We start from the raw sequence: 115343 nt of genomic DNA, 5'->3' as shown, positions 1-115343 counted from the left end.
ATAGAGATCGGCCAGGGCCACACTGAACAGCGACGCCCAGGCCAGCTGCATGTGGCGGGCGTTCATCCTGCTGACGAGCTGCCACGCCCGGTAGCGGACGGGGTGCTTGGAGAAGTGCTTGAGCCGCCCCGCGACGATGTGCCGGCAGGAGTGGCAGGAGAGGGTGTACGCCCAGATCAGCGCGATGTTCACCAGGAAGACCACGGTGCCCAGACCCATGTGGCCCCACCGGTGGTGCTCGTCGCGGAAGGCGAGCACGGTGTCGTAGGTGAGGACGCCCGCCACGAGGAGCGCCGCGTAGAAGAAGTACCGGTGGATGTTCTGCAGGATCAGCGGGAACCGGGTCTCGCCGGTGTACTTCCCGTGCGGTTCCGCCACCGCGCAGGCCGGCGGCGCCATCCAGAAGCCGCGGTAGTAGGCCTTGCGGTAGTAGTAGCAGGTCAGGCGGAAGCCCAGCGGGAAGATCAGGATGATGATCGCCGGGGAGATCGCCCACCAGTCGCCGAAGACATCGGCGTTGGGCCCCGCCTGCATGCTCTGGCACCGTGTCGCCAGACAGGGCGAGTAGAACGGTGAGACGTAGGGCGTCGCGTAGTAGTCCGCGTCGGCGAAGGCCCGCCAGGTCGAGTACACGACGAAGGCCAGCAGCCCGGCGACGGTGCCGGCCGGGGCCAGCCACCAGCGGTCCGAGCGCAGATGCGGCGCGGCGATCGCGGCGCGCGTACCGGTTCGTACGCCGCCGCGGTTCGTATGGGGTTCCGTGTCGGGTGGTTCCGTTCCAGTGGCCAACTTGGGACGCACCTTCTTGACGGGGCTCGGTTCGCCTCCGGGCGCCGGAGCCACCGGCGCGCGCCGTCGGCGCCCGCGCCGACGGGTTCAGGGGGCGTGGCGGCCCCGGGCGCCGAGACCCTCGTCGTCCGAGTCCGTCCACAGGGTGGTGTCGTACGGGGTGTCGGGGATCGTCACCAGATCGGGCCGCCGGGGCGCGGCGGGTGCGGCCGCGGCCTCGCGCAGGAGCGCCAGGCTCTCACGCAGGTGGTCGGCATCGGTGCGGACGCGGCGTATGTCGAGCCCGCCGTTTCCCAGTTGCTGTTCCAGGCGCCCCACCGACCGGCACAGGTCGTCGAGGCATCGCTGAACCGACGTCAGTTCATCTGACACTGACATGACGTGACCTCACTTCCACGGGTCCCGAGGCCCAAGGCGGCGACGTTCATGCGCCTGCGAGTGTTGCGCGTCACACCGGCCGATGTGAAGGGACGTGCAGGGATTGGCCGATGCGCGCCGGTGCGTGCGGCGTGCGTTTCGGCTGATGCCCCTGGGGACTGCGCCCCCGGGCCGCCCCCGGCCCGCTCGGGGATTGCTCCGGACGGGTGAGGTTCCCGGGGGGCGCCGCCGTGTCGCCGCATGCTGCCGAAGCCTTTCCTCTTCAGTGGCCCATAGATCTGATCAGCTCCAAATACCCCCAAACCGGATCATAACCCCCGCCCATCCGATGAGCGGCTCCCCGGAGGTAGAGGTAGACGTGATGGCCCACGACGGCGTCGGACCCCGCGCGGTGATGCGCTCGGGCGCGTTCCTCACGGCGGGGATCCTCGCGGTGTCCGCGCTCGCCGCCTGCAGCGCCGACAAGGAGAAGACGAGCAAGCCGGTCGCCGCGCAGGACATCGCCGCGGCCCCCCGCAACCTCCTCTCCGACGGCGGCACCCTGCGCTGGGCCGTCGACGCCGTGCCGCAGACCCTGAACACCTTCCAGTCCGACGCCGACGCCGCCACCACCCGCGTCGCCGGCGCGGTCCTGCCCTCGATGTTCCGCTTCGACGCGAACGGCCGGCCGCAGCGCAACCCCGACTTCCTCCAGTCCGCGAAGGTCGTCTCGACCGAGCCGAAACAGGTCGTCGTCTACCGGCTCGACCAGCGGGCCGTCTGGAGCGACGGCCGGGAGGTCGGCGCCGACGACTTCGCCGCCCAGTGGCGTGCCCTGTCCGGCAAGGACAGCGCGTACTGGACCGCCCGCAACGCCGGCTACGACCGGATCGAGAAGGTCGAGCGCGGCCGGAACAACGCCGAGGTCAAGGTCACCTTCGCCAAGCCGTACGCCGACTGGAGGTCGCTGTTCTCGCCGCTGTACCCGAAGGACGTCACCGGCACCCCGGACTCCTTCAACGACGGGGCGCGCAGAAACCTCAAGGTCACCGCGGGCCCGTTCGCCCTCAAGGGCCTCGACCACAAGAAGGGCGAGGTCACCCTCGCCCGCAGCCCGCGCTGGTGGGGCCGGCCCGCCAAGCTCTCCGAGATCGTGCTCGTGGCCGTCCCCCGAGAGGAGCGGGCCACCGCCCTCGCCGACGGCAGGATCGACATGGCGGAGGTCGACCCGGAGGAGGCCGAACGGATCAGGCTCGCCGCCCGCGACAAGGGCGCCACCCCCCTGCAGGGCCCCTCGGCCGACACGGGGGAGGACGGGGAGGACGGGGAGAGGGGCGCACCGGAGTCCGGGAAGCAGTCCCCCCTCCGCGGCGTCGAGATCCGCAAGTCTCTGGAACCCGCCTACACGCAGCTCGCCCTGAACGGCTCCCGCGGCCCGCTCACCGACGAGCGGGTGCGCCGGGCCGTGGCCCGCGCCCTGGACCGCACCGAGCTGGCCGGGCTGGTCCTCAAGCCGCTCGGGCTGCCCGTCGCGCCGGTGGGCAGCCACCTCGCGCTCTCGGGACAGGACGCCTACCGCGACGGCAGCGGTGCCCTCGGCCGCCAGGACACCGGCCAGGCACGGGCCCTGCTGGCCGACGCCGGCTGGGTGCGCGGCGGGGCGGTCCAGGAGGAGAAGAAGGCCGCCGGGCCCGGGGGCGGCAAGGCGGCCGGCTCCGAGGACCACCCCGGGGACGGCAAGGCGCCCGGCCGCGACGAACCCCAGGACCACTCGAACAAGCACGGCGGCCGGCACGTCGGCGAGCACATCGACGGCGAGCTCCCGCGGGAGCACGGCCGGGAGGGCGGGATGCCGGGAGCCTACGCCCCGAAGGGCACCGCCGCTCCGGGCGCCGCCGCGGCCGGGACGCTCGCCAAGGACGGCAAGCCGCTGCGGCTGCGGTTCGTGCTGCCCTACGGGCCGGGCTCGGGGTCGCTGCGCACGGTCGGTGACCGCATCGCCCGCATGCTGGACAAGGTCGGGATCCGCACGGAGATCACCAAGGTCCCCGACAACGGCTACTTCAAGGACCACATCGCGGCCGGGGACTACGACCTGGCCCTGTACTCATGGCCCGTCACCCCCTACCCCGCCACCGATGCCCGGCCGATCTACGCCAAGCCGGTCCCGGGGACGGACGGCTCCCTGAACATCGAGCAGAACTACACCCGGGTCGGCACCGACCAGGTGGACCAGCTCTTCGACCAGGCGATCACCACGCTGGACGACGGGGAGGAGCGCAACCTGCTGCGCAAGGCGGACACCCGCATCTGGGCCAGCGCGGCCTCGATCCCCCTCTACCAGCGCCCCCAGCTGACGGCCGCCCGCAGCACCCTGGCCAACGCCGGCGCGTTCGGCTTCCAGACACCGGTCTACGAGGACATGGGCTTCCTGAAGAAGGGCGCGCGGCCAGGCCCCGCGGCGAGCCCCACCGCGTCGTAGCCGCCCGGCCGCCCCTCGCGCCGCCGGGCCGCCCGGCCGCCCCTCGCACGCCGCCGGGCCGCCCGGCCGCCGGCGCCCGGGCCCGGGCCGGCACCCGGCCCCGACCCGGGGGCTGAGCTGCACCGCAGCGACCCGTAGCACCCGAACGGCGGCGCACCCGTACCATGGGGTGAGGCCGTGGCATGTTCAGCCCGGCAGGGCCCGCGTAACACAGACGTACGCGCAGGCCGTCCTCACCACTCCGGGAGTACGCCACACCATGGCCACGCGCCACGACATCCGCAACGTCGCCATCGTCGCCCACGTCGACCACGGCAAGACGACCATCGTCGACGCCATGCTGAAGCAGGCCGGCGCCTTCGCCGCCCACCAGCTCGACCAGGTCGACGACCGCGTCATGGACTCGAACGACCTGGAGCGTGAGAAGGGCATCACGATCCTCGCCAAGAACACCGCGGTGAAGTACCACCCGAAGGACGGCGGGGAACCGATCACGATCAACATCATCGACACCCCCGGCCACGCCGACTTCGGCGGCGAGGTCGAGCGCGGCCTGTCGATGGTCGACGGCGTCGTGCTGCTCGTCGACGCGTCCGAGGGCCCGCTGCCGCAGACCCGCTTCGTGCTGCGCAAGGCGCTGCAGGCCCGGCTGCCCGTCATCCTGTGCATCAACAAGACGGACCGGCCCGACGCCCGTATCGACGAGGTCGTCAACGAGGCGTACGACCTGTTCCTGGACCTCGACGCCGACGAGGACCAGATCGAGTTCCCGATCGTCTACGCCTGCGGCCGCGACGGCATCGCCTCCCTCACCAAGCCGCAGGACGGCACGGTCCCGGCCGACTCCACCAGCCTGGAGCCGTTCTTCTCCACGATCCTGGAGCACATCCCGGCCCCGGTCTACGACGAGGAGGCCCCGCTCCAGGCCCACGTCACCAACCTGGACGCCGACAACTTCCTCGGCCGCATCGCGCTGCTGCGCGTGGAACAGGGCGAGCTGCGCAAGGGCCAGACCGTCGCCTGGATCAAGCGCGACGGGACGATCGGCAATGTTCGCATCAGCGAGCTGATGATGACCGAGGCCCTCACCCGCAAGCCCGCCGAGAAGGCGGGGCCGGGTGACATCTGCGCCGTCGCCGGCATCCCCGAGATCATGATCGGCGAGACCCTTGCCGACCCGGAGAACCCGATCGCGCTGCCGCTGATCACGGTCGACGAGCCCGCGATCTCCATGGTGATCGGCACCAACACCTCGCCGCTCGTCGGCAGGGGCGGCACCGGCAAGGGCGCCAACACCAAGGCGACGGTCAAGGACCGCAAGGTCACCGCCCGCCAGGTCAAGGACCGCCTCGACCGCGAGATGATCGGCAACGTCTCCCTGCGGGTCCTGGACGGCGAGCGGCCGGACGCCTGGGAGGTCCAGGGCCGCGGCGAACTGGCCCTGGCCATCCTGGTGGAGACCATGCGCCGCGAGGGGTACGAGCTGACCGTCGGCAAGCCGCAGGTCGTCACCAGGGAGGTCGACGGCAAGGTCCACGAGCCGGTCGAGCGCATGACGATCGACGTGCCCGAGGAGCACATGGGCGCGGTCACCCAGCTGATGGGCGTCCGCAAGGGCCGGATGGACAACATGTCCAACCACGGCTCCGGCTGGGTCCGCATGGAGTTCGTGGTGCCCTCGCGCGGCCTCATCGGCTTCCGCACCGAGTTCCTGACCGGCACCCGCGGCACCGGTATCGCCCACTCCATCCACGAGGGCCACGAGCCCTGGTTCGGTCCCCTGCAGACCCGGAGCAACGGCTCCCTGGTGGCCGACCGCTCCGGCACCGTGACGGCGTTCGCGATGACGAACCTCCAGGAGCGCGGCACGCTGTTCGTCGAGCCGGGCACCGAGGTGTACGAGGGCATGATCGTCGGCGAGAACTCCCGCTCCGACGACATGGACGTGAACATCACCAAGGAGAAGAAGCTCACCAACATCCGGTCGGCCACGGCGGACATCGCCGAGTCGATCGTCCCGCCGCGCAAGCTGTCGCTGGAGCAGTCCCTGGAGTTCTGCCGCGACGACGAGTGCGTCGAGGTGACTCCGGAGGCCGTCCGCATCCGCAAGGTCGTCCTCGACCAGCGCGAGCGCGGCCGCGCCGCCAGCCGCGCCAAGCACGGCTGACCTCCCCGGTCCGCAAAGAGGCCGGGCACTCCGCGACGCGGAGTGCCCGGCCTCTTTGCGGACCGGAGCGGACGGGGTGGACAGGGCGGACGGGGCGGACACAGGGAAAACCCTGCATCTGGCTCAGGAACCGCACAGGACGGCCCACACCCACTAGCCTGCTCCGGTGTACGTCTTGCCACGTCCCGTGGCTCGCCGGACAACGGCCTTGGACGTGATGGCCGTTGACCGAAACGGGACGGTGCGCACCCACGACCCCGGTCGGCGCGGAGGCGGAGCGGCGCTGTCTCGCACGACAGTCACCGCGATCGCAACCCCTTTTTCGGCGGCCGACTGTTCGGAATCCGGAGATCCGAGACCGATACGTGTGTAACAAGTCCGTTTCGTAGGGATCTTTCAGCAAACCCTTTGTCCGGATTTTGGAAGATGTACACGCGAGGTGTGATCGAACCGAGACCTTATGGGTGTGGTTCGACCTCCGCCCGGTAGCAGATAGTTAGGCGCGTAGAGCTCGGATCAACGGGTCACGCGCTGCAGATGGCGCCGACTCACGAGCGTGGGGGGTTCCCTGACTCTTCCCGCCGCCGGTGGCGGTGGGGTGTCGGGTGTGCTCCCTTGCGGTGAACCTTTGAACTCATGAGGAGGAGCCCCATGCGTGGTGCCAAGAGCGCCAAGTGGGTTGCGGTAGCTGCGGTTGTGGCGCTGGGTGCGACGGCTTGTGGCGGCGGTGGTGACGACGGCGGCTCGAGCAAGGGCAAGGGCAACGGCGTCGTCGCGGTGGAGATCGGTGAGCCGCAGAACAGCCTGGTCCCCACCAACACGTACGAGACCGAGGGCGGCCAGGTCATCAACGCCCTCTTCACGGGTCTGACCAGACTTGACCCCGCCAACAAGGTCGTCAACGCCATGGCGGAGTCGATCGAGACCAAGGACAACAAGGTCTGGACGATCAAGCTGAAGGCGGGCTACACCTTCCACAACGGGGAGAAGGTCACCGCCCAGTCCTTCATCGACGCCTGGAACTACGGCGCCAACCAGACCAACGCCCAGCAGACCAACCCGCTGTTCAGCCACATCCAGGGCTACAGCGACCTGAACCCGGGTGAGGGCAAGAAGCCCACGACCGACAAGATGTCGGGTCTGAAGGCCGTCGACGACAACACCCTCCAGGTCACCCTGACCGGTGCGTTCTCGGCGTTCCCCTCGCAGCTCTCGTTCACCGCGTTCGTCCCGCTGCCCAAGGCGTTCTTCAAGGACCCGAAGGGCTTCGGCGAGGCCCCGATCGGCAACGGCCCGTTCAAGATGAGCGGCAAGTTCAAGCACAACGAGGCGATCAGCACCACGAAGTACGACAAGTACCCGGAGGCCTCGAAGATCGAGGTCAAGGGCGTCAACTTCAAGATCTACTCGAACCTCGACACCGCCTACAAGGACCTCGTCGCCGGCAACCTCGACAGCCTGCTGACGGTTCCGACCTCGGGCCTGCCGACCTACCACAAGGACCTTCCGGGCCGCACGATCGACGAGGCCGACTCGGCCGTCGGCTACATCGGCTTCCCGATCAAGTACAACAAGGCCTTCAAGAACGCCGACCTGCGCAAGGCCATCTCCATGGCCATCGACCGGAAGACCATCACCGACAAGGTCTTCCTGGGTGCCCGTACCCCCGCGGACGACTACATCAGCCCCATCATCGACGGCTACCGCAAGGGCGCCTGCGGTGACGCGTGCACCCTGAACGTGGCCAAGGCCAAGGAGCTCTACAAGCAGAGCGGCGGGCTGCCCGGCAACACGCTGGAGATCGGCTACAACGCGGACGGCGGCCACAAGGAGTGGGTCGAGGCGGTCGCCAACCAGCTCCAGCAGAACCTGGGCCTCAAGGTGACGGCGAAGCCGTTCGAGCAGTTCCAGACCATCCTCAACGACCTGGACGCCAAGAAGTACCAGGGCGCGTTCCGCATGGCCTGGAGCATGGACTACCCGGACATGGAGGACTACCTCCGCCCGGTCTTCTCGAAGGACGCCATCACCAACGGCTCCAACTACTCCGGTTACGTCAACGAGGACTTCGAGAAGCTCCTCGTCAAGGGCGACCAGGCCGCGACGCACGAAGAGGCCGTCAAGACCTACCAGCAGGCCGACGACGTGCTTCTGAAGGACATGCCGTACATCCCGGTGTACTTCTACACCATGAACGCCGGGTTCAGCGACAAGATCAAGTCCATGAAGATCGCCGGTCACCAGATCCTGTGGGACACGGTCAAGCTCAGCTGAGCCAGATGATCTGAGCAGGTCCGACACGCGGACACCGGGTGAGCAGGGGAGGACGGAAGCCCTCCCCTGCTCACCCCTCCTGCTGTCCCCCGTCCGACAGTGCCGCCGCCCCGGCCACGGGCGGGTCGAGCACCCCCCTCTGGAGTTCCCATGGGCCGATACGTCGTGCGCCGTCTTCTGCAGGTGATCCCTGTGGTGATAGGCGTCACGTTCATCATCTTCTGCCTGGTCTTCGCGCTGCCCGGCGACCCGATCCAGGCACTCGCCGGCGACAAGCGTGCCGACCCCAACATCGCGGCCATCCTCCGCGACCACTACCACCTCAACGAGCCGCTCTACCAGCAGTACTGGCACTACATCAGCGGCGTCTTCACCGGTGACCTCGGTGAGACGTACAACGGCCGTGCCATCTCCGACATCGTCTCCCAGCGGTTCCCCGTCACCCTGAAGCTCGGGCTGACCGCCTTCGCCATCGAGGCCGTCATCGGCATCCTGGCGGGCATCATGTCCGCGCTGAACCGGGGCAAGTTCCTGGACAACGTGGTGCTGGTGGCCACCCTGGTGCTGATCTCGATCCCCGTCTTCGTGCTCGGCAGCGTGTTCCAGCTCGAGTTCGGCCTGAAGCTCAAGGCCACGCCGATCGCCGGCATCGAGAAGGGCTGGCCGCAGAGTTACATCCTCCCGGCCATCGTGCTCGCCTCGACATCGATGGCGTACATCGCGCGCCTGGTCCGGTCGAGCCTGACGGAGTCGATCCGGGCCGACTACGTACGCACGGCGATCGCCAAGGGCCTGCCGCGACGCCGGGTCATCGGGCTGCACGCCATGCGCAACTCCCTCATCCCGGTCGTCACCTTCCTCGGCTTCGACCTCGGCGCCCTCATGGGCGGCGCCATCATCACCGAGCGCGTGTTCAACATGCCCGGTATCGGTGGCCAGTTGGCGCAGTCCGTCTATCTGCGCGAGCGCCCCATCGTCGTCGGTCTGGTGACCCTGCTGGTGCTGATCTACCTGGTCGCCAACCTGCTCGTGGACCTGATGTATGCCGTGCTCGACCCGAGGATCCGTTATGAGTGAGAAGACGATAGAGAGGCCCACCACCGACGAGGCCGCTCTCACGAAGGAGATCGAGGCCGAGGAGAAGGCGGCCGCCCGCCAGGCGAGCCTGCTCAAGGACGGCTGGGCGGACCTGCGCAAGCGGCCCATGTTCCTGGTGACCGCCTTCGTCATCGTCTGCCTGCTCGCCCTGGCGGTCGTCCCCGGCCTGTTCACGGCACGCTCCCCGTTCTCCGACGGCTTCTGCCAGTTGCAGAACTCCATGAACGGGCCGTCCTCCGGGCACCTGTTCGGCTTCGACGTGCAGGGCTGCGACATCTACACCCGGACCGTGTACGGCACCCGCAACTCGATCGTCGTCGGTGTGGTGACCACCATCGCCACCACCCTGATCGGCGGGCTGCTGGGCATGCTGGCGGGCCTGGTCGGCGGCTGGCTCGACGCGCTGCTGTCCCGGATCACCGAGGTCTTCTCGGCCCTGCCGCTCATCATCGGCGGTCTGCTGATCATGTCGATCTGGCGCACCGGTGACGTGTGGACGGTGTCGTTCATCATGGCGGTCCTCGGCTGGCCGCAGGTCTTCAGGATCATGCGCGGCGAGGTCATCTCGAACAAGTACAACGACTACGTGATGGCCGCCCGGGCGCTCGGCGCGGGTTCGGGTCGGATCGCGTTCCGGCACATCCTGCCGAACACGCTCGCCCCCGTCATCGTCATCACCACGATGAACCTCGGTGTCTACATCGCCGCCGAGGCCGCCCTGTCCTACCTGGGCATCGGCATCCAGTACCCGAACATCTCCTGGGGCCTGATGATCAGTGACGCCCAGGACCGGTTCCTGACCTCGCCGCACGCGCTGCTCTTCCCGGCCGGCGCCCTGAGCATCACCGTGCTGGCGTTCATCATGCTCGGCGACGTGGTTCGCGACGCCTTCGACCCGAAGATGCGCTGAGGGAGGCGTACGTGACCATCATCGACCCGACGGACGCCGTCCCGGCTCCGCGATCCGGCGACGGCGAGAAGAACGGCCCGCTGCTGGAAGTGCGCGACCTGCACGTCGAGTTCCAGACCCGTGAGGGCCTGGTGAAGGCCGTCAACGGCGTCAACTACTCGGTGGACTCCGGGGAGACGCTCGCCGTGCTCGGCGAGTCCGGCTCCGGCAAGTCCGTGACGGCGCAGGCGATCATGGGCATCCTCGACATGCCCCCGGCCCGCATCCCCAAGGGGGAGATCCGCTTCTACGGCCAGGACATGCTCACGATGTCCGCCGAGGAGCGGCGCAAGCTGCGCGGCGCGCAGATCGCGATGATCTTCCAGGACGCGCTGTCCGCGCTCAACCCCGTGCTCAGCGTGGGCTTCCAGCTCGGTGAGATGTTCCGCGTCCACCAGGGGCTGTCCCGCAAGGAGGCCAAGGCCCGGGCCGTCGAGCTGATGGACCGGGTGAAGATCCCGGCCGCGGCGGCCCGAGTGAACGACTACCCGCACCAGTTCTCGGGCGGTATGCGCCAGCGCATCATGATCGCCATGGCGCTCGCCCTGGAGCCGGACCTGATCATCGCCGACGAGCCGACCACGGCCCTCGACGTGACCGTCCAGGCCCAGGTGATGGACCTGCTCGCGGAACTCCAGCGCGAGTACCGGATGGGCCTGATCCTCATCACCCACGACCTCGGTGTCGTGGCGGACGTCGCCGACAAGATCGCGGTGATGTACGCGGGCCGCATCGTGGAGACGGCGCCGGTGCACGAGCTGTACAAGCGCCCGGCCCACCCCTACACCCGCGGGCTGCTGGACTCGATCCCGCGCCTGGACCAGAAGGGCGAGGAGCTCTACGCGATCAAGGGCCTGCCGCCCAACCTGCTGAAGGTGCCCACCGGCTGCGCCTTCAACCCGCGGTGCGAGAGGGCCCAGGACATCTGCCGCACCGAGCTTCCGCCGCTGGTCCCGGTGACCGAGCGGGACGGAACGGAACTGCCCGGCCGCGCCAGCGCGTGCCACTTCTGGAAGGAGACGATCCATGGCTGACCCGACCAAGGCCGCCGAGCCGACGGACGCGACGCCGAACGTCTCCGAGGTGGAGGTGGCCGACGTGCACTCCGAGGAGGAGGCCGTCGCCGCGCTGGAGGCGCACGTCGACCGGGGCGAGCCGATCCTGCAGGTGCGCGATCTGGTCAAGCACTTCCCGCTGACCCAGGGCATCCTCGTCAAACGCCAGATCGGCGCGGTGAAGGCCGTCGACGGCATCTCGTTCGACCTCTACCAGGGCGAGACCCTGGGCATCGTGGGCGAGTCCGGCTGCGGCAAGTCGACGGTCGCCAAGCTGCTGATGAACCTGGAGCGGGCGACGGCCGGCGAGATCTTCTACAAGGGCCAGGACATCACCAAGCTGTCCGGCAAGGCCCTCAAGACGGTCCGGCGCAACATCCAGATGATCTTCCAGGACCCGTACACCTCGCTCAACCCCCGCATGACGGTGGGCGACATCATCGGGGAGCCGTTCGAGATCCACCCGGAGGCGGCCCCGAAGGGCGACCGGCGCAGGCGGGTCCAGGAACTGCTGGACGTCGTCGGCCTCAACCCCGAGTACATCAACCGCTATCCGCACCAGTTCTCGGGCGGTCAGCGCCAGCGCATCGGCATCGCCCGCGGTCTGGCGCTCAACCCCGAGGTCATCATCTGCGACGAGCCGGTCTCCGCGCTGGACGTGTCGGTCCAGGCGCAGGTCATCAACCTGATGGAGCGCCTCCAGGACGAGTTCAACCTCTCCTACATCTTCATCGCGCACGACCTGTCGATCGTCCGGCACATCTCGGACCGCGTCGGCGTGATGTACCTCGGCAAGATGGCCGAGATCGGCACGGACGAGCAGATCTACGAGCACCCGACGCACCCCTACACCCAGGCGCTGCTGTCGGCGGTCCCGGTGCCGGACCCGGAGGCCCGTGAGCACCGGGAGCGGATCATCCTCACCGGCGACGTGCCGTCCCCGGCCAACCCGCCGTCGGGCTGCCGCTTCCGCACCCGCTGCTGGAAGGCGCAGGACAAGTGCGCCGTGGAGCTTCCGCTCCTCGCGGTCCCCGAGCGGTTCAAGGACGCGGACTCCCCGGCGGCACACGAGTCGGCGTGCCACTTCGCCGAGGAGAAGGACGTCGTGCACGCGGTCTGACGGATCCCCGGACCACCCGGTTCCCGGCCCCTCGTGAGAGGCGCCGGGAACCGGCTTTTCCGGCCCGGCCCCGGGATCGCGGGCGCCGCAGGACCGACGGGCTCGCCCACGCCGCGGGACCGACCGGGTTCGTCGGCGCCGCAGAACCGGCCGGGATCGCCGGCGCCGCGGGACCTCACACGGCGACCCGTGCCCAATGGCAGGCCACCTGCGCCCCGCCGCCACCGCCCAGCACCTCCGGGTCCTGCGTCCGGCACGCCTCCGCCACGCCCGCCCGTTCCGCCTCACCGCGCGCCAGGAGCTGGCAGCGGGGGTGGAAGCGGCAGCCGGAGGGGATGCGGGAGGGGTCCGGAGGCTCGCCGGTCAGGACCACCGGATCGCCCGGCGACTCCGGGAGCACCGACAGCAGGGCCCGGGTGTACGGGTGCCGAGGGGCCGTCAGGACCTGCTCGACGTCACCCGTCTCCACGATCCTGCCCAGGTACATCACCGCGACCCGGTCGGCGACGTTCCACGCCAGGCCCAGATCGTGCGTCACCACCAGGGCGGACAGCCCCAGTTCGTCGCGCAGGCGAAGCAGCAGGGCCAGGATCTCGCCGCGCACGGAGGCGTCGAGCGAGGCCACCGGCTCGTCGGCGACGATCAGCTCCGGTTCCAGGACCAGGGCCCCGGCGATGACCACGCGCTGACGCTGGCCCCCGGACAGCTCGTGCGGGAAGCGGGGGAAGAAGCGTTCCGCAGGCCGCAGGCCCGCCCTGGACAGGGCCCGGGACACCGCCGCCCGCTCGTCCCCGTCGTACCGGTGGATGCGCAGCCCCTCCGCCACCGCGTCGTACACCGTGTGCCGGGGGTTCAGCGATCCGCTCGGATCCTGGAGCACCAGCTGGACCCGTCGGCGATACGCCTTCAAGGCCCGCGAGGAGTACTCCAGCGGCCGGCCCGCGAAGCCGACGCTCCCGGCGGTCGGCTGCACCAGGCCGAGCAGAGCGCGCGCCAGCGTCGTCTTGCCGCAGCCCGACTCGCCGACCAGTGCCACGATCTCCCCGGGGCGGATGTCCAGTTCGACGCCGTCCACGGCGCGGGCCGGTGCGGCGCCGTGCCTGCCGGGGAAGACCACCTCGAGTCCCGACGCGCTCAGCAGCGGTGAGGCCGTCATGGTGTGCTCCTCACCTCCTCGGTCGCCGCGGCGGCATCGGTGGCGGCCGACTGCGGCACATGCACGCAGGCCGCCCGCCGCCCCGGGCCGGCGTCCCGCAGCGGCTGGTCATGGGTGGCGCATCCGTCCAGGGCGGCCGGGCAGCGCGGGTGGAAGGCGCAGCCGGACGGCAGGTCGGAGGGGTCGGGCGGGTCGCCCGCCAGGCCACGCGGGGCGTACCGGGAGGCCGGGTCGCCGATCCGGGGAAACGCGGCGGACAGGGCGGCGGCGTACGGGTGCCGGGCGTCCTCGTGGACCTGCCGGGCGGGGCCCTCCTCGACCACCCGGCCCGCGTACATCACCGCGAGCCGGTCGCAGGTCTCGGCGAGGACCGCCAGATCGTGGCTGATCAGGATGAGGCCCATGTCCTTGTCGGCGACGAGCTGCCCGATCAGCCGCAGAATCTGCGCCTGGATCATCACGTCGAGGGCCGTCGTCGGCTCGTCGGCGATGATCAGCCGGGGATCGCAGGCCAGCGCCATGGCGATCATGACGCGCTGCCGCTGCCCGCCGGAGAGCTCGTGCGGATACGCGCCCGCCCGCGCGGCCGGCAGGCCCACCCGCTCCAGCAGCGCACCGGCCCTCCGCCTCGCCTCGGCCGCGGTCGCCCCGCGGTGCAGCAGGATCGGCTCGGCGATCTGGTCGCCGACCCGGTGCACGGGATTGAGGGAGTGCATCGCGCCCTGGAAGACGACGGAGGCTCCCGCCCAGCGGACCGCCCGTACCCGCCCCCACCGCATCGTCAGCACGTCCTCGCCGTCCAGCAGGACCTGCCCGCCGACCCGGGCGCCGGCCGGCAGCAGCCTGAGCAGCGCCAGCGCCAGCGTGGACTTCCCGCAGCCGGACTCGCCGGCGAGACCGAGCTTCTCTCCCGCCTCCAGGGCGAGGTCCACGCCCCGCACGGCGGCCGCCCCGTCCGCGTAGGTCACCTCGAGGTCCCGGACCTCCAGCAGTGTCAACGGGCCACCCCCAGCCTGGGGTTGAGAACGGACTCCACCGCGCGCCCGCACAGCGTGAACGCGAGGGCGACGGCGGCGATCGCGAGGCCCGGCGGGACCAGGTACCACCAGTCGCCGGAGCTGACCGCTCCCGCCTCGCGTGCGTCCTGGAGCAGGCCGCCCCAGGACACGACCGTCGGATCGCCCATGCCGAGGAAGGCCAGCGTCGCCTCGGCGAGGATGGAGGAGGAGATCATCAGGGTCGTCTGCGCCAGTACCAGGGGCATCACATTGGGCAGCACGTGCCGCAGCATGATGTGCCCGTGGCCGCCCCCGAGCGCCCGCGCGCGCTCGATGTAGGGCCGTGACTCCACCGCCAGGGTCTGCGCCCGCACCAGCCGGGCCGTGGTCGGCCAGGACGTCACGCCGATCGCCACGACGACCGTGCCGAGGGAGCGGGACATGACGGTGGCGAGCGCGATGGCGAGGACCAGCGTCGGCATCACCAGGAACCAGTCCGTGATCCGCATCATCACGGTGGCGTACGCGCCCGGGAAGTGCCCGGCGGTGATCCCGACCAGCGCGCCGATCGCCACGGACAGCACCGCCGCGAGCAGCCCGACCAGCAGCGAGACCCGCGAGCCCCAGACCACCAGGCCCAGCAGATCACGCCCGAACCGGTCCGTGCCCAGCGGGAACGCGGCGCCGGGAGGCTCCAGCGGCCGTCCCGGCGCACCGGTCACGCCGGCGACGTCGGAGCCCACGGTCAGCGGCGCGGTGAGCGCCACGAGGGTGAAGAGGACGAGCACGGCCAGGCCCACGAGCCCGGCACGGTGCGTGCGGTACCGCGCCCAGAACCGGGCCGCCGAGCGGCGGCGGCGCTGCCGGGCGAGCGCACGCGAGTCCGCTTGCGCCGCCGGGGGAGTGGCTTCACCGGTCATCGGGCCACCCGGGGGTCGAGCAGCGGATACATCAGGTCGGCCAGCGTGTTCATCAGGATCACCGCCGCGGCGAAGACGAAGAACAGCCCTTGCACCAGGGGCAGGTCGGGCACGCTCAGCGCCTGGTAGAAGAGCCCGCCGAGGCCCGGCCAGGAGAACACCGTCTCCACGAGGATGACCCCCGCGACCGTCCGGCCGAGGTTGACGAAGACCAGCGTCACGGTCGGCAGCAGCGCGTTCGGCACGGCGTGTCTGCGCCGGACCAGATCGTCCCTGAGGCCCTTGGCGCGTGCGGTGGTCAGATAATCGCTGCCCATCTCGTCGAGCAGTGCCGAACGGGTCACCAGCAGCGTCTGCCCGTACTCGACCGCGACCAGTGTGACCACCGGAAGGACCAGGTGGTGGGCGACGTCCACGACGTACGCGAAACCCTCCGTCCCGCCCGATTCCATGCCGCCCGTCGGGAACAGGCCCGGGACCGGGCCCGCGCCCACCGCGAACACGATGATGAGCAGCAGGCCCAGCCAGAACGACGGGATCGAGTACAGGACCAGTGCCAGGCCGGTGTTCAGCCGGTCGCCGAGCCGTCCGTGGCGCCAGGCCGCCCGGGTGCCGAGGACCATGCCGAGCACCGTGTAGAGGACGAACGCGGTGACGGTCAGCAGCAGGGTGTTCGGCAGCGCCTCGGTGATCTTGTCGACGACGGGCTCCCGGAACTGGTACGAGGTGCCGAGATCTCCCGTGAGCGACTTGCGGCAGTAGTCCGTGAACTGCTCCCACATCGGCAGATCCAGGCCGAACTCCCTGCGGTAGGCGGCCAGTTGCTCCGCCGACACCGGACGGCCGCCCGTCATGAACTTCACCGGGTCGCCGGGGATCAGCCGGAACAGGAAGAAACTGGTCACGAGCACGGCGAGCAGCGAGAAGACCGCGCCTCCCGCCTTGCCCGCCGCGTACCGCAGGTAGGCGACCTGGGTCCGGGACCGCGGGGTCCCGGCCGCCGCGACGCTACTCACGGTCCTCGGCGGTCGCCCGGCGGCGCAGGGCGACGAACACCCCGGCGCCCGCGAGGATCACCGCGCCCGCGGCGATGCCGACGACGACCCCGGCGGAGGAGGAACCGCCCGAGGAGCCCGCGGAGCCCGCCGGGACGGCGGACCACCAGCTCCAGTATCCGTCCTGGCCGTAGATGTTGCCCGCCTTCTCCGGCATGGTGGTGATCGACCTGATCTGGTCCGTGCGGTACGCCTCGACCGCGTTCGGGTACGCCATGACGTTCATGTACCCGAGGTCGTACAGCCGCGACTCCATCTGCTTGACGAGGTCCGCCCGTTCGGCGGAGTCGTACTCCGCGAGCTGCCGCGCGTAGAGCGCGTCGTACTGCTTGTCGCAGATGAAGTCGTCGGTCGCGCCCGTGGCCTTCGGGGTCGCCGGGAGCGCCGCGCAGGTGTGGATGGAGAGGACGAAGTCCGGATCGGGGTTGACGGACCAGCCGTCGAACGCGAGGTCGTACCGTCCGGCGAGCCAGGGGTCGGTCACGTTGTCCAGGCAGTCGAGCCTCATCCCGATGCCGAGCTTGCCCCACCATTCCCTGAGGTACTGCCCTATGGCCTTGTCGTTCGGGTCGGTGGCGTGGCAGAGAACGCGGTAGGTGATCGGCTTGCCGTCCTTGCCGATCCGTTTGCCGTCGCCGTTTTTCTTGTAGCCCGCCTCGTCGAGGAGCCGGGCGGCCTTTGCCGGGTCGTAGGCGAGTTCCTGGTCCGCGGCCGGCTTCCAGAAGTACGAGGAGAAACGCGGTGGGATGTACCCCTCGCCCCGGACGGCGTGGCCCTGGAAGACCTTGTCGAGGAGCACCGTGCGGTCGACGGCCATGAACAGCGCGTGCCGCACCCGCACGTCCAGCAGCGAGGGGTGCCCGTCGCCGAACCTCTCGCCGTTCCCGGCCCGCGCGCCGGGGTTGGTGGCCAGCGCGTAGAAGCGCCGGCCCGGCGCGTCGTTCACCTTGATGTTCTTCTGGTTCCCGAGCGCGCTCGCCTGGGCGGGCGTCAGGCCGCTGACGAAGGAGACCTCGCCCTTCTGCAGGGCCGCGACCGCCGCGTCACCGTCCTTGTAGTACTTGAAGACCAGTTCGTCGAACTGGGGAGCCCCGCGCCAGAAGTTCTTGTTCGGCTCGAGGCGGACATAGCTGTCGGCCTTGTAGCCGGTGAGGACGAACGGTCCGTTGCCGACGACGGGGAAGTCCCTGTCGTTGGTGAACTTCGAGATGTCCTTGACCTTCTCCCAGACGTGCCGGGGCACGATCGGCACGTCCAGCGCGGTCATCGTGGCCTGCGGCCTCTTCAGTTCGATGACCAGCTCGGTGGGGCTGGGAGCGGTGACCTTCCGGAAGTTGGTGACGAAACTGCCGTTGGCGGTGGCGGCGCCCTCGTCGGTCATCATCTTGTTGAACGTCCAGGCCGCGTCCTGTGCGGTGGCCTGCCTGCCGTCCGACCACCTGGAATCGGAACGGATGGTGTACGTCCAGGTCAGTTTGTCCGGCGAGGACTTCCACGCCGTGGCCAGACCGGGAACGACGTGGGCATCCTTGGGATCGTAGTTGGTCAGGTACTCGTACATCAGCCGGTGGATGCTCGTGCTGACCAGGCGGCTGGCGAGGAACGGGTTCAGCGAGTCGACGCTCTGGGCGACGGCGACGGTGAGGACCGTCTTCTCCTTCGCCACGGCCTGCTGGGGCGCGGGACCGAGCGGCGACGCGAGAGCGGCCAGGAGGGTCAGGGAGGCGGCACTCGCTGCGGCTGGGAGCCGGACCGTACGGAAGCGCGGACTGCCCGGGCGCGAACGCCCTCCGGCATGCTGCTCTGGCGTGCTCATCGATCGTGACCTCGCGTCATCACTCGCACCATGGATGGCTTGTCGCACTGCCTGACCGGCTCGGGCCGGGTGTCGTCAGCGGGGATGGATGAGTGTGTCTATCAGCGCCGATCTGCGCGCGTCAACCATGTGTGTACCCCATGTGGCCTGGGAAAATGCCGAGTTGGCGCCAGGTGCGGCAGATATTGGTCCACACCTGTGAAGCCACCCTGGTGGCGGCCTGACGGCGGTACTCCGACGCATCAGGACCCCTCGCCCCCCACCTGATCAGAACTCCGGACGGGCCGCGGGCTCCCGGGCCGGCCCGGCCACGGTGATGATCTCGGGGCTCGTGGGGGTGAGCGGTTCCCGCCCCCAGTCCCCGTACTGCTCGACGACCGCGAGTCCGGCCCCGGCCAGGAAACGGGACAGGTCCTCGGGCCCGAGGAAGCGCAGGGTGCTGCGGCTGACCCGGGAGCGCTCCCAGCCGGTGCCGTCGAAGGTCTCGGTGAACGTCACCCGGTCCCCGTGCACCGGCGTCTCCACCTCGTGCCGGACGCGTACGACGCCGCCGTCGCCGCACGGCACCTCCCGCACCCGGTCCGGGGTCCACGCCGCCCAGGCGCGGGCGGCCGGGTTCCGGGTCTCGAAGACGAACCGCCCGCCCCCGGTGAGGGCCTCGCGCACGGCGCCCAGGCCCAGGCGTAACTCCTCGTCGCCCACCAGCACCTGGAAGGCGTGCCCGGTCATCACGACCAGATCGAAGGCGTCCTGCCAGCGCCGGGAGCGCAGGTCGCCCAGCACCCACTCCACACCGGGGGCGCGGCGCCGTGCCTGCACGAGCATCGCGGCGGCCGGATCGAGCCCGCACAGCCGTCCGTCGTGCCCCTTCTCCCGGGCCCGGGCCAGCAGCGCGCCGGTACCGCACCCGACGTCCAGCACGCTGTGCGCGGACATCACCAGCCCGAGGTAGAAGTCGTCACTCGGGCCCCACGGATTGAGGCTGTCGTACAGCCCGGCGAGGGCTGCATCGGTGAACGCGCGATCGGCCATCGAGGCAGTGTTTCACGTCCGTCCCGCGCCAGGACGGACATGACGTGGACTGTACCGGGACTTTGTCGAACCCCGCCGCCCACCCGTCCCGGGGCCCGGAACCATATTCGTTCGACATCCGGTCACCGGTTCGGGATGCTCCGTTGGATGACGCGAACCGACACGCCTCCCGCCTGGGACGAGCGCACACAGCTGACCACCTTCCTGGACTACGTACGCGCCACCGCCGTCGCCAAGTGCGAAGGTGTCTCGCCCGAGGACGCCGTGCGGGCGCCGCTGCCCGACTCGCCGCTGATGACCCTGTGCGGATTGATCGCTCATCTGCGCTGGGTGGAGTACTTCTGGTTCCATGTGATGTTCCTCGGCGAGCCCGACGAGGGCCCGCTGGCCCAGGCCACCGAGGACGACCCCGACCCGGAGATGCGCCTGGCCGTCGACGTCCCCCTGCCGCAACTCCTCGCCGAGTACGAGGAGCAGAGCGCCCGCTTCCGCGACCTGGTCGCCGCCCACGACCTCGACACCGGGGCCCAGCGCACCTTTCGCGACGGCCGGCAGTTCGACCTGCGCTGGATCGTGCTCCACCTCATAGAGGAGACGGCCCGTCACAACGGCCACCTGGACATCGTCCGCGAGCTGCTCGACGGCACGAAGGGTGCCTGAGCCGCCGGAACGCGGGGAGGCCGACTGACGCCTCGGCCGTCACCGGCCTGTCGGCGGTGGCGGGAGGCCGGTCCCGCCGGGCCGTGGTGACCCCTGGAGGCCCCGCGCCTCGTGCCCCGGGCCCCCGGTGTTGCCTGCCATCCGAATGACGCGCCCCCTCCGACGGTGGGGATGAAGGGGTGTGATGTCCGCCGAGCGGCGATATTGGCCGGTAACGGACAGCGCCCGGCGCCGGGACGGCGCCCTCGGAGGAGGCACCCATGCGTGGAGCCAGGCACGCCAGGTGGGCGGCGGCCGCCGCGGCGGCCGCGCTCGCGACGGCCGCCTGCGGCGGGGGCGCGGACGCCGGGAGCGTTCCCGGAGTGCTCAGCTCCTCCTGGGGTGACCCGCAGAACCCGCTGGAGCCGGCCAACACCAACGAGGTCCAGGGCGGCAAGGTCCTCGACATGGTCTTCCGCGGGCTGAAGCGGTACAACCCCAGGACCGGGGCGGCCGAGAACATGCTCGCCGAGAGGATCGAGACCTCCGACTCACAGACCTTCGCCATCACCGTCAAGGACGGCTGGAGGTTCAGCAACGGGGAGCCCGTCACCGCCGCCTCCTTCGTCGACGCCTGGAACTACGGCGCCGCTCTGCGCAACAACCAGAAGAACGCGTACTTCTTCGGCTACATCGAGGGGTACGACAAGGTGCACCCGGACACCGGCACCCAGACCGCCGACACCCTCTCCGGGCTCCGGGTGACCGGCCCCCGCACCTTCACCGTCAAGCTCGGCCAGCGCTTCTCGGGGTTTCCCGACACCCTCGGCTACGCGGCCTTCGCCCCGCTGCCCAGGGCGTTCTTCGACCACCACGCGGCCTGGCTGAAGAGGCCCGTCGGCAACGGCCCGTACCTCGTGCGCTCGTACACCAGGGGCTTCCTGATGTCCCTCAGGCGGTGGGACGGTTATCCGGGCGAGGACAAGGCCCGCAACAACGGGGTGGACCTGAAGGTCTACACCGACAGCAACACCGCCTACACCGATCTGACGGCGGGCAATCTCGACCTCGTCGACGACGTGCCCGCGGCCCAGCTGAGGAACGTCAAGGCCGACCTCGGCGACCGGTACATCAACACCCCGGCCGGCATCATCCAGACCCTCGCCTTCCCCTTCTACGACCCGAGATGGAACAGGCCGGGCACGGAGAAGGTCCGTACGGGCCTGTCCATGGCGATCGACCGCGAGGAGATCACCCGCACGATCTTCCACGGCACCCGCACGCCGGCCACCGACTGGACCTCCCCGGTGCTCGGCGCGCAGGGCGGTTTCAAGGACGGGCTGTGCGGCGACGCGTGCAGGTACGACCCGGGCCGGGCCAGGAAGCTGGTCCGGCAGGGCGGCGGACTGCCCGGCGGGCAGGTCAGGATCACCTACAACGCGGACACCGGCTCGCACCGGGAGTGGGTGGACGCCCTGTGCAACTCGATCAACAACGCGCTGGGCGACGACCGGGCCTGCGTCGGCAACCCGATCGGCACCTTCGCCGACTTCCGCGGCCGGATCGGGCGGCACCGGATGCCGGGACCGTTCCGGGCCGGCTGGCAGATGGACTACCCGCTCATCCAGAACTTCCTGCAGCCGCTCTACTACACGGGCGCCTCCTCCAACGACGGCACGTGGTCCGACCAGGACTTCGACCGGCTCGTCGACCAGGCCAACGCCCAGACCGACCAGGCCGCGTCCGTGCGGCTGTTCCAGCGGGCCGAGGAGGTCCTGCGCGACCACATGGCCGCCATCCCGCTCTGGTACCAGAACGGCAGCGCCGGCTACTCCGCACGCCTCTCCCACGTGGCACTCAACCCGTTCAGCGTGCCCGTCTACAACGAGATCAGGGTCGGCTGAGCCACCGGCCGCCCCCCGACCCCCGGAGGCCCCATGGGACGGTACGTCGTCCGGCGCCTGCTGCAGATGATCCCGGTCTTCGTCGGCGCCACCCTGCTGATCTTCCTCATGGTGAACGTGATGGGCGACCCCGTCGCGGGCCTGTGCGGGGAGCGGCAGTGCGATCCCGCCACGGCCGCCCAGCTGCGCCGGGAGTTCGGCCTCGACCAGCCCGTGTGGCGGCAGTACCTGACCTACATGGGAAACGTCGTCACCGGCGACTTCGGCACCGCCTTCAACGGGCAGGAGGTCACCGAGCTGATGTCGACGGCCTTCCCGGTCACCCTCCGGCTGACCGTCGTCGCCGTGCTCTTCGAACTCGTCGCCGGGATCGCGCTCGGGGTGCTCACCGGTCTGCGCCGCGGCCGGCCCGTCGACACGTCGGTCCTGCTGCTGACCCTCGTCGTCATCTCGCTGCCCACCTTCGTCACCGGTCTGCTGCTCCAACTGCTGCTCGGCGTCCAATGGGGCTGGATCCGCCCGTCGGTCCCCCCTCAGGCCGCCTTCGGCGACCTGATCGTGCCCGGACTCGTCCTCGCGTCCGTCTCCCTCGCCTACGTCACCCGGCTGACCCGGACCTCCATCGCCGAGAACAGGCGGTCCGACTACGTCCGCACGGCCGTCGCCAAGGGGCTCCCGCGCCGCCGTGTGATCACCCGGCATCTGCTGCGCAACTCGCTGATCCCCGTCGTCACCTTCATCGGCACCGACATCGGCGCCCTCATGGGAGGCGCGATCGTCACCGAGCGGATCTTCAACATCCACGGGGTCGGCTACCAGCTCTACCAGGGGATCCTCCGGCAGAACACGCAGACGGTCGTCGGCTTCGTGACTGTGCTCGTCCTCGTCTTCCTGGCCGCCAACCTGCTCGTCGACCTCCTGTACGCCGTACTCGACCCGAGGATCCGCTATGCGTGAGCAGCCGCACGAGCCCGAAGGGGCCATCGCCGCAACCGGCATGGGGGGAGGCATGGACCTCGCCGCGAGCGAGGCGGCCACCCTGGAGCGGCGGCCGTCCGCCGCCTCGGGCGGACCCGTGCCCGAAGGACCGAAGGGCGCGGCAGAGCGCACCAGGGCCCGCTCCCTGTGGTCCGACGCCTGGCACGACCTGCGCCGCAACCCCGTCTTCATCGTCTCCGGGCTCGTGATCCTCTTCCTCGTCGTCATCTCCCTGCGGCCGTCCCTCGTCGCCTCCGGCAACCCCCTCGACTGCCACCTGTCCAAGGCCCAGGAGGGCTCGGGGCCCGGCCATCCGTTCGGGTACGACGGCCAGGGCTGCGACGTCTACACGCGCACCGTCTACGGGGCCCGCACCTCCGTGACGGTCGGGGTGTGCGCCACGCTCGGCGTCGCGCTCCTCGGCTCGGTCCTGGGCGGACTCGCCGGGTTCTTCGGCGGGGGGTGGGACTCGGTCCTGTCCCGGGTCACCGACGTCTTCTTCGCGATCCCCGTCGTCCTCGGCGGTCTGGTGCTGCTGTCCGTGGTGACCAGCAACACGGTCTGGCCGGTCATCGGGTTCATGGTGCTGCTCGGCTGGCCGCAGATCTCCCGCATCGCCCGCGGCTCGGTCATCACCGTGAAGGAGAACGACTACGTGCAGGCCGCCCGCGCGCTCGGCGCCTCCCCCTCCCGCATCCTGCTGCGGCACATCGCGCCCAACGCCGTCGCGCCGGTGATCGTGGTGGCGACCATCGCGCTCGGCACCTACATCGCCCTGGAGGCGACCCTGTCGTATCTCGGCGTCGGACTGAAACCGCCGAGCGTGTCCTGGGGGATCGACATCTCCGCCGCCTCCCCCTACATCCGCAACGCCCCGCACGCGCTGCTGTGGCCCTCCGGCGCCCTCGCGGTCACCGTGCTCGCGTTCATCATGCTCGGCGACGCGCTGCGCGACGCCCTCGACCCGAGACTGAGGTGACGGCCGTGCTGCTCGAAGTGCGTGATCTGCACGTGGAGTTCCGGACGAGGGACGGGGTCACCGAGGCCGTGGGCGGTGTCGGCTACGCCGTGGACGAGGGCGAGACCCTCGCCGTGCTCGGCGAGTCCGGCTCCGGCAAGTCCGTCACCGCGCAGGCCGTCATGGGAATCCTCGACACGCCGCCCGGCAGGATCACCCGCGGTGAGGTCCTCTTCCAGGGGCGGGACCTGCTCACCCTGAAGGAGGAGGAGCGGCGGAGGATCCGCGGCGCCCGGATGGCCATGATCTTCCAGGACGCGCTGTCCGCCCTCAACCCCGTGCTCACCGTCGGCGACCAGCTCGGCGAGATGTTCGTCGTGCACCGGGGGATGAGGAGGAAGGACGCCCGCGCCAGGGCCGTCGACCTCATGGACCGGGTCCGTATCCCGGCCGCCGCGCAGCGCGCACGGGACTATCCGCACCAGTTCTCCGGCGGCATGCGCCAGCGCGTCATGATCGCCATGGCGCTGGCCCTGGAGCCCGCGCTGATCATCGCCGACGAGCCCACCACCGCCCTCGACGTCACCGTCCAGGCGCAGGTCATGGATCTGCTCGCGGAACTGCGGCGCGAGTACCGCATGGGCCTCGTGCTCATCACCCACGACCTGGGCGTCGTCGCGGACGTCGCCGACCGGATCGCCGTCATGTACGCGGGCCGGATCGTCGAGTCCGCCCCTGTGCACGACGTCTACCGGGCGCCCGCCCACCCCTACACCCGGGGCCTGCTCGACTCCGTCCCGCGCCTCGACCGCAAGGGCCGGCAGCTGAGCGCCATCAAGGGCCAGCCGCCGAACCTCGCCGGCATCCCGCCCGGCTGCGCCTTCCACCCCCGCTGCCCGCTGGCCCGGGACGTGTGCCGGACCGAGGTGCCGCCGCTGTACGAGGTCTCCGAGGGCAGGGTGAGCGCCTGCCATTTCTGGAGGGAGTGCCTGCATGGCCGGGGCTGAGCCGATCCTGGAGGTGAGCGGGCTGGTCAAGCACTACCCGCTCACCCGGGGCGTCCTCTTCAAGAAGCAGACCGGCGCGGTCAGGGCGGTCGACGGCGTCGACCTCGCCCTCGGCCGGGGCGAGACCCTGGGCATCGTCGGCGAGTCCGGTTGCGGCAAGTCGACCCTGGCCCGGCTGCTGGTCAGCCTGGAGGCACCGACGGCCGGTTCGATCAGGTACAAGGGCGAGGACGTCACCGGCCTGTCCGGGCGCGCGCTCAAAAGGATGCGGCGCAACATCCAGATGGTGTTCCAGGACCCGTACACCTCCCTCAACCCCCGTATGACCGTGGGCGACATCGTCGGGGAGCCCTACGAGATCCACCCCGAGACGGCACCCAAGGGGGACCGGCGGCGACGGGTGCGGGACCTGCTCGACGTGGTCGGGCTCGATCCTGACTACGTCAACCGCTATCCGCACCAGTTCTCGGGCGGTCAGCGCCAGCGCATCGGCATCGCCCGGGGACTGGCGCTGCGCCCGGAGATCATCGTCGCCGACGAGCCGGTCTCCGCGCTCGACGTGTCCGTGCAGGCCCAGGTGATCAACCTGATGGCGCGGCTGCAGGACGAGTTCGGCCTGTCGTACGTCTTCATCGCGCACGACCTGTCGATCGTGCGGCACATCTCCGACCGGGTCGCGGTGATGTACCTCGGGAGGATCGTGGAGAGGGGCAGGGACGCGGAGATCTACGATCACCCGACGCACCCCTACACCCAGGCGCTGCTGTCCGCGGTGCCCGTGCCCGACCCGGGGGCACGGGAGCGCCGGGAGCGGATCCTGCTCAGCGGCGACGTGCCCTCCCCGACGGACATCCCCTCCGGCTGCCGCTTCCGCACACGCTGCTGGAAGGCGCGGGAGCGGTGCGCCCTGGAGGTGCCGGCGCTCGCGGTGCCCGAGCAGTTCCGCTCCGCGACGGGGCCGGCCTCGCACGACTCGGCGTGCCACTTCGCCGAGGAGAGGCGGCCGGTGCCGCCGCGGGATCCGGGGCGGGATCCGGGGCGGGATCCGGGGCGGGATAAGGAGCGGGATCCGTCGGAGGAGTCCGCATAACACCGCAAAGCCGAACAAAGTTCGTTAACACGCAGGCAACTTGACCGACGCGGTTCCGATATACGGACGCAGCACAGTGAATGGCGTACGGCCGTGCGGGTGCCGTAGTGAACGGGCCGGGGTGCGCCATGTCACCCCGGCCTGTTTCTTGCGTCTCTTGCGCCTGGACCGGCGCCGCGGTGATCCGGGGGAGTCCTTCGGCTCAGCCCGTGTGGAGAGCGCGCTGCAGGAAATCCCGCTGGAGCAGCAGCAGGTTCTCGGCGACCGTTTCCTGCGGGGTCATGTGGGTGACCCCGGACAGCGGCAGCACCTCGTGCGGGCGGCCCGCGGCCAGCAGGGCGGAGGACAGGCGCAGCGAGTGCGCCACCACCACGTTGTCGTCCGCGAGCCCATGGATGATCATCATGGGCCGGGCCGGCTCCGCGGCGTCCACCAGGCCCGCGTCGTCGATCAGGGAGTTGCGACGGTAAACGTCGGGCTGCCGGTCCGGGTGCCCCAGATAGCGCTCCTGGTAGTGGGTGTCGTACAGCCGCAGATCCGTCACCGGGGCGCCGACCACGGCGGCGTGGAACACGTCCGGGCGGCGCAGTACCGCGAGCGCCGCCAGATAGCCGCCGAAGGACCAGCCGCGGATCGCGACCCGGCTCAGATCGAGCGGGAAGTCGCCGGCCAGGGCGTGCAGCGCGTCGACCTGGTCCTGGAGCACGACCGCCGCCAGTTCGTCCTTCACCGCCTTCTCCCAGGCGGGGGAGCGGCCCGGGGTGCCCCGCCCGTCCGCGACGACCACCGCGAAGCCCTGGTCGGCGAACCACTGCGAGGTCAGCATCGGATTGTGGGCGGCCACCACGCGCTGTGCGTGCGGGCCGCCATAGGGGTCCAGGAGGACCGGCAGGGAGGTGTCACCGGAGTAGTCCGTAGGCATAAGCACGGCGCATGGAATTCGGCGTGCGCCCCCCTGGGTCAGCGTGACGCGCGGGGACAGACCGGGATGTTCCGCATAGGACGCCACGGTCCCCACCGGCTTGCCGTCGCGCAGCACCTGCACCTGGGCGCCCGCGCGGTCGGGCACCGAGGACACCAGCACGGTCACGCCCCCGGCCCGCACCGCCGAGTGCACGCCGGGACCCTGCGACACGCGCTCCACGCCGAGTTCGTTCACGCGGTACACATGGACCTCGCCGATCTCCGGGGCGGCGGCCGCCTCGCCCGCCGACGCCGAGACCAGCACGTCGTCGGCGGACACGTCCAGCACCGCCCGTACGTGCAACTGCGGTCCCGTCAGAGGCCGTTCGCCCACCGTCAGGACGCGCGCGCCGCCCTCGTCGGCGATCCGGACCAACTGTCCGGAGGGGCTCCAGCACGGCACCCCAGGGAAAAGTTCAAGCCAATGTGGATCTTCATCGGCATGCACCATCCGGGTCGCCCCGGTGTCCGGGTCCACGGCGAGGTAGAGCAGGCTGCGCTGGTCGCGCGCCTGCACCAGGATCAGCGGGGCACCCGCCGCTGACCAGTGCACACGCGCCAGATACGGGTAGCAGGACCGGTCCCAGACGACCTCCGTGCGCACCCCGTCGAGGCCCAGCACGAACAGGCGCACGTCCGCGTTGTCGGTGCCGGCCGCCGGATAGGCGACCGCCTGCGGCCGCCGGTCCGGATGCGCCGGATCGGAGATCCACCAGCGGCGCACCGGCGAGTCGTCCACGCGCGCGACAAGCAGCCGGTCGGACTCCGGAGACCACCAGAAGCCCCGCGAGCGGTCCATCTCCTCGGCCGCGATGAACTCGGCCGACCCGTAGGAGACCGACTCGGATTCCGGCTCCGCGAGCACCCGGTCGCCCTCGCCCTCGGCGCCGGTCACGCGCAGCGCGCCCCGGGTGACGTACGCGATGTGCCGCCCGTCGGGGGCCGGACGCGGGTCGACCACCGGTCCGGGGACGGGCAGTTCCCGTGTCGTGCCCGCGCGCAGCTCCGCCGTGAAAAGCCGCCCTGACAACGCGAAAGCCGCCAACTCGACGGCGGCGTCGGTGGCGTAGCCGACGATGCCGGCGCCGCCCTCGCGACTGCGTTCCCGGCGGGCGCGCTCCTCGGGCGGCAACTGCTCGGTGGCGCCCCGGAGGAGCGTTTCCGGATCGGCCGCCACGCGCTCGGCGCCGTCCGCCGTGTCGAGGACCCCCAGCCGGTGCGCCCGGTCGGTCCCGGACGAGGACCTCAGGAACACGACACGGGAACCGTCGGGTGCGACGGTGAACGCGCGCGGCGCGCCGAGCGTGAACCGCTGGGTCCGCGCGTGCCGTCGGGGGAAGGAAGCAGGCTCGGTCGTCATGCCACGACCATATTGGCCATGCGCCCCCTTGTGCGGCCGTGCGCCGATCGATGCGCGCGTACGGATAGTTATGATCACTAGCGCATCGTGGGTATGAACCCGCTGGCATCTGTGTGGAGGCGTCCTGCGTGGATGTTTCCGCACGGATTCGTTGCCCCCATAGTCCGACCCCCGCGCCCCTGTGGATCTTTGGAGGTGAGCCGCCGTGGCACTCTCGATTTCGGCGGTGGTGCTGCTGGCGATCATCGTCTTCCTTCTGGTCAAGAAGTCAGGCTTGAAGGCCGGGCATGCCGTCGTGTGCATGCTGCTCGGGTTCTACCTCGCCTCCTCGACCGTCGCCCCGACGATCAGTGAGCTGACGACCAACATCGCGGGGATGATCGGGAGCATCAAGTTCTGACCCCGGCCTGGTAGGGCCCGCGGCGCCGCTCGCCTCGTAGGGTGGACGCCATGACGGATCTGCCCTCCCCGGGCCGCCGGCCGGGGGAATCCCCGCCCGGCCCCGCCCGGCGTCTGCTCCTGGTGCACGCGCACCCGGACGACGAGTCGATCAACAACGGCGCGACCATGGCCAGGTACGCGGCCGAGGGCGCCCGGGTGACGCTGGTGACCTGCACCCTCGGCGAGGAGGGCGAGGTCGTCCCGCCCGAGCTCGGGCATCTCGCGCCCGACCGCGGCGACGCCCTGGGACCGCACCGCGCCGCGGAACTGGCCGCCGCGATGCGCGAACTCGGGGTCACCGACCACCGCCTCCTCGGCGGACCCGGGCGCTACCGCGACTCCGGGATGACGGGCACCCCGCCGAACCACCGCCCCGGCGCCTTCTGGTCCGCCGACCTCGACGAGGCGGCCGGCCACCTCGTGGCCGTCGTCCGGGAGGTCCGGCCCCAGGTGCTGGTCACCTACGACCCGAACGGCGGCTACGGCCACCCGGACCACATCCAGGCCCATCGCGTCGCCATGCGCGCCGCCGGGCTGGCCGCCGACCCCGGCTTCCGGCCGGACCTCGGGGCGGCCTGGGAGATCACCAAGATCTACTGGAACCGGGTTCCGCGCCCGGTCGCCCTGGCCGCGTTCGCGCGGCTCGGCGAGGTGCTCGACAGCACGCCCTTCACCAAGGCCGCGGCCGTCGACGACGTCCCCGGCGTGGTCGACGAGGCGGTGGTCACCACGGAGATCGACGGTACGGCGTTCGCTGCCGCGAAGGCTGCCGCGATGCGGGCGCACGCCACGCAGATCCAGGTCGCCGAGCCGTGGTTCGCCCTCTCCAACGCCTTGGCGCAGCCGCTGTTCACCACGGAGTACTACGAACTCGTGCGCGGCGAGCGAGCCGAGACCGGAGTGTCCCCGGCCGGAGCGTCGGCGGGTGCCGGGCACCGGGAGACGGACCTGTTCCAGGGAGTGACCCCATGATGTCGACGGGCAGGCAGCCGAACGCGCTCGCACAGCCGCCGGGACTGCCCTCGGGCGGGCGGATCGCCGCGTACCTGGGCCTCTTCCTGCTGGGTGCGGTGGTCGGCGCGGCGGGCGGCCTCGTGCAGTCCGGCTGGTTCCCCGGCGGTCTGCTGCTCGCGCTCGCCGGCGCGGCCGGCCTCTTCACCGGCGGCGCCCTGGCCACCGGGGTGCGGGCCGGGGCCCTCGCGCCCGCCGCCGGCTGGATGATCGCCGTGGTCCTGCTCACCGCGAGCCGCCCGGAGGGGGACTTCCTGTTCGGAGCGGGCCTCGGCTCGTACCTCTTCCTGCTCGGCGGCATGGCCGTCGCTGTGATCTGCGCCACGTTCGCCCCGGGGCGGCGATCCGGCGGCTCCGGCGCCCGACTTGGCAACTGACGTACCACTTCGTCTCCGGGGGCGCGGGATGTCCGCCCGCGAAACGCGGCGCCTGCGTGGGGGTCCGGTGCGGGTTTCCCCGACGGACGCGGTCTACGGGCCCCGAGCGGCCAGTATGGTGGTGCGCGCCGCCGAGCCTCCCCCAAGTTCTCGGCTTCGCTCGAGCGGGGGGAACCCCACCTGTTGAGGTCGAAACAGGCGGTGGAGCCAACTGGGAGAACGTGCCTTGAGTCGTGAAACTGACAGTTCGTCCGCCGGGCCCAACGGCCGCGGCGGTGCCGCTTACCCGTCGGGGACGCCGCCGTATGGAACCCCCATGGCTTCCGAGAGCGGCCTCGACGCGAGCCGTGCGGCCGGGCAGCCGGAGGAGCGCAGGACCGAGACCACGCTGACGACCCGGATCCGGATCAACATCCCCGGCTCGCGGCCCATTCCGCCGGTCGTGGTGCGCACCCCCGTCGCGGGGGCCGAGACCGCGGACGACGCGGGCGGCGAGGTCCAGGCCCCGCCGACCAGCCCGGTGAGCGCGCTCAGCGCCCTGGACACCTCGGCCGAGCCCGCCGCGCAGGCCGAGGAGAAGACGAGCGACTGGTTCGCGCCCCGCAAGCCCGCGCCCGCCAAGGGACAGCCGGGCGGCGGTTCGACCAACGGCGCCGGCGTGCCCGGCGCTTCGGGCATACAAGGCGCCAACGGAGCATCGGGCGCGCCGGGAACCCCGGGCGCACGGCCCGGAGGCGGCGCGGGCCCCCTCGGCGCACGCCCCGGCGGCACGAACGGCCGGGGACTTCCGAGCGCCACCGCCGCGGGACCCGTCGCGCCCGGCCACGGCGGCGGCACCGGCTCCTTCGACGTCTCCGACGCGGTGGCGGCCAGCACCGCCTCCTTCCCGGCCATCGGCGCCGACGACACCGATCCCCGCCGCGACGACCTGCCCTACTTCACCGAGACGGGCCGGGGCGGCCCCTCCGGACCCACCGCGGGCCCCGTCACCGGTACCGGACCCGGCGCCCCCGGCACGAGCCCCGGCGGGCCGGGTCTCCTGCCGCCCGGCGCCGGCGCACCGGGATCCGCCGCGGCCCAGGGCCGGCCCGGCGGCGGGCTCAGCGACGACACCGCGATCCTCACCCCGCAGAAACCGGCCCCCGAGCCGGGCGGCCCGGGCTTCGGCGCCCCCGGCGACAACGTCTCCGGGCACACCGTCACCAGCGGCATCCCCGTCGTCCCGCCCGGCGCCCAGATCGGGCCCTTCCCGGGCGCCCACCCCGACGGCCCGGTGCCGCACACGCCCCCGAAGCTGCCCGACCCGCCCAAGGCCCAGAACTCCACCGCCGCCCGGCCGGCCAAGAAGAAGGGCCGCAACAAGCTGGTGCTCCTGGTCGGCGGCGTCTTCGTCGTCGCGGGCATCGTCTACGGCGCCGGGCTGCTGATGAACCACTCCGACGTGCCCAAGGGCACCACGGTCCTCGGCGCCGACATCGGCGGCGGCACCCGCGACGAGGCGATCCAGAAGCTCGACGCCGCGCTCGGGACACGCACGAACAAGCCGCTGCAACTGTCGGTCGACGGCAAGACGGTCGCCCTGCGGCCCGACCAGGCGGGTCTCCAGCTCGACAGCAAGGCCACCGTCGCCGCCGCCGCGGAGAGCGACTACAACCCCGTGTCGGTGATCGGCTCCCTGTTCGGGCAGCAGCGCGTCGTCGAACCCGTGATGCCCGTCGACGAGGAGAAGCTCCAGGCGGCCCTGGAACGCGCCGCGGGCGGCTCCGGCTCCATGACCGAGGGCACGATCAGGTTCGAGTCCGGCAAGGCCGTCGCCGTGTACGGCAAGGCGGGCAAGGGCATCGACGTGAGTGCCTCGACCGCGGCCGTCGAGCAGGCGTACCGCACCCAGGTGGAGACCGGCGCCGGCACCCCCGTGAAGGTGCCCACGACCACCCGGCAGCCGACCGTCTCCGACGCCGAGGTCGACCGGATGATGAAGGCGTTCGCGGAGCCGGCGATGTCGGGGCTCGTGACGGTGCGGACGGACGCGGCGCACGCGGTGCTGATGAGCCCGCAGAAGTCGCTGTGGAAGTTCCTCAGGGTGGCGGCCGTCGACGGCAAGCTGGTGGACAAGCCCGACCTGGCCGCCCTGAAGACCCTCTACGGTCAGACGTTCGACGGTGTGCTCATCGCCCGGGCCAACGGCCAGAAGACGCCCGTGACCCCCCAGGACGTCTACGGTGCCCTGCGCCAGGCGCTGACGAGCAAGACCGACCGGGTCGCGGTCATCGACACGAACCCGAGCTGAGCGCGCTCCGCCGGACGTCCGGCGGACCGACCGCGGGGGCGCCCACCGGGCGCCCCCGCCGCCGTGTCACCCGGTCCGCATGACATCCGTCATCCCGCGGTCGGGATGGTCGGCACTGCCGGGGCCCGGGCCCCGGCGGCCACGATGGACGCCATGACGACGACAGCGACGACCACCGACACCCCGGTGGTCGGATTCGATCAGGTGAGCAGGACGTACGGGGACGTACGGGCCGTGGACCGGCTCACGCTCCAGCTGCACCCGGGCGAGACCGTGGCACTGCTCGGGCCGAACGGGGCGGGCAAGTCGACCACGCTCGACCTGCTCCTCGGGCTCAGGCGCCCGGACAGCGGCTCGGTCCGGGTGTTCGGGACCAGCCCGCGCGAGGCCGTCGTCGCCGGGCGTGTCGGCGCCATGCTGCAGAGCGGCGGGCTGATGGACGAGGTCACGGTCGCCGAACTGGTCGCCCTCGCCTGCGCCCTGCACCCGAAGGCGTACCAGGTCACCGATGTGCTCGCCCGCGCGGGCATCACGCAGATCGCCGACCGCAAGGTCGACAAGCTCTCCGGCGGCCAGGCCCAGCGGGTCCGCTTCGCCCTCGCCACCGCCGGCGCCAACGACCTGATCGTGCTCGACGAGCCCACGACCGGCATGGACGTCTCGGCCCGCCAGGCGTTCTGGGCCACCATGCGGGAGCAGGCCGACCAGGGGCGTACGGTCCTGTTCGCCACGCACTACCTCGAAGAGGCCGACGCCGTCGCGGACCGTGTGCTCGTGCTGCACCGCGGGCGGCTCCTCGCCGACGGCACCGCCGCCGAGATCAAGGCGAAGGCCGGCGCCCGCCGCGTCTCCTTCGACCTCAGGGGCCCGATCGACGAGGCCCCGCTGCGCGCGCTGCCCTTCCTGACCTCGATCGACATCTCCGGGCAGACCGTACGCATCCAGTCGTCCGACGCCGACGCGACGGTCCACGCGCTGTACGGACTCGGCGTCCACCCCCGCAATCTCGAAGTCGCCGGGCTCGGGCTCGAGCAGGCGTTCGTCGCCATCACCGCGGCCGAGGAGGCCAAGCAGTCATGAGCAGTCTGATCAGGCTCGAACTGATCCGCGCCCTGCGCAACCGCAAGTTCCTCTTCTTTTCCGTGATCTACCCGTCGGTCCTGTTCCTGCTCATCGCGGGCAACGCCGACAGCACCACGAAGGTCGACGGCAGCGGCCTGACCGTCCCGGCCTACATGATGGTCTCCATGGCCTCCTTCGGGGCCCTCACCGCCGTCCTGATGGGCAACAGCGAGCGCATCGCCAAGGAGCGCGAGGGCGGCTGGGTACGGCAGCTGCGGCTGACCACCCTGCCGGGCCGCGGCTACGTGCTCGCCAAGACCGCCGGCGCCGCCGTCGTCAGCCTGCCGTCCGTCGTCATCGTCTTCGTGGTCGCCGCGGCCGTGAAGGACGTGCGCCTGCACACCTGGCAGTGGTTCGCGCTGACCGGCTCCGTCTGGGCCGGCAGCCTCGTCTTCGCCGCCCTCGGTGTCGCCCTCGGCTACCTCGCCACCGGCGACGCGGTCCGCCCGATCACCATGATCACCTACTTCGGTCTGTCGATACTCGGCGGTCTGTGGATACCGGCGACGACCTTCCCCGGCTGGCTGCAGTCCCTGGCGAAGTGGCTGCCCACGCACGCGTACGCCGCCCTGGGACAGGCGATCGAGCAGAGCCGGGCCCCGCACACCGCGGACCTCGCGGTCCTCGTCGTCTCCTTCGTCGTGTTCGCGGGTGGAGCGGCCTGGCTGTACCGGAAGGACACGCTGAAGGCGTGAGCGCCGTGACGGAAGACCTGGAGACCGAAGAGGCCCGGACGGAGCGGCTGATGCGCAGGGGGCAGTCACCCCGCAACGTGCGCGACCTCCTGCGCAAGTCGCTGTGGATCGGCATCTGGCTCGTGTTCCTCAGCTCGCCCGTCCAGGACCTGGCCTCCGGCCGCCACACCACGGGCGGCACCGTGGCGGGCTGGCTGGGCCTCGCGGCCTTCGTCGGCGGATATCTGACGCTGGTCTTCAGGAACCTGGGCAGTCCGTTCTCCCAGCTGGTCGTCGGCGGCGTCATCGCCGTCCTCGGCGTGCTCGCCGTCGTGCTGTGCCTCACGCTCGGCCCGCCCTGGCTCGGCCTGTTCGTGTACGTCTCCGTGGCGTGCGGGGCGGCCCTGCCACTGCGGACGGCGTACGCGGCGATCCCGGCGACGGCCGCCGTGATGCTGCTCGTCGGGCTGCACGGCGGCGAGAAGGACGCGCGGAACCTGGTCCTCCTGGTGCTGCTCATCGGCTACGCCATGACCGGTGTCGGACAACTAATCCGCACCACGATCGAGTTGCGCAGGGCCCGCGCCACCGTCGCCCAGCTCGCCGCCAACGAGGAGCGGCTGCGGCTGGCCCGTGACCTGCACGACCTGCTCGGCCACTCCCTCTCCCTGATCACGCTGAAGAGCGAGCTGGCCGGCCGCATGCTCCCCGACCACCCGGACAAGGCGGCCCAGCAGGTCGCCGACATCGAGAAGGTCAGCCGCCAGGCCCTGGTCGACGTCCGCGAGGCCGTGACCGGCTACCGGCGGCCCCGGCTGTCCGGGGAACTCGCGGGGGCCCAGGTGGCGTTGACGGCGGCCGGCGTCACCCCCCGGCTGCCCGCCGAACCCGACCTCGCCGGGGTTCCCGAGGAGAGCGAGTCCGCGCTGGCCTGGGCGCTGCGCGAGGCGGTCACCAATGTCGTGCGGCACAGCGGGGCCCGGCGCTGCACGGTGGAACTGGTGCACCGCCAGACCCTCGACGGCCCGATGCTGGAGCTGGTGGTGGAGGACGACGGTCCGGGGGGCCCGGGCGGCGGTCCGGGCAACGGTCTGACGGGGCTGGGGGAGCGCCTGGAGAAGGCCGGCGGGACGCTGGAGGCGGGGGGCACGAAGAGGGGGTTCCGGCTCACGGCGCGGGTGCCGGTGACGGCCGGGACGGCCGCGCCCGGGGACACCGTAGGATCCGGGGCATGAGCCGCACGATCAAGGTCCTGCTCGCCGAGGACCAGTCGATGGTCCGGGAGGCGCTGGCCGCGCTGCTCGGCCTGGAGGACGACATCGAGGTCGTCGCCCAGGTCGCCCGCGGGGACGAGGTGCTGGCGGCGGCGCACGCCCACCAGGTCGACGTGGCGCTCCTCGACATCGAGATGCCCGGCGCCACCGGCATCGAGGCGACGGCCCAGCTGCAACGGGAACTGCCAGAACTCAAGGTGGTCGTCCTGACCACGTTCGGGCGCCCCGGCTATCTGCGCTCCGCGATGGAGGCGGGCGCCGCCGCGTTCCTGGTGAAGGACGCGCCCGCGGCCCAGCTCGCCGAGGCGGTGCGCAAGGTGCTCGCCGGGGAGCGCGTCATCGACCCCACGCTGGCGGCGGCCGCCCTGGCCGACGGGGCCAACCCGCTGACCGACCGCGAACGCGAGGTGCTGCGCGCGGCGGCCGACGGGTCGACCAACGCGGAACTGGCCGCCGCCCTGCACCTGTCCCAGGGCACGGTCCGCAACTACCTCTCCACGGCGATCCAGAAACTGGCCGTCCGCAACAGGGCGGAGGCGGTCCGCATCGCCCGCGAGAAGGGCTGGCTCTAGTGCCCCGGCAGGCAACCTATGCCGGTCGAGGAGCGGCTGACCAGCAGCCACGGCAGACGCCGCCGCTCCCGTAGCCCCCCGTAGCGGCCTTCACGGCCGGTCAGTTGAGCCGTGCCCGCGCCGCCCGCGCCTGCCCCCGCACCCGTTCGGCCGCCGTCTCGTCCACGCCCGACACCAGCTCGGCGTACGCGTCGAGCTCCGCCGCCCCCCGCAGGAAATCCCCGCGCTGGACCAGGAGCTGGGCGTGCTCGTGGCGCAGCCGCGCCGGATGCGACGGCAGCAGCAGCGACAACTCGACGGCCCACAGGGCGACATCCGACCGTTCGGGCCGGGCGGCGGCCCACGCACGTACGTTGTTGAGGATCCGCAGCACCACGGCGAGCGGATCGGCGGGCGTGAGCATCGACGGGTCGAGCGGCGCGCCCGTGGCGCCCGCGACCAGCAGCTCGGCGTCGCTTCCCGTCAGTATCCGGCCGCCGTCGAAGGGGTCGGCCAGCACCCGGTCCTCCGCCGGCCCGAACCCGACGACGAAGTGCCCGGGCAGGGCGACCCCGTACACCGGCGCACCCGCCCGCCGCGCCACCTCCATCCACACCACCGACAGCAGGATCGGCAGCCCGCGGCGGCGCCGCAGCACCTCGTGCAGCAGTGAGGACTCCAGGCGCTGGTAGTCCGCGGCGGTGCCGTGGAAGCCGCAGCGCCCGCCGAGGACGTCCGCCAGCGCGCCGGCCCAGGCCCGCGGCCCGCCCGGCGCGAACGGCAGCAGTCCGGCCAGCCGGTCCAGCTCGATCTGCGCGGCGTCCGTCCCGGCCTCGTCCAGCGTTCCGTCGGCCGCCGCACCCACGAGCAGGCACAGCGTCACGAGGTCGGGCCGTTCGGAGCGCGCCTCGTCGCCGAACAGCCGCCGCACCTCGTCGGCCCGCTCAGGCTCCGGGGGATGGGGAGGACGCATGGCAGTCCCGGCACCTCTCACGCCGCCGGCCCGGAGCCGGCGGCCGCCGCGCCACCCGCGTCCGGTCCGTCCGGCTCCCTGTAGTGGTGATACGCATGGTGCACCCGGAAGCCCAGCTTCGCGTACAGCACCCGCGCACCCTCATTGTCCGCCTCCACCTGGAGCCACGCCGCCGAGGCGCCCTCCTGAAGGGCCTGCCGGGCCAGCGCGGCCATCACGGCCGAGGCCAGCCCCCGGCGGCGCCGGGCCGGATCCACCTCGATCGCCGCGAAACCGGCCCACCGCCCGTCCACCACACACCGGCCGATCGCCGCGGGAGGGTCACCCGGCGCGCCCGGGACCGTCGCGAACCACACCGAGGGCCCGCCGCTCAGCACCTTCAGGGCCACCTCGCTCATCCCCTTGCGCCGGTACCGGGCCAGCCACGCCGCGTCGGCCGTGCGCGAGAGCGTCACCCCGGGCGCCTCGCGGTCCGCCACCGGCGCCAGCGTGCCGACCAGCAGCTCCGCGGTCACCTCCCGCGTCCACCCGTGTGCCGTCAGCTCCGCGCACAGCCGCTCCTGTGTGCCCTGCGTCCCGGTCGCCGCCTGCACGTAGGCGGGCAGCCCCCGGGCCGCGTACCAGCGCCTCACGACCGCCAGCGCCTCCTCCAGCGGCAGCCCGGGGTCGCCGAGCGGCAGCACGGAGTTGGCCCGGCGGGTGAATCCCGAGGCGGCCCGCAGCTCCCACGCGCCCAGCCGCTCCCGCTCCACCGGCGGCCAGGCCCGGTCGGTGATCCGCGCCAGCTCCTCGTACGAGGCGGCGGGGCCTCTGCGACGGGCGGGCGCCGCGGGAACCACCTTGCCCGCGACCAGGGAGGACTCCTGGACGGGTACGCTCTGCCCGTCCCGCCGTGTGATCAGCAGCACACCGTCGTCCCATGATGTGAGAACTCCGACCGTGTCGGTGAACTTCTCACTCTCGGCGGCATGTTGGTTCCATCGCCGCACGGAGACGCGTTTGCCCACGTCAGCAGCCGTGATACGGACCTCGAGCCGTCCGCCCCCAGCGAATTCCACGGGTCGGTTCACCCCTCCTGTTCGGATCATGCCCAGGAACGGAGATACTAGGTGCGGGCATCGACGACGCCGCGCTCCCGCGCGCCAGGCGGCGGAGCCTGAGGAGGCCCGCCAGCGCCCTACCGAGGAGGAACGACAGCGTGACCTACGTCATCGCAGAGCCTTGTGTCGACGTCAAGGACAAGGCGTGCATCGAGGAGTGCCCGGTCGACTGCATCTACGAGGGCCAGCGGTCCTTGTACATCCACCCGGACGAATGCGTCGACTGCGGAGCCTGTGAGCCGGTGTGCCCGGTCGAGGCGATCTTCTACGAGGACGACACTCCCGAGGAGTGGAAGGACTACTACAAGGCGAACGTCGAGTTCTTCGACGAGCTCGGCTCGCCCGGCGGCGCGAGCAAGCTGGGGCTGATCGAGCGCGACCACCCCTTCATCGCGGCGCTGCCCCCGATGAACCAGTAAGCGGCCGCACCCATGTGCCGTCTCGGTCCCGTACGGTGCCCGCACCGCACGGGACCGAGGCGTTTGGCGGCCGTACGTCCCGCCGGGCGCCCCCGTACCAGAAAGTGAGCCCGATTCCGTGTCCGCACGCACCGACCCCCCTTCCGCCGCCCGCCGGCGCCCGTCCGCGGAGTCGCTGCGCGACCGCCTTCCCGACTTCCCCTGGGACAGGCTGGAGCCGTACAAGAAGACGGCCGCGGCGCACCCGGGAGGGATCGTCGACCTGTCCGTCGGCACCCCGGTCGACCCGGTCCCCGAGCTGATCCGCAAAGCGCTCGTCGCGGCGGCGGACTCCCCGGGCTACCCGACCGTCTGGGGCACGCCGGAGCTGCGGGACGCGATCACGGGCTGGGCGGAGCGCCGCCTCGGTGCACGGGGCCTGACCCACCGGCACGTGCTGCCGGTCGTCGGCTCCAAGGAGCTCGTCGCCTGGCTGCCGACCCAGCTGGGGCTCGGCCCCGGCGACCGGGTCGCCCACCCGCGCCTGGCCTACCCGACGTACGAGGTCGGCGCCCGTCTGGCGCGCGCGGACCACGAGGTCTACGACGATCCGACACGGCTCGACCCGCGGGGCCTGGGGCTGCTGTGGCTCAACTCCCCGTCGAACCCCACCGGCAGGGTGCTCGGCAAGGAGGAGCTGACCCGGATCGTGTCCTGGGCGCGGGAGCACGGCGTCCTGGTCTTCTCCGACGAGTGCTACCTCGAACTTGGCTGGGAGGGCGACCCCGTCTCGGTGCTGCACCCGGACGTCTGCGGCGGCTCGTACGAGGGCATCGTCGCGGTCCACTCCCTGTCCAAGCGGTCGAACCTGGCGGGCTACCGGGCGGCGTTCGTCGTGGGCGACCCCTCGGTCCTCGGCCCGCTCCTGGAGATCCGCAAGCACGGCGGCATGATGACGCCCGCGCCGACGCAGGCGGCGGCGGTGGCCGCGCTGGGCGACGACACGCACGTCCACGAGCAGCGCGAGCGCTACGCGGCCCGCCGTTCGGCGCTGCGTGACGCGCTCGTGCGGCACGGCTTCCGCATCGAGCACAGCGAGGCCGGCCTGTACCTGTGGGCGACCCGCGACGAGTCCTGCTGGGAGACGGTGTCCCACCTCGCCGATCGGGGCGTCCTGGTCGCTCCCGGTGACTTCTACGGCCCGGCGGGCGACAGGTTCGTGCGGGTGGCGCTGACCGCGACCGACGAACGCGTCGCGGCTGCGGTGGAACGGCTGTAGGACCGGGACAGGGCACGGCGGGGTCCGGGCACGCCCCGACCCCGCCGCGGCAGGAACCCCCGGAGTCTCAGCCGCCCAGCGGCAGCCCCTTGAGCGGCAGCTGCTGCGTCGGCAGCCCGCCGCCCGGCGCCGTCTTCGTGGCGTCACCGAGCAGACCGCCGGTCTGCCCCGCGGCGTCCCCGGCCACCTTCTGGGCGACCGGCGCCGCCGTCCTGACGACCTTCGCGCCGGTCCTGCTCGCGGCGGGCACGGCCTGCTCGGCCGCCCTGCCGCCGGCCTTGACCGCCGAGCCACCGGCGTCACTCGCGATCCCGGTGACCTTCTGGGCCGCGCCGTCGACCTTGCGGGCGGCGCCGTCGACGGTGGTGCCGGCCTGCACGCCGTCCAGGGCGGTCAGCCCGCCGAGGTTCGGGGCGGCCGGCAGATCGGCCGTCGCCGCGCAGGCGGAGCCGGCCGCACCGACCACGGGCGCCGCTCCCGCTGCGATCAGCAGCGCGGCACGGGCGATCCGGCGGGTCAGAGGCAGGGACATGATGCTCCTTAGACGGAAGACAACGATGAAGTGCCCGACTGCGCCCGGGAGTTGACCGTTCGACCGTTCCGGGCTCGGACGCAGTGACTACCGCTCGAAGCCCGGGAAGGTTGCGGTGGCCTCATGTAAAGAATTGGTAATGCGTCGCATTATCGGGTGGGGAGGAAATCGGGCAAACGGCATCCGCGGGGAAAGCCTGCCGAATCCTTACAGCACCATGTTTTCAAGGGACTCCCCGGATGCCGCGGCGGCCGTGCGGCAAACGGCGCGGCCCCTTGGCGAGGCGCGCCGCGCATTACCCGGACGAGCGAGGTCTCGTACTTCTGCCCGGACGACGCCGGGGTGATCCGAACGAGGGGGCCTACTGGTCCCCGGTGACGATCCGGACCTCGCCGGCCGGTGCCTTCGCGTCGGATCCACCGGTCGGGCGCCATTCGCCGGCATACCCCCCGCGCGACCACTCGCGGCCCTCGAAGGACACGCGCGCGATGTGCAGCGCCGAGGCGTTGGCCACGGCCCAGTGCGCCAGCTCCCAGCCGCGCCGGCGGGTGTCGCCCGAGGCGGCGGACGACCGGGACAGCGGGATGGTCACCGCGCCCGCGGCGGTGCCCGCCGTGGCCGTGGGGGACGGCGCCGACTGCCGGGAGCCCACCTGCGCGCCGGCCGTCTGCAGCACATCGCGCCCGAAGTCCCGTACGAGCGCGGCCCGCACCGCGTCCGGGCCGCCGGTGCCGTCCGGCGCCGGGCGCCCCACGCAGGTCAGTGTGGCCGGCGCCCGGCCGGTGAGCGCGGCGGCCAGCAGACCGGCGTCCGGCTCGTGCTTCGCGTACGCCTCCGGGTAGCCGCTGTGCTGCACGCGCTGGGCGGCGACGGTCAGCGGCAGGCGTCGGTAGCCGGGCACCTTGGCCAGGTGCTCGTAGAACTCCCCCGCCGCGTACGTCGGGTCCATGATCTGCTTCCTGCTGCCCCAGCCCTGCGAGGGACGCTGCTGGAACAGACCGAGCGAGTCACGGTCGCCGTGCTCGATGTTGCGCAGGCCCGACTCCTGCAGCGCTGTCGCGAGCGCGATGGTCACCGCGCGCTCCGGCATGCCGCGGGTGGTGCCGACGGCGGAGATCGTCGCCGCGTTGACCGCCTGCTCCGGCGTGAAGTCGTACGACGATCCGTCCCCCGCGCCCGACACGACCGTGCACTTCGGCGCGCCCGTGCCGGTGAGGTACTGGACGGCGAGATAGCCCGCGACGGCAAGCAGGACCATGACGGCCGCCCCGAAACGGAGAAGGCGGCCGCGCCGGGCGGGAGAAGGTGACGGCTCTGGCACGCGTACAAGGTACTGGAGGGGTCCTCAGAAGGCGCCCGGGGCTGTGGACAGCCGGTGTGGCGGCCGGGCCGGTCCGGCGCGTTAGGGTCGACGGCATGGCCGATACCCCGCTTGACCTCACGCTGGACGCCGCGCGGCTCACCGCGCAGCTCGTCGACTTCCCCTCCGAGAGCGGCAGCGAGAAGCCCCTCGCGGACGCGGTCGAAACGGCGCTGCGCGCCCTGCCGCACCTGACGGTCGACCGGTACGGCAACAACGTCGTGGCCCGGACGCACCTGGGCCGCGCCGAGCGGGTGATCCTGGCCGGTCACATCGACACCGTCCCCATCGCGGGCAACGTCCCCTCGCGGCTGGACGAGGACGGCGTCCTGTGGGGCTGCGGCACCTGCGACATGAAGTCGGGCGTCGCCGTCCAGCTGCGCATCGCGGCGACGGTCCCCGAACCCAACCGCGACCTCACGTTCGTCTTCTACGACAACGAAGAGGTCGACGCCCACCTCAACGGCCTGAAGCATGTGTCCGAGGCCCACCCCGAGTGGCTGGAGGGCGATTTCGCGGTGCTGCTGGAACCCTCCGACGGCCAGGTCGAGGGCGGCTGCCAGGGCACGCTGCGGATCCTGCTGAGGACCAGGGGCGAGCGGGCCCACTCGGCCCGCGGCTGGATGGGCTCCAACGCGATCCACGCCGCGGCCCCGATCCTGGCCCGCCTGGCCGCCTACCAGCCGCGGTACCCGGTGATCGACGGCCTGGAGTACCGGGAGGGGCTCAACGCGGTCGGCATCACCGGGGGCGTGGCCGGCAACGTGATCCCCGACGAGTGCGTCGTCACCGTGAACTTCCGCTACGCCCCGGACCGCGGCGAGGAGGAGGCCGTCGCGCACGTGCGCGAGGTGTTCGCGGACTGCGGGGTGGAGGAATTCGTCGTGGTCGACCACAGCGGGGCCGCGCTGCCCGGCCTCACGCACCCGGCCGCGGCGGCGTTCATCGAGGCCGTCGGCGGCACCCCGCAACCCAAGTACGGCTGGACGGACGTGTCCCGCTTCAGCGCGCTGGGCGTGCCCGCGGTCAACTACGGCCCGGGCAACCCGCACTTGGCGCACAAGCGGGACGAGCGCGTGGAGACGGCGAAGATCCTCGCCGGGGAGGAGCGGCTGAGGGCCTGGCTGACGTCCTGACCCGCCGTCCCGGGGACGGCATGGCGCTTCATGGCGGACATGCACAGGTCCTCCTTCCGTAACCCGCGTGGATCTACGCTGGGGTGGAACGACCCCCGAAGGGAGGGAGCGCCCATGGCCACCGGCACACCCGAGGGTGAGAAGGTGCCGCCCAAGGAGCAGCGGCTCGGTCCCGAGTTGCGCAGACGGGCCCAGGTGAAGGCGAGCACCACGGATCAGCGGCTGCTGGACGCGGCCGGCCCCTCGGACTGGGTCCACACCGACCCCTGGCGCGTTCTGCGCATCCAGTCGGAGTTCATCGAGGGTTTCGGCACGCTGGCCGAACTCCCTCCGGCCATCAGCGTGTTCGGCTCGGCGCGTACACCGGTGGACTCGTCCGAGTACGAGGCGGGGGTGCGGCTCGGGCGCGGCCTGGCCCAGGCGGGCTGGGCGGTCATCACGGGCGGCGGCCCGGGCTCGATGGAGGCGGCGAACAAGGGCGCGTGCGAGGCGAAGGGGGTCTCGGTCGGCCTCGGCATCGAGCTGCCCTTCGAGCAGGGCCTGAACCCCTACGTGGACATCGGCCTGAACTTCCGGTACTTCTTCGTCCGGAAGATGATGTTCGTGAAGTATGCGCAGGGCTTCGTGGTCATGCCCGGGGGCGTCGGCACCCTGGACGAGTTCTTCGAGGCCCTGACCCTGGTGCAGACCCAGAAGGTGACGCGCTTCCCGATCGTCCTGTACGACTCGTCGTACTGGGGCGGCCTGGTCGACTGGCTCAAGAACACCCTGGTGGCGCAGGGCAAGGCCGCCGAGAAGGATCTGCTCCTGTTCCACGTGACGGACGACGTGGACGAGGCGGTGGCCCTGGTCTCGAAGGAAGCCGGCCGCCAGGCACCGGCCTGACCCCGGGCACCGTGCCACCCGCGGGGGCGTGCCAGGTGCCGGGACCCGCACCCCGCCCTAGGCCAGCCCCCGCCGTGCCACCGCCGGCGGGCGGTGTCCGGCGATGGACGCCACCATGTCCAGCACCTGCCGCGTCTCCGCCACCTCGTGCACGCGGTACACCCGCGCCCCCAGCCACGCCGACACCGCCGTCGTCGCCAGGGTGCCCAGCACCCGCTCCTTCACCGGCTTGTCCAGCGACTCGCCCACGAAGTCCTTGTTGGACAGCGACACCAGCACCGGCCACCCCGTGGCGACCATCTCGTCCAGCCGCCGCGTCGCCTCCAGGCTGTGGCGCGTGTTCTTCCCGAAGTCATGGCCCGGATCGATCAGCACCGACTCGCGCGGCACCCCGAGGGCCACCGCACGCTCGGCCAGCCCCAGCGTGACCTCCAGGATGTCGGCCATGACGTCGTCGTACACCACCCGGTGCGGACGCGTCCGCGGCTGCGCGCCCCCCGCATGCGTGCACACCAGCCCCACCCCGTGGCGCGCCGCGACCTCCGCGAGCCGTGGATCGACCCCGCCCCACGCGTCGTTGAGCAGGTCCGCACCCGCCTCGCACACCGCCTCGCCCACCTCGTGCCGCCAGGTGTCCACGCTGATCACCACGTCGGGGAAGCGGCGTCGCACCGCGGCGACGAAACCGACCGTCCGCCGCGCCTCCTCCTCGGCCGTCACCTCGTCGCCCGGACCGGCCTTGACCCCGCCGATGTCGATGATCGCGGCGCCCTCCGCCACGGCCTGTTCCACGCGCGCGAGGGCGGGCTCGTCGCGGAACGTGGCCCCCTGGTCGTAGAAGGAGTCCGGAGTCCGGTTCACGATCGCCATGATCACCGGCTCGTGCGCGCCGAATTCCCGCCTGCCCAGCCTGAGCATCCGCTGTGACCTCTTCCCGAACGTCCGTTGTCCCGCCGCCTGCGACCTTAGTTGTCAGCGTCCCATGGCACGATCGGACCCAGACACTTTCGACATGGCACTTCCGCGTCGGCGCCCAGCGCGCCGGCACCGAGCGTGGGGACCTCAGTGATGTTCATGTTCTTCTTCCTGGTCGTCGCGCTCGCCGTCGTGGTGGCCGCGGTGACCCTGGCCGTGGTGGGCGGCGGCGAGAGCGCCCCCCTGCCGGAGGCGGCACCGGAGCGGTTCGACGACCCGCTCCCGCCGGACCGCCCGGTCGGCCGGGCGGACGTGGAGAGCCTGCGCTTCCCCCTCACGCTCCGCGGCTACCGCATGGCGGACGTGGACGACGCCCTGGGCCGCCTCGGCGCCGAGATCGCCGAGCGGGACGCCCGCATCGCCGACCTGGAGGCCGCGCTCGCCGGCGCCTACGCCGCCGGAGCCCGCAGGGACGACCGGGACCAGGGGGCGCAGCAGTGAGCGGCGCGGCCCTGGCCGGACCCGACGGCGTGCTGCGCTGCCCCTGGGCCGTGTCGAGCGGGGACTACATGAGCTACCACGACGAGGAGTGGGGCCGCCCGGTCCACGGTGACGACGCGCTGTACGAGCGGCTCTCCCTGGAGGCGTTCCAGTCGGGCCTGTCGTGGATCACGATCCTGCGCCGCCGTGAGGGCTTCCGCGCGGCCTTCGCCGACTTCCGGATCGCCGAGGTGGCCGCCTTCACGGAGGCCGACCGGGAGCGCCTGCTGGCCGACCCCGGCATCATCCGCAATCGCGCCAAGATCGAGGCGACGCTCGCCAACGCGCGCGTGCTGGCCGACTGGGCGCCGGGGGCGCTGGACGAGCTGATCTGGTCCCACGCCCCCGACCGGGCCTCCCGCCCCGTGCCCAGGACCCTCGCGGACGTCCCTGCGGTCACGGACGAGTCGGCGGCCCTGTCGAAGGCGCTCAAGAAGCGTGGCCTGCGGTTCGTGGGCCCCACGACGGCCTACGCGCTGATGCAGGCGTGCGGACTGGTCGACGACCACGTGGAGGCGTGCGCCTCCAGGAGTGTGCCGTCCGGCGGCTGAGCACCGCACGCCGCGCGGGGCGGCCGGGAGCGGGCCGGCCCGGCCGCCCCGCGCGGCGCCGGGCGGGCGCGTGCGGCACGACCCCGGAGCGTCCGCCCGGCCGCGGCTCATCGGCCCAGGTACTTGGGCTTCTCCTTGTCGATGAACGCCTGCACCGCGATCGCGTGGTCCTCGGAGGCCCCGGCCCGCGCCTGCAGCTCGTCCTCCTTGTCCAGGGTCTCCTCCAAGGTGTGCGTGAGGCCGTACGCCACCGCCTCCTTGAGCGCCGCGTAGGCCACCGTCGGCCCCTCGGCGAGCGCCCGTGCGACCTTCTCGGCCTCCGCCCGCAGCTCGGCCGCGGGAACGACCCGGTTGGCGATCCCCAGCTCGTACGCGTCCTGTGCGCTGATGGTGCGCGGGAAGAGCAGCAGGTCGGCGGCGCGCCCGGGTCCCACGACGCGGGGCAGTGTCCACGAGACGCCCGAGTCCGCGGTGAGCGCGACCCCCGCGAACGACGTGTTGAACGACGCGGTGTCCGCCACGATCCGGTAGTCGGCGGCCAGCGCGAACCCGAACCCGGCCCCGGCGGCGACCCCGTTCACCGCGGCCACCACCGGCTTGGCCGCACCGGCCAGCGCCCGGACGATCGGGTTGTAGTGGTCGCGCACGGTGCTCATGGTCCGGCCGGAGCCCGTCTCCCGGTCGGAGGCCAGCAGCCCGATGTGCTCCTTGAGGTCCTGGCCCACGCAGAACGCCCGCTCCCCGGCCGCGGTGAGCAGGATCGCCCGCACCTTCTGGTCGTCCGCGGCGGACTCCAGCGCGTCCCGGAAGGCGACCTTGGTCGCGATGTTCAGTGCGTTCATCGCCTCGGGACGGTTCAGCGTGATCGTCGCGAGTCCGTCGCTCACCTCGTAGCGCACGGTGTCGGCCATGGTCGGTCCCCTCCGGTGTCGCGGCTCCGGCGTACCGGTCGGTACGCCCTGCGTCCGAAGACAGCATGGCGGAGATCCCCGGCCAGGGAACGGACCCGACGTGTGACCTGCGTCAAAGAATTTCCGTCCGTATACGGCCGGGTGACGTCGGTGCAGGGGCGCAGTATCACAGGCACATCGCCGAATTGAGTGGTTTTGCTCGCGCGTGTTGCCCAAGCGATGCCGACCGATGTTGGTCATCAGGTCCTGAGATGCGGGATAATGGCTTGGAAGCAATGTGTTCGATGCCGGTGTCGCGTGTCCCCCGAAGGGCCGTGTGCCCTCTTTGAGGGGGCGTTGTCGGCAGACGATGAGCTGGTTTCAGGAAGGGGAACGAGCATGGCGGCCATGAAGCCGCGGACGGGCGACGGCCCGCTCGAGGTGACCAAGGAGGGGCGGGGCATCGTCATGCGCGTTCCGCTCGAAGGCGGCGGTCGGCTCGTTGTCGAGCTGACCCCTGACGAGGCTGACGCGCTCGGCGACGCCCTCAAGAAGGTCGTCGGCTGACGCGCAAGCGGACCCCATCTTTCGGCTGCCCCGGCATCGTAGACGGTGCCGGGGCAGCCTGCTGTGGTGGGTGATCCGTGGACACGACCCGGGTGCGCCGCGCGCTCAGCGTTTGACCACGCACAGCAGCCCGTCGCCCACCGGCAGCAGCGAGGGCGCCAGATCCGTGCTCTCCCGGACCGTGCGCAGCAGCTCCCGCAGCCGCAGCACCTCGGTGGGCTGCGGTCCCGAGTCCACGGTGCGGCCGTGGGCGAAGACGCCCTCGAAGACGACGAGCCCGCCCGGACGCAGCAGGCGCAACGATTCAGCGAGGTAGTCCAGGACCTCGAGCCGGTCGCCGTCGCAGAAGACGAGGTCGTAGCCGGCGTCCGCGAGCCGGGGCAGCACGTCCAGGGCGCGACCCGGGATGAACCGGGCCCGGTTGCTCGCGAAGCCGGCGGCGCGGAGGGCGTGGCGGGCGAACTGCTGGTGCTCCGGCTCCGGGTCCACGGTGGTCAGGACGCCGTCGGGCCGCATGCCGTGCAGCAGGTGGATCCCGGAGACGCCGCACCCGGTGCCGATCTCCGCCACCGCCTTCGCGTCCACGGTGGCGGCGAGCAACCGCAGGGCCGCGCCCGTGCCGGGCGACACCGAGCGCAGCCCCGCCTCACGGGCCCGCTCGCGGGCCCAGCGCAGCGCGTCGTCCTCGGCGACATAGGCGTCGGCGAACGCCCAGCTCGTCTGCCGGTTGCCGGTAATGACCCTCTCCTGTCCCCGCGATTGCCTGGGCGTGACTGTATCCGTTGGCGGCGGGAACCAGCAGATGGGACCAGGCGTTGAGAAGGGTGGAAAGAACAGCGGGGCACGACGGGGGCGGCGGATGGACCTGGAGGGCGAGCGGGTTCCGACGCAGTCGCATCAGCGCTCAACAAATTCTCGCAAAACCGCTTATCCGGAGCTAACGGGCGAGGTCGCTATGGTAGGGGCTCCACTGGACACCACCAGAGCCGACAGGGGAGGTGCGGCTGCGCCTGTGGATCGGGGAGGAGTGCTGCGGCGCTTCCTCAGGCCGTCGGGTGAGCCGAAATCCGTGACCGACATCGCTGACACGCACCACGCTGCCGAGACCGCGCAGACCGCGACCTTCGCCACCGACGCGGACTCGCAGACGTGGACTCCGCCCTCCTGGGAGGAGATCGTCAGCACGCACAGCGGCCGGGTCTACCGGCTGGCGTACCGCCTCACCGGAAACCAGCACGACGCCGAGGACCTGACCCAGGAGGTCTTCGTCCGGGTCTTCCGCTCCCTGTCGACGTACACGCCCGGCACCTTCGAGGGCTGGCTGCACCGCATCACCACGAACCTGTTCCTGGACATGGTCCGGCGCAAGCAGCGCATCCGCTTCGACGCGCTCGGCGAGGACGCGGCCGAGCGGCTGGCGAGCCGCGAGCCCACCCCGCAGCAGGTCTTCAACGACGCGCACTTCGACGCCGACGTCCAGCAGGCCCTGGACACCCTCGCGCCCGAGTTCCGCGCGGCCGTCGTGCTGTGCGACATCGAGGGACTGTCGTACGAGGAGATCGCCGCGACCCTGGGCGTCAAGCTCGGCACGGTGCGCTCCCGGATCCACCGCGGCCGCTCGCAGTTGCGCAAGGCTCTCGCGCACCGCTCGCCCGAGGCCCGCGCCGAGCGCCGGTCCTTCCTGCCTCGGGTGCCCGCGCTGGGGGGAGGAGGCGCGCCCGCGTGAGTGGATCCCGTCGCCCCACACCGGCCGAGCAGCACCTGGGAGACCGGCTCTCCGCCCTGGTGGACGGAGAGCTGGGTCATGAGACGCGCGAGCGCGTGCTGGCCCACCTGGCCACGTGCGCGAAGTGCAAGGCCGAGGCCGACGCGCAGCGCCGGCTGAAGAACGTCTTCGCGGAGGCGGCCCCCCCGCCGCCCTCCGAGAGCTTCCTGGCCCGCCTCCAGGGCCTGCCCGCGGGAGGCGGCCTGGAGGGCGGCGGCGGCACGCCGCTCGGCGGGGGAGGGCTCGGCAGAAGGCTTCCGCCGGCCGCCGGGCCGCTCTCGGACCCCGGCGTCTTCGGAGTGAGGGGCGAGTCCTTCGGCTATCTCCCCTCGGGACCGCACGCCGCGGCGCTGTCCGCCGCCGAGGACCGGGCCCTGGCCGGGGACCGCGGTTTCCGTATCCATCCCGTCGGCCGTCCGGACGAGCGGCCCTCCTCACGGGGGCTGCGGTTCGCGTTCGCCGCCGCGGGCGCCGTGTCGCTGGCCGCGATCGCGCTCGGCGGAGTGTCCACGGGCGCGACGACCGGCGCGGGCGTGGAGGCACGCGGCGGCACCGGGACCGGAAGCAATGCGACCCCCGTGCGCTCACCGGGGACAGGCAGTGCCACGGCGCCCGACACCCAGCGCCGCCGCACCGTCGCCGCCGGGCCCTTCCTGGGGCAGCGCACGCTCGGCCAGACGCCCTCCGTGGTGACCACGGCGGCCTCGGCGCCCCTGCTGCCCGCCGCTCCGGCCCCGGCCCTGCGGGAATCCTCGGAGATGCGGGTCCTGACCACCCCCGTGGTGGCCGGAGCCGCCGCCATGTCCCCGCTCATACGCCCGCTCACCGAGGCGGCACCGCTCACGCTGACCTCGTGGTCGGCCACCCCGCAGCTCAGGGCCCCCGGGCTGTCGGCCGCGCCGCTGCCGGCCGCGTCCGCCGACGCGTCCCCCAGTCCGACCCCGCACCGTACCCACTGAACCGGTCGTCTGCGCGGCGGCCCGGGAACCTGATTGAATCCATGGAGATTGCGCCCGCAGCTGCGTTCCGGGCGCGGAACCGAGAAGCCAGCGGCGACCCCGGCGCCGCCGCGCCGCGGGCCGGGTGTGGGGAGAGCATGAACGAGGGGAAGCCGGTCCCTGCGGACCCTGCGAGGGAAGCCGGGCCGGGCCCGGGCGAAGGGTCCGCCGGTGACGGCGAGCCGGGCGGCCGCATCGCCGGTGCGCCGGCGCGCGGTGAGGTCAATGCCGAGGGGGACTTCGAACTGGAGCGCCCGGCCCCGGCCACGGCCCCGGCCCCGGTGAACCCGGGGAGCGGGGGCGCGGCCGACGCCGCCACCCCCGGTGCCGGTGGAGCGGGCGGCACCGAGCAGGAAGGCTCCACCAGCGGTGAGGGGGGCGCCTCCCGGCAGCCGGACGCGGATGTGTACGGCACTCCCGCCGACCGTCCCCAGCCCCTCCACGACCCCGACCCGTACGGCACGCCGCCCTACGGTCAACCGGGCCCCTGGGCCCCCGCTCCCCCCGTCCAGCACCCGGCGGCCACCCCCGCCCACGGAACGGCTGTCCCCCCGTTCACGACGCAGGGCGCCCCGATGCCCCCGGCCCAGGCCCAGGCCCAGGCCCAGGCCCCGGTGCCGTCCGCGGTGCCGGACGCCCCGGCCCCCGGCATGCCCGTGCCCGGCACGGCGGTCCCCGCCGGAACGGCCCCCGATCTGACGCCCGCGCCCCTCGCGGCCGGCGTGCAGCCCGCCGGCGCGGCGGACGCCCCGACGGCGGCCGCTCCCGCTCCCGCTCCCGCTCCCGCTCCCGCCTCCGCGTACCCGGCCACCCCCTGGCAGAACTACGACCCCTGGGCGGCCCAGGGCCCCCTCCAGCAGAACGGCGCCCCGGTCGTCGGCCGGGAGCAGCGGACCAGGCGGGCCAGGAAGACGCTCGTGCTCGGGGCCGTCCTGATCGCGCTGGTGGCCGGCGGCGTCGGCGGCGCCGTCGGGGTGGTCGTGGAGCGCGACGGCGGGGTCGGTGACGTCAGGCTGCCGCAGGCCGGCGAGGAGCCCCGGGGGCGCGCCCCGGACAGCGTGGCCGGGATCGCCGCCCGCGCACTGCCGAGCGTGGTGACCCTGCACGTCAAGGGCGCCGACACCGCGGGCACCGGCACCGGGTTCGTCCTCGACGATCGGGGACACATCCTCACCAACAACCACGTCGTCGAACCCGCCGCGGACGGTGGCCGGATATCCGTGACCTTCAACGGCGGCGAGACCGCCAAGGCCACCGTCGTCGGCCGGGACAGCGGCTACGACCTCGCCGTCGTCAAGGTCGGCGGTGTCAGCGGCCTGCGGCCCATGCCCCTCGGCAACTCCGACAACGTCCAGGTCGGTGACCCGGTCGTCGCCATCGGTGCCCCCTTCGACCTCGCCGGCACCGTCACCTCGGGGATCATCAGCGCCAAGGAGCGGCCCATCACGGCCGGCGGGGAGAAGGGCGACGGAAGCGACGTCTCGTACGTCGACGCCCTGCAGACCGACGCCCCCATCAACCCGGGCAACTCCGGCGGCCCCCTGCTCGACGCCAAGGGCCGTGTCGTCGGCATCAACTCCGCCATCCGCTCCGCCGACAGCGCGTCGGACCAGGGCGGCCAGGCGGGGTCGATCGGGCTGGGCTTCGCGATACCGGTCAACCAGGCCAAGCGGGTCGCCGAGGAGCTGATCAACACCGGCAGGGCCACCCACCCGGTGATCGGTGTGACCCTCGACATGGACTACTCGGGTGACGGCGCCCGGGTCGGCGCGAAGGGCACGGACGGCGGCTCCGCGGTCACTCGGGGCGGCCCCGGCGACAAGGCCGGCATCGAGCCCGGCGACGTCATCACGGACGTCGACGGGGTGCGCGTCCACTCCGGAGAGGAACTCATCGTCAGGACCCGGGCGCACCGCCCCGGCGACCGCCTGGAGCTGACCGTCAGCCGCGACGGCCGGAGCCGGACGATCACGCTCGTGCTCGGCTCGGCGGGCGGCGGCTGACACGAACCCTGCGGGCGGGTGTCGGCGACGTGCCCGCCCGGGCGAACAACCCGGAAAACCCGCCGTGCACACGCGGTCCGGACGCAGGTGCGGTACCGGTCCGGCGGGAACGGCGGGTACCGTGGATCCGGCCCGGACCACGGAAGACCCGCACAGACCACCGAGGGCCGAGGACCGAGGACATCGCAAGGAGCTTCAGGTGTTCAATGACATAGGACCGCTCGAGCTGGTGACGCTCGTTGTCCTCGCCGTGCTCGTCTTCGGTCCGGACAAGCTCCCGAAGATGATCCAGGACGTCACACGCACCATTCGCAAGATCCGCGAGTTCTCCGAGAGCGCCAAGCAGGACATCCGCGACGAACTGGGTCCGGAGTTCAAGGACTTCGAGTTCGAGGACCTCAACCCCAAGACGTTCGTCCGCAAGCAGCTGGACAGCGACGACCTGGGGATCAAGGAGATCCGCAACGGCTTCGACCTGAAGAAGGAGATGGCCGAGGTCACGGACGCCGTGCACGGGCGTGAGCCCGAGCCGCCGTCGGCCTCCTCATCCCAGGCGTCCGCCTCGGGTTCCGTCGACATGACGAAGAAGCCCGAGAACACCGACACGCACGAGCACCCGCCCTTCGACGCGGACGCCACCTGAGCCGTCGCGGACGCGCCTGAGCCGTCGCGGACGCGCCTGAGCCGCCCAGGGACGCGCCTGAGCCGCCCGGGGACGCCGGCCGCCGTCGTCCGTGGACGCCCGGCCGAAGCCGCCCGGGGGCGTGCGGGCGATGGCCGTATTGCGACGTGCGGAGGGCCGTACGCGCCGGGCGTTTTCCTGCAGCTCGCAACCCTGTGGTTATGCTGCCGAGTTGTTGCGCGGACCGTTTGTGAGCGAGGACGCCCGTGGGGGGCGGGCCGCTCGGGTCCGACGAGAGCGAGGAGGCGTCCGGGCACATGGAGACGACGAGTCGGGTGGGCGCACAGGCGCCGGCCGCGGAGGGCGAACGGCAGTTCCCCTTCGCCCGGCGCACGGTCGACGGCTACCTCCGGGCGTCCTTCCCGTGGTACGGCCTCGACGAGGCGTTCACGGGACCGCGCTGGCTGATGCAGGTGGGAACCTCGGCCGACGGCGCCGTGGAGCACGGTTCGATCGGGCACGGCGACGAGCCGTCCGTGCCGAACGAGGCCACCGAGGACAAGGAGCGGTTCGCGGTCGTGGTGACGGTCGCGGCCAACCCCGTACGGCGCAGCCCGGACGGCACGGGCCTGCTGGAAGCCACGTCGGTCGCCTCCGCGGCCTGGCTGGCGGGCGTGGGGCTGCTGGCGTTCACCTGGCCCCGGCAGCTGGACCACAGCCTCCGGGACGACTGGCTGGACCAGCAGACCGAGACGGCGTGGGTCCTCGCGGACGACCTGGCCGGGCCCGACTGGTCCACCCTCTCGCTGCCCGTGGACGGCGTTCCGACGCCGTTCCACTACCGCGAGTCCGAGTTCGGCTGGGTGCTCGCGGGCTCCACGCAGGCCGGGGTGCACGTGGGGGCGTACGGCAGGGGCATGAGCGCCTACGGGCTCGGTTTCGCCGCGATCAAGGACATCGCCGCCTACGCCTAGGCGGCCCGCGCACAGCACGGGGGCAACGCCGTACGGCGCTGCCCCCGTCGCGGGACATCGTGCCCGCGGGCCGCCGGCCCCCGCGGGCCGCTCCGGAACGCGCTAGAACTTGTTCTTCGGGGTGATCCCCAGGGACAGGCCCGCCAGGCCGCGCTGCCGCCCTCCCAGCTTGCCCGCGATGGCGCGCAGGGCGGAGCCGGCCGGGGACTGCGGGTCCGTGAGGACCACGGGCCTGCCCTCGTCGCCGCCCTCGCGCAGCCGGACGTCGATGGGGATGGAGCCGAGGACCGGGACCGTCGCACCCGTCGTCCGGGTCAGGCCGTCCGCGACCAGCTGGCCGCCGCCCGTGCCGAAGACGTCGACCATCTCGCCGCAGTGCGGGCAGGGCAGTCCCGACATGTTCTCGACCACGCCCACGATCTTCTGGTGGGTCTGGACGGCGATGGCCCCGGCCCGCTCCGCGACCTCGGCGGCCGCCTGCTGCGGGGTGGTCACCACCAGGATCTCCGCGTTCGGGATCAGCTGCGCGACCGAGATCGCGATGTCGCCGGTGCCCGGCGGCAGGTCGAGCAGCAGCACGTCCAGGTCCCCCCAGAAGACGTCGGCGAGGAACTGCTGGAGCGCGCGGTGCAGCATCGGGCCGCGCCAGACGACCGGCGCGTTGCCCGGGGTGAACATCCCGATGGAGATGACCTTCACACCGTGGGCGGACGGCGGCATGATCATGTTCTCGACCTGGGTCGGGCGGCCGTCCGCACCCAGCATGCGCGGCACGCTGTGGCCGTAGATGTCGGCGTCCACGACACCGACCTTCAGCCCGTCGGCCGCCATCGCCGCCGCCAGGTTCACCGTGACGGAGGACTTGCCCACGCCGCCCTTGCCGGAGGCCACCGCGTACACGCGGGTGAGGGAGCCCGGCTTGGCGAACGGGACCTCGCGCTCGGTCTGGCCGCCGCGCAGCGCGGTCGCCAGCTCGCGGCGCTGCTCGTCGCTCATCACGTCGAGCGTGACGTCGACGCGGGTGACGCCCTCGACACGGGAGACGGCCTCGGTGACGCGCCGCGTGATCGTGTCGCGCATGGGACAGCCCGAGACCGTCAGGTACACGGTGACCGCGACCGCTCCGTCCGCGCCGATCTCCACCGATTTGACCATTCCCAGTTCGGTGATGGGTCGCTGGATCTCGGGGTCGTTCACCGTCGCCAGTGCCTCGCGCACCGCGTCTTCCGTAGCCATAAGGACGATGGTACGGCGCCGGGGGCGCGCCTCGGTAAGCCCGTCAGCGGTCTTCTACGTCACGTCCGCGCGCCCGCTCCGCCGGCTGTGCGACATGTCCGTCGCCGCGCCGCCGCTCCTCCAGCTCCTTCACGAAGTCCTGGAGCTCGGACCTGATCCAGTCGCGGGTCGCCACCTCTCCCAGGCCGGTGCGCAGTGCGGCGATCTCCCGGGTGAGGTACTCGGTGTCCGCGATCGACCGCTCGTTCTGCTTGCGGTCCTGCTCGAGGTTGACCCGGTCGCGGTCGGCCTGCCGGTTCTGGGCGAGCAGGATCAGCGGGGCCGCGTAGGAGGCCTGCAGGGACAGCATCAGCGTCAGGAAGATGAACGGATACGAGTCGAAGCGCAGGTGGCGCGGGGCGGCGACGTTCCACAGCACCCACATCACGATGACGACCGTCATCCAGACGATGAACCGCCCGGTCCCCAGGAACCGCGCGATCCGCTCCGACAGGCGGCCGAACGCCTCCGGGTCCCACTCGGGCAGCAGGCGGGTGCGGCGCGGCTGCGGCTGGTCGAGCCGGGGGCGATGGAGGTCCCTCCCCGCCCTGGCGGAGGCCGAGGCCCTGGCGCCGGCGGCGGTCGCGCCCGAGGGGAGCCGGTCGCGCTCATGCGCCATCGGAGGCCCCCTCGTCCTCGAGGCCGAACTCCGCCTCGCGCCAGTCCTCGGGCAGCATGTGGTCGAGGACGTCGTCGACGGTCACCGCACCGAGCAGGGAGCCCGCCTCGTCGACGACGGGCGCCGCCACCATGTCGTAGGTCGCGAAGAACCCGGCCACCACGGGCAGCGCCGCGTCCGGGGTGAGGGGTTGCAGATCGTCGTCGAGGATCGAGCTGACGAGCGTGTACGGCGGGTCGCGCAGCAGCCGCTGGAAGTGCACGGTGCCCAGGTACTTGCCGGTCGGCGTCTCGTCCGGCGGGCGGCAGACGTACACCTGGGCGGCGAGCGCCGGGGAGAGATCGCGGTTGCGGACCCGGGCGAGCGCGTCGGCGACGGTCGCGTCGGGCCGCAGCACGATCGGCTCGGTGGTCATCAGGCCACCCGCCGTCTTCTCCTCGTACGCCATCAGGCGGCGCATGTCGGCGGCGTCGGAGGGCTGCATGAGGCTCAGCAGCCGTTCCTTCTCGTCCTCCGGCAGTTCGCCGAGCAGGTCGGCGGCGTCGTCCGGGTCCATCGCCTCCAGGACGTCCGCGGCACGCTCCTCCTGGAGCTTGCCGAGGATCTCGATCTGGTCGTCCTCGGGCAGCTGTTCGAGGACATCGGCGAGGCGGTCGTCGTCGAGGGCGGCCGCGACCTCGGCGCGGCGCTTGGCGGAGAGGTGGTGCAGCACATTGGCGAGGTCGGCGGGGCGCAGCTGCTCGAAGGTGGCCAGCAGACTCTCGGCGCCCTGCCCGTGCTCCTCCAGGGAGAACCCGGTGACCGCGGACCACTCGACGGTGAGCGTCTCTCCCTTGCTGCGCCGGAAGGCGCCGCTCCTCCCCTTGCGCACGAAGACCCGGCCCACCTCCCAGTCCCGGCGGGCCGGCAGCTGCTGCACGGACAGATCGAGGACCGTCACCTCCTCGCCGGTCTCGACGAGCCGGACGCGCTTGTCGAGCAGTTCCCCGAAGACCAGCCGCTCGGTGGGCCGCTGCTCGAAGCGGCGGACGTTCACCACGCCGGTGGTGATCACCTGGCCGGACTCGACGCCGGTCACCCGGGTCATGGGCAGGAAGATGCGGCGGCGGGTGGTGAGTTCGACGACCAGGCCGAGCAGCCGCGGGGGGCGCCGTCCGACGCGCAGCATGACGACCATGTCCCGCACGCGCCCCACCGGGTCGCCGTTGGGGTCGAACACGGCGACGCCGGACAGGTGCGAGACGAAGATGCGAGGGGCGCCTGCCGCCATGCCCGCGCCTCCTGTTCCGGCCGTTATGTCACGCTCGCGTGCGCTTCAGGCTAGCCCGTCCCGATGCGGGATGCCCTGGCGAGTGGTGCGGACGGACTGGCTCCGGAAGGCCCCCCCGGGCACCGGTACGCTGCCGTACGCCAGGAGGACACCCGCACGAGAGGCAGCCCCACCCGTGACTGCAATTCCCCAGGGCCGTACCCGCCGCGCCGCGCTGACGGGCGTGATGTGCGCACTGGTCGCGACGGGTGCGGTTCTGACGGGGTGCAGCAGCGGCGACCCGGACGCCGGGACGAACGGTGTGGGCAAGCTGCCGGCCGAGAAGATCCAGAGCCGGACGCGCACGGCGGCGAAGTCGGCGCCCACGGTGCGGCTGTCCGGGACCGTGGTCAGCAACGGCGGTACGTACACGCTGGACATGCGGCTGAAGGGCGACGGCGGCACCGGGTCGGTCACCTCGAAGAACGGGACGTTCCGGCTGCTGCGGGTGGGCGAGCACCTGTTCCTGAAGGCCGACGCCGCGTTCTGGAACCAGCAGGGCGGCGCGGGGCAGGACGGGGGTTCGACGGCCGCCGCGAACAAGCTGGACGGGATGTATGTGAAGGTGCCGACGCAGGACCCGGCCTACCAGCGCTTCAGCGGCTTCACCGACAAGGACGTGCTGCTGGACGGGCTCCTCACGCTGCACGGCGAGCTGGCGACGGCCGGCCACCACGAGCAGGACGGCGTCCGCACCATCCGCATCACCGGCGACAAGGGTTCCGGCGGCACGCTGGACGTCTCCCTGGAGGGAGCCCCCTATCCGCTGCGGCTGGTCCGCGCGGGCAACGCCGGGACGCTCCGCCTGACGGACTGGGGCAAGGACTTCGCCCTCCAGGAGCCACCGAAGAACGAGACGCTGGACTACGGGCGGCAACTGCCGTCGTCGTGAGGGACGGCACCCGGCCCCGAAGGGGCGCGGGGAACCGCGCGAGCGGCCGCGACGGACGCGCAGGTGATGCGCCGGACGCCGCGCGGAGCGCTCAGCGGCGCTTGCGCAGCAGGAGCCGGGGCAGGGCCGCCGGGACGGGGCGGCGGGTCGTCGCCGGGGTCGGTGCCGGCGGGGCCGCCAGCGAACCCTGGGGCAGCGGCACCGTCGTGCCCCGCGGCTCCAGTCGCAGGACCCGGCACTCCCGGCGCCAGCGCTCCGGCATCTGCTCCCCGTCACGGGCGTTCAGCCGCTTGCCCTTCAGCTCGGCCACCGCACCCTCCCACTCGGGGGAGCCCGGCGCGAGTTCCGTCACCGTCGCGGGCCAGCTGACGATCCGGCCGCCCTTGTCCTTGCTGCGGACCGTGACGACCGCGTCCCCGCCGTCGGTCAGACCGGGCAGCGGCTGCTCGCCGGGACCGTCGCCGACCACGCACACGGCACCCTCGTGCCACACGTGCCACAGCGCCCGCGTCGGCGTGCCCTCGGGGTCCCCGCCGGGGGCGGGCGCGCCCTGGACCCAGATCAGCCCGGACTTCTTGGTGGCCTCCTCGACGAGGGCGCGGTCGAGCAGCTCGCTTGTCATGCGCCCAGCCTAGGCCCTGTCGTCGGATCGTCCCGGCGTCGCCTGGAAGGCGCCGGGGCCCACAGCCGGCCCGGTCCGAACGGCAGAGCCTGGTGGGAGCCGCTCACAGCCAGCCGTTGCGCTTCAGCGTGCGGTGGATGCCCAGACAGAGGGCCACCGTGACGGTCATGATCACCGGGTAGCCGTACTTCCAGTGCAGCTCGGGCATGTAGGTGAAGTTCATCCCGTACACCCCGCACACCATCGTCGGCACCGCGATGATCGCCGCCCACGCCGTGATCTTGCGCATGTCCTCGTTCTGTGCGACCGACGCCTGCGCCAGGTTGGCCTGGAGGATCGAGTTCAGCAGCTCGTCGAAGCCCACCACCTGCTCGTGGACCCGGGCGACATGGTCGGCGACATCGCGGAAGTACTTCTGGATGTCGGGGTCGATCAGCCGCATCGGCCGCTCGCTCAGCAGCTGCATCGGCCGCAGCAGCGGCGCCACCGCCCGCTTGAACTCCAGCACCTCGCGCTTGAGCTGGTAGATGCGGCTGGCGTCGGTGCCCCGGGGCGTGCCCTTGCGGCCTGGTGAGAAGACCTCCGTCTCCACCTCGTCGATGTCGTCCTGCACCGCGTCCGCGACCGCGATGTAGCCGTCCACGACATGGTCGGCGATCGCGTGCAGCACGGCCGAGGGCCCCTTGGCCAGCAGCTCCGGCTCGTCCTGAAGCCGGTGGCGCAGCGCCCGCAGCGAACCCTGTCCGCCGTGCCGGACGGTGATGAAGAAGTGCCGTCCGGTGAAGCACATGACCTCACCGGTCTCGACGACCTCGCTGTTGGCGGTCAGCCGGTCGTGCTCGACGTAGTGGATGGTCTTGAAGACCGTGAAGAGGGAGTCGTCGTACCGCTCCAGCTTCGGCCGCTGGTGCGCCTGCACCGCGTCCTCGACCGCCAGCGGGTGCAGCCCGAACTCACTGGCGATACCGGCGAATTCGGCCTCGGTCGGTTCGTGCAGCCCGATCCACACGAAGCCTCCCTCGCGCCGCACCAGCCGCATGGCCTCGTGCGGGGACAGCGGCTTGTGCGTGTCGATGCGGACGCCGTCGCGGTAGACGGCGCAGTCGACGACGGCGGACGCCGCCCCGGGGTCGCGCGTGGTGTCGTACGTGGTGCCGCCGTCCTGGCGCAGGGCGGGGCGGGAGGGACGCACCGCGGCGCGCAGGTCACGGATCATCGACATGGCAGGCTCCTTCGCAGCGAGCAGCGAAAGGCGCCGGGGACGGGTGGAACTGCCCGGAATGGGGACGTTCTGACAAGGGGTCTCTCCCCGCCCTTCGGGGGAGGGATGTTTGGCACGTCCACAAAGCGGGAAGCACCGCACCGTCACGGTGGCGGGCTCCACTGCTGATTCAGATCAGACAGATCAGGCAAGGCGAAACGAAGTGCTCTTCCGCGACGTACCGAGGGTGCGAGTGGTGAGAGGCGGCAGCCGGCCAGTGGCCAGAGAGCTGCATCAGCGGCCGGAAGAGCGGGTGGTACTGCACGGTCGACTTCGATCCATGACAGCCCCACCTCCTCCGGCCGGTCCCCCGTGAGGGAGTCTCATCGGCGTCGGGACTCGATAGCTCCGCTTCTGCGTGCTGCCCCGAACCACCGCGCCAGAGTATCAGCCGACCGAAGTGTCAAGGCGCCGCTTTGCCTGGTGCTGACGAGTTCTATGCTCGCGCCATGGCTGATGTACTTCCTCTGGTCGAGGCCCGGTTGCGCACCGCGCTGGGTGAACCGGACGCACGCGCCGCGGTCACCTTCCTCGGCACGGACCGCATCGAGGTGCTGCGTTTCCACGAGGGCGACATCGTCCGCTACGCCACGCTCGGCATGTCCGCGCAGCCCATGACGGACCCGGCGGCGGCTCTCGCCGATCCCGTCAGGGGGCCGCGCGCCGAGCTGCTCCTCTCCGTCCGCGCGGGACTGGCCGACACCGACAAGGTGCTCCGCCCGCTCGCCGCGCTCGCCGCGTCCCCGCAGGTCGAAGGCGTGGTCGTGGCGCCCGGCGGCTCACTGGACGTGGGCGGACCGCTGTGGCCCGAAGCCGCGTTCACCTCTGTCCTGGTCGCCGAACCGGGCGGCCTGGTCGAGGACCTGGAACTGGAGGAGCCGCTGGAGCCCGTACGGTTCCTGCCGCTGTTGCCGATGACCGCGAACGAGGCCGCCTGGAAGCGGGTGCACGGCGCCCAGGCCCTCCAGGAGCGCTGGCTGGCGAACGGGACGGATCTGCGGGATCCCTTCCGCCGGTCCGTCCCGCTGGAGTGACGAAAGTCACCACCGGTCCGGGCCGGGGAATCACGGCGTGAGGACCGCGTCCTCGCCTCCGCCCGCGGGATGTGCCCCCTGTCCCTCGGCCGCGGCCCGGCGCTCCTTCGCCGCGGCGCTCCCCGGCGGGCGGGCGGAGCCGAGGCCGTGCGGAAGGGCGAGCGCGGTGTGCCGTACGAGGATCACGAGCGCGCCCACGACCGCCGTGGCCCCGGCGGCCACGAACGGGGCGCGGGGGTCGCTCCACTCCGCGATCTTCGGCGCGAGGTAGGGCGCGGCCGCGGCGGCGAACCACCGTACGAAGTTGTAGCCGGCGCTGGCCACGGGGCGCGGGGCGTCCGAGACCCCGAGGGCCAGCTCGGTGTAGACGGTGTTGTTCACGCCGATGAGGGCACCCGACGCGACCGTGCAGGCCACGGCGGTGGTGTGGTCGCCGTAGCCGAGGACGACGACGTCGGCGGCGAGCAGCACCAGCGAGGCGCCGAGCACCTTCAGGGAGCCGAACCGCTCCTGCAGGCGCGGGGCCACGACGACCGAGAAGACGGCGAGCAGCACCCCCCACGCGAAGAACACCGCACCCGATGTGTACGGGCTCATGTCCAGCACGAACGGCGTGAAGGCCGGCACGGTGAAGAACGTGTAGTTGTAGAAGAACGCGGAGACCGCCGTGGCGGCCAGCCCGCCGTGGGCGAGTGCCTTGACCGGGTCCAGCGGCGAGGTCTTCCGTGCGGGCCTGGGCTGCTCCTTCAGGAAGGAAACGCGACGACGGAGGCGCCCGCGGTCGCCCGGACGGCCCTGGGCTGGCGCAGGATCCCGTCGGCTCCGGCGTCCAGGGGATCGCCCGCGGCCGAGCCCGCGGCGGGGCCCGCTGTGCTGCTGCTCATGCCTCTCCTCAGGGTCCGCGAAATGGTTGGCATATACACACATTAAATTAGGGGTGCTAATTGATGCAATGAGCATCCACTTCTTGTCGGTGGTCTCGGTGTGTCGGCACGCGCCGGACGGGTGATCGTCCTTGACGCGGCGCTGGACGGGGAGGACCGTGGGGCCCTATGAGGGGCGAACCCAGTTGCCCGAAGTGTGGTGGCCGGGTCAGGGCTCCCGGACTCTTTGCCGACTCCTGGCAGTGCGATGTGCACGGGACCGTGCATCCGCTGCAGCCCGTGATCCCGCCCAGCGTCGAGGCCCTCAGCGTCGTGGTGCACCGCGCCCAGGTCCCGGTGTGGATGCCGTGGCCGCTGCCCGTCGGCTGGCTGTTCACGGGCGTGGCGTACGCCGGCGACGACCGCAGCGGCGGCCGTGCCACGGCCGTGGCCTGCTCGGGTCCGGGGCCGCTGGGCGGAGTCGGTGAGCTGATCCTCGTCGCCGAGGAGCTGGGCGTCGGCCTCGGCGCGCGCTACGCGGGCATGGACGGCCCCGACCCCGGCCCGTACATCAACGTCGAGAAGCCGCCGCAGGCCAAGGTGCTGGCCGCCGGTCGTCCCACGCCGCTGTGGCACGTCTCGGGCACCCCCGACGACCGCGCGGTCTTCGCGGGCGAGGCGCGCGGCCTGTGGCTGTGGGCCGTCGTCTGGCCCGAGCAGTCGGGTCTGCTGATGTACGACGAACTGGTGCTGACGGACGTACGGGACGCGGGCGCGGAGGTGGACCTGCTGCCCTGCGGGGCGCTGTCGCCGCGCCTGCTCGAACCGTGAGGCGCGGCACGCGGTGCGCGTAGGGGGCGCACCCCGGCCACGGGTGTGACAGGAGGCCCGCACGGCCCGTTATCCTTGAGCGTCCCCGTCCGTCCCGTCGCTGCCTGGAGTCCGCGTCGTGCGCATCGATCTGCACACCCACTCCACCGCCTCCGACGGTACGGACAGCCCGGCCGAACTGGTGCTGGGCGCCGCCGCCGCCGGTCTGGACGTCGTCGCGCTCACCGACCACGACACCACGCGCGGGCACGCGGAGGCGATCGAGGCACTGCCGGAGGGGCTGACCCTGGTCACCGGCGCCGAACTCTCCTGCCGGCTGGACGGCATCAGCATGCACATGCTGGCCTACCTCTTCGACCCCGAGGAGCCCGACCTGCTCGCCGAGCGCGAGCTGGTGCGGGACGACCGGGTGCCGCGGGCCCACGCGATCATCGCCAAGCTGCGGGAGCTGGGTGTGCCGGTCACCTGGGAGCAGGTGGCGCGCATCGCCGGCGACGGCTCGGTCGGGCGGCCGCACATCGCCTCCGCCCTGGTCGAGCTGGGCGTGGTGGGCAGCGTCTCCGACGCGTTCACCCCCAAGTGGCTGGCCGATGGCGGCCGCGCCTATGTCGCGAAGCACGAGACCGATCCCTTCGAGGTGATCCGGCTGGTCAAGGCCGCGGGCGGGGTGACCGTCTTCGCGCACCCGGCCGCCTCGAAGCGCGGACGGACCGTACCGGAGTCGGCCATCGCCGACCTCGCCGCCGCCGGGCTCGACGGCGTCGAGGTCGACCACATGGACCACGACCGGGCGACCCGCGCACGGCTGCGCGGTCTCGCGGAGGAGCTGGGGCTGCTCGCCACCGGCTCCTCCGACTACCACGGCAGCCGCAAGACGTGCGTGCTCGGGGAGTACACCACCGATCCCGAGGTGTACGGGGAGATCACCCGCCGCGCCACCGGCGCCTTCCCGGTGCCGGGCGCGGGCGGACTCCGCCCCGCCCGCTAGAGCGCCGCCGGGCCCTGTCGTTCGGATCAGCAGGGTCGGCCGGCACCGGGATCTCCGCCCTCCGCACGGCGTCCGGACGCGTCCGGCGCCCGCCCGCCGTGCCCACCGCTGCGCCTCTCGTGCGCAACCGCCTCCCCCCACTCCCCAGGGGCCGCGGCGCTTCGCCGCCGCGCGCTCGTCCGTACTCCTCGCAAGGCCCTCCATGTTCGACGTCGCCGTCTTCGGTTCCCTCTTCCTCACCCTCTTCGTGATCATGGATCCCCCCGGGATCACCCCGATCTTCCTCGCCCTCACCGCCGGGCGCCCCGTCAAGGTGCAGAGGCGGATGGCCTTCCAGGCCGTGTGCGTGGCCGCCGGTGTCATCGCGGTGTTCGGGGTGCTCGGCCACCAGATCCTCGCCTACCTGCACGTCTCCGTGCCCGCGCTGATGATCGCGGGCGGGCTGCTGCTCCTGCTGATCGCTCTCGACCTGCTGACGGGCAAGTCGGACGAGCCGAAGCAGACCAAGGACGTCAACGTCGCCCTGGTGCCGCTCGGTATGCCGCTGCTGGCCGGACCGGGTGCGATCGTGTCCGTGATCCTCGCGGTCCAGAAGGCGGACGGCGTGGGCTCCCAGATGTCCGTGTGGACGGCGATCCTCGCCATCCACGTCGTGCTGTGGCTGGTCATGCGCTACTCGCTGCTGATCATCCGCGTGATCAAGGACGGCGGTGTCGTGCTGGTGACACGGCTCGCCGGCATGATGCTTTCCGCGATCGCCGTGCAGCAGATCATCAACGGCGTCACCCAGGTCGTCCACGGAAGCTGAGCCGCCCGGCGGGCCGACAGGCGGCCCCGTACGCACAAAGCCCCGCACGGCACCGATGCCGTGCGGGGCTCCGAAGTCCCACGTGCGCCTGCGCGGCGTGTTACGAGGCGGGCGATTCGGCCGGGCGGATCCAGAGTCGCTGCCCTATGGCCGCGGCCTGCTGAACGATCTGCTTGACGGAGGCGGCGTCCACGACGGTGGAGTCCACGGGCGTACCGTCGACATCGTCGAGTCGCATGATTTCGAAGCGCATGAGGCTTCTCCCTTCGTCTGGTCATCCTCCTGCGGAGAACTACTGGGTGAGGCGGACGCGGAGAGTCGTATCTCCGCTCCTGTACGGATACAACGACATGCTTGTTACAAACATTCCCTACGCTAAGGAAAATTTTCGAGTCGCTAACTACCGACCGGTATGGGGCGGGAAGTGTATTCATGGTGCACTGATCGGGACCGGTTGTGTTCGCAGTGTGACCGCCGGGACAATGTGCGCATATGAACGACGACCTGGTGGCGCTCGGCGCCCGCATCGACCGTACGAACGAGCTGCTCCACCGCATGCTCGCCGAGGTGGCGAAGACGCCCTCGACCCATGCGATCTTCGTCGACGCCGGCTATCTGTACGCGGCCGCGGGACGGCTCGTCGCCGGCACCGAGGACCGCCGGGCCTTCGACCTCGACGCCGAGGGCCTGATCGAGGCGCTCATCGACAAGGCGCGCACGGTCTTCGCGGACAGCCGGCTGCTGCGCGTGTACTGGTACGACGGCGCGAGGCGCCGCATCCACACCGCGGAACAGCAGTCCATCGCCGAGCTCCCGGACGTCAAGGTGCGGCTGGGCAACCTCAACGCGAACAACCAGCAGAAGGGCGTCGACTCCCTCATCCGCTCCGACCTGGAATCACTGGCCCGGCACCGCGCCATCAGCGACGCGGCCCTCATCGGCGGCGACGAGGACCTGGTGTCGGCGGTCGAGGCGGCGCAGGGGTACGGGGCGCGGGTGCACCTGTGGGGCGTCGAGGCGCCCGAGGGCCGCAACCAGGCGGAGCCGCTGCTGTGGGAGGTGGACAGCCAGCGCACCCTCGAACTCGACTTCTTCAAGCCGTACGTGTCCCGGCGGACGGCCGTGCCGCAGGAGCCGTCGACCACGGCCCGCCCCACCCGCGAGGAGGTGCGGTTCGTCGGCGCGCAGATCGCGGCGAAGTGGCTGGCGGCGCGGGGGCGCGAGGCGCTGGTGGACCTGCTGCCCGGACACCCGTACCTGCCCGGCTCGGTCGACCAGGACCTGCTCGTCGAGGCGGAGGGCGTGCTGCAGTACTCGCTCCGCGGCCAGCCGGACCTGCGGCGCGCCCTGCGGGACGGCTTCTGGGAGCACCTGCGGGCGCAGTACTAGGCGGGCCCGGCGGCCGGACGCGAAGCGACGTACGGGATGTGAGGCCGCCGTACCGGAGTCGCTGGTGCTGTGGCCGGGAAGGTTTGCCGGAAGCTCGCGGCGTCCGGTGCCGGGGGCACCTCCCGCGCCCTTCGGGCTGCGGGGGAGCATCGCAAGGCGGAGTGTCGCCCGCGTACCGGATGTACGCGGGTGATGCGACAACGCGGCGGTGGGGGCCCCTCCCGCGCGAGCGCAGCCGAGCGTGGGGGAGCCGTGCCGGGCGTCGCGAGCCGGTGAACCTTCCCGGTCACAGCACTAGGCGAGCAACTGCCAGAAGGCGGTGAGGGCGCGGGCCGTCCGTTCCGGCTGGTCGGTGTTGGGGGAGTGCTCCGCCCGCGGCACCACGGTGCGGTGGGCGCCCAGCCGGACGGCCATGTCGTCGAGGAGCGGGACCGGCCAGGTGTCGTCGCGCTCGCCGGACAGCACGTGCACCGGCAGGCCGACGGCGGCCAGTTCGTCCACGCGGTCCGGCTCCATGCACAGCTGCCGTCCCGTGGCGAGGAGTTGGGCGGGGCTGTTGCCGAGCCAGCGGCGGCGCAGGTCCTCCCCGTCGAGGAGGCCCTCGTCGATGTCCCCGGGGTCGTCCGCCGGCGGCTCGACGGCCTGGATGGCCTCCCAGACCTGGGCCATGTCCAGGACCGCGAGCGCCTCGTGCAGCAGCTTCACGCGCTGCTGCTGCGGGTCCGAGATCCGGGCCGGGCCGGAGGCCATGAGGGTGAGCGAGACGAACGGGGAGGCGTCGAGGAGCACGGCCGCGCGGGCGATGTGACCGCCGAGGGAGTGCCCGAGCAGATGCACGGGCTCGCCCACCGCGTGCGCCTGCGCGATCACGTCGCGTGCCAACTCCGCCTGTGCGTACGGTGCCTCGTCGTCCCGGGGGCCGGGGGACTCGTGCTGCCCCCGCCCGTCGACGGCGACGGTGCGGTACCCGGCCGCCGCGAGCAGCGGCTGCAGGGCGATGAAGTCCTCCTTGCTCCCGGTGAACCCCGGAAGCAGCAGGACCGTCCCCCTGACCCGCACCGTCACCGCGTCCGCCTCGAGCACGGCGAACTCGCCGCGCGCCGTACCGAGCCGGCGGGCCCGGACGCCCGGGGGCGGGGTGAAGGTGGGGGGACGGCTCATGAGGCTGAGGTTACCGGGCGGTCGGGGTCGGTGGGACAGGGTGCGAGCGGCATCACGCCGGACGCCGGACGGCCCGCCTCCCCAGGGTGGGGAGACGGGCCGTCGGTGACCGTCAGGTCAGCCCTCCGCGGGCTCCGCGGTCTTCCGCGTCCGTCGCCGGGGCTTGGCGGGGGCCTCGTCGGTCTGCACCGGAATCCCGGCCTCGGGGGCCACCGCCACCGCCTTACGGGTGCGGCGCCGGGGCGTGGCCTCGGGCTCCTCGGCCACCTGCGCCGGAATGGCGCCCCCGGAGTCCGCTGCGGCGGCCTTGCGGGTGCGGCGGCGGGGCTTGGTCTCCGCGGCCTCCGTCCCTTCGGCGGTGTCCACCGCGGCTTCGGCGGCGGCGGGGGCTTCCACGCCGGCCGGTGTCGTCTCGGCGGTCTTGCGGGTGCGGCGGCGGGGCTTGACCGCCGCGGCCTCCGGCTCTTCCGTCGTCTCCGCGGGGGCGGCCTGCGCCGTCTTGCGGGTGCGCCGTGGCGTCGTCGGCGCCTCGGCCTCCGGCGCGACACCTTCCGCCGTCGCGACCGCGGCCTCCGCCGCCTTGCGCGCACGACGGCGCGGTGCGGCCGGAGCCTCGGCCGCCGCTTCGTCCGCGCCGGCGGAAGCCTCCGCGCCGGCGGGTGCCGTCTCGGCGGTCTTGCGGGTGCGGCGGCGGGGCTTGGTCTCCGCGGTCTCCGTCCCTTCGGCGGTGTCCACCGCGGCTTCGGCGGTGGGGGCTCCCGCGTCGGCGGGTGCCGTCTCGGCGGTCTTGCGGGTGCGGCGGCGGCGCGGCTTGGCCGGCTCGGCCGCAGCGGCGCCCTCCGCCGTGTCCACGGCCGCTTCCGCGGCCTCCGGCGCGGTCGGCTGCACCGTCTCCACCGCCACCGGTGCGACCGTCTCGGCCACCGGTGCGGCCGCCTCCGCCGGCGTCCCGCCGCGCGTGCGGCGGCGACGGCGCGGCGTACGCCGCTCCACCGGCTCGGCCGCCTCCGCGGCGGCGGTGTCCGTGCCGGCCGGAGTCTCCAGCGACGTCCCGCCGCGGGTGCGGCGCCGACGCCGCGGCGTGCCCGCCGGACGCTCCCGCTCCTCGGACGGGCCCGAGGAGCGACGGCCCCGCGGCCCCCGCCCACCGGTCTCGCCGAGGTCCTCCAGCTTCTCCGCCGCAAGCCCGGCGCGGGTGCGCTCCGAACGCGGCAGCACGCCCTTGGTGCCCTCGGGGATGCCGAGCTCGCTGAAGAGGTGCGGCGAGGTGGAGTACGTCTCCGGCGGGTTGCCGAAGTCCAGCTCCAGCGCCTTGTTGATCAGCTGCCAGCGCGGGATGTCGTCCCAGTCGACCAGGGTGATCGCCGTACCCGACGCGCCCGCGCGGCCGGTACGGCCGATGCGGTGCAGATACGTCTTCTCGTCCTCGGGGGACTGGTAGTTGATGACGTGCGTGACGCCCTCGACGTCGATGCCGCGTGCGGCCACGTCGGTGCACACCAGCACGTCCACCTTGCCGTTGCGGAAGGCCCGCAGGGCCTGCTCGCGCGCGCCCTGGCCCAGGTCGCCGTGGACCGCGCCCGACGCGAAGCCGCGCCGCTGCAACTGCTCGGCGATGTCCGCGGCCGTCCGCTTCGTACGGCAGAAGACCATCACCAGCCCGCGGCCGTCGGCCTGCAGTATGCGTGCGACCAACTCCGGCTTGTCGAGCGAGTGCGCGCGGTAGACGAACTGCTTGATGTTCGCGACCGTCACGCCCTCGTCGTCCGGCGCGGTGGCCCGGATGTGCGTCGGCTGCGACATGTAGCGGCGGGCCAGGCCGATGACCGCGCCCGGCATCGTGGCCGAGAAGAGCATCGTCTGGCGCTTCGCCGGCAGCATGTCCATGATCTTCTCGACGTCGGGCAGGAAGCCCAGGTCGAGCATCTCGTCGGCCTCGTCGAGCACCAGGCACTTCACGTGCTTCAGGTTCAGCTTCTTCTGGCCCGCCAGGTCCAGCAGGCGGCCGGGGGTGCCGACGACGACGTCGACGCCGCTCCTGAGTGCCTCGACCTGGGGCTCGTAGGCCCGGCCGCCGTAGATCGCCGTGACGCGTACGTTGCGCACCTTGCCCGCGGTCAGCAGGTCGTTGGTGACCTGCGTGCACAGCTCGCGCGTCGGCACGACGACGAGCGCCTGGGGGGCGTCGGTGAGGGCCTCGGGCCTGGCGCGGCCCGCCTCCACGTCGGCGGGGACGGTGACACGCTCGAGGAGCGGGAGGCCGAAGCCCAGCGTCTTGCCGGTGCCGGTCTTGGCCTGGCCGATGACGTCGGTGCCGGACAGGGCGACCGGGAGTGTCATCTCCTGGATGGGGAAGGGACGGACGATGCCGACGGCTTCCAGGGCCTCGGCCGTCTCAGGAAGGATGCCGAGTTCTCGAAAAGTGGTAGTCAGGGTGCTGCCTCTTCTGTGTGCGCGATGCGAGGCGAGCGCGGGGGTCGTGACCGTGCCGGATGACGTCGGCCTGCATGGGGGAGGACGGGCCTGTGGCACGGGACCACGCCGACGCTCCAGCGCTCGTACCGCTGAGGGCCCCTCCGGACGCCGTACGCACGGTGACGTGCCGGCGAGGAGGGCTTTCGGGTCGGAGCCGATCGGGCCACCGACCGGGCATCCTCATGCGTGCAGCCTGTCGAGATACGTCGACGTACTCAGCAGGCGCATTACCACCATACCCCGGATTCGCGCACACGTGATGGCCGATTCGGTCACGTAGCCGTCGTCACAGTGGTTGAGCAGGGACTTCCCCGGGGCGGCGAGCGGGCTATTGTGCGCTTCATGACGACGCCTGACAACGCTCCCGACGCCTCCGCAGAACGCACCTCGGTCGCCGCCCAGGACTGGGCGAGGGCATCCGCCGACCCCCAGTACCGCGCCGCCGTCGTGGATCTGCTCGGCGCGCTGGCGTACGGGGAACTGGCGGCGTTCGAGCGGCTCGCGGAGGACGCGAAGCTCGCGCCGACGCTCACGGACAAGGCGGAGCTGGCGAAGATGGCGTCCGCCGAGTTCCACCACTTCGAGCGGCTCAGGGACCGGCTCACCGAGATGGGGGTCGAGCCCACGGAGGCGATGGAGCCGTTCGTCGCGGCCTACGACGGTTTCCACAAGCAGACGGCGCCGTCGGACTGGCTGGAAGGGCTCGTCAAGGCGTACGTGGGCGACTCGATCGCCAGCGACTTCTACCGCGAGGTCGCGGCCCGGCTCGACGCCGACACGCGCGGGCTCGTGCTCGCCGTGCTCGACGACACCGGGCACGCCAGCTTCGCCGTCGAGAAGGTGCGCGCCGCGATCGACGCGGAACCGCGGGTGGGCGGGCGGCTGGCGCTGTGGGCGCGGCGGCTGATGGGTGAGGCCCTGTCGCAGTCGCAGCGGGTGGTCGCCGAGCGGGACGCCTTGTCGACGATGCTCGTCGGCGGCGTCGCGGACGGTTTCGACCTCGCCGAGGTCGGCAGGATGTTCTCGCGGATCACCGAGGCGCACACCAAGCGCATGGCGGCGCTGGGGCTGGCCGCCTGATCGTCGCTCCGGCGGACCGACCGTCGCTTCGGCGGTGCCCTGCGCCGCGTGGGGTGCGGCAGCCCGTCGAGGGAGCCGTCGCCGTGGGGGCGTGCGGGCCGGGCGCCCGTCACGGGGTTCGTCGTCCGGCCCGCCGTCGTGGCCGTGGCCACGGCTGCCGCCGTCGGGGCCGTCGGGGCCGCTCGTCGGGGGCGTCCCGGGCTGCGGCGTGCCCGGCGCCCGGCCTCAGGCCGTCGCCGACCTGCGGCGGAGTCTTTCCGCCGGCCGCAGCAGCAGCGACAGGGAGGCGGCCGAGACGGCCAGCGCACCGACGAGGATCACCGGGAGACCGGCAGAGCCCAACGCGCTGTGGGTGAGGAACGCCCCGAAGAGCGCCCCCGCCGCACCCGTCCCCAGGACCATCGCGCGGGCGGGCAGCCGGTGCGGCAGCCGGCGCGCGGCCGCCCATGCCAGGGCGAGCCCGAGGACGGCGGAGCCGAGCGCTTCCAAGAACATCACGAGGTTCCCTCCCGCACGGCTGCTGCCAGGGCAAATCGGTCGTAGCCGGTCCTACCCGCGGCGTGCGGAGGGCAATCCTCCCCTGTGCGCCGGATGTGCTCCGTCCGTGTGTCCCGGAGCGCTCATGTGACCCGGAGGCACTACGGATCCCGTCCGGCGCGGCAAGCGGAGGGGCCCGGTGGCGTGTGCCACCGGGCCCCTCCGCTCGTTCCGGCGCGGCCTACAGTGCGCCGAAGCCCACCTTGCGCGGGGCAGGCTCGCCGATCTCCACGTACGCGAGCCGGTCGGCCGGGACGAGGAGCTTGCGGCCGTGCTCGTCCACGAGGCTCAGCAGCTGCGCCTTCCCGGACAGCGCCTCGGCCACGACGCGCTCGACCTCTTCGGCGCTCTGACCGCTCTCCAGAACGATCTCGCGCGGCGCGTGCTGCACGCCGATCTTGACCTCCACGGCTTTGTCCCTCCGACGGTCAGTGATGTGCGCGGCCGTCCGCGCCGTACCAGCACACATTAGCCCGGTGAGGGGGCGCGCACGCTCCGCACCGGAACGCCAGGAGCGAACAACCGGCGGGAACAAAGCGCCGTACGGCTCCGCGTGCGCGGTGCCGTACGGCTCACGGGTCGGCGGAGCCCCCGGGGGCTCCGCTCAGTGGTGCTGTTCGCTGCCGTGCAGCGGGAACCCGGCGATGCCCCGCCAGGCCAGCGAGGTGAGCAGCTGCACCGCCTGGTCGCGCGGCACCGTGCGGTCGCTGTGCAGCCAGGAGCGCGCCACGACCTGGGCCAGGCCGCCGAGCCCCGAGGCCAGCAGCATGGACTCGTCCCGCGACAGGCCGGTGTCCTCGGCGATGACGTCGCAGATGGCCTCCGCGCACTCGATCGTGACCTTGTCCACGCGCTCCCGCACCGCGGGTTCGTTCGTCAGGTCCGACTCGAAGACCAGACGGAAGGCACCGCCGTCGTCCTCGACGTACGCGAAGTACGCGTCCATCGTGGCGCGTACGCGCTGCTTGTTGTCGCTCGTCGACGCCAGCGCGTTCCGAACGGCCAGCAGCAGGGCCTCGCAGTGCTGGTCCAGCAGCGCCAGGTAGAGATCGAGCTTGCCGGGGAAGTGCTGGTAGAGCACCGGCTTGCTGACCCCGGCGCGCTCGGCGATGTCGTCCATCGCGGCCGCGTGGTAGCCCTGCGCCACGAAGACTTCCTGCGCGGCGCCCAGCAGCTGGTTCCGTCGGGCACGGCGCGGCAGGCGCGTGCCTCGCGGGCGTGCTGCCTCTGTCTGCTCGATGGCTGTCACGCCGCCTCCCAAAATCGTCCACATGCGGTGTGCGCCGCGCCGCCATCGTACTTTTCGGTAACCGTGTCGTGCGCGGTGCGAGCGCAGAATTTCACGGACCGGACAACGGCGAAAGCCGCGCGCAGCGCGCCCGACGGGGGCGGGGCGGGCGGATGGGCGCCCCGGACCCGCCCGACGGCCCGCGACCCGTCGCTGTGCGCACTTCTCCCTTTACGTTGCGTGAGCGCCCTTCGGCTGATCGTCCTCGCGGTCGTCCCGCACGTCCCGCACCTCACCGATGCTCACCGGTAGTCGTCCTCGTCGATGGAGACGACGCGGGCCTGCTCCGCGAGGTCCGCCTCGTTGGCGCGCAGGATGTCCTCCTCGGCCACGGGCTCGTCCCGCTCCGGGGTGAGCTCCGCCTGCTGTGCGGCGGCGTCGTTCTCCGGTGCCTCGACGTCGAGTTCGGCGCCGCCGCTCTCGTCGTCGTCGAACGTCTCGGGATCGGTGGGGTCTACGGCCATGGTGGGCTCCCTTCCTGAGAACTCCTGGAACGTCCCCGAACGAGGCAGGGGCCACATACGGGTGCCCTGCTCCGAGCCTAGGAGACACCCGATCGGGACGCTATGTGTGCCGAGGCGGCCTTTGTGTGTGTCCGGCGTGCCGCGCCCTCCCGCCCCGCCGCCTCCCTCCGGTGCGATTCCCCCGGGATTTCCCCGCGACGGTGCTGTCCTGTGACGGCGAACACATGAACCAGTGTGTGATCGCCTCGTAACATTGGCCCATGTCCTCGACCGAGTTGCCGTCCGTCCCGGCCGCCACTGTGCTTCCGAAGGTGGCACCCGTCAGGGTGTCCGAGGGCGAGCGCGTGAGGTCGGTGGGACTGTCCGGGATCACGCTGACGGTGCGGTCGAGACCGCCGGAGCGTGAGGGGCTGCCACGGGCGCTGTACGTCCACGGACTCGGTGGTTCCTCCCAGAACTGGTCGGCGCTGATGGCGCTGCTCGACGGGCTCGTCGACGGCGAGGCCCTCGACCTGCCGGGCTTCGGCGACTCGCCGCCGCCCGACGACGGCAACTACTCCGTCACCGGGCACGCGCGGGCGGTCATCCGCTACCTCGACGAGGACGCGCGCGGGCCGGTCCATCTGTTCGGCAACTCGATGGGCGGGGCCGTCGCGACGCGCGTGGCGGCGGTGCGGCCGGACCTCGTCCGGACGCTCACCCTCGTCTCGCCGGCGCTCCCGGAGGTCTTCGTGCAGCGCGGCGCGATTCCGACGGGCCTGCTCGCGCTGCCCGGGGTCGCCTCCCTGTTCACCCGGTACACCAAGGACTGGACGCCCGAGCAGCGCGTCCGCGGGGTCATGGCGCTGTGCTACGGCGACCCCCGGCGCGTCACGCCGGAAGGCTTTCAGAGTGCGGTCGAGGAGATGGAGCGGCGGCTGCGACTGCCGTACTTCTGGGACGCGATGGCCCGCTCGGCGCGCGGGATCGTGAACGCCTACACACTGGGCGGGCAGCACGGCCTGTGGCGCCAGGCGGAGCGCGTCCTGGCCCCGACGCTGCTCGTGTACGGCGGCCGGGACCAGCTGGTGTCCTTCCGCATGGCCCAGCGGGCGGCGCGGGCCTTCCGAGACTCCCGGCTGCTGACCCTGCCGGAGGCGGGGCACGTTGCGATGATGGAGTACCCGGACGTGGTGGGCGACGCCTTCCGTGAACTGCTGTCGGCCACGGGCGAGTTGCCTGGACGGGCCGACGGGGCGGGCGACGGCGGCCGTGCCGCGAGGGGCCCGTCCGACGGCGGGGGCACCGCGGCGACGGGTGAATCCGGCACCGTCGGGGGGAGCTGAGGCGCGGCGTGGGACGGCACAGCCGCAAGGGGCGGGGCAACAGGACGCAGACGGACAAGGGTGCAACGCCGGTCATACCGGAGCAGGGCACATCGGCACGCGACGCGGCGGCACCGTCCGCCATGGACTCGGCGCTGCACCGCACGGCGGGGGCGCCCGCGGGCCCCGCGCCGCAGGCACCCGCCGCCGGGCGGCGGCGCCCGACGGGGAGCACGCCGGCGCAGGGCGTTCCGCGGTACCCGGACGGGACTCCCGCGCAGGGTGTGCCCCGTTTCCCGGACGGGACTCCGGCTCGGGGTGTGCCGCGGTACCCGGACGGGACTCCGGCTCGGGGTGTGCCGCGGTACCCGGACGGGACTCCCGCTCACGGCGTGCCCCGTGTTCCCGGCGCCGCCGTGCCCCAGGGTGGACCGTGGACAGCGGGCGACGGCACGCCGGCGCAGGGCGTTCCGCGGTACCCGGACGGGACTCCCGCGCAGGGTGTGCCCCGTTTCCCGGACGGGACCCCCGCTCGGGGTGTGCCCCGGTTCCCCGGCGGAACCCCGGCCCACGGCACGCCCCAAGTCCGGGGCGGCCACCCTCAGCAGCGTGAGACCGGCGGCGGCTGGGGCGCCTTCGGTGGCGCGGCCGCGCCCGTGGAGGTGCCCGGGGGCACGCCCCCGAGGGACCGCCCCGCGCCCCGCATTCCGCATCAGCGGTCGCGGCCCGGGCCCCGCCAGGAGTATCTCGATGCCTTCGGCGCGGACGGCGACGTCTTCGCGCCCCGCGGCACCGGCACCGCCGCCCGCCCTCCGCGCACCGGCGACCTCCGCACGGGGACGCCCGCCGGGCCCGGCGGGGACGGTGACGCACCGGGCGGCGGGTCCGGGGAGGCGGCTCCCAAGGGGAGCGGGAAGGGCCGTACCTTCACCGGGATCGCGGCCGCGGCCGTGACCACCGTGCTCGTGGTGATCGTCGCCGGCCAGCTCGCGGGCGGCCGGGACGGCACCACCGAGCGGGCGCGGTCCGCCACCGACCGGGCCCGCGACACCCACGACGCCGCCAGCCGGGGCGACGGCCGCCCGACCGCCTCCCGCGCGCCGAACGCGACGACGCCGACGTACGAGCAGGCCATGAACGAGCGGTACCCGCTCGGCGCCGATCTGAAGGGACCCGGGAAGTTCTCCGCCGTCCCCGGCTTCGACAAGGCGCCGGGGACGGGGCGCAAGTACACCTACCGCGTCGACGTGGAGAAGGGGCTCGGCCTCGACGGCGGACTCTTCGCGCGGGCGGTTCAGAAGTCCCTCAACGACGACCGCAGCTGGGCCCACCACGGCGCCCGTACCTTCGAACGCATCTCCTCGGGCAAACCCGACTTCGTGATCACGCTCGCCAGCCCCGGCACCACGGCCGCCTGGTGCGCCAAGTCCGGCCTCGACACGACGGAGGACAACGTCTCCTGCGACTCGGCCTCCACCGAGCGCGTGATGATCAACGCCTATCGCTGGGCGCAGGGCTCGAAGACGTACGGCGACCACATGTACGCCTACCGCGAGATGCTCATCAACCACGAGGTGGGCCACCGTCTCGGCTACGGCCACGTCACCTGCGACAAGGACGGCGCGTTGGCGCCGGTCATGCAGCAGCAGACCAAGTTCCTCGACCACGACGGCATCCACTGCCTGCCCAACCCCTGGCCGTACCCCGGGCGTTGACGAGAAGGGCTGCCGTCGCCCCGGCGAACGCCCGTGCGGGCGTTCGGCCGGGACCGGCCGCCGCCTCCCGAAACGTCACTGCATGATCTGCTAGCGCGGTCGAACGCGGCCCGCAGGGGAAAGTTACGACCGTTCACCCCTTTTGGTGGCGCGATGGACAACCGTCCGTCGCGCCACCGTGATGTCCGCATACGTTCGTCCCGCTGCGAGCCGCCGGGCAACGGCGGCTCCCACATGGGAGATCGGGGGTGCGTCTCGTGCGCATCGGATTGCTTACGGAGGGTGGCTACCCGTATGTGGGCGGTGATGCCGGGCTGTGGTGCGACCGGCTCGTACGCGGGCTCGAGCGGCACGAGTTCGACATCTACGCGCTCAGCCGCAGCGAGCGCCAGGAAGCCGGCGGACTCCTCCCCCTGCCGCCGCAGGCCGGCCGGGTGCGAACGGCACCGCTGTGGAGGGAGCCGGACCACGGGGTCACCTACGGCCGTCGCGCCCGGCGCCGGTTCGCCGAGGCGTACGGGGAACTGGCCGCCGCTCTCTGCACGGCACCGGAGCCGGGGACTCCACATCGCACCCCGGAGCCGTCCGGCCCCGAGGCGGACCGTTTCGGCAACGCCCTCTACGCGCTCGCCGAACTCGCCCGCGACGAAGGCGGACTGGCCGGCGCACTGCGCTCCGACACCGCTGCCCGCGCCCTGGAACGCTCCTGCCGCGCGCCGGGTGCCCTCCGCGCGGCGCGAGCGGCGCGCGTCCCCGACCTGCTCGAGGTGACCGCCCGGCTCGAACGGGCCCTGCGCCCCCTCTCCCTCGACTGGTACGAGGACGACGGGCTCGGAGCGGCCGACCTCTGCCACGCCACGACGGGAGGCGCCGCGGCCCTGGCCGGGCTGCTCGCCCGCCACTTCACCGGAGTGCCGCTGCTGGTCACCGAGTACGGGGTGCACCTGCGTGCGCACTACCTGGGGGCGTCGGAGGGGACACCCGCGGTGCGCGCGCTGCTCGCCTCCTTCCACCGCCGGCTGGCCGGCGAGGCGTACCGGCGTGCCGCCTGCGTCACGCCGGGCAACACCCACGCCCGCCGCTGGCAGGAACGGTGCGGCGCCGACCGGGCCAGGCTGTACACGGTCTATCCCGGCATGGAGGCGTCCCGCTTCACGGACGTGGGCGAGTCGGCCGACTGCGCGGACCCGTACACGCTGGTCTGGGTGGGCCGCATCGAACCCGCCAAGGACCTGGTCTCCCTGCTCCACGCCTTCGCGGACATCCGCAGGAAGGAGCCCCGGGCCCGGCTGAGGGTCATCGGTTCCGCGGCCGGCGCCGACGGCACGGCCTACCTCGGACACTGCCGGGTGCTGGCCGCCCAGCTCTTCCCCGACGAGGCGGAGGGCGTCCACGCCGTCGGCGACAACCCCGTGTCCTTCGAGGAGATCGGCGGCCCGGAGGTGCCCGACCTGGCGGAGGCGTACGCGGCCGGCGCCGTCGTCGTCCTCTCCAGCGTCGTGGAAGGATTTCCGATCAGCCTGGTGGAGGCCATGTTCTGCGGTCGCGCCACGGTGTCCACGGACGTGGGAGCGGTCGTGGAGGTCATCGGCGGTACGGGGCTCGTGGTCCCGCCCCGCAATCCCCGGGCGCTGGCCGAGGCGTGCCTGGCGCTGCTGCGCGACCCCGAGCGCCGTGAGCGCCTCGGCGCGGCCGCCCGCGCGCGAGCCCTCGAACTGTTCACCGTCGAGCAGAACGTCGCGGCGTTCCGCGGTATCTACCTGGAGATCGTCTCGCACTCGCCGGTGCGGCGGGTGCTCGTCGACGGAGCGGGCGAACCGCTGCCCTTCGGAGCGCCGGCGGAGGCCCGCGTGCCCGGCGGCTGGACCGAACCGCGATGCCGGCGCACCCGGCCGCGCTGGGCGGGAACAGCGGGCGCCCCGCCGACGGTGGCACGTGCCACCGTGCCCCTCCAGGAATCCGTCCCGGTGGCGGGGGGTGCGCGATGAGCGAAGCGGGAGAACTGCTCAGGGGCGCGCGAGCCGGGAGCGCGGACGCGCCCCGTCAGCCCCTCGGCGGGGCATGGGGCGAGCCCGGTCGGCGGGACGGTCTGCCGGAGCGGCGCGGGTACGCGCTCGACGAGGCCGGTACGGAGGCACACGGCGGGCGCGGCGCGCTGGACACGTCTGGCACTGCGGGCACTGCGGGCACTGCGGGCACTGCGGACGTGCTGGGCACGGCGGACGCGACGGACGGCGTGCGTGTGGCGCCCGAGGGAGCGCTCGACCTCTCCTGGACCGCCAGGGAAGCCGCGGCACCCTCGCGCGCCACCCGGACGCCGGGGGCGGCGCGTCCCGCGTCCACCGGCGGCGCGAGCACGGCGCGCAGGCCCGTCCGCCGCGGTGCCGTCGACCCCGTCAAGGCCCTCATGCACCGCCACCGCGACCTGTGCGATCGAGCCGTCGATCCACTGGAGATCGCGGCCGGTCTCGAGGCCCACGGCCTGACCGACCGTACCGCCGCGCGCTTCCGGCACCGGGACGTCTTCTCGCTCGCGGAGGAGATGTACGCGCGCGTACCCCGCGACGCCGCCCAGCACCCGCCGAGGCCCGCCGCCGCGGACACCCCGCGCGAGCACGGGGCGTGGGCCGCCGCCCTCGCCCTGCTCCCCGGCGCACTGTGCACGGCCACCGTGATCGGGGCGCGGCTCACCGAAGGCCGCGGCCGGCTTGCCGTCACCGCGCTCGGCGCCGTCGCCGTCGTGCTCGGGCTGCGCATCGCACTCGGCCGTGGCCCGCTGCGCGTGGCGAACCACGCCACGTCCGCCGCCGCACGCACGGCGACGTGCTGGCTGCTCGCCCACGCCCTCCTCGGAGACGGACTGCTGCGCGCCGCTCTGGACGGCGGCCCCGACGGCCCCTGGCCCCTGTCCACCGCGCCCGTCGTGGCCCTCGCCCTGGCCTGCGCCCCGGCCGTCTGGTGCGCCCGTCTCTTCACGGCGGGCGCCCGCCGCAGACTCGCCGCCAGCCGCGGCCTGGAGGAGTTCGCGTCCTCGGCCACGCCCCTGCTCCTCGGCGCGGTAGGACTCTTCCTGTGCGCCCTCGCCTCGCTGCTGGCGCTGTGCGGGGCGCTGCTCGGGGGACCCACCGCCTACGCCGGGGCCGGCGCCCTGGGCGTGCTCCTGCTGCTCGCGCGGCTGCTGGCCGCGCACGGCTTCGGACGCGCCCCGGCCCTGGTCCTCGGCGCCGCGGCCACCGCCGAGGCGATCGCCCTGGCCACGGTCCTCGCCGGCCGGCTTCCCGGCTGCGGGCCACTGGCCACGCCGGTCCGGGCCCTGACCGGCGCTTGGGGCACCGGCGCCGTCCCGGCCGTCGTCTGCGCCCCGGCCGCCCTGGCCCTGCTGGCCCATGCGATCCGCACCCTGACCCGGGCCTCGGCCCACGCCCGTCCGCCCGGATCTCCCTGAGCCCCGGCCCATGGCACCCCCCACCTCCGTCGCCATGAGCCGCAGCCACCGCCGGTGGCCTGATCCCCGGCCCGTTCGTCCCGCGGGGCCGACACCGCGGGCTCCTCCCATCCGATGGCACCACCCCAGAAGGAGAACGCCAGATGATCACCTCCCGAACCGGAGAATCCGCCCCGGGAGCCGCCCGATGAGGGTCCTGCTGATCGGAGCCAACGGATACCTCGGCCGGTTCGTCGCCGACCGCCTGCTCGCCGACCCCGCCGTGCAGCTCACCGCGCTCGGCCGCGGCGACGACGCCGATGTGCGCTTCGACCTCGCATCCGGCAGCCCCGGCGCGCTCACCCGGTTCCTGGACGCCGTGCACCCCGGGGTCGTCATCAACTGCGCCGGAGCCATCCGCGGCGGCGCCCGCGAACTCACCCGGCACAACACCGTGGCCGTCGCCACGGTCTGCGAGGCCCTGCGCCGCAGCGGCTGCGGCGCCCGTCTCGTGCAAATCGGGTGCGGCGCCGAATACGGCCCGAGCCAGCCCGGATCCTCCACGGCCGAGGACGCGGTCCCGCGCCCCGGCGGCCCCTACGGCGTCAGCAAGCTCGCCGCCACCGAACTGGTCCTCGGCTCGGGGCTCGACGCCGTCGTGCTCCGCGTGTTCTCGCCCGCCGGGCCCGGCACCCCCGCCGGGTCCCCGCTCGGCCGCCTCGCCGAAGCCATGCGTCGCGCCATGCAGTCCGGCGACGGCGAGCTCAAGCTCGGCGGCCTCGGCGTCCAGCGGGACTTCGTCGACGTGCGCGACGTCGCCCGTGCCGTCCACGCCGCCTCCCTCTCCGCGGCCCAGGGCGTGATCAACATCGGCTCGGGCCGCGCCGTGCGCCTGCGTGACGCGGCCGCCGTGCTCGCCCGAGTGGCCGGCTACGGCGGTGCCCTGCACGAACTCGACGGTCCTCCCGGTCCGGTGCGGCCGGCCATCGGCCACCCCCGCGGCGAATCCGAGCACGCGGCCCCGGTGGCCTACCCCTACCCGGACGGCTGCGGCAGCTGGCAGCAGGCCGATGTGCGCACCGCACGCGACCGGCTCGGCTGGCGGCCCCGGATCAACCTCGAAGAGTCCCTGGCCGACATCTGGATGGAGGCGGCATGCCGCATCTGACCAGTGCCACGGCCGGCACCCCGAGCACCGGACTGAGCCTGGGGCTGGGCGCCCCCGGCTATGCGCACCCCCTCGTCGCCCCCCTGGAGTGGGGCGAACTCACCCGCCCGGGCACCCCCGTGCACTGGACCGTCCTCAAGGTGGGCGACGGCCCCGGCACACGCCCCGACCCGCACTGCACGGAGGCCGCGGGGCGGCTGCACACGGCGGGTGTCTGTGTTCTCGGTCACCTCGACGCCGCCTACGGCGCCCGCACGCTCGGCGAGCTGATGTCCGAGGCGCACCGGTATCTCGACTGGTACCAGGTGGACGGCTTCCTCCTGGACCGCTGTCCCACGGCGCGTTCGGCGCTCCCCGAGGTCCGCCGCACGGTCGCCGCGTTCCGCGCGATCCTCCACCGCGGACACGTCGTCCTCGGGCACGGCACCCACCCGTATCCCGGATACGCCGAGACCGCCGACCAGTTGGTCACCTTCTCCGGCCCCTGGAACGACTACCGCTGGTCGCAGGTGGCCGAGTGGACCGCCGAGCATCCGCCCGAGCGGTTCTGCCACTTCGTGTACGGCGTGCCGCGCGGCCACCTCGACGAGGCACTGCGCATCGCCCGGTGGCAGGGCGCCGCCACGATCTGGTTCACCGACCGCACGGGCCACGGCGGCCGAGGGGATCCCTGGGAGACCCTGCCCGGTTACTGGGACGAGATCGTCTCGCGTGTCGGAACGGGTGTCTCGGAATGAAGAAGGGCGTGGCACTGTTGCAAGGAGAACCACTGTAGTGATCGACCGACCAACGGAGTCCCCGTGTCGCTGCCACCCCTGGTCGAGCCAGCTCCTGAGCTCACCGTAGACGAGGTCCGCAGGTACTCCCGCCACCTGATCATCCCGGATGTCGGGATGGACGGGCAGAAGCGGCTGAAGAACGCCAAGGTGCTCTGTGTGGGCGCCGGCGGTCTGGGCTCGCCGGCGCTGATGTACCTGGCCGCTGCGGGCGTCGGCACGCTCGGCATCGTGGAGTTCGACGAGGTCGACGAGTCGAACCTGCAGCGTCAGATCATCCACAGCCAGTCCGACATCGGCCGCTCCAAGGCCGAGTCCGCGCGGGACACGGTCAAGGGCATCAACCCGTACGTGGACGTGATCCTTCACGAGGAGCGGCTCGAGGCCGACAACGTGATGGACATCTTCAGCCAGTACGACCTGATCGTCGACGGCACGGACAACTTCGCGACCCGCTACCTGGTCAACGACGCGTGCGTGCTGCTGAACAAGCCGTACGTGTGGGGTTCGATCTACCGCTTCGACGGCCAGGCCTCGGTCTTCTGGTCGGAGCACGGCCCCTGCTACCGCTGCCTGTACCCGGAGCCCCCGCCCCCCGGCATGGTTCCGTCCTGCGCCGAGGGCGGCGTGCTGGGCGTGCTGTGCGCCTCCATCGGCTCGATCCAGGTCAACGAGGCCATCAAGCTGCTCGCCGGCATCGGCGAGCCGCTGGTCGGCCGGCTGATGATCTACGACGCCCTGGAGATGCAGTACCGCCAGGTCAAGGTCCGCAAGGACCCGAACTGCGCCGTCTGCGGCGAGAACCCCACCGTCACGGAGCTCATCGACTACGAGGCCTTCTGCGGCGTCGTCTCCGAGGAGGCCCAGGCGGCGGCCGCCGGCTCGACGATCACTCCCAAGCAGCTCAAGGAGTGGATCGACGACGGCGAGAACATCGACATCATCGATGTCCGTGAGCCGAACGAGTACGAGATCGTCTCCATCCCGGGTGCCCGGCTGATCCCGAAGAACGAGTTCCTCATGGGCAGCGCCCTGGAGAACCTGCCGCAGGACAAGAAGATCGTCTTGCATTGCAAGACGGGTGTCCGCAGTGCGGAAGTCCTCGCCGTTCTGAAGTCGGCCGGCTTCGCGGACGCGGTCCATGTGGGTGGCGGCGTGATCGGCTGGGTCAACCAGATCGAGCCGGACAAGCCGGTGTACTGAGCCGAGGCTCACCTCTCCGCTGCGACGGCGGGGGCTTCGGGCGCCATGGGTGCCCGAAGCCCCCGCCGTCGTCATGAGCACACCTTGCCGTCCTTCGGAACGGTCCCCTTCAGCAGGTACGTGTCCACCGTCGAGTCCACACAGTCGCTGCCGTTGCCGTAGGCCCCGTGCCCCTCGCCCTTCCAGGTGAGTTCCACGCCGACTCCCTTGCCCAGCCCGTCGGCCATCTTGCGGGCGCCCTCGTACGGCGTGGCCGGGTCCCCGGTGTTCCCCACCACCAGCACGGGCGCGGCTCCCGGCGCGCTGACCTCCGGGTGGTCGAACTGACCGGCCACCGGCCAGTCGTGGCACCAGCCCGCCGCGTCCCAGCCCAGGAAGACGCCGAACACGGGTGAGATGGTCTCGAACTCCGGCAGCAGCTTCTTCGTCTCCTCGGGCGTGGGCCGCTGCCTGTCGTCCAGGCACGATATGACCCGCTGCGCGTGCGTCGTCGTGCCGTAGTGCCCCGAGGTGTCCCGTTCGTTGTAGCCGTCGGCCAGCCTCAGCAGCAGGGAACCGTCGCCGGCCTCGGCCGCCTCCAGCGCGCTGGTGAGCGTGGGCCACCCCTCCTTGCTGTAGAGCGGCAGCACGATGCCGGTCAGGGCCAGGGTCTGGGTGAGCTTGCGCCCGGACGACGTCGGCAGCGGCTTCGCGTCGATCCGCTTCAGCAGGTCCACGATCTTCCGGGAACCCTGCTTCGGGTCCTGTCCCGTCGACTTGAGGTAGTCCTCCAGCGCGCGCTGGAAGCCGCGGGCCTGGTTCTTCGCGTGGCCCACGCTGTCCGCGGTCGGGTCCACGACGGCGTCCAGCACCAGGCGGCCCACGTTCTTCGGGAACAGATGGGCGTACACACCGCCCAGTTCGGTGCCGTACGAGATGCCGAAGTAGTGCATGGTGCGGTCGCCGAGGACCTGGCGCATCACGTCCATGTCGCGCGCGGTGTCGGTCGTGGAGGCGTGCGCGATCAGCGGGCCGGCGGCCTTCGCGCAGCCCCGGCCGAAGGCGGCGGCGTCGTCGAAGTACGCCTTCTCCTCGGTGGCGTCGTCCGGGGTCGCGTCGATGGCCTCCGCGGCCTGGATCGCCTTGTTGCCGCGGCAGCGGACCCCCTCGCTGGCGCCGACGCCGCGCGGGTCCCAGCTCACGAGGTCGTACCGCTCGTGGAGCTTGGCCACCGTGCTTTCGTACGACGGCATCATCGAGACTCCCGAGCCGCCCGGGCCGCCGAAGTTGAACAGGAGGGAGCCGATCCGCCTGTCCCCGGTCGCCTTCGACCGGATCAGCGCCAGGCCGATCGTCCGGCCGTCGGGCTTCGACCAGTCCAGCGGCACCTTCAGCGTCGCGCACCGCCAGTCGCCGCCCGGCCGCGAGGTGCCCTTGCAGCGGCTCCAGTCGAGGCTCTGCGAGGTGAGCGAGGAGGGAAGCGCCGAGGAGGAGGCGGTCGCCGGCCCCGCCGACGCGTCCGAGTCGTCCTTCCCTTCGCTCCCGCCCGCGCCGGACGAACCGCTGCTGCAGCCGGCCATCAGCACCGCGGCGGCGATCGCGGCCGTCCACCGTACGAAACGTGACATGCAAACCCCCCTCACGAGCTCTCCGCACGGAGCCGCGGGGAGCATTCAGGCCATGGTAGGCGGATCGGGCCGAGCCCATGACCGCCTGTGGATAGCCGTCTGACCTGCACTTTTCCCGAGGCGATCGGAGACGGGGCCAGGAGACTAGGAGCAGACGGTACCGGCAGCAGGAACCTTGCCGTCGAGCAGATAGCTGTTCACGGCGCTTTGCACGCACGTGTTCTTGCTGTCGTAGGCGCCGTGTCCCTGACCCCGGTAGGTCAGCTCCACACCGACGCCCTTGCCCAGTGCGTCGACCATCCTCCTCGCCCCCTGGTACGGGGTGGCCGGGTCGCCGGTGTTGCCGATCACGAGGATCGGCGCGGCACCGGGAGCGCTCACGTCCGGATGGTCGGCGGCTCCCGCCACCGGCCAGTGGACGCATGTGAGCATGCCCCAGGCCAGGAAGTCGCCGAACAGCGGGGATGCGGCGCGGAACTGCGGCAGTCTCGCCCTCACATCGGCGGCGGTGTACCGGGGCTTTTCGTCGCCGCAGTTGACGGAGACGTTGGCGGCGGCGAGGTTGCTGTACCGGCCGTCGGCGTCGCGCCCGTTGAGCGCGTCGGACAGCAGCATCAGCACCTTGCCGTCGCCGGCGTAAGCCTGCTGCAGCCCCTGGGTGAGGTACGGCCACAGGCTCTTCGAGTACAGGGCCTGCGCGATCCCGTTGGTCGCCGCGGTCTGCGTCAGCCGGCGCGGGGGGATGCCGGAGATGGGTGCGCGGTCGAGGTCCTCGAGAAGAGCGGAGATCCGCTTCCGGACGTCCTGCGGTGTGCTGCCGACCGGGCATGCCGTGCTCTTCGACGTGCAGTCCCGGGCGTAGTTGTCGAATGCGAGCTGGAACCCTCTGGCCTGTCCGAGCGACACCTGCTCAGGGGTCTGGGTCGGATCGACGACCGCGTCGAACACGGCCCGCCCCACGCGCCGGGGGAACAGGTGGGCGTAGACGCCCCCGAGCTCGGTTCCGTAGGAGATGCCGAAGTAGTGCATCGTGTCGTCGCCGAGGACCTGGCGCATCAGGTCCATGTCGCGGGCCGCGTCGGTGGTGCGCACGTACGGGAGGATCGTGCCGGAGTGTGCCCTGCAGGCGTTGTTGAACTGCCGGGTGTTGTTCAGGAACGTCCGCTGCTCGGCCGCGTCGTCGGGCGTCGCGTCCTGCTGGAAGTAGGCGTCGAGCTGCCGGTCGTCCTCGCACTTGACGCCCGCGCTGCGGCCGACCCCGCGGGGGTCGAAGCTCACCAGGTCGTAACGGGTGCGCAGGGTCTCGTAGTCCGGCGCGAAGGCGGGCAGCGTGCTGACGCCGGAGCCGCCGGGACCGCCGAAGTTGAAGATGAGGGAGCCGATCCGCTTGCCCGGGTCGCCGCTGGCCTTCGCCCGGATGAGGGCGATGTCGATGGTGCCGCCGGCGGGATCGTCCCAGTTGCGGGGTGCCTTCATGGTGGCGCACTGCCACCGGTCGCCGTTCGGCAGCGGGGAGGGGGCGTTGCCGCCGCCCTCGGACGGGGAGGGGGCCGGGCAGTCCCGCCAGTTCAGCTTCTGGCTCGACAGCTCTCCCTTGATGACGACGAAGCGGCCGGCGCATCCCGTCACCGTCGCCAGGGCGACGAGGACGGCGGCGCCGGCCAGGGCCTTGGCGCGGATCCGAGGAGGGTTGGGCATGCTCCCATCGTGGGGCCGCGTGCGGCGGGGCGCGCGGGGCGCGGGCCGTGCGGGTGACGGCCGGCCGCGGACGGGGCGCGCCTCCTTGTGGACGTCATGGGAAGGGCCCGTCTTCAGGGCCCGTCATCGGAACGTGTCTTCAGAGCCCGTCTTCAGAGCGCTTCCTTGCGTGTCAGATGGTTGAAGAACAGCCAGCCCGGCAGCACCGGCAACCACAGCGTCAGGAGCCGGTACAGCAGGACCGCAGGTGCGGCGACCTCCTTGGGGAGGCCCACCGCGATCAGGCCGACCGTCAGGGTCGCCTCCACCGCACCCACGCCGCCCGGAGTGGGGGCGGCCGAACCGAGCGCGTTGCCCGCGAGGAAGACGACCGCGACGCTGGCCAGGCTCAGCGTGGTCGTCTCCTCGTGCCCGAACGCCCGGATCGAGGCGTCCAGGCACATCACGAAGGACGCGGTCAGCAGCAGCATCCCGCCGATGCCGGTGATCAGCTTCTGCGGCCGTTGCAGCACATCGAGCATGCGCGGCACGACACCCGCGAACAGCGACCTCACGCGGGTGACGACGAACTTCCGCAGGAACGGCACCGAGGTGACCACCAGGACGAGCACCGCGACGGTCAGCATTCCGGCGATGACGGTACGGGAGGGCGACAGGGACGGCGTCTTCTCGGTGCCCGTGAGATAGCCGAAGGACAGCAGCATCAGGATGTGGCAGCCGAGCCCGAACAGCTGGGACGCGCCGACGCTCGCCACCGCCAGGCCCGGCCGCACCCCCGCGCGCTGCAGGAAGCGCGTGTTGAGCGCGACGCCACCGACCGCGGCGGGCGCCACGATCTTCACGAACGACCCGGCGACCTGTGCCGCCACCGTCCGCAGGAACGGCACCCGCTCGGGCACGAAGCCCAGCAGCGCCATGGCCGCCGCGAAGTAGCTCAGGGCCGAGAACAGCACGGCCGCCGCCACCCAGCCCCACTCGGCGTTGGCGAACAGCGTGCCGAACTCGATGTGGGTGAGCTGTGTCAGCAGGAAGTAGGCGCCGATGGCACCGGCGATGAAACTGATCAGCGTGCGCGGCCGCACGCGCTCCAGGCGGGCCGGTTCGACCGGCGCCTGGGGCCGGATCCGCAGCACCTCGTGGCGGATCTGGGTGAGCAGGTCCTCCTCGCGCGCTTCCTCCAGAGCCTCGTCGATCGCCCGCTTCTCGGCCCGCTGCGCGGCGCGTACGGACCTCTTGCCGGGCTTGTCGAGCACGACCCCGGTGGCCGCCCGGGCCTCCTCGGGGCGGGCCGGCCTGGCCTGCCGGGACGCCTCCAGGACCGCTTCCCGCTCGCGCTGCGCGCGCTCCCTGGCCAGTCTGCGCAGGGTCGCACGCGTGGAGCGGGTCAGCGCGATCGGCTGCAGCATGGGCAGGCAGTCCGCGACGGAGTCCGGGCCGAGCACCGCGACCGCCGACGCCACCGCCCGCTCGGCACCGACCCGCAGGCCGAGCGTGGCCAGCAGTTGCGCGATGTCCATGCGCAGCACCAGGTCGCCCGCCGCGATCTCGCCGCTGCGCAGGTCGGTCAGGATGACGGTGCCGGAGGGGTCCACCACGATCGCGTCACCGGCGAGCCTGCGGTGCGCGATGCGCCGGGACTGCAGCGCCCGCACCTGGCGCCAGGTGTCGTGCAGCAGCTCGTCGGTGATCTCGTCGTCGGCCAGCTGGTCGAGGGTGCGGCCGCCGGTGTGCTCGTAGACGAGGATCACGGCGTCGGGGCCGAGCTCGGAGGTCGCGATGAGCTTGGGGGCGTTGGCGCCGGCCGCGATGGCCGCGTACGCGAGGAGCGCCTCCTGTTCCAGGGCCTGGCGCAGCGACTGCAGGCTGCGCCGGGTGGTGATCCCGCGCATGGTCAGCCGGCGCCACACCCGGTAGAAGTAGCCCTGGGCCTGCTGCTCCCGGTCGACGACGGTGACATCGAGGGGCGGCCCGTCCTCCAGGGTGACGAAGTAGCGGCGGCCGCGGTCCCCGTTCTCGGCGTCGGCCGTCTCCTCGCGCGCCGCGCTCACGGGGCGGAAGCCGACGGTGCGCAGGCCGGCCATCAGGGTCCGGCCGGTGGGCCGCACGTTCGGGGAGCCGACCGCGTACAGCGTCCCGGCCGCGACGCTCCAGCCGATCAGCACCGTCAGGATGATCGAGAACGGTGTGGTGTAGCCGGTGACCAGCATCGAGAAGGCGTCGAGCAGCAGCACCACCCACAGCACGGCCCGCCAGCGCGGTCTGCGGGACATGCCCACGGCCGTCATGTAGGCGATGACGGGGGCGAGATATCCGTGCACCGGATCGGTCAGGGCGTGGATGTCGCCGGGGGAGGGCTGGGTGAGCGCCTCCTGGATGGACTTCGGGGCGGCCCTGGCGACCCACAGGTCCGTGGCGAGCGTCACTCCGTGGGCGAGGACCGCCGCGAGGACGCCGTCGGCGATGCGCAGCCCGTCCCGCTTGATCAGCCGCTCGATCGCGAAGGCGACCGGCACCAGCAGGATCGCGATGCTCGACGCCAGACCCGCGATCTTGATCAGTAGATCGGGTGCCTGGCCCGTGCCCTTGTTGATGTCCTGTTCGAGTCCCGAGGTGGTGCCGTGTGCGAACGCGGCGATGGCGAGCAGCACGGCGATCGCGAGGACGCCGACCAGCAGACGCATGAGATCCGACGGACGGTGCACACGCGCGGGGAGCAGCGGTTCGTCGCCCTCCACGGCGTCGTTGTGGGCGTCGGCGAGGTCCTCGCCCGCCTCGGCCCGCCGCCGGGGCTCCTGCGTCCGCGACTCCTCGTTCTCGTCCCCCTCCGCTTTCCCGTGGCTCTCGTCGGAAGCCTTGGGGTCCGCGGCGGCGGTGTCCGGGCGCGACGAGACCTCAGAGGTGCCCTCCGCTCCCTCGGGGTGCACACCCTGCTGATTCATGGTCTCTTCTTGATCTCGTATCACCGGTCACCGCCCGCACGATCGTGGCATGCCCACCCGACACACGGGGGCATGCGGTGCAAATGCGGGGGCGCACAGTCTGCCCGAAGCGCCACGCCGAGGCGAGGGATGCGCCTGGTCTCCGTCCCGTCACATTGTCGGTGGGGTGGGGCAGGATGGGGCGGATGAGTGAGGAGAGCCGTCCGGCGGACGCCCTGCCGGAGTATGCGGAACGGGTCCTGGACGTGGCCGAACGCATTCCGCCGGGGCACGTCATGACATACGGGGACGTGGCCGAGTGGCTGGAGGAGGGCGGGCCGCGCCAGGTGGGCCGCGTGATGGCCCTCTACGGGGGAGCGGTGCCCTGGTGGCGCGTCATCCGCGCGGACGGTGTGCTGCTTCCGGGGCACGAGCTGGAGGCGCTCGGCCACTACCGCGAGGAAGGAACCCCCCTGCGCACGGCCGGACACGCGTCCGAGGGCCATCTGCCCCGCGTCGACATGCGACGGGCGCGGTGGGACGGCGACGAACGCGCTGACGGTCATATCTGACAGCTTCGTCCATCCGGCGGGCCGATGGGGAACCTGTGGCCCGTACGGGGGCAGCGGGGCACCTCTGCGACATGCCGTACCTTCGTGCGGCGGGGGACAGGAGTGACCCCCGGGGCCGAGGGGAACAAGGGGAAGCCCTGCTTCCGTGGCCCGGACGGGCGTAGCGTCGACGGCGCTGGCCCCTCTCATCCCGCGGCCACCGCCCACCACGCGCGGCCGTTCTCCCACCCGTCGCCCGACCAACGCCCCGCACCGCCGGCGCCCCCCGCCGGCAGTGACAAGCCCGAGTACGACCACCAGGACCGGCGAACCACGTGAGCTCCTCTTCCTCCACCAGGCGCCTGCCGCACCCCCGAGTGCGACAGGGGAGCCGTGGCGCTTACCGACTGGTGCGTACCCCGCCGGCCCGGTCGGATCCCCCTCGACTGGACGCAGCACAGCGCAGGGTGGTTGACCACGGGGCGGGGCCACTGCTGGTGCTCGCAGGCCCGGGCACCGGCAAGACCACCACGCTCGTCGAGTCCGTGGCCGCCCGGGTCGGCCGCGGCGTCGATCCGGAACGCATCCTCGTCCTGACGTTCAGCCGCAGGGCCGCCGTCGACCTGCGCGACCGGATGGCGCTGCGCGCCGGCCCGGCACACGCCCCGCAGGCCACCACGTTCCACTCGTTCTGCTACGCCCTGGTCCGCGCCCACCAGGACAGCGGCCTCTTCGTCGAGCCCCTCCGCCTGCTGTCCGGGCCCGAGCAGGACGTCGCCGTGCGCGAGCTGCTGGCCGGACAGCCCGACCTGGAGCGGCTGGGCCTCGCGCATGTGCGCTGGCCCGACGAGCTGCGGGCCTGCCTGACCACGCGCGGCTTCGCCGACGAGGTCCGCGCCGTGCTGGCGCGCAGCCGCGAACTCGGACTCGGCCCGGACGCCCTGCGCCGCTTCGCCGAGCGCATCGGCCGCCCCGACTGGGAGGCCGCCTCCGCCTTCCTCGCCGAATACCTGGACGTCCTCGACCTCCAGGGAGTGATCGACTACGCGGAGCTGGTCCACCGCGCGGTGCTGCTGGCCCGCCGTCCCCAGGTCGCCGAGCGGCTGGCCGCCCAGTACGACGCGGTCTTCGTGGACGAGTTCCAGGACACCGATCCGGCGCAGACCCGTCTTCTGCAGGCCCTCGCGGGCGGCGGCCGGACCCTGGTGGCCTTCGGCGACCCCGACCAGTCGATCTACGCCTTCCGGGGCGCCGATGTGGGCGGCATCCTCGACTTCCCGCACACCTTCCGGCGCGCGGACGGCACCGCGGCTCCCGTGGAGGTCCTCAGGACGTCCCGCCGCTCCGGCGCCGCCCTCCTGGCCGCCACCCGGCTGCTGACCCGGCGCATGCCGCTGACCCGCCTTCCCGCGGAGAAGGTGCGCGCCCACCGGGAACTCGCCGCGGTACGGGAGGGGGGCCGCGTCGAGGCGTACACGTATCCCACGCCCGGCACGGAAATGGACAACGTCGCCGACATCCTGCGCAGAGCACATCTGGAGGACGGGGTCCCGTGGGGCGAGATGGCCGTCCTGGTCCGTGCCGGGGCCCGCACCATCCCGACGGTGCGCCGGGCCCTGACGGCCGCCGGGGTCCCGCTGGACATCGACGGCGACGATCTGCCACTGCGCCATGAACCGGCCGTGACCCCGCTGCTCACGGCGTTGCGAGCGGTGGCGCGGGCGGTGGTGTCGGGCGGGGGCGACGAGGCACGCGCGCGTGCGGGCGATCCGGCCGGTGGAGGGGCGCCCGCGCAGACCACCGGTGGGGGTGCCGGTGGAGGGGTGCCTGTGGACGCGACCGGTGGGGGTGCCGGTGGAGGGGTGCCTGTGGACGCGACCGGTGGGGGTGCCGGTGGAGGGGTGCCTGTGGACGCGACCGGCGGGGACGCCGGCGCAGGGGTGCCTGCGGGAACCCCTGGCTCCGACGACGGCGTACCGGCGCCCGCCGGGTCCCCCGCCCCGGACGCCGGTGCGCGCGGCGGCCGGCCCGCGGACACCGCTCCCGACGACGGACCGCCACAGGGGTGCTGGCTGGACACGGAGACCGCGCTCACCCTCCTCACCTCCCCCCTCGCCGGGATGGACGCCGCCGACCTGCGCCGCCTGGGCCGCGCGCTGCGCGAGGAGGAGCGGGCGGCCGGCAACCCCGCGCCCCCGCCGTCCGACGAACTGCTCGCACGGGCGCTGGCCGAGCCGGAGCGCCTGGTGGCGCACGATCCGGCGTACGCGCGCGGAGCCCAGCGCCTCGGCGCGCTGCTCGGGGCGGCACGGGAACGGCTCGCGGGCGGCGGCACGGCGGAGGAGGCCCTCTGGGAGCTGTGGGACGGCACGCCCTGGCCCAGGCGGCTGGAGAGCGCCTCCCGGCGCGGCGGCGCCGCCGGGCGCAACGCCGACCGCGACCTCGACGCCGTGTGCGCCCTGTTCGCGACCGCCGCGCGCGCGGAGGAGCGCACCGGAGGGCGGGGCACCCTCAACTTCCTGGAGGAGATCGAGGCCCAGGACATCGCCGCCGACACGCTCACCCGCCGGGCCGTGCGCCCCGACGCCGTACGCCTGATGACCGCGCACCGCGCCAAGGGCCTCCAGTGGTCCCTGGTGGTCGTCGCGGGAGTCCAGGAGGGCCTGTGGCCCGACCTGCGCCGCCGCGGCTCCCTGCTGGAGGCCGACCGCATCGGCCGCGACGGACTCGCCCAGCCCCTCACCCCCGGCGCCCTGCTGGCCGAGGAACGACGCCTGTTCTACGTGGCCTGCACCCGCGCCCGTGAACGCCTCGTCGTCACCGCCGTCAAGGCCCCCGCCGACGACGGCGACCAGCCCTCCCGCTTCCTGGCCGAGCTCGGCGTGGAACCCAGGGACGTCACCGGCCGCCCACGCCGCCCGCTGTCCGTCGCCGCGCTCGTGGCCGAACTGCGCGCCACCACCGTCGACCCGCACGCGTCCGACGTCCTCAGGCAGGCAGCCGCACACCGGCTGGCCCGGCTCGCCGCGCTCACCGACGAGGACGGCAGGCCCCTGGTGCCGGCCGCGCACCCCTACCGCTGGTGGGGCATGTGGGACCCGACGGAGAGCAAGGTGCCGCTGCGCGACCGGGACCAGCCCGTCGTGCTCTCCGGAAGCGCCCTCGACCAGCTCGCGAACACCTGTGCCCTGCAGTGGTTCCTGGGCCGCGAGGTGAAGGCCGACACGCCCGCGACCGCCGCCCAGGGCTTCGGCAACGTGGTGCACGTCCTCGCCGACGAGGTGGCCTCCGGGCGCACCCCCGCCGACCTGGCCGTCCTCATGGAGCGCCTCGACTCGGTGTGGAACGCGCTCGCCTTCGACGCGCCGTGGAAGTCCGAACAGGAGAAGGACAACGCGCGGGCGGCCCTCGAACGCTTCCTGAGGTGGCACGTCGACTCCAACGGCGCCCGACCCGGGCGGACCCCGGTGGCGAGCGAGCACGACTTCGACGTCACCCTCCGAGCGGGCGACTACCACGTACGCATCCGCGGCTCCATGGACCGCGTCGAGGCCGACGCCGAGGGCCGCGCCTACGTGGTCGATTTCAAGACCGGCAAACAGGCACCCAGCGCCGCCGAGGTCGCCCGCCATCCGCAGCTCGCCGTCTACCAGCTCGCCGTGCGCGAAGGCGCCGTCGATGACGCGTTCGACGACCGCCGCCCGGAACCCGGCGGCGCCGAACTGGTCCAGCTGCGCCAGGGCGCCGCCAAGAAGGACGGCGGCGACACCCTGCCCAAGGTGCAGACACAGGAGCCCCTGGAGGGGGAGTGGGCCGGCCGGCTCCTGGCCACCGCCGCGGGAAAGGTCCTCGACGAGCGCTTCTCCCCGACCGCGGGGCAGCACTGCACCCACTGCGCGTTCCGGGCCTCCTGCAGCGCACGCCCGGAAGGCCGTCACGTCGTGGAGTGAGAACGCCCCTGTGACGGACGGCACCATGCCCTCCGACCAGGGCCTTCGCCGGCCGGCCAGGGCGGTGGGGCACGCGATGTCAGTGGTCGCGGCTAGCCTTCTCCGACGTGCCCGCCCGTATCACCCACCCCGAGCAGCTCAAGGAGCTCCTCGGCATCCCGTTCACCGCCGAGCAGACGGCCTGCATCACCGCGCCGCCCGCCCCGCAGGTGATCGTGGCCGGAGCCGGATCGGGCAAGACCACGGTGATGGCGGCCCGTGTGGTCTGGCTGGTCGGCACCGGCCAGGTCGCCCCGGAACAGGTCCTCGGCCTGACGTTCACCAACAAGGCGGCCGGCGAACTCGCCGAACGCGTGCGCAAGGCGCTCGTCCGGGCCGGCGTCACCGACCCGGACACGATCGACCCCGACCACCCGCCCGGCGAGCCCGTGATCTCCACCTACCACGCCTTCGCGGGCCGCCTGCTGACCGACCACGGACTGCGCATCGGGCTCGAACCGTCCTCGCGCCTGCTCGCCGACGCCACCCGCTACCAGCTCGCCGCACGCGTACTGCGCGAGGCCCCCGGCCCCTACCCGGCGCTGACCCGGTCCTTCCCGGACCTCGTCAGCGACCTGCTCGCCCTCGACTCCGAACTGGCCGAACACCTGGTGCGACCGGAGGACGTGCGCGCCCACGACGCCGGACTTCTGCGCACCCTGGAGGGCGTCAGGCTCACCAACGCCGACCTGCGCAAGGTCCCCGAGACGGCCGCCGCCCGCCGTGAACTGGCCCACTTGGTGGACCGCTACCGCACGGCCAAACGCGAACGCGACCTCCTCGACTTCGGCGACCAGATCGCCCTCTCCGCGGCCCTCGCCGCCCTGCCCGACGTGGGCCGCGCCCTGCGTGACGAGTTCCGCGTGGTCCTGCTCGACGAGTACCAGGACACATCGGTGGCCCAACGCGTCCTGCTCGCCGGACTGTTCGGCGGCGGCACCGGCCACCCCGTGACCGCCGTGGGCGACCCGTGCCAGGCCATCTACGGCTGGCGCGGCGCGTCCGTCGCCAACCTCGACGACTTCCCCGAACACTTCCCGCACGCCGACGGCCGCCCCGCCACCCGCCAGGCCCTCGGCGAGAACCGCCGCAGCGGCGGCCGGCTCCTCGACCTCGCCAACGGCCTCGCCGAGCCGCTGCGCGCGATGCACGCGGGCGTCCAGGCCCTGCGCCCCGCCCCCGGCGCCGAGCGCGACGGGCAGGTCCGCTGCGCCCTGCTGCGCACCCACGCCGAGGAGATCGACTGGATCGCCGACTCCATCGCCCACCTCGTCCGCACCGGCACGCCGCCCGGCGAGATCGCCGTCCTGTGCCGCACGGCGACCGACTTCCCCCGGATCCAGGGCGCCCTCGTCGCCCGCGACGTCCCGGTGGAGGTCGTGGGCCTGTCCGGACTGCTGCACCTGCCCGAGGTGGCCGACCTCGTCGCCGTCTGCGAGGTGCTCCAGGACCCCGGCGCCAACGCCTCCCTGGTCCGCCTCCTCACCGGCCCGCGCTGGCGCATCGGCCCCCGAGACCTCGCCCTCCTGGGCCGGCGCGCCCGGCTGCTCGTCTCGCACGCGCGCGTGGCCGCCGCCGACGACCCCGACCGCCGGCTCGCCGCGGCCGTCGAAGGCATCGACCCGTCCGAGGTGATATCGCTGGCGGACGCCCTCGACACCTTCCTCGAACTGCCGATGGAGGCCGACCGGGAGGACGACGGGCTGCCCTTCTCGCCCGACGCGCGCGTACGGTTCGCGCGGCTGGCCGCCGAGCTGCGCGACCTGCGCCGCTCGCTCGCGGACCCGCTGATGGACGTGCTGCACCGGGTGCTGGCCGTCACCGGCCTGGAGGTCGAGCTGTCCGCGTCCCCGCACGCGCTGGCCGCCCGCCGCCGCGAGACCCTGTCGAACTTCCTGGACACCGCCGCGGGCTTCGCCGCCAACGACCCGGACGCCACCCTCCTGGCGTTCCTCGGCTTCCTGCGCACCGCCGCCCAGTACGAGAAGGGCCTCGACAACGCCCTGCCCGGCGGCGAGAACACCGTCAAGGTGCTCACCGCGCACAAGTCCAAGGGCCTGGAGTGGGACGTCGTCGCCGTCCCCGGGCTGGTCACCGGAACCTTTCCCAGCACCCAGGGCCGCGAGAAGTGGACCGCGCAGGGCAAGGTGCTGCCGCACGCCCTGCGGGGCGACGCCGCCACCCTGCCCGACGTCGAGACGTGGGACGCGCGGGGGCTCAAGGCGTTCCACGACGACATGAAGGACCACCAGCACACCGAGGAACTGCGCCTCGGCTACGTGACCTTCACCCGCCCCCGCTCCCTGCTGCTCGGATCCGGCCACTGGTGGGGCCCCGCCCAGAAGCGCCCCCGCGGGCCCTCGGACTTCCTCCGGGCGCTCCACGAGCACTGCGCCGCCGGGTACGGCGAGATCGAGGTCTGGGCCGACGAGCCCGCGGAGGACGAGGAGAACCCGGCGCTGCGGGAGGCCGCCGCCGACCACGCCTGGCCGCTCCCGCTGGACCCGGCGTCCCTCGCCCGCCGGCGGGCCGCCGCCGAGACCGTCCTGGCGCACCTCGACCGGGTCGCCTCCGACGACGGCGCCCACGGCACGGCCCCCCATGAACCCTCGGCGTACGACGACCCGGAATGGCCGCCCCCGCCGGACGAGGAAGACCTCCACCAGGAAGGTCTCCACCAGGAAGGTCTCCACCAGGAAGACCTCCAGCACGAAGACCTCCAGTACGAAGACCTCCATCGGCAGGAGACGCCTTTCGACGTCGAGGACACCGACGACGTCGAACACCTCGTCGGGCATCCCCACGAGTTCGAGGCCCCGTACGACACCGAAGTAGCCGCTGCCGGGCACCCCGAGGGCACCGCGACCGTCCCGCACGCCCGCCGGCCGCCACCCGGGAACACCCCCGCGCTCACCCCCGAGGAGGCCCGCACTCTCGCCTCCTGGGACCGCGACCTGGACGCCCTCACGGGAGAACTGCTGCGGGCCCGCGCAAGCGTCACCGACGTCCCCCTGCCGTCGTCGCTGACCGCCTCCCAGGTGCTGCGCCTGGCCGAGGACCCCGACGGGCTCGCACGGGAACTCGCGCGCCCCATGCCGCGCCCCCCGCAACCCGCGGCCCGCCGCGGCACCCGCTTCCACGCCTGGGTCGAGGCCCGCTTCGAGGAGCTGCGGCTGCCCATGCTGGAGCCGGACGAACTGCCCGGCAGCGACGCCGAGATCGCCGACGAACGCGACCTGGAGGCGCTCAAGGAGGCGTTCGAGCGCTCCCCCTACGCGCACCGCACCCCCTATCGCGTCGAGGCACCCTTCCAGCTCGCCGTCGCCGGGCGGATCGTGCGCGGACGCATCGACGCCGTCTACCGCGAGGACGACGGCGACGGGACCGCGTACGAGATCGTCGACTGGAAGACCGGCCGCGCCGCCACCGGCGACCCGCTCCAGCTCGCCCTGTACCGGCTCGCCTGGGCCGAACAGCAGGGCCTGCCGCTGGAGGCCGTCAAGGCCGCGTTCCTGTACGTCCGAAGCGGTGAGGTGGTACGCCCCGAGGGCCTCCCTGACCGGGCGGCACTGGAGCGGTTGCTGCGGCCGGAGCGCTCCGGCGAGGCACCGGCGGACCGGGACGCCGGCGCGGGCCGATAGGCTCGTGACCATGAGCGAGACCCCGGACAGCGCCGTCCGCGCGTACATCGACCGCCACCGCGCCGCCTTCCTCGACGACCTCGTGGAGTGGCTGCGGATCCCGTCGGTGTCCGCACAGCCCGAGCACGCGGCGGACGTACGGAGCAGTGCCGAGTGGCTCGCCGCCAAGCTCCGGGAGACCGGCTTCCCCACCACCGAGGTGTGGCCGACCGACGGCGCCCCCGCCGTCTTCGCCGAATGGCCGTCCGACGACCCGCAGGCACCCACCGTCCTGGTCTACGGCCACCACGACGTCCAGCCCGCCGCCCGCGAGGACGGCTGGGACAGCGACCCCTTCGAGCCGGTGATCCGCGAGGGCCGCCTCCACGCGCGCGGGGCCGCCGACGACAAGGGCCAGGTGTTCTTCCACACCCTCGGCGTCCGCGCCCACCTCGCCGCCACCGGCCGCACCGCCCCCGCCGTCCATCTGAAGCTGCTGGTCGAGGGCGAGGAGGAGTCCGGCTCGCCGCACTTCCGCACCCTCGTCGAGGAGCACGCCGACCGGCTCGCCGCCGACACGGTGATCGTCTCCGACACCGGCATGTGGTCCGCGGACACCCCGACCGTGTGCACGGGCATGCGCGGCCTCGCCGAGTGCGAGATCCGCCTCCACGGCCCCGGCCAGGACATCCACTCCGGCTCCTTCGGCGGAGGCGTGCCCAACCCCGCCACCGCGGCCGCCCGCCTGGTCGCCGCCCTGCACGACGAGCACGCGCGCGTGGCGATACCCGGCTTCTACGACGGCGTCACCGACCTCACGGACCGTGAACGCGAACTCTTCGCCGAACTGCCCTTCGACGAGGAGCAGTGGCTGCGTACCGCCGCCTCGACCGCCACCCACGGCGAAGCCGGACACACCACCCTGGAGCGCATCTGGACCCGCCCCACCGCTGAGGTCAACGGCATCGGCGGCGGCTACCAGGGCCCCGGCAGCAAGACGATCATCCCGTCCTCGGCCATGGTCAAACTGTCCTTCCGGCTCGTCGCCGGCCAGGACCCCGACCACATCGAGAAGGCGGTCCGCGCCTGGGCCGCCGACCGGGTGCCCGCCGGGATCCGGCACGAGATCACGTTCGGCGCGGCCACCCGCCCCTGCCTGACGCCCCTCGACCACCCCGCCCTGCGGTCCGTCGTACGCGCCATGGGCCGCGCCTTCCAGCAGCCGGTCCGCTTCACCCGCGAAGGCGGCTCGGGACCCGCCGCCGACCTTCAGGAAGTCCTCGGCGCACCCGTCCTCTTCCTCGGCATCTCCATCCCCTCCGACGGCTGGCACGCCCCCAACGAGAAGGTCGAGCTCGATCTGCTCCTCAAGGGCGTCGAGGCCGCCGCATACCTGTGGGGCGACCTGGGGAAGAACCGGCGCGATGCGGAGTGACGATCTCGTGGAGCGGACGGCCGCGCGGGCGGGCCGAGCCGCGCGGCAGACTGGAAGCACCACCCCACACGCCCAAGGCCCGCCCGACCCGGTCCCCTGCAGCCGTACGTCCCGCTGAACCACCCACCGAAACAACCGTTCCACCGGGGGAGTTGGAAGCACCCGTGACCACCTGGACCGACCACACCGCCGACCGGCCCATCTCGCTCACCGCCCCGAGCGGCGTCGACCGGGCCGCCCACCACCGGCTCGACGAGGCATGGCTCGCCGCGGCGTGGAGCCACCCCACCACCCGCTGCTTCGTGGTCTCCGGCGGTCAGGTCCTCATCGACGAGACGCCCGACGGCCGGACCGAACTCGTCATGACCCCCTCCTTCGAGGCACCCCTCACCGAGGCCCACCGCTACTTCCTGGGCACCGACGAGGACGGCGTGCGCTACTTCGCCCTCCAGAAGGACGCCCTCCCGGGCCGCATGGACCAGTCCGCGCGCCCGGCAGGCCTGCGGGAGGCCGGCCTGCTGCTGTCCCCCCGCGACGCGGGCCTGATGGTGCACGCCGTCGCCCTGGAGAACTGGCAGCGCATGCACCGCTTCTGCTCGCGCTGCGGTGAACGCACGGTCATCGCCGCCGCCGGTCACATCCGCCGCTGTCCCGCCTGCGGCGCCGAACACTACCCGCGCACCGACCCCGCGGTGATCATGGCCGTCACCGACGAGGAGGACCGGATCCTCCTCGGCCGCCAGGTGCACTGGCCCGAGGGCCGCTTCTCGACCCTCGCCGGCTTCGTCGAGCCGGGCGAGTCCATCGAGCAGTCCGTGCGCCGCGAGGTCTTCGAGGAGGCGGGCATCACCGTCGGGGCGGTCGAGTACATCGCCAGCCAGCCCTGGCCCTTCCCGTCCAGCCTCATGCTGGGCTTCCTCGCCCGGGCCACCTCCACCGACATCGACGTCGACGGGGACGAGATCCACGAGGCCCGCTGGTTCTCCCGGGAGGAACTGCGCGCCGCCTTCGACTCCGGCGAGGTACTGCCCCCGTACGGCATCTCCATCGCCGCCCGCCTCATCGAACTGTGGTACGGCAAGCCCCTGCCGACGAGAGCCACGGCCTGACGCGGTCCGGCGCGGAACACGAAGAGGGCGGTCCCCGGGTCACCCCGGGCACCGCCCTGCGCGACAGCGCCGCCGACGGCTGCCGCCTACGCGCCGATCCTCTGCTTGACCTGCGCCAGCGACGGGTTCGTCAGCGTGGAACCGTCTGGGAACAGTACGGTCGGAACCGTCTGGTTGCCCCCGTTCGCCTTCTCCACGAAGGCCGCGGACGCCGGGTCCTGCTCGATGTTGATCTCGTCGTACGCGATGCCCTCACGGTCCAGCTGGCTCTTCAGCCGGCGGCAGTAGCCACACCACGTGGTGCTGTACATCGTCACAGTGCCCGGCATGTCGGTTGCGCTCCTTCACGGCTTGGGGTGCGTGCTCGCTGAGAAGGCAACATATGTGAACCTTCCAGCATTCCCGCCGCCCGGACACCGGCCCTGCGACCGCGTCGCACGAGTGCCCACCGCATTCGTACGACCGCAGAGGTCTCCCTGTGGACAACCGCAGCACCCTTCTCCACCGGCCTGGCAGCATGGCGGGGTGACAGCAGCAACGCACTCCACCCTTTTCCCGCGAGTACCGGACTCGGCCGACGCGGTGCTCGAAGGGCTCGACCCGGAGCAGCGCGAGGTGGCGACCGCCCTGCACGGCCCGGTGTGCGTGCTGGCGGGCGCCGGCACCGGCAAGACGCGGGCGATCACCCACCGCATCGCCTACGGCGTCCGCGCCGGTGTCCTTCAGCCCTCCAGTGTGCTCGCCGTCACCTTCACCAACCGTGCGGCCGGTGAGATGCGCGGCCGCCTCCGTCAGCTCGGTGCCGCCGGTGTCCAGGCCCGCACCTTCCACTCCGCGGCCCTGCGCCAGTTGCAGTACTTCTGGCCGAAGGCAGTCGGCGGCACCCTTCCGAGGATCATCGACCGCAAGGTCCAGATCGTCGCGGACGCGGCCGCGGCCTGCCGCGTCCGTCTCGACCGCAACGAGCTGCGGGACGTCACCGCCGAAATCGAATGGTCCAAGGTCACCCAGACCGTCCCCGCCGAGTACGCGGCCGCGGCCGCCGCGTCAGGCCGCGACGCGCCCCGCGACCCCGCCGAGGTGGCCCAGCTCTACGCCGCCTACGAAGACCTCAAGCGCGACCGCGGAGTCATCGACTTCGAGGACGTCCTGCTCCTCACGGTCGGCATCCTCCAGGATCGGCACGACATCGCGGACGAGGTCCGCGCCCAGTACCAGCACTTCGTCGTCGACGAGTACCAGGACGTCAGCCCCCTCCAGCAGCGCCTGCTCGAGCTGTGGCTCGGCGACCGCGACAGCCTGTGCGTCGTCGGTGACGCCAGCCAGACCATCTACTCCTTCACCGGCGCCACCCCCGACCACCTCCTCGACTTCCGCGTCCGCCACCCCGGAGCCACCGTCGTCAAGCTCGTCCGCGACTACCGCTCCTCGCCCCAGGTGGTCCACCTCGCCAACGGCCTCCTCGCCCAGGCCCGCGGCCGCGCCGCCGACCACCGCCTCGAACTGGTCTCCCAGCGTGCCCCCGGCCCCGAGCCCGTCTACACCGAGTACACCGACGAACCCGCCGAGGCCGAGGGCACCGCCCGGCGCATCCGCGACCTGCTCGCCGCCGGCGTGCCCGCGGCCGAGATCGCGGTCCTGTTCCGCACCAACGCCCAGTCCGAGATCTACGAGCAGGCCCTCGCGGATGCGGGGGTGCCCTATCAGCTGCGCGGCGCCGAACGGTTCTTCGACCGCCCCGAGGTGCGCAAGGCGGGCATCGCCCTGCGCGGAGCGGCCCGTTTCGGCGCCAACGACACCCTCCTCGACGGGGCCGTCGACCTGCCGTCCCAGGTCCGCGCCGTCCTCTCGGGGGAGGGCTGGACCACCGAACCGCCCGCCGGTTCCGGAGCCGTCCGGGAGCGCTGGGAGTCGCTGGCCGCGCTCGTGCACCTCGCGCAGGACTTCACCGCGGCCAGGCCCGACGCCACCCTCGCCGACCTCGTGGCGGAACTCGACGAGCGGGCCGGTGCCCAGCACGCCCCGACCGTGCAGGGCGTCACCCTCGCCTCGCTCCACTCCGCCAAGGGTCTTGAATGGGACGCCGTCTTCCTCGTCGGGGTCGCCGAGGGCATGATGCCGATCACTTACGCGAAGACCGCCGAGCAGATCGAGGAGGAGCGCCGCCTCCTCTATGTCGGCGTCACCCGCGCCAGGGAACGGCTGCACGTCTCCTGGGCCCTGTCCCGCTCACCCGGCGGCCGCCCCAGCCGGCGCCCCAGCCGCTTCCTGGACGGACTCCGTCCCGGTTCGTCCGGCGGCGGTCGTGCCCCGACCGGCGGTACCGGGGGGATCGGCGGTGTCGAGCGAGGCCTCGGCGCCGTCGGTACGGCCGGCGTCCCGCGCCGTACCGGCAGAACGCCCGCCCGCTGCCGGGTCTGCGGACGCACGCTGTCCGAGGCCGGTGAGATGAAACTGATGCGCTGTGACGACTGCCCCTCGGACATGGACGAGGGCCTGTACGAGCGGCTGCGCGAGTGGCGGGCTGTCCAGGCGCACCGCAGCGGGCAGCCCGCCTTCTGCGTCTTCACCGACCGGACCCTGATCGCGATCGCCGAGGCGGTCCCCGGCGACGAGCGCGAGCTGGCGCGGATCCCGGGGGTCGGAGCCCGCAAGCTCAACCGCTACGGCGCCGACGTTCTGGCCATCTGCGCAGGTCGCGACGGTGCGGGAGGGGGCGGTGCCGACTGATACGAACTCGTCGAGAAAATAGTTTGCGCATGCCCGGGCAATCCCCATAGGTTCTTAGGCACGGGAACAGGGGCCTTCTCGAAGGCCCCGGTTCCGTGCTGTACTTGCTATCCGTCGGACTGGCCTCACCACCAGTCCCCCGAGACGCCGAGAGGAGGCGATTGAAGTGATCAGCATCAACACCAGCTCCATCCGCACCGCCAAACTGACCGATCGCTCGGTCGTCTCCACATGCCTGCTCGGCGGCTTCGACCTGGGCACTGGTCTGTCCGGCATTCGTGCCGTCCGCCCGGTGTCTCCCCTGTCTCTCGCGGATCTTCCCGTCCGTGAGCGCAATGAGCGACCGACCAAGGCACTGGAAGCGGTAGCGGCACAGGCGCAGGCCTATGCCTTTGCGGCAGCCGGTGCCGGATTCCGGAAGCAGGCGACGCAGCACCACCTGATGTGGGCCTTCCGTGGGCCAAAACCCTGGAGTGATCCAGCCTGATCGCCGATCAGGCCGGCGCCTTCAGGGCCGCGGAACCCCACCCGGGATCCGCGGCCCTTCTGTTTTCCCCGAACGGGGACGGCGGAGCGAAGGGGCCTCGGGACAGAGCAGAACCCGGTACCCAGCCGACATCCGGTCCAACAGGACCGGGACGACCAGACGAGGAAGACGAACCGTGCAACTCGAAGCGCACGCCCCGTCCGTACCGCCTTCCGACACGATCCCCCCGCCCGGCCTCACGGAGGACTCCACCTTGATCCCGCTCACCGCGCTCACCGCGCTCGACGACGCCATCGAGAACCTCGGCGTACCCGTCCCCTGCCGCTCCTACGACCCGGAGGTCTTCTTCGCCGAGTCGCCGGCCGACGTCGAGTACGCCAAGTCCCTCTGCCGCACCTGCCCGCTGATGGAGGCGTGCCTCGCCGGCGCCAAGGAGCGGCGCGAGCCTTGGGGCGTCTGGGGTGGCGAGCTCTTCGTCCAGGGCGTTGTCGTTGCCCGGAAGCGGCCGCGTGGTCGCCCGCGCAAGAACCCGGTCACGGCATGAACACCGCAGGAACGATCGACCGCCCCCTCACGTACGACCCCACGAAGCAGGCCCCGATGAAGCCGTCCACCAACGAGCCAGCAGGCTCCGCGACCCCAGACGTGACCACCACCGGCGCGAACGCCTCGCGTCAGAACAGGACCCGAGAGATGCAACTCATCCCAGAAGCCCTGGCTCGTGCGCATATGCATGACCGGCTGCAGGAGGCCGAGCGGGAACGACTGGCCGTGCGCCTGGCGGTGGCCCGCCGGATGCAGCGCCGGGCCGAACGCGCCTCGATGCGCGCCCGCCGCGCGCTCGCCATGGCCGTCATGCAGTAGCCGACGACGCCCGACAGCGGCAGAACGTCAGGGGGCCGGTCCGAACGGGCCGGCCCCCGCCGTGCGTGGTGGGCGCGGAACGGCGCCCGCGGCGACGTCCGGCGTGGTGTAGGCGCGGGTCGCCGGACGTCCGGTCCCGTTCATGCCTCCTCGGCGGGTTCCTCCTCCGGCAGGAAGCCCGGTAGCCACTCCTCCAGCTCGTCGCGCAGGCGGACCGTGGCGCCCAGTTGGCACAGGACGCCGATCGTGCTCAACGTCACCCGGTGGATCAGGAGGTACGCCGGGGGGAGGTTCAGCCGTTTGCCGAGCTGGTGGGCGGGGGAGCGGGGGTCGGCGATGCGGGCCGCCTGGCTGCGCATCCAGCCTCGGGTGAAGGTGAACTCGTCGGCCTGGGCGGGTTCGATGATCGGGAGGAGGTAGTCGAGGACGGCGTCGGGGTCGAGGTCGATGGACTCCTTGACGAAGCCCTCCTCGCAGAGCAGTTCGTAGACCGACTGGGCGTCGCCCTCCAGGGTCAGGCGCAGCGAGTGGCCGATCGGCGTCGGCAGTCCCTCGGCCAGACGGTCGACCGTGCCGAAGTCCAGGACGCCCAGGCGCCAGCTCTCCTTCCCGCCGCCGTCGGTGCCGGGGAGGAGCCGGAAGTTGCCCGGATGCGGATCGGCGTGCAGGAGGCCCGTGCGGGCGGGGCCGGAGAACAGGAAGCGGGCCAGCAGCTGGCCGGCGCGGTCCCGCTGTTCCCGGGTGCCCTCGGCGATCACCTCCGAGAGCGGTATGCCGTCGATCCACTCGGTGACGAGAACCTGGTCGCTCTGGTGGACCACGGCCGGCACCAGGACATCGGGGTCGCCCGCGAACTCCTCCGCGTGTGCGCGCTGCGCCTGTGCCTCCAGCCCGTAGTCCAGCTCCTCGGAGACGCGGTCGCGCAGCTCCGCGATCAACGGTTTGATGTCCATGCCCGGGATCAGGGGCCCCAGCAGGCGGGCGAAACGGCTGAGCTGGTTCAGATCGGAGAGCAGCGCGTCACCCGCTCCCGGGTACTGGACCTTGACCGCGACCTCCCGGCCGTCGTGCCACACCCCGCGGTGCACCTGTCCGATCGAGGCCGCCGCCGACGGCTTGTCCTCGAACTCCAGGAAGAGCTCGTGCCAGTCCTCGCCGAGGCGCTCCTCCAGTGCGGCGTGCACCGTGCGGGTCGGCATGGGTGGTGCCGCCTCCTGAAGCTTGGTGAGGGCAGCGCGGTAGGGTCCGGCGACCTCCTCGGGCAGCGCCGACTCGAAGACGGACAGGGCCTGCCCGAACTTCATCGCGCCGCCCTTGAGCTCGCCGAGCACCTTGAACAACTGGTCGGCCGTCCGCTGCTGCAGCTCGCGGCCGACGATCTCCGCGGACTCGCCGACGATCCGTTTGCCGAGTCCCCAGGTGGCCCGCCCGGCGAAGCCGAGCGGGAGCGCGGCGAGCTTGGCGGTACGGGTGACCGCCTTCCGGGGAAGATCAGACATGCGCCCTCCAGGTCCCAGACAGCCGTGCCGCGTGCGCCCTGCGAGGCAAGGTCCTCGACGGCCGTTGCTCCGCCATTGTCTCGTGCGGGGCCCCGTCCTTTGCGGTGTGTTCTCCCTTACCTTTCTCCGCCGCGCCGCATCCGCATGCGGGATGGGCCCACACCGGTCGGGCGTGCCAGTCCAGCCGGGGCACGGACGTCTCCCAGCGGGCGCCCGCGCTGGAGGGCGGTTCGCCGTCCAGGAAGGCGAGTGCGTGCCCGGCGGCGACTCCCGCGACGGCCGTGGCCAGGGCGAGGTCGCACGCCTGGGCCTGCCGCGGCCGGCCCGAGCGCCACTGGGCGACCAGGCGCGGCCAGGTCTCGTCCCGGTCGGCGCGGGACCGCTCCAGGCAGCCCGCGCAGCCGGTGCGGCCCGGCAGGACGAACGGGCCGACCACCCCCGTGCCCTCCACGACCCCGGCGTACAGATGGGGCGTGCCGGAGTCGATCAGCGGCTCGGCGGTGAAGGGGTCGGGGGCGTGGACATCGAGGCCGTCGCGCGGCGCCAGGATCACCAGGGAGAGACCGGGGCCCGGTTCGTCGTGCGGACCGCGGCGTGATGCGCGCTCCCGGCGCGGCGGCCGCTCCGGGGCGGACGCACGCACCACGCGGCGGGCCGCCTCCTCCCTGCGCCTGCCGACGGAGTCCGCCGGCAGGCCGCCGGGTGCCACGTCCCACGGCTCGACACAGCCCGTGTCGCGGACGTCGACCTCGCCGACGCCGGCCCCCGCCAGCAGCGAGGCGAGGACGACCCCCACGCGGCCCGCGCCGCGGACCTGGACGCGCAGGGAGCGGCGGGCGGCCAGGCGCCGCGCGGGCTCCCCGGGTGTGCGGGTCACCAAGGACAGCGACGCGAGATCGGGGCGGAGGCGGTCCAGGACGGCCGCTCTCGCGCGGAGGGCGTCGGCGCGGGAGCCACCGCCCGTCGCGTCGTCGAGCAGGCCCGCGCCGGACAGGTGGTCCACGAGCGCGTCCACGTGGCCGTCGGGCAGGCCGGAGCGACGGCCCTCCTCACGCAGCAGCGGCAGCCCGCGGGTGCCGTCGAGCAGGTCGAGGAAGCTGCCCGTCGCCGTGTCCACCGGCCCCAGCACCATGGCGTGTGCGGGTGTCATCCCGAACTGCACGGTGTTCAGATCTCGCCAGCCGCGCCGCAGCGCGGGCTTCACCATCGGATGCATGAGCGGCCCCCGTCGTTCGTCGTGCGGTCCCGTTCATCAGCGGATGTGGTGGTCTGCCGACGTATGGCAGCATGCCTGGAACGGCCCGCGTCGTGCGGCAAGTTGTCCACAGGCGGAGGTGTTCGTCGTACGAATTGAGCGCGTGAGGCGTGGATCGGGAGGGAACCGTCCCGGAGGCGGGACTTCCCCCACGCGCAGCGGGTAACGTCAGGGCGTGCCCGCCGACCCACTGCACCGCGCCGGAACGCCACAGCGCAGCACGACGAGCCAGCCGCCGAGCGGCTCGTGGGCGAGCGCGATCGAGGTCCGCAGGAGCACGCGACGGCGCAGAACGGTCTCCGCGTACCGCGAGGGCGATCGCACCGTCGTACTCATCCCCGCCCGGATGTCCGAGGCCGAGGAGCAGCGCTGGGTGAACGTCATGCTCGACAAGCTGGCGGCCCAGGAGAGCAAGCGGTTGATCGGCGACACCGAACTGGCCGAGCGCGCCGAGCGGCTGTCGCTGCAGTATTTCGACGGGCGGGCGCGGGCCGCCTCGGTGCGCTGGGTCACCAACCAGAACACGCGCTGGGGCTCGTGCACCCCGTCCGAGGGCAGCATCCGGCTGTCGCACCGGTTGCAGGGCATGCCGGAGTACGTCGTCGACTACGTCCTGCTGCACGAGCTGGCGCATCTGCTCGTACCGGGACACGGACCGCGTTTCTGGCGGCTGCTGGAGGCGTATCCGCGCACGGAGCGCGCCCGTGGCTATCTGGAGGGGGTCGTCGCGGCGGGCCGGCTGCCCCACCAGGTCGCGCCGCGCGAGGAGTAGCCCGCCGTCACCCGGCGGTCCCTGGAAGAGGCGGTTGTGTACCGGGTCTGTACCGGCTTCCGCCGTTCCGCGGGTTTGCCGTTAGCCTGGCGCGACGCACTCACATTCGGGATGGGGGACGGTCGTTACGCATGGCCAGGGAATTCCAACGCGGCCACAAGGCCAGGATCAGTGACCTCACCACGGGCACGGATCTGTACGTAGGCGTACAGATCGCCGCACCCGGACTGACCTTCGACATCAGCTGCTTCGGTCTGGACGCCGACGAACGGCTCTCCGACGACCGGTACTTCGTCTTCTTCAACCAGCCGAAGACCCCGGAGGAGGCCGTTCAGCTCCTCGGTTCTCAGGCGGGCGACACGCAGTCCTTCCGGGTCACGCTCGACAAGGTCCCGCCCCAGATCCAGAAGCTGTCCTTCACGGCGACGATCGACGGCGCCGGGCAGATGTCGCAGATCTCCCCCGGATACCTGAGGATCGTCGCGGGCGGCGAGGAAGTGGCCCGCTACTCGTTCAGCGGTTCGGAGTTCACCACCGAGCGTGCGGTCATGCTGGGGGACCTCTACCTGAAGGACGTGTGGCGCTTCGCCGCGGTCGGCCAGGGCTTCGACGGCGGTCTTGACGCGCTGCTGAAGAACTTCGGCGGCGAGGTCCTCGAGGAGGAGGCGCCCGCCCCGGCGCAGCAGCCGCCGGCCGGTGCCGCACCGGGCTTCGCCCCGCCCGCCCAGGGTGCCGCCCCGCCCGCGTTCGCGGCCCCGGCCGCACCCGCCCCGGCACCGGTGCCCGCCCCGCAGCAACCGCAGCCCGCTCCGCAGGGCTTCGCGCCGCCCCCGGCGCCCGCGCCCTCCGCCCCGGCACCGGCGCCCTCCGTGCACGCCGCGCCGACCATCGTCGCGCCCCTGCACACCCCGCCCGGCGGGACCGTGCCGCCGCCGGGCCCCGCGCCGTACGCCCAGCCGCCCGGCCCGCCCGGCCCGCCGCCCGGGTACGGCCAGCAGCCGCCGGCCGCGCCGATGCCCCCCGGCTACGGCCAGCAGCCCCCGGCCGCGCCGATGCCCCCCGGCTACGGCCAGCAGCCGCCGTACGGCCAGGCCCCGGGCCCGTACCCCGGCCAGCCCGGCGCCCCCTCGCCGTACGGTGCTCCCCAGGGCGCCCCGCAGGGCGGCGCCGGAGTGGCCGCCGCACTCCAGGCCTTCAAGGAGACGCCCACCGGGCAGCGGTGGACACAGCAGAACAAGAAGCTCGTCCGGGTCGACCTCGGCATCGGCGGCCAGCCGGTGCTGGCCCGTCAGGGCAGCATGGTGCTCTACCAGGGCAAGGTCGACTTCGGCTACAAGGGCGCCGGCTTCGCCGGACGGATCGTGGGCAACGCGACCGGCCAGGAGATGCAGCTGATGCGCTGCACCGGCCAGGGCCAGGTGTTCCTCGCTGAGAACGCCGCCCATCTGCACCCGATCGAGCTCCAGGGCGACGCGATCTGCGTCTCAGCGGAGAACGTCCTCGCCTTCGACGAGTCCCTCCAGCACGAGGTCCGCCGCATCGAGGGGCACGGCATCCCCGGCGGCGCGCTGTTCACGATGCAGTTCCAGGGCACCGGGACGATCGTCGTCAAGACCCACGGCACGCCCGTGGTGCTCCCCGTCACACCGACGACGTTCGCCGACTGCAACGCGGTCGTCGCCTGGTCGGCCGCCGCCCAGGTGATCGTCTCCAGTCAGGTGCGCATGCGCCGCAACGCCTACCCCGGAGACACCGGGGAGAGCGTCAACCTGCAGTTCCGGGCGGCGCCCGGCAATTTCGTCGTCGTCCAGCCGTACGAGGTCTGAGGGAGCCGTCATGAACCAGCCGCTCGCGGGCTACGCTCCCGCACCCGTCAGCGCCCGCATGGAGAACCACGGCAGCCACATGCTGAAGGTCGCCATGCAGACCGGAAACGACCTCTTCGCCCGCGTGGGGTCCATGGTCGCCTACGAAGGGTTCATCCAGTACGAGCCCAACCCTCCCGCCGTGCGCCAGATCGCGCGGGACTGGATCACGGGCGAGGGCGCGCCGCTCATGAAGTGCTCCGGCGACGGCCTGCTCTACCTGGCCGACTACGGGGCGAACGTCGTCGTCATCAACCTGGGCGGCGACGCGATCTCCGTCAACGCCACCAACCTGCTCGCCTTCGACGCGCACCTCCAGTGGGGCGTCGAACGCGTCAAGGGGCTCGCCAAGTTCGCCGGGCAGGGCCTGTGGAACACGAAGATCTCCGGTCAGGGCTGGGTCGCCCTGACCTCCCGGGGCAAGCCGATCGTGGTCGACTGCGGCGGCGGCGAGGACGAGACGTACGTCGACCCGGACGCCCTCGTCGCCTGGTCCCCGAACCTGAAGGTGAAGGGCAAGCGCAGCTTCAAGGCCCAGTCGCTCATCGGGCGCGGCAGCGGCGAGGCGTACCAGATGGCGTTCTCCGGTCAGGGCATCGTGGTCGTCCAGCCCAGCGAGGACAGCACCGACCGCCTCCGGATCCGGGGCTGAGGGGGAAGCGCACACCATGCAGAGCACGCTTTTCGGCTACAACGAGCAGCAGACCCAGGAGCGCTACAGCCTGCAGAACACGCAGATGCTGCGCATCGTGCTGGAGGGCCACGACGACATCCTGGCGCGCAAGGGCACCATGGTCGCCTACCAGGGCCTCGTCGAGTTCGACGCGGAGTACCAGAACAGCAGCCAGCACCGCGCGCGTGCGCACACGGGCGAGGGGCTGGACCTGATGCGCTGCCACGGGCAGGGCACGGTCTACCTGGCGAATCTCGCGCAGTACGTGCACATCATGGACGTCGAGCAGGACGGGCTCACCGTCGACAGCAGCTACGTCCTGGCGATGGACTCCTCGCTGCATCACGAGGTCATCGCCGTGGACAGCCAGTACGGCATCTCCGGCTCCGGCAAGTACCAGCTCAACATCACCGGCCGCGGCAAGGTCGCGCTGATGACGTCGGGCGCGCCTCTGCTGATGCAGGTCACGCCCGACAAGTACGTCAACTGCGACGCCGACGCGATCGTCGCCTGGTCCACCGGCCTGCGGGTGCAGATGCAGGCCCAGACGCACTCCTCGGGGGTGTGGCGCCGGCGCGGCAGCACGGGTGAGGGCTGGGAGCTCAGCTTCATGGGCAGCGGGTTCGCACTCGTCCAGCCCAGCGAGCTGCTGCCGCCGCAGAACGCGGTGATCGGCCAGGGGCTGCGGGCCCAGTACGGCATGGGGCAGAACGGGGCGCGGGGCCAGAACCAGGGCAACGTCTGGAGCTGACCGGACGGTTCCCCGGGGGAGGCCGTCCGGGACGCACCGGCAGACACACGGGTGAGGGGCGGCCGCCGTCGCGGCCGCCCCTCACCCGTGGCCGAGACCCGTGGCCGGGCGTCACAGCCTCGCGCGCGTGGCCTCCAGCAGGCGGACGACCGACCCGTCCGCCACGTCCGCCACCTCGTGGTAGGCGAACCAGCGCACGTCCAGCGACTCGTCGCTGACCGCGTACTCGGCACCGGGCGGCGCCACCACGGCGTACTGGACGTCGAAGTGCCAGTGGCACGGCGCGGGGATGCGATGCCGGTCCAGACGCACCGGGCCGCCCGGAAGCGGCGTCAGCCCGTCGATGCCCGACTCCTCCGCGGCCTCGCGCAGCGCCGCCGCCCGGAGCGTCGCGTCGCCCGGTTCGCAGTGGCCACCCGTCTGGAGCCACATCCTCAGCTTCCTGTGCAGGGTGAGCAGCACCCGGCCGCGTGCCGGATCGACGACCAGCGCGCTGGCCGTGACGTGTCCCGCGTGGCACGACTTCCACACGCCGTCCGGGTGGGCCGCCAGGTGGTCGAGATACGCCTGGCGCAGCTCCTGCTGGTCCTCGTACCCCTTGAGCACGAGGACCGTGTCGTCGTACAGCCTCACTCGGTGTCGTCGCCCTTGTGGAGATCCGGCTTCTGGGCGGGGCCGCCGTCCGTCGCCGGGCCGCCGCCGGCCGCCTCGCCGAGCATCTTGTCCAGCTCCGAGAAGTCCAGCTGCTCGCGGTGCACGAAGCCGTCCGGGTCGTCCAGGTCGGACGCCGTCGGCAGCATGTCCGGGTGCGCCCACAGAGCGTCACGGCCGTCCATGCCGCGCGCGTCCGTGAGCGACGCCCACAGGCGGGAGGCGTCCCGCAGACGGCGCGGGCGCAACTGGAGACCGATCAGCGTGGCGAACGTCTGCTCGGCCGGGCCCCCCGTGGCACGGCGGCGGCGCAGGGTCTCGCGCAGCGCGTCCGCGGAGGCCAGACGCGGCTTCGCGGCCGCGTGCACCACCGCGTCGACCCAGCCCTCGACGAGCGCCAGCGCGGTCTCCAGACGGGCCAGCGCGGCCTTCTGCTCCGGCGTGTCCTCCGGCTGGAACATGCCCTGCTGGAGCGCCTGCTGCAGCTCTTCCGGATTCTGCGGGTCGAACTGGCCGACCACGTCCTCCAGCTTCGCCGTGTCGACCTTGATGCCGCGCGCGTAGCCCTCGACCGCGCCGAACAGGTGCGAGCGCAGCCAGGGCACGTGCGCGAACAGCCGCTGGTGGGCGGCCTCGCGCAGCGCGAGATACAGCCGCACCTCCTCCATCGGCACGCTCAGGTCCTTGCCGAACGCCTCGATGTTCAGCGGCAGCAGCGCGGCCTTGCCGGACGGGCCGAGCGGCAGGCCGATGTCGGTCGAACCGACGACCTCGCCCGCGAGCACGCCCACGGCCTGCCCGATCTGGGTGCCGAACATGGCGCCCCCCATGGACCGCATCATGCCGATGAGCGGGCCCGCCATGGCCTGCATCTCCTCCGGCAGCACGTCCCCCATGGCCGCGCCGACCCGCTCGGCGACCGGGTCGACGAGGTCCTTCCACACCGGCAGGGTCGCCTCGACCCACTCCGCGCGGCTCCAGGCCACGGCGGAGCCCGCGCCGGACGGCAGCGAGGTCGCTCCGTCGAGCCACAGGTCGGCCAGGCGGACGGCCTCCTCGACGGCGGAGCGCTCGCCGGGGCTCACGCTCGCGTCCTTGGTGCCGTCCGAGGTGCCCTGGGAGACCGTCTGGCGGGCGATCTGCTTGGCCATGTCCCAGTTCACCGGGCCGCCCTCGTACGAGAGCATCTGGCCCAGCTGCTGGAAGGCGGCGCCCAGGTCGCTGGGGTTCAGGGAACCGAACATCGCGGCGAGCGGGTTGTCGCCGCCGGCTCCGGGCCCCCCGAAGCCGAACGGGTTGGCCGGACCCTGACCACCGCCGCTCTGCTGGTCCTTCTTCTTGCCCTCGTCGCCGTTCTCCGGCTCCTCCGGCGGAAGGCCGAATCCGAATGGGGTGTCACTCACGGGATTCCTCGGCTGGTAAGGCCACCGGCTCCTCCGGCGGCTGGCTGCCCGACAACACCACCCAGCGTAGACACCCCGGCCCGATCGGGCCTGAGTGCTTCGCCGACACCTGGCCTGCGGCAGGATGGATGCCACCTGGTACGCACGCGTGCACCGCGTCCGTACTGAAGACAACCGCTGGAGACGCCCGGTGAGTTCCCCAGATCCGCAGGTTCGCGCAGCGCGAAACCATTCGGCCCGCCCGTCACCCGACCACGGCCCCCGGGCGGCGCCGCAGCGCGCCGGCGAGCCCACGGCCGTCCGCGGACCCGTCGTCGCGGTCACCGGCGCCGCGTCCGGCGTCGGCGCGCTGCTCACCGAGCGGCTGGCCGCGTGCGAGGAGGTCAAGCAGGTCGTGGCCATCGACGAGCGGCGCGGGGAGTGCGCGGCGGCGCAGTGGCACATCCTGGACGTGCGGGACCCGGCGATCGCGGACAAGCTGCGGGGCGCGGACGTCGTGGTGCACCTGGCCCTCGACCTCGATCTGGAGACCGATCCGGCGGCGCGCACCGCCTACAACGTCCGGGGGACGCAGACCGTGCTGACGGCCGCCGCGGCGGCCGGCGTGCACCGGGCGGTGCTGTGCACCTCCGCGATGGTGTACGGCGCCCTGCCCGACAACGAGCTGCCGCTCTCCGAGGACGCCGAGCTGCGGGCGACGGCCGAGGCGACCGCGGTCGGGGACCTGCTGGAGATCGAGCGGCTCGCGCGGCGGGCGCCGCGCGCCCACCCGGGTCTGAACGTCACCGTGGTACGGCCGGCCGTCCTGGTCGGAGGCACCGACACGGCGCTGACCCGGTACTTCGAGTCGCCGCGCCTGCTGGTGGTGGCCGGGTCGAGGCCCGCGTGGCAGTTCTGCCACGTCGAGGACCTGTGCAGCGCCCTGGAGTACGCCGTCCTCGAGAAGGTGGACGGGGAACTGGCCGTCGGGTGCGACGGGTGGCTGGAGCAGGAGGAGGTCGAGGAGCTGAGCGGGATCCGGCGGATGGAGCTGCCGTCGGCGGTCGCCCTGGGGGCGGCGGCCCGGCTGCACCGGATCGGGCTCACGCCCTCGCCCGCCGGGGACCTCGCGTACACCATGTACCCCTGGGTGGTGAGCGGCAGCCGGCTGCACGAAGCCGGGTGGCGGCCGCGGTGGACGAACGAGGAGGTCCTCGCCGAGCTGCTGGCGGAGGTGTCCGGACGGCACACCGTCGCGGGCCGGCGGCTCGGCCGCAAGGACGCGACGGCGGCGGGGGCGGCCGGCGCGACCGTCGCGCTGCTGGGGGCGGCCGCGGTGGTGCGGCGGGCACGGAAGGCCCGGCGGCGCATCTGAGGGACCCGGCACCGGTCCCACGGCGCGGGCCGGTGGACCGGCCGGGCCCGCGACCGCCGGGGCGCACGGACGCCAGAGGTCCGGTACGGGGCGGTACGGGGCGGTGCGGGGAGGCGGCACACGGCGGATAGCGCCGCGGCCGTGGCGGACGGCGCCTCGGCCGCGGGCGCGGACCGCCCGGGAAGCCGGTGCCGGCCGGGCGCCGGCCGCGCACCGGCCGTGGACGCACCCGCCTCGTGCGCGAGCCCGAGAACCGCTGTTCCTCCCTGTCGGTGGTGTGCGGCACGATGGAGCCATGGCACCCAACAGCGACCATCCCGGTGAGCAGGCGGCGGACGACCCCGTCAAGCTGCTCGCGATCCGCGACACGCCCCTCTCCCTCGACGAGGTCTTCCGGGCCGTCGGGGACGACGCCGCGGGGGGCACCGCCCTGTTCGTCGGGACCGTGCGCAACCACGACGGCGGGGCCGACGTCGAGGAGCTGGGGTATTCCTGCCACCCCACCGCCGAGGCCGAGCTGCGGCGGATCGCCGAGAAGATCGTCGCGGAGTACCCGGTGCGGGCGCTCGCGGCCGTGCACCGTGTGGGGGACCTGCGGGTGGGCGACCTCGCCGTCGTGGTCGCCGTGGCGTGCCCCCATCGGGGCGAGGCGTTCGACGCCTGCCGCAGGCTGATCGACGATCTCAAGCACGAGGTGCCCATCTGGAAGCACCAGAGGTTCTCCGACGGCACGGAGGAGTGGGTCGACGCCTGTTGAGCCCCGCCTTGGGCCCCGCCGTGTGCCGCCTCGCGGAGCACCCGGTTTCGCGCGGCTTCACGCAGCGCACGTCTCCTCGCCACTCCTCCCGAGGGCCGACGGATCTCTCACCGCCCTCCGGTTGCGTAACCGCACCCCCGGCGTGAGCGTTGAGACTGCGGATGATTAATCTGCTGATCAGTCAGTTGCGGTCGCTCATGGGGTTGGGAGGTCGGCATGGCGGCGCTCGCCTGGTTGCTGATTCCGCTTTTTGCCGCGATCGGTGCCGGACTGTGGGGCAGTTGGGTCAGCCGTCACCGCACGACGGCGGGCGACGGCTCCGAGCTCGCGGGGTACGCGCGGTTCCGCGCGGCCATGGAGAGCCCCACTCGGGCGGCTGAGCACCCGGGACGGCGGGAGCCGTCCGCTCCCACGGACGCCCCGACGGTGCGCTGACAGGGCTGTCCCGTACTGTCGTTCCATGCCACGCCGCACCGCGACGATGCTCGCCTCGACCCTGATGCTGATCGCGCTCCTGTGCGCGGGAGTGTTCATCCAAGTGCCGTACTCGGAGTTGTCCCCGGGTCCCACGGTGAACACCCTCGGCGAGCACGGCGGCGAGCCGGTGCTGCAGATCTCCGGGCACGAGACCTATCGGACGACCGGTCATCTGAACATGACCACCGTCCGGGTCACCAGCGCCGACTACCGGATGAACCTCGTCGAGGCCGTCTACGGGTGGCTCGCCCACGACAACAAGATCGTGCCCCACGACACGCTCTACCCGGACGGCAAGACCGAGGAGCAGTCCACGCAGGAGAACGCGGAGGAGTTCTCCCAGTCGCAGGAGAGCGCCAAGGTCGCCGCCCTGAAGGAACTGGGCATTCCCGTGAAGTCCTGGGTGATCGTCTCCACCGTCCTCAAGGAGTCGCCCGCCGAGGGCAGGCTGCACGCCGGCGACGTCGTCAAGGCCGTCGACGGCACGGCCGTGAAGGCGCCCGACGACGTCGCCAAGCTGGTCACCCGGCACAAGCCCGGCGAGGACGTCGTGTTCACGATCATTCCCGCCAAGGAGCAGGCCGCCGCCGAGAAGGCGCACAGGACGGCCACCGCGACGCGGAACGTGACGATCACCACGGCGAAGTCCCGCGACAGCGGCCGGCAGCGGGCCATCGTCGGGATCTCCGCCGGAACGGATCACACGTTCCCGTTCACCATCGACATCAAGCTGGCCGACGTCGGCGGACCGAGCGCCGGTCTGATGTTCGCGCTCGGCATCTACGACAAGCTCACTCCGGGCAGCCTCACCGGCGGCCGGTTCGTGGCCGGCACCGGCACCATCGACGACGGTGGCACGGTCGGCCCCATCGGCGGCGTCGAGATGAAGACCGTCGGCGCGCGCAGCAAGGGCGCCCAGTACTTCCTGACGCCCAAGGACAACTGCGCGGCCGCCGCCAAGGACGTCCCCGAGGGGCTCACGCTCGTCAAGGTCAAC

100 protein-coding genes and 1 pseudogene (2 of these 101 running past the window's edge) are annotated in these 115343 nt (G+C 72.4%); 63 read left to right on the top strand and 38 right to left on the bottom strand.

Annotated features, from left to right (window positions below):
* A protein-coding gene (locus tag ACFYMU_RS06585; RefSeq protein WP_388368758.1) for a hypothetical protein crosses the window boundary here: on the bottom strand, positions 1-789 show its 5' portion. The gene continues 48 nt to the left of window position 1, outside the view; 789 of the gene's 837 nt are visible here — the first part of the coding sequence; the start codon lies at positions 787-789; its stop codon lies off the left edge, out of view.
* Positions 790-876: 87 nt separating this feature from the next.
* Positions 877-1167 (bottom strand): hypothetical protein, encoded by a 291-nt coding sequence (locus ACFYMU_RS06580; protein ID WP_388368754.1) that lies wholly within the window; start codon positions 1165-1167, stop codon positions 877-879.
* A 361-nt stretch (positions 1168-1528) separates the two neighbouring features.
* Here ACFYMU_RS06580 and ACFYMU_RS06575 point away from each other — a divergent pair, with 361 nt between their 5' ends.
* The 7 genes from ACFYMU_RS06575 (at position 1529) to ACFYMU_RS06545 (ending at position 12291) form a co-directional block, all read left to right on the top strand.
* On the top strand, positions 1529-3628 hold the full coding sequence (locus ACFYMU_RS06575) for an ABC transporter family substrate-binding protein (protein WP_388368751.1): 2100 nt from the start codon (positions 1529-1531) through the stop codon (positions 3626-3628).
* A 259-nt stretch (positions 3629-3887) separates the two neighbouring features.
* Positions 3888-5795 (top strand): translational GTPase TypA, encoded by a 1908-nt coding sequence (gene typA / locus ACFYMU_RS06570; protein WP_388368748.1) that lies wholly within the window; start codon positions 3888-3890, stop codon positions 5793-5795.
* A gap of 651 nt (positions 5796-6446) precedes the next feature.
* Positions 6447-8069, top strand: a complete 1623-nt coding sequence (locus ACFYMU_RS06565; RefSeq protein WP_388368745.1) for an ABC transporter substrate-binding protein — start codon at positions 6447-6449, stop codon at positions 8067-8069.
* Between the two features lie 150 nt (positions 8070-8219).
* Positions 8220-9146, top strand: coding sequence for an ABC transporter permease (locus ACFYMU_RS06560; RefSeq protein WP_388368742.1), 927 nt, complete (start codon positions 8220-8222; stop codon positions 9144-9146).
* Positions 9139-10077 carry an ABC transporter permease gene (locus ACFYMU_RS06555; RefSeq protein WP_388368739.1) on the top strand — a complete coding sequence of 313 codons (939 nt, stop codon included), beginning with the start codon at positions 9139-9141 and terminating at the stop codon, positions 10075-10077. Before ACFYMU_RS06560 ends, ACFYMU_RS06555 begins: the two co-directional genes overlap by 8 nt.
* Before the next feature lie 11 nt (positions 10078-10088).
* On the top strand, positions 10089-11150 hold the full coding sequence (locus tag ACFYMU_RS06550; protein WP_388368736.1) for an ABC transporter ATP-binding protein: 1062 nt from the start codon (positions 10089-10091) through the stop codon (positions 11148-11150).
* The gene (locus ACFYMU_RS06545) at positions 11143-12291 is read left to right on the top strand and encodes an ABC transporter ATP-binding protein (RefSeq protein WP_388368733.1); all 1149 of its coding nucleotides are present in this window, start codon (positions 11143-11145) and stop codon (positions 12289-12291) included. Before ACFYMU_RS06550 ends, ACFYMU_RS06545 begins: the two co-directional genes overlap by 8 nt.
* 175 nt (positions 12292-12466) lie before the next feature.
* Here ACFYMU_RS06545 and ACFYMU_RS06540 read toward each other — a convergent pair whose 3' ends face one another.
* The 6 genes from ACFYMU_RS06540 to ACFYMU_RS06515 all read right to left on the bottom strand — a co-directional run bounded on the left by ACFYMU_RS06540 (position 12467) and on the right by ACFYMU_RS06515 (position 19268).
* Positions 12467-13447: an oligopeptide/dipeptide ABC transporter ATP-binding protein gene (locus ACFYMU_RS06540; protein WP_388368730.1), complete on the bottom strand. Its 981-nt coding sequence runs from the start codon at positions 13445-13447 to the stop codon at positions 12467-12469.
* Positions 13444-14445, bottom strand: a complete 1002-nt coding sequence (locus ACFYMU_RS06535; protein WP_388368727.1) for an ABC transporter ATP-binding protein — start codon at positions 14443-14445, stop codon at positions 13444-13446. The genes ACFYMU_RS06540 and ACFYMU_RS06535 overlap by 4 nt, the downstream gene beginning before the upstream one ends.
* On the bottom strand, positions 14442-15365 hold the full coding sequence (locus ACFYMU_RS06530) for an ABC transporter permease (protein ID WP_388368724.1): 924 nt from the start codon (positions 15363-15365) through the stop codon (positions 14442-14444). The genes ACFYMU_RS06535 and ACFYMU_RS06530 overlap by 4 nt, the downstream gene beginning before the upstream one ends.
* A complete protein-coding gene (locus ACFYMU_RS06525; RefSeq protein WP_388368721.1) occupies positions 15362-16381 on the bottom strand; it encodes an ABC transporter permease in 1020 nt (339 codons plus the stop codon). Before ACFYMU_RS06525 ends, ACFYMU_RS06530 begins: the two co-directional genes overlap by 4 nt.
* Positions 16374-18236: an ABC transporter substrate-binding protein gene (locus tag ACFYMU_RS06520; protein ID WP_388368718.1), complete on the bottom strand. Its 1863-nt coding sequence runs from the start codon at positions 18234-18236 to the stop codon at positions 16374-16376. Before ACFYMU_RS06520 ends, ACFYMU_RS06525 begins: the two co-directional genes overlap by 8 nt.
* 267 nt (positions 18237-18503) lie before the next feature.
* A complete protein-coding gene (locus ACFYMU_RS06515) occupies positions 18504-19268 on the bottom strand; it encodes a class I SAM-dependent methyltransferase (protein WP_388368715.1) in 765 nt (254 codons plus the stop codon).
* A gap of 147 nt (positions 19269-19415) precedes the next feature.
* Here ACFYMU_RS06515 and ACFYMU_RS06510 point away from each other — a divergent pair, with 147 nt between their 5' ends.
* From ACFYMU_RS06510 to ACFYMU_RS06485, 6 genes are all read left to right on the top strand, one after another.
* Positions 19416-19928, top strand: coding sequence for a DinB family protein (locus tag ACFYMU_RS06510; protein ID WP_388368713.1), 513 nt, complete (start codon positions 19416-19418; stop codon positions 19926-19928).
* 260 nt (positions 19929-20188) lie between these two features.
* Positions 20189-21811, top strand: a complete 1623-nt coding sequence (locus tag ACFYMU_RS06505) for an ABC transporter substrate-binding protein (RefSeq protein WP_388368710.1) — start codon at positions 20189-20191, stop codon at positions 21809-21811.
* A gap of 33 nt (positions 21812-21844) precedes the next feature.
* The gene (locus ACFYMU_RS06500) at positions 21845-22768 is read left to right on the top strand and encodes an ABC transporter permease (RefSeq protein ID WP_388368708.1); all 924 of its coding nucleotides are present in this window, start codon (positions 21845-21847) and stop codon (positions 22766-22768) included.
* Positions 22761-23768: an ABC transporter permease gene (locus ACFYMU_RS06495; protein ID WP_388368705.1), complete on the top strand. Its 1008-nt coding sequence runs from the start codon at positions 22761-22763 to the stop codon at positions 23766-23768. Before ACFYMU_RS06500 ends, ACFYMU_RS06495 begins: the two co-directional genes overlap by 8 nt.
* A gap of 5 nt (positions 23769-23773) precedes the next feature.
* Complete coding sequence (locus ACFYMU_RS06490; RefSeq protein WP_388368702.1) at positions 23774-24754, top strand: ABC transporter ATP-binding protein; 981 nt, start codon at positions 23774-23776, stop codon at positions 24752-24754.
* The gene (locus ACFYMU_RS06485) at positions 24741-25844 is read left to right on the top strand and encodes an ABC transporter ATP-binding protein (RefSeq protein WP_388368698.1); all 1104 of its coding nucleotides are present in this window, start codon (positions 24741-24743) and stop codon (positions 25842-25844) included. Before ACFYMU_RS06490 ends, ACFYMU_RS06485 begins: the two co-directional genes overlap by 14 nt.
* A gap of 202 nt (positions 25845-26046) precedes the next feature.
* On the opposite strand, the gene ACFYMU_RS06480 is transcribed toward ACFYMU_RS06485, so the two are convergent.
* Entirely contained in the window at positions 26047-28167 is a 2121-nt protein-coding gene (locus tag ACFYMU_RS06480) for a prolyl oligopeptidase family serine peptidase (RefSeq protein ID WP_388368695.1), read from the bottom strand.
* 205 nt (positions 28168-28372) lie between these two features.
* Here ACFYMU_RS06480 and ACFYMU_RS06475 point away from each other — a divergent pair, with 205 nt between their 5' ends.
* The 8 genes from ACFYMU_RS06475 (at position 28373) to ACFYMU_RS06440 (ending at position 35928) form a co-directional block, all read left to right on the top strand.
* Positions 28373-28567 (top strand): hypothetical protein, encoded by a 195-nt coding sequence (locus ACFYMU_RS06475; protein WP_171142976.1) that lies wholly within the window; start codon positions 28373-28375, stop codon positions 28565-28567.
* A 50-nt stretch (positions 28568-28617) separates the two neighbouring features.
* Positions 28618-29580 carry an N-acetyl-1-D-myo-inositol-2-amino-2-deoxy-alpha-D-glucopyranoside deacetylase gene (gene mshB, locus ACFYMU_RS06470; RefSeq protein ID WP_388368692.1) on the top strand — a complete coding sequence of 321 codons (963 nt, stop codon included), beginning with the start codon at positions 28618-28620 and terminating at the stop codon, positions 29578-29580.
* On the top strand, positions 29577-29996 hold the full coding sequence (locus ACFYMU_RS06465) for a DUF6113 family protein (RefSeq protein ID WP_388368689.1): 420 nt from the start codon (positions 29577-29579) through the stop codon (positions 29994-29996). Before mshB ends, ACFYMU_RS06465 begins: the two co-directional genes overlap by 4 nt.
* A 226-nt stretch (positions 29997-30222) precedes the next feature.
* On the top strand, positions 30223-32286 hold the full coding sequence (locus ACFYMU_RS06460; RefSeq protein WP_388368686.1) for a hypothetical protein: 2064 nt from the start codon (positions 30223-30225) through the stop codon (positions 32284-32286).
* A 153-nt stretch (positions 32287-32439) separates the two neighbouring features.
* On the top strand, positions 32440-33366 hold the full coding sequence (locus ACFYMU_RS06455) for an ABC transporter ATP-binding protein (RefSeq protein ID WP_388368684.1): 927 nt from the start codon (positions 32440-32442) through the stop codon (positions 33364-33366).
* Positions 33363-34103 (top strand): ABC transporter permease, encoded by a 741-nt coding sequence (locus ACFYMU_RS06450; RefSeq protein ID WP_388368681.1) that lies wholly within the window; start codon positions 33363-33365, stop codon positions 34101-34103. Before ACFYMU_RS06455 ends, ACFYMU_RS06450 begins: the two co-directional genes overlap by 4 nt.
* On the top strand, positions 34100-35317 hold the full coding sequence (locus tag ACFYMU_RS06445) for a sensor histidine kinase (protein ID WP_388368678.1): 1218 nt from the start codon (positions 34100-34102) through the stop codon (positions 35315-35317). Before ACFYMU_RS06450 ends, ACFYMU_RS06445 begins: the two co-directional genes overlap by 4 nt.
* Entirely contained in the window at positions 35314-35928 is a 615-nt protein-coding gene (locus tag ACFYMU_RS06440) for a response regulator transcription factor (protein ID WP_388368675.1), read from the top strand. Before ACFYMU_RS06445 ends, ACFYMU_RS06440 begins: the two co-directional genes overlap by 4 nt.
* Before the next feature lie 100 nt (positions 35929-36028).
* Here the strand turns inward: ACFYMU_RS06440 and ACFYMU_RS06435 are convergent, their stop codons facing one another.
* Complete coding sequence (locus ACFYMU_RS06435; RefSeq protein ID WP_388368672.1) at positions 36029-36880, bottom strand: transglutaminase-like domain-containing protein; 852 nt, start codon at positions 36878-36880, stop codon at positions 36029-36031.
* Positions 36881-36897: 17 nt separating this feature from the next.
* Positions 36898-37938 carry a GNAT family N-acetyltransferase gene (locus ACFYMU_RS06430; RefSeq protein WP_388368669.1) on the bottom strand — a complete coding sequence of 347 codons (1041 nt, stop codon included), beginning with the start codon at positions 37936-37938 and terminating at the stop codon, positions 36898-36900.
* Between the two features lie 140 nt (positions 37939-38078).
* On the opposite strand from ACFYMU_RS06430, the gene fdxA reads away from it, so the two are divergent.
* Both fdxA and ACFYMU_RS06420 read left to right on the top strand, forming a co-directional pair.
* Entirely contained in the window at positions 38079-38399 is a 321-nt protein-coding gene (fdxA, locus tag ACFYMU_RS06425; RefSeq protein WP_043443616.1) for a ferredoxin, read from the top strand.
* 118 nt (positions 38400-38517) lie between these two features.
* Positions 38518-39657 (top strand): bifunctional succinyldiaminopimelate transaminase/glutamate-prephenate aminotransferase, encoded by a 1140-nt coding sequence (locus ACFYMU_RS06420; protein ID WP_388368666.1) that lies wholly within the window; start codon positions 38518-38520, stop codon positions 39655-39657.
* A 67-nt stretch (positions 39658-39724) separates the two neighbouring features.
* Here ACFYMU_RS06420 and ACFYMU_RS06415 read toward each other — a convergent pair whose 3' ends face one another.
* Complete coding sequence (locus ACFYMU_RS06415) at positions 39725-40189, bottom strand: ATP-binding protein (protein WP_388368663.1); 465 nt, start codon at positions 40187-40189, stop codon at positions 39725-39727.
* Between the two features lie 361 nt (positions 40190-40550).
* Complete coding sequence (locus ACFYMU_RS06410) at positions 40551-41510, bottom strand: heavy metal transporter (protein ID WP_388368662.1); 960 nt, start codon at positions 41508-41510, stop codon at positions 40551-40553.
* 95 nt (positions 41511-41605) lie between these two features.
* Here ACFYMU_RS06410 and dapE point away from each other — a divergent pair, with 95 nt between their 5' ends.
* Positions 41606-42685: a succinyl-diaminopimelate desuccinylase gene (dapE, locus tag ACFYMU_RS06405; protein WP_388368660.1), complete on the top strand. Its 1080-nt coding sequence runs from the start codon at positions 41606-41608 to the stop codon at positions 42683-42685.
* Between the two features lie 114 nt (positions 42686-42799).
* On the top strand, positions 42800-43570 hold the full coding sequence (locus ACFYMU_RS06400; RefSeq protein WP_388368657.1) for a TIGR00730 family Rossman fold protein: 771 nt from the start codon (positions 42800-42802) through the stop codon (positions 43568-43570).
* A gap of 57 nt (positions 43571-43627) precedes the next feature.
* Here the strand turns inward: ACFYMU_RS06400 and folP are convergent, their stop codons facing one another.
* Positions 43628-44488 carry a dihydropteroate synthase gene (gene folP / locus ACFYMU_RS06395; protein WP_388368655.1) on the bottom strand — a complete coding sequence of 287 codons (861 nt, stop codon included), beginning with the start codon at positions 44486-44488 and terminating at the stop codon, positions 43628-43630.
* 150 nt (positions 44489-44638) lie between these two features.
* Between folP and ACFYMU_RS06390 the strand changes: the two genes are divergently transcribed.
* Both ACFYMU_RS06390 and ACFYMU_RS06385 read left to right on the top strand, forming a co-directional pair.
* Positions 44639-44986 carry a DivIVA domain-containing protein gene (locus ACFYMU_RS06390; RefSeq protein ID WP_388368652.1) on the top strand — a complete coding sequence of 116 codons (348 nt, stop codon included), beginning with the start codon at positions 44639-44641 and terminating at the stop codon, positions 44984-44986.
* Positions 44983-45576 carry a DNA-3-methyladenine glycosylase I gene (locus ACFYMU_RS06385; protein ID WP_388368649.1) on the top strand — a complete coding sequence of 198 codons (594 nt, stop codon included), beginning with the start codon at positions 44983-44985 and terminating at the stop codon, positions 45574-45576. The genes ACFYMU_RS06390 and ACFYMU_RS06385 overlap by 4 nt, the downstream gene beginning before the upstream one ends.
* A 107-nt stretch (positions 45577-45683) precedes the next feature.
* On the opposite strand, the gene ACFYMU_RS06380 is transcribed toward ACFYMU_RS06385, so the two are convergent.
* On the bottom strand, positions 45684-46487 hold the full coding sequence (locus ACFYMU_RS06380) for an enoyl-CoA hydratase/isomerase family protein (RefSeq protein ID WP_388368647.1): 804 nt from the start codon (positions 46485-46487) through the stop codon (positions 45684-45686).
* A gap of 378 nt (positions 46488-46865) precedes the next feature.
* Between ACFYMU_RS06380 and ACFYMU_RS06375 the strand changes: the two genes are divergently transcribed.
* Entirely contained in the window at positions 46866-47033 is a 168-nt protein-coding gene (locus tag ACFYMU_RS06375) for a DUF3117 domain-containing protein (protein WP_003966491.1), read from the top strand.
* A 105-nt stretch (positions 47034-47138) separates the two neighbouring features.
* Here ACFYMU_RS06375 and ACFYMU_RS06370 read toward each other — a convergent pair whose 3' ends face one another.
* On the bottom strand, positions 47139-47837 hold the full coding sequence (locus ACFYMU_RS06370; protein ID WP_388369158.1) for an O-methyltransferase: 699 nt from the start codon (positions 47835-47837) through the stop codon (positions 47139-47141).
* 223 nt (positions 47838-48060) lie between these two features.
* On the opposite strand from ACFYMU_RS06370, the gene sigE reads away from it, so the two are divergent.
* The 5 genes from sigE to ACFYMU_RS06345 all read left to right on the top strand — a co-directional run bounded on the left by sigE (position 48061) and on the right by ACFYMU_RS06345 (position 53395).
* The gene (gene sigE, locus ACFYMU_RS06365; protein ID WP_388369156.1) at positions 48061-48759 is read left to right on the top strand and encodes an RNA polymerase sigma factor SigE; all 699 of its coding nucleotides are present in this window, start codon (positions 48061-48063) and stop codon (positions 48757-48759) included.
* Positions 48756-49757, top strand: a complete 1002-nt coding sequence (locus ACFYMU_RS06360) for an anti-sigma factor family protein (protein ID WP_388368644.1) — start codon at positions 48756-48758, stop codon at positions 49755-49757. Before sigE ends, ACFYMU_RS06360 begins: the two co-directional genes overlap by 4 nt.
* Before the next feature lie 137 nt (positions 49758-49894).
* Entirely contained in the window at positions 49895-51799 is a 1905-nt protein-coding gene (locus tag ACFYMU_RS06355; RefSeq protein ID WP_388368641.1) for a trypsin-like peptidase domain-containing protein, read from the top strand.
* 199 nt (positions 51800-51998) lie between these two features.
* A complete protein-coding gene (locus ACFYMU_RS06350; protein WP_388368638.1) occupies positions 51999-52442 on the top strand; it encodes a sec-independent translocase in 444 nt (147 codons plus the stop codon).
* Between the two features lie 296 nt (positions 52443-52738).
* Positions 52739-53395, top strand: a complete 657-nt coding sequence (locus ACFYMU_RS06345; RefSeq protein WP_388368635.1) for a hypothetical protein — start codon at positions 52739-52741, stop codon at positions 53393-53395.
* Between the two features lie 102 nt (positions 53396-53497).
* Here the strand turns inward: ACFYMU_RS06345 and ACFYMU_RS06340 are convergent, their stop codons facing one another.
* From ACFYMU_RS06340 to ACFYMU_RS06330, 3 genes are read right to left on the bottom strand one after another with little or no spacing between them, the layout of a single operon-like run.
* The gene (locus ACFYMU_RS06340) at positions 53498-54631 is read right to left on the bottom strand and encodes an Mrp/NBP35 family ATP-binding protein (protein ID WP_388368633.1); all 1134 of its coding nucleotides are present in this window, start codon (positions 54629-54631) and stop codon (positions 53498-53500) included.
* Between the two features lie 43 nt (positions 54632-54674).
* The gene (locus ACFYMU_RS06335) at positions 54675-55289 is read right to left on the bottom strand and encodes a DUF1003 domain-containing protein (RefSeq protein WP_388368631.1); all 615 of its coding nucleotides are present in this window, start codon (positions 55287-55289) and stop codon (positions 54675-54677) included.
* Positions 55279-56559 (bottom strand): magnesium transporter MgtE N-terminal domain-containing protein, encoded by a 1281-nt coding sequence (locus ACFYMU_RS06330; protein ID WP_388368629.1) that lies wholly within the window; start codon positions 56557-56559, stop codon positions 55279-55281. Before ACFYMU_RS06330 ends, ACFYMU_RS06335 begins: the two co-directional genes overlap by 11 nt.
* A 175-nt stretch (positions 56560-56734) precedes the next feature.
* Between ACFYMU_RS06330 and ACFYMU_RS06325 the strand changes: the two genes are divergently transcribed.
* Entirely contained in the window at positions 56735-57490 is a 756-nt protein-coding gene (locus ACFYMU_RS06325) for a hypothetical protein (protein WP_388368626.1), read from the top strand.
* 91 nt (positions 57491-57581) lie between these two features.
* On the opposite strand, the gene ACFYMU_RS06320 is transcribed toward ACFYMU_RS06325, so the two are convergent.
* On the bottom strand, positions 57582-58112 hold the full coding sequence (locus tag ACFYMU_RS06320) for a hypothetical protein (RefSeq protein ID WP_388368623.1): 531 nt from the start codon (positions 58110-58112) through the stop codon (positions 57582-57584).
* A gap of 103 nt (positions 58113-58215) precedes the next feature.
* Positions 58216-59334, bottom strand: coding sequence for a magnesium and cobalt transport protein CorA (locus ACFYMU_RS06315; RefSeq protein ID WP_388368620.1), 1119 nt, complete (start codon positions 59332-59334; stop codon positions 58216-58218).
* Positions 59335-59822: 488 nt separating this feature from the next.
* Between ACFYMU_RS06315 and ACFYMU_RS06310 the strand changes: the two genes are divergently transcribed.
* Entirely contained in the window at positions 59823-60407 is a 585-nt protein-coding gene (locus ACFYMU_RS06310) for a suppressor of fused domain protein (protein ID WP_388368618.1), read from the top strand.
* A 30-nt stretch (positions 60408-60437) separates the two neighbouring features.
* Here ACFYMU_RS06310 and ACFYMU_RS06305 read toward each other — a convergent pair.
* Positions 60438-61163, bottom strand: a pseudogene (locus ACFYMU_RS06305) (MFS transporter); the annotation flags it as partial.
* Positions 61154-61291, bottom strand: a complete 138-nt coding sequence (locus ACFYMU_RS06300) for a hypothetical protein (protein WP_388369173.1) — start codon at positions 61289-61291, stop codon at positions 61154-61156. The gene ACFYMU_RS06300 and the pseudogene ACFYMU_RS06305, both read right to left, overlap by 10 nt.
* Positions 61292-61459: 168 nt before the next feature.
* Between ACFYMU_RS06300 and ACFYMU_RS06295 the strand changes: the two genes are divergently transcribed.
* The 3 genes from ACFYMU_RS06295 (at position 61460) to ACFYMU_RS06285 (ending at position 63897) form a co-directional block, all read left to right on the top strand.
* A complete protein-coding gene (locus tag ACFYMU_RS06295) occupies positions 61460-62101 on the top strand; it encodes a DUF6758 family protein (protein WP_388368615.1) in 642 nt (213 codons plus the stop codon).
* Positions 62102-62219: 118 nt separating this feature from the next.
* On the top strand, positions 62220-63089 hold the full coding sequence (locus tag ACFYMU_RS06290; RefSeq protein ID WP_388368612.1) for a PHP domain-containing protein: 870 nt from the start codon (positions 62220-62222) through the stop codon (positions 63087-63089).
* A 202-nt stretch (positions 63090-63291) separates the two neighbouring features.
* Positions 63292-63897 carry a MarC family protein gene (locus tag ACFYMU_RS06285; protein ID WP_388368609.1) on the top strand — a complete coding sequence of 202 codons (606 nt, stop codon included), beginning with the start codon at positions 63292-63294 and terminating at the stop codon, positions 63895-63897.
* Positions 63898-63997: 100 nt separating this feature from the next.
* Here the strand turns inward: ACFYMU_RS06285 and ACFYMU_RS06280 are convergent, their stop codons facing one another.
* Positions 63998-64150 carry a hypothetical protein gene (locus ACFYMU_RS06280; protein ID WP_388368606.1) on the bottom strand — a complete coding sequence of 51 codons (153 nt, stop codon included), beginning with the start codon at positions 64148-64150 and terminating at the stop codon, positions 63998-64000.
* A 239-nt stretch (positions 64151-64389) separates the two neighbouring features.
* Here ACFYMU_RS06280 and ACFYMU_RS06275 point away from each other — a divergent pair, with 239 nt between their 5' ends.
* Positions 64390-65286 carry an NYN domain-containing protein gene (locus ACFYMU_RS06275; RefSeq protein WP_388368603.1) on the top strand — a complete coding sequence of 299 codons (897 nt, stop codon included), beginning with the start codon at positions 64390-64392 and terminating at the stop codon, positions 65284-65286.
* 294 nt (positions 65287-65580) lie between these two features.
* Here the strand turns inward: ACFYMU_RS06275 and ACFYMU_RS06270 are convergent, their stop codons facing one another.
* Complete coding sequence (locus ACFYMU_RS06270) at positions 65581-66447, bottom strand: alpha/beta fold hydrolase (RefSeq protein WP_388368601.1); 867 nt, start codon at positions 66445-66447, stop codon at positions 65581-65583.
* 117 nt (positions 66448-66564) lie between these two features.
* Entirely contained in the window at positions 66565-68787 is a 2223-nt protein-coding gene (locus ACFYMU_RS06265) for a DEAD/DEAH box helicase (protein ID WP_388368598.1), read from the bottom strand.
* 477 nt (positions 68788-69264) lie between these two features.
* On the opposite strand from ACFYMU_RS06265, the gene ACFYMU_RS06260 reads away from it, so the two are divergent.
* Positions 69265-70002 (top strand): ferritin-like fold-containing protein, encoded by a 738-nt coding sequence (locus ACFYMU_RS06260; RefSeq protein ID WP_388368595.1) that lies wholly within the window; start codon positions 69265-69267, stop codon positions 70000-70002.
* A 225-nt stretch (positions 70003-70227) separates the two neighbouring features.
* Here ACFYMU_RS06260 and ACFYMU_RS06255 read toward each other — a convergent pair whose 3' ends face one another.
* From ACFYMU_RS06255 to ACFYMU_RS06240, 4 genes are all read right to left on the bottom strand, one after another.
* The gene (locus ACFYMU_RS06255; protein WP_388368592.1) at positions 70228-70497 is read right to left on the bottom strand and encodes a hypothetical protein; all 270 of its coding nucleotides are present in this window, start codon (positions 70495-70497) and stop codon (positions 70228-70230) included.
* Positions 70498-70720: 223 nt separating this feature from the next.
* Positions 70721-70948 (bottom strand): DUF3107 domain-containing protein, encoded by a 228-nt coding sequence (locus ACFYMU_RS06250; RefSeq protein WP_388368589.1) that lies wholly within the window; start codon positions 70946-70948, stop codon positions 70721-70723.
* A gap of 195 nt (positions 70949-71143) precedes the next feature.
* Complete coding sequence (locus tag ACFYMU_RS06245) at positions 71144-71788, bottom strand: TetR/AcrR family transcriptional regulator (RefSeq protein ID WP_388368586.1); 645 nt, start codon at positions 71786-71788, stop codon at positions 71144-71146.
* Positions 71789-72069: 281 nt separating this feature from the next.
* Positions 72070-72291 carry a hypothetical protein gene (locus ACFYMU_RS06240; protein ID WP_388368583.1) on the bottom strand — a complete coding sequence of 74 codons (222 nt, stop codon included), beginning with the start codon at positions 72289-72291 and terminating at the stop codon, positions 72070-72072.
* A 260-nt stretch (positions 72292-72551) separates the two neighbouring features.
* Between ACFYMU_RS06240 and ACFYMU_RS06235 the strand changes: the two genes are divergently transcribed.
* The 7 genes from ACFYMU_RS06235 to moeZ all read left to right on the top strand — a co-directional run bounded on the left by ACFYMU_RS06235 (position 72552) and on the right by moeZ (position 81881).
* The gene (locus ACFYMU_RS06235; RefSeq protein WP_388368580.1) at positions 72552-73616 is read left to right on the top strand and encodes an alpha/beta hydrolase; all 1065 of its coding nucleotides are present in this window, start codon (positions 72552-72554) and stop codon (positions 73614-73616) included.
* An 8-nt stretch (positions 73617-73624) separates the two neighbouring features.
* Positions 73625-75310 carry a DUF3152 domain-containing protein gene (locus tag ACFYMU_RS06230; protein WP_388368577.1) on the top strand — a complete coding sequence of 562 codons (1686 nt, stop codon included), beginning with the start codon at positions 73625-73627 and terminating at the stop codon, positions 75308-75310.
* 257 nt (positions 75311-75567) lie between these two features.
* Positions 75568-77298: a DUF3492 domain-containing protein gene (locus ACFYMU_RS06225; RefSeq protein ID WP_388368575.1), complete on the top strand. Its 1731-nt coding sequence runs from the start codon at positions 75568-75570 to the stop codon at positions 77296-77298.
* Complete coding sequence (locus ACFYMU_RS06220; RefSeq protein WP_388368572.1) at positions 77295-78755, top strand: hypothetical protein; 1461 nt, start codon at positions 77295-77297, stop codon at positions 78753-78755. The genes ACFYMU_RS06225 and ACFYMU_RS06220 overlap by 4 nt, the downstream gene beginning before the upstream one ends.
* Before the next feature lie 187 nt (positions 78756-78942).
* On the top strand, positions 78943-79902 hold the full coding sequence (locus tag ACFYMU_RS06215) for an NAD-dependent epimerase/dehydratase family protein (protein ID WP_388368569.1): 960 nt from the start codon (positions 78943-78945) through the stop codon (positions 79900-79902).
* On the top strand, positions 79890-80639 hold the full coding sequence (locus ACFYMU_RS06210; protein WP_388368566.1) for a spherulation-specific family 4 protein: 750 nt from the start codon (positions 79890-79892) through the stop codon (positions 80637-80639). The genes ACFYMU_RS06215 and ACFYMU_RS06210 overlap by 13 nt, the downstream gene beginning before the upstream one ends.
* 63 nt (positions 80640-80702) lie before the next feature.
* Entirely contained in the window at positions 80703-81881 is a 1179-nt protein-coding gene (moeZ, locus tag ACFYMU_RS06205) for an adenylyltransferase/sulfurtransferase MoeZ (RefSeq protein ID WP_388368563.1), read from the top strand.
* A gap of 71 nt (positions 81882-81952) precedes the next feature.
* Here the strand turns inward: moeZ and ACFYMU_RS06200 are convergent, their stop codons facing one another.
* The 3 genes from ACFYMU_RS06200 to ACFYMU_RS06190 all read right to left on the bottom strand — a co-directional run bounded on the left by ACFYMU_RS06200 (position 81953) and on the right by ACFYMU_RS06190 (position 88125).
* A complete protein-coding gene (locus tag ACFYMU_RS06200) occupies positions 81953-83488 on the bottom strand; it encodes an alpha/beta hydrolase (RefSeq protein ID WP_388368560.1) in 1536 nt (511 codons plus the stop codon).
* Positions 83489-83632: 144 nt separating this feature from the next.
* Positions 83633-85186, bottom strand: coding sequence for an alpha/beta hydrolase (locus ACFYMU_RS06195; protein WP_388368557.1), 1554 nt, complete (start codon positions 85184-85186; stop codon positions 83633-83635).
* 152 nt (positions 85187-85338) lie between these two features.
* Entirely contained in the window at positions 85339-88125 is a 2787-nt protein-coding gene (locus ACFYMU_RS06190) for a lysylphosphatidylglycerol synthase domain-containing protein (protein ID WP_388368555.1), read from the bottom strand.
* A gap of 185 nt (positions 88126-88310) precedes the next feature.
* Here ACFYMU_RS06190 and ACFYMU_RS06185 point away from each other — a divergent pair, with 185 nt between their 5' ends.
* From ACFYMU_RS06185 to nudC, 5 genes are all read left to right on the top strand, one after another.
* Positions 88311-88676 carry an MGMT family protein gene (locus ACFYMU_RS06185; RefSeq protein ID WP_388368552.1) on the top strand — a complete coding sequence of 122 codons (366 nt, stop codon included), beginning with the start codon at positions 88311-88313 and terminating at the stop codon, positions 88674-88676.
* A gap of 314 nt (positions 88677-88990) precedes the next feature.
* Complete coding sequence (locus ACFYMU_RS06180; protein WP_388368549.1) at positions 88991-92605, top strand: UvrD-helicase domain-containing protein; 3615 nt, start codon at positions 88991-88993, stop codon at positions 92603-92605.
* A 107-nt stretch (positions 92606-92712) separates the two neighbouring features.
* On the top strand, positions 92713-96285 hold the full coding sequence (locus ACFYMU_RS06175; RefSeq protein ID WP_388368546.1) for an ATP-dependent helicase: 3573 nt from the start codon (positions 92713-92715) through the stop codon (positions 96283-96285).
* A 10-nt stretch (positions 96286-96295) separates the two neighbouring features.
* Positions 96296-97699, top strand: a complete 1404-nt coding sequence (locus tag ACFYMU_RS06170; RefSeq protein WP_388368543.1) for a dipeptidase — start codon at positions 96296-96298, stop codon at positions 97697-97699.
* Between the two features lie 164 nt (positions 97700-97863).
* Entirely contained in the window at positions 97864-98808 is a 945-nt protein-coding gene (gene nudC, locus ACFYMU_RS06165; protein ID WP_388368540.1) for an NAD(+) diphosphatase, read from the top strand.
* Between the two features lie 86 nt (positions 98809-98894).
* Here the strand turns inward: nudC and ACFYMU_RS06160 are convergent, their stop codons facing one another.
* On the bottom strand, positions 98895-99137 hold the full coding sequence (locus ACFYMU_RS06160) for a mycoredoxin (protein WP_388368537.1): 243 nt from the start codon (positions 99135-99137) through the stop codon (positions 98895-98897).
* A 196-nt stretch (positions 99138-99333) separates the two neighbouring features.
* Here ACFYMU_RS06160 and ACFYMU_RS06155 point away from each other — a divergent pair, with 196 nt between their 5' ends.
* From ACFYMU_RS06155 to ACFYMU_RS06140, 4 genes are all read left to right on the top strand, one after another.
* Positions 99334-101538 carry an ATP-dependent DNA helicase UvrD2 gene (locus ACFYMU_RS06155; protein ID WP_388368534.1) on the top strand — a complete coding sequence of 735 codons (2205 nt, stop codon included), beginning with the start codon at positions 99334-99336 and terminating at the stop codon, positions 101536-101538.
* A gap of 166 nt (positions 101539-101704) precedes the next feature.
* Positions 101705-102025 (top strand): hypothetical protein, encoded by a 321-nt coding sequence (locus ACFYMU_RS06150; protein ID WP_388368531.1) that lies wholly within the window; start codon positions 101705-101707, stop codon positions 102023-102025.
* Positions 102026-102200: 175 nt separating this feature from the next.
* A complete protein-coding gene (locus tag ACFYMU_RS06145; RefSeq protein ID WP_388368529.1) occupies positions 102201-102569 on the top strand; it encodes a WhiB family transcriptional regulator in 369 nt (122 codons plus the stop codon).
* Entirely contained in the window at positions 102566-102889 is a 324-nt protein-coding gene (locus ACFYMU_RS06140; RefSeq protein WP_388368527.1) for a hypothetical protein, read from the top strand. The genes ACFYMU_RS06145 and ACFYMU_RS06140 overlap by 4 nt, the downstream gene beginning before the upstream one ends.
* A gap of 140 nt (positions 102890-103029) precedes the next feature.
* On the opposite strand, the gene ACFYMU_RS06135 is transcribed toward ACFYMU_RS06140, so the two are convergent.
* The gene (locus ACFYMU_RS06135) at positions 103030-104388 is read right to left on the bottom strand and encodes an ABC1 kinase family protein (RefSeq protein ID WP_388368524.1); all 1359 of its coding nucleotides are present in this window, start codon (positions 104386-104388) and stop codon (positions 103030-103032) included.
* Positions 104381-105604, bottom strand: coding sequence for a TOMM precursor leader peptide-binding protein (locus ACFYMU_RS06130; protein WP_388368521.1), 1224 nt, complete (start codon positions 105602-105604; stop codon positions 104381-104383). The genes ACFYMU_RS06135 and ACFYMU_RS06130 overlap by 8 nt, the downstream gene beginning before the upstream one ends.
* A gap of 214 nt (positions 105605-105818) precedes the next feature.
* Here ACFYMU_RS06130 and ACFYMU_RS06125 point away from each other — a divergent pair, with 214 nt between their 5' ends.
* From ACFYMU_RS06125 to ACFYMU_RS06110, 4 genes are all read left to right on the top strand, one after another.
* A complete protein-coding gene (locus tag ACFYMU_RS06125) occupies positions 105819-106415 on the top strand; it encodes a M48 family metallopeptidase (protein ID WP_388368518.1) in 597 nt (198 codons plus the stop codon).
* Between the two features lie 131 nt (positions 106416-106546).
* The gene (locus tag ACFYMU_RS06120) at positions 106547-108241 is read left to right on the top strand and encodes a TerD family protein (protein ID WP_388368515.1); all 1695 of its coding nucleotides are present in this window, start codon (positions 106547-106549) and stop codon (positions 108239-108241) included.
* Between the two features lie 10 nt (positions 108242-108251).
* Positions 108252-108932 (top strand): AIM24 family protein, encoded by a 681-nt coding sequence (locus ACFYMU_RS06115; RefSeq protein WP_388368512.1) that lies wholly within the window; start codon positions 108252-108254, stop codon positions 108930-108932.
* A gap of 16 nt (positions 108933-108948) precedes the next feature.
* The gene (locus ACFYMU_RS06110; RefSeq protein ID WP_388368509.1) at positions 108949-109704 is read left to right on the top strand and encodes an AIM24 family protein; all 756 of its coding nucleotides are present in this window, start codon (positions 108949-108951) and stop codon (positions 109702-109704) included.
* A gap of 111 nt (positions 109705-109815) precedes the next feature.
* Here ACFYMU_RS06110 and ACFYMU_RS06105 read toward each other — a convergent pair whose 3' ends face one another.
* Both ACFYMU_RS06105 and ACFYMU_RS06100 read right to left on the bottom strand, forming a co-directional pair.
* Entirely contained in the window at positions 109816-110337 is a 522-nt protein-coding gene (locus ACFYMU_RS06105) for an NUDIX hydrolase (RefSeq protein ID WP_388368506.1), read from the bottom strand.
* Complete coding sequence (locus ACFYMU_RS06100) at positions 110334-111758, bottom strand: zinc-dependent metalloprotease (RefSeq protein ID WP_388368503.1); 1425 nt, start codon at positions 111756-111758, stop codon at positions 110334-110336. Before ACFYMU_RS06100 ends, ACFYMU_RS06105 begins: the two co-directional genes overlap by 4 nt.
* Before the next feature lie 190 nt (positions 111759-111948).
* Here ACFYMU_RS06100 and ACFYMU_RS06095 point away from each other — a divergent pair, with 190 nt between their 5' ends.
* The 3 genes from ACFYMU_RS06095 to ACFYMU_RS06085 form a co-directional block, all read left to right on the top strand.
* Positions 111949-113112, top strand: coding sequence for an SDR family oxidoreductase (locus tag ACFYMU_RS06095; protein ID WP_388368501.1), 1164 nt, complete (start codon positions 111949-111951; stop codon positions 113110-113112).
* Between the two features lie 295 nt (positions 113113-113407).
* Entirely contained in the window at positions 113408-113869 is a 462-nt protein-coding gene (locus tag ACFYMU_RS06090; protein WP_388368498.1) for a molybdenum cofactor biosynthesis protein MoaE, read from the top strand.
* 460 nt (positions 113870-114329) lie between these two features.
* Positions 114330-115343 carry the 5' portion of a PDZ domain-containing protein gene (locus ACFYMU_RS06085; RefSeq protein ID WP_388368496.1) on the top strand. Its footprint extends 84 nt past the window's final position, so the window shows 1014 of its 1098 coding nt (coding positions 1-1014); it begins with the start codon at positions 114330-114332; its stop codon lies off the right edge, out of view.

It is taken from the genome of Streptomyces sp. NPDC007264, from assembly GCF_042869095.1.
GTDB lineage: Bacteria > Actinomycetota > Actinomycetes > Streptomycetales > Streptomycetaceae > Streptomyces.
The sequence above is the reverse complement of the archived record's forward strand: the minus strand, read 5'-3'. Positions and strand labels throughout refer to the sequence as shown.

Bases quoted from the DNA above. Each gene is read 5' to 3' on its own strand.
- ACFYMU_RS06265 (WP_388368598.1), bottom strand. From the start codon at position 68,787: ATGACACTCCCGGTCGCCCTGTCCGGCACCGACGTCATCGGCCAGGCC.
- ACFYMU_RS06415 (WP_388368663.1), bottom strand. From the start codon at position 40,189: ATGTCCCTGCCTCTGACCCGCCGGATCGCCCGTGCCGCGCTGCTGATC.
- ACFYMU_RS06560 (WP_388368742.1), top strand. From the start codon at position 8,220: ATGGGCCGATACGTCGTGCGCCGTCTTCTGCAGGTGATCCCTGTGGTG.
- ACFYMU_RS06270 (WP_388368601.1), bottom strand. From the start codon at position 66,447: ATGAGCCGTCCCCCCACCTTCACCCCGCCCCCGGGCGTCCGGGCCCGC.
- dapE (WP_388368660.1), top strand. From the start codon at position 41,606: ATGGCCGATACCCCGCTTGACCTCACGCTGGACGCCGCGCGGCTCACC.
- mshB (WP_388368692.1), top strand. From the start codon at position 28,618: ATGACGGATCTGCCCTCCCCGGGCCGCCGGCCGGGGGAATCCCCGCCC.
- ACFYMU_RS06345 (WP_388368635.1), top strand. From the start codon at position 52,739: ATGGAGACGACGAGTCGGGTGGGCGCACAGGCGCCGGCCGCGGAGGGC.
- ACFYMU_RS06545 (WP_388368733.1), top strand. From the start codon at position 11,143: ATGGCTGACCCGACCAAGGCCGCCGAGCCGACGGACGCGACGCCGAAC.
- ACFYMU_RS06235 (WP_388368580.1), top strand. From the start codon at position 72,552: ATGTCCTCGACCGAGTTGCCGTCCGTCCCGGCCGCCACTGTGCTTCCG.
- ACFYMU_RS06220 (WP_388368572.1), top strand. From the start codon at position 77,295: ATGAGCGAAGCGGGAGAACTGCTCAGGGGCGCGCGAGCCGGGAGCGCG.
- ACFYMU_RS06505 (WP_388368710.1), top strand. From the start codon at position 20,189: ATGCGTGGAGCCAGGCACGCCAGGTGGGCGGCGGCCGCCGCGGCGGCC.
- ACFYMU_RS06485 (WP_388368698.1), top strand. From the start codon at position 24,741: ATGGCCGGGGCTGAGCCGATCCTGGAGGTGAGCGGGCTGGTCAAGCAC.
- ACFYMU_RS06120 (WP_388368515.1), top strand. From the start codon at position 106,547: ATGGCCAGGGAATTCCAACGCGGCCACAAGGCCAGGATCAGTGACCTC.
- ACFYMU_RS06240 (WP_388368583.1), bottom strand. From the start codon at position 72,291: ATGGCCGTAGACCCCACCGATCCCGAGACGTTCGACGACGACGAGAGC.
- ACFYMU_RS06575 (WP_388368751.1), top strand. From the start codon at position 1,529: ATGGCCCACGACGGCGTCGGACCCCGCGCGGTGATGCGCTCGGGCGCG.
- ACFYMU_RS06375 (WP_003966491.1), top strand. From the start codon at position 46,866: ATGGCGGCCATGAAGCCGCGGACGGGCGACGGCCCGCTCGAGGTGACC.
- ACFYMU_RS06140 (WP_388368527.1), top strand. From the start codon at position 102,566: ATGAACACCGCAGGAACGATCGACCGCCCCCTCACGTACGACCCCACG.
- ACFYMU_RS06520 (WP_388368718.1), bottom strand. From the start codon at position 18,236: ATGAGCACGCCAGAGCAGCATGCCGGAGGGCGTTCGCGCCCGGGCAGT.
- ACFYMU_RS06215 (WP_388368569.1), top strand. From the start codon at position 78,943: ATGAGGGTCCTGCTGATCGGAGCCAACGGATACCTCGGCCGGTTCGTC.
- ACFYMU_RS06210 (WP_388368566.1), top strand. From the start codon at position 79,890: ATGCCGCATCTGACCAGTGCCACGGCCGGCACCCCGAGCACCGGACTG.
- ACFYMU_RS06480 (WP_388368695.1), bottom strand. From the start codon at position 28,167: ATGACGACCGAGCCTGCTTCCTTCCCCCGACGGCACGCGCGGACCCAG.
- ACFYMU_RS06355 (WP_388368641.1), top strand. From the start codon at position 49,895: ATGAACGAGGGGAAGCCGGTCCCTGCGGACCCTGCGAGGGAAGCCGGG.
- ACFYMU_RS06200 (WP_388368560.1), bottom strand. From the start codon at position 83,488: ATGTCACGTTTCGTACGGTGGACGGCCGCGATCGCCGCCGCGGTGCTG.
- ACFYMU_RS06495 (WP_388368705.1), top strand. From the start codon at position 22,761: ATGCGTGAGCAGCCGCACGAGCCCGAAGGGGCCATCGCCGCAACCGGC.
- ACFYMU_RS06400 (WP_388368657.1), top strand. From the start codon at position 42,800: ATGGCCACCGGCACACCCGAGGGTGAGAAGGTGCCGCCCAAGGAGCAG.
- ACFYMU_RS06530 (WP_388368724.1), bottom strand. From the start codon at position 15,365: ATGACCGGTGAAGCCACTCCCCCGGCGGCGCAAGCGGACTCGCGTGCG.
- ACFYMU_RS06090 (WP_388368498.1), top strand. From the start codon at position 113,408: ATGGCACCCAACAGCGACCATCCCGGTGAGCAGGCGGCGGACGACCCC.
- ACFYMU_RS06380 (WP_388368647.1), bottom strand. From the start codon at position 46,487: ATGGCCGACACCGTGCGCTACGAGGTGAGCGACGGACTCGCGACGATC.
- ACFYMU_RS06320 (WP_388368623.1), bottom strand. From the start codon at position 58,112: ATGACAAGCGAGCTGCTCGACCGCGCCCTCGTCGAGGAGGCCACCAAG.
- ACFYMU_RS06335 (WP_388368631.1), bottom strand. From the start codon at position 55,289: ATGGCGCATGAGCGCGACCGGCTCCCCTCGGGCGCGACCGCCGCCGGC.
- ACFYMU_RS06580 (WP_388368754.1), bottom strand. From the start codon at position 1,167: ATGTCAGTGTCAGATGAACTGACGTCGGTTCAGCGATGCCTCGACGAC.
- ACFYMU_RS06555 (WP_388368739.1), top strand. From the start codon at position 9,139: ATGAGTGAGAAGACGATAGAGAGGCCCACCACCGACGAGGCCGCTCTC.
- ACFYMU_RS06260 (WP_388368595.1), top strand. From the start codon at position 69,265: ATGACGACGCCTGACAACGCTCCCGACGCCTCCGCAGAACGCACCTCG.
- ACFYMU_RS06285 (WP_388368609.1), top strand. From the start codon at position 63,292: ATGTTCGACGTCGCCGTCTTCGGTTCCCTCTTCCTCACCCTCTTCGTG.
- ACFYMU_RS06195 (WP_388368557.1), bottom strand. From the start codon at position 85,186: ATGCCCAACCCTCCTCGGATCCGCGCCAAGGCCCTGGCCGGCGCCGCC.
- ACFYMU_RS06300 (WP_388369173.1), bottom strand. From the start codon at position 61,291: ATGAGCAGCAGCACAGCGGGCCCCGCCGCGGGCTCGGCCGCGGGCGAT.
- ACFYMU_RS06390 (WP_388368652.1), top strand. From the start codon at position 44,639: ATGTTCATGTTCTTCTTCCTGGTCGTCGCGCTCGCCGTCGTGGTGGCC.
- ACFYMU_RS06255 (WP_388368592.1), bottom strand. From the start codon at position 70,497: ATGTTCTTGGAAGCGCTCGGCTCCGCCGTCCTCGGGCTCGCCCTGGCA.
- ACFYMU_RS06540 (WP_388368730.1), bottom strand. From the start codon at position 13,447: ATGACGGCCTCACCGCTGCTGAGCGCGTCGGGACTCGAGGTGGTCTTC.
- ACFYMU_RS06340 (WP_388368633.1), bottom strand. From the start codon at position 54,631: ATGGCTACGGAAGACGCGGTGCGCGAGGCACTGGCGACGGTGAACGAC.
- ACFYMU_RS06435 (WP_388368672.1), bottom strand. From the start codon at position 36,880: ATGCGTCCTCCCCATCCCCCGGAGCCTGAGCGGGCCGACGAGGTGCGG.
- ACFYMU_RS06275 (WP_388368603.1), top strand. From the start codon at position 64,390: ATGAACGACGACCTGGTGGCGCTCGGCGCCCGCATCGACCGTACGAAC.
- ACFYMU_RS06330 (WP_388368629.1), bottom strand. From the start codon at position 56,559: ATGGCGGCAGGCGCCCCTCGCATCTTCGTCTCGCACCTGTCCGGCGTC.
- ACFYMU_RS06315 (WP_388368620.1), bottom strand. From the start codon at position 59,334: ATGTCGATGATCCGTGACCTGCGCGCCGCGGTGCGTCCCTCCCGCCCC.
- ACFYMU_RS06465 (WP_388368689.1), top strand. From the start codon at position 29,577: ATGATGTCGACGGGCAGGCAGCCGAACGCGCTCGCACAGCCGCCGGGA.
- ACFYMU_RS06515 (WP_388368715.1), bottom strand. From the start codon at position 19,268: ATGGCCGATCGCGCGTTCACCGATGCAGCCCTCGCCGGGCTGTACGAC.
- ACFYMU_RS06310 (WP_388368618.1), top strand. From the start codon at position 59,823: ATGGCTGATGTACTTCCTCTGGTCGAGGCCCGGTTGCGCACCGCGCTG.
- ACFYMU_RS06170 (WP_388368543.1), top strand. From the start codon at position 96,296: ATGAGCGAGACCCCGGACAGCGCCGTCCGCGCGTACATCGACCGCCAC.
- ACFYMU_RS06500 (WP_388368708.1), top strand. From the start codon at position 21,845: ATGGGACGGTACGTCGTCCGGCGCCTGCTGCAGATGATCCCGGTCTTC.
- ACFYMU_RS06510 (WP_388368713.1), top strand. From the start codon at position 19,416: ATGACGCGAACCGACACGCCTCCCGCCTGGGACGAGCGCACACAGCTG.
- ACFYMU_RS06440 (WP_388368675.1), top strand. From the start codon at position 35,314: ATGAGCCGCACGATCAAGGTCCTGCTCGCCGAGGACCAGTCGATGGTC.
- ACFYMU_RS06190 (WP_388368555.1), bottom strand. From the start codon at position 88,125: ATGAATCAGCAGGGTGTGCACCCCGAGGGAGCGGAGGGCACCTCTGAG.
- ACFYMU_RS06130 (WP_388368521.1), bottom strand. From the start codon at position 105,604: ATGCATCCGATGGTGAAGCCCGCGCTGCGGCGCGGCTGGCGAGATCTG.
- typA (WP_388368748.1), top strand. From the start codon at position 3,888: ATGGCCACGCGCCACGACATCCGCAACGTCGCCATCGTCGCCCACGTC.
- ACFYMU_RS06295 (WP_388368615.1), top strand. From the start codon at position 61,460: ATGAGGGGCGAACCCAGTTGCCCGAAGTGTGGTGGCCGGGTCAGGGCT.
- ACFYMU_RS06450 (WP_388368681.1), top strand. From the start codon at position 33,363: ATGAGCAGTCTGATCAGGCTCGAACTGATCCGCGCCCTGCGCAACCGC.
- folP (WP_388368655.1), bottom strand. From the start codon at position 44,488: ATGCTCAGGCTGGGCAGGCGGGAATTCGGCGCGCACGAGCCGGTGATC.
- ACFYMU_RS06160 (WP_388368537.1), bottom strand. From the start codon at position 99,137: ATGCCGGGCACTGTGACGATGTACAGCACCACGTGGTGTGGCTACTGC.
- ACFYMU_RS06115 (WP_388368512.1), top strand. From the start codon at position 108,252: ATGAACCAGCCGCTCGCGGGCTACGCTCCCGCACCCGTCAGCGCCCGC.
- ACFYMU_RS06565 (WP_388368745.1), top strand. From the start codon at position 6,447: ATGCGTGGTGCCAAGAGCGCCAAGTGGGTTGCGGTAGCTGCGGTTGTG.
- ACFYMU_RS06185 (WP_388368552.1), top strand. From the start codon at position 88,311: ATGAGTGAGGAGAGCCGTCCGGCGGACGCCCTGCCGGAGTATGCGGAA.
- ACFYMU_RS06135 (WP_388368524.1), bottom strand. From the start codon at position 104,388: ATGTCTGATCTTCCCCGGAAGGCGGTCACCCGTACCGCCAAGCTCGCC.
- ACFYMU_RS06110 (WP_388368509.1), top strand. From the start codon at position 108,949: ATGCAGAGCACGCTTTTCGGCTACAACGAGCAGCAGACCCAGGAGCGC.
- ACFYMU_RS06455 (WP_388368684.1), top strand. From the start codon at position 32,440: ATGACGACGACAGCGACGACCACCGACACCCCGGTGGTCGGATTCGAT.
- ACFYMU_RS06280 (WP_388368606.1), bottom strand. From the start codon at position 64,150: ATGCGCTTCGAAATCATGCGACTCGACGATGTCGACGGTACGCCCGTG.